The sequence below is a fragment of the Microbacterium sp. NPDC089188 genome, assembly GCF_040685155.1.
In the GTDB taxonomy this organism is placed as follows: domain Bacteria; phylum Actinomycetota; class Actinomycetes; order Actinomycetales; family Microbacteriaceae; genus Microbacterium; species Microbacterium galbum.
On record NZ_JBFBHH010000001.1, the window covers coordinates 57,672 to 172,450 of the forward strand.

The following is a 114,779-nucleotide window of genomic DNA, read 5'->3' on the forward strand; positions in this document are numbered from 1 at the left end:
GATATCGCGGTCGTCCATGGCGTGCTCCGGCTGCACGCTCGCGACCAGTCCCGCCCTACGGAACCGCGCGAAGTCCGCATCGCGCACGAGCTGGGCGTGCTCGATGATGCCCGGCATCCCGAGTTCCTCGAACACCTCGATCACCTCGGTGTTCGCGCGGTCGCCGATCGCGTGGACGGCGGGCAGGATGCCACCCTCTCCCGCGCGCACGAGCAACCGGCGCAGTTCCTCGACGGGGACGCTCTGCACCCCGCACCCGTGCTCGGCGTGTGGGTCGGCTCCGGGGTAGGGGTCCCAGCACCAGGCGGTGCGGGTGTTCAACGAGCCGTCGGAGACGACCTTGAGCCGGCCCATGGTCACGAGGCCGTCCGCGTCGAGGTCGTCGCCGGTGCGCAGCCCCGCGGCGAGCGCCTCCTCGAGCCGGTCGGGCCACACCGAGGCGTCGACGCGGAGGGAACGCACCCCGGCGGCGACCCGCTCGGGCCACTCGCGGAAGTTCGGCACGTTCTCGTAGTCGACGATCCCGACGATCCCGCGACGCGCCGCCGCCTCCGCGACCTCGCCGTATGCCTCGACCGGAATGGATGCCGCTTGCTGGAAGCGCTGCAGCGCGGCGATCCACTCGAACTCGGCGACGACGCCGCTGTCGTCCGGCCTGAGGCCGAGCCGCTCGGCGCCGCGGGAGTTCATCCACCCGGCGTGGAGGTCGCCACTGACGAGTACCACGGGGTCGTCGGGGAACGCCTCGTCGAGGGCGCGCAGCGAGGTCGGCGTCGTCCACAGCCCGTCGCGGTAGCCGTAGCCGACGAGCACGCCGTCGGTGCGCGGCGCTCCCGCGCGCAGCGCCCGGCGCACGGCTTCCGCGACCTCGTCGGGACCGTTCGTGCCGCCGACGTCGACGCGGCGGCTGGAGATGACCCACTGCGTGAAGTGCACGTGGGCGTCCCACAGGCCGGGGCCGACGAAGCGGCCGTCGAGGTCGACGACCTCGCCCGCGGTCGGCTCCGAACTCGTCGGGACGATCGCGACGATGAGACCGTCGCGCACCACGACATCGACGGGCGCGCCGCCGCCGTACGGGCGGACCGAGCGCAGAGTGAGCGTGCTCACAGTGCCGGCACCGGGGAGCCGACGAGCCCGAACAGATCCTTGGGATCGTCGGGGGCGGCCACGAGGTCGATCTCGAGCGCGAGCTCGGTGCCCGCGACGCTGTCGCGCAGGAACCGCAGCGCCGAGAAGTCCTCGATCGCGAAGCCGACTGAGTCGAAGATAGTCACCTGATCATCGGCGGTGCGACCGGGTCGCCGGCCGGAGAGCACCTCCCAGAACTCGGTCACGGGGAAGTCCGCGGCGACGCGCTGGATCTCGCCCTCGATCCGCGTCTGCGGCGTGTACTCGACGAACACGGGCCCGCGCGAGAGGATCGCCGGGTCGAGCTCGGTCTTGCCGGGGCAGTCGCCGCCGATCGCGTTGATGTGCATTCCGGATGCCACATCGGCGTCGCTCAGCACGGTCGCCGCCGCTTTGTCGGCGGTACAGGTCGTCACGATGTCGGCGCCGCGGGCGGCATCCGACGCGGAGTCGCACACCACGATGTCGAAGCCGAGCGGGGCGAGGTTGCGCACGAGCTTGGCCGTGGCGGCGGGATCGACGTCGTAGACCCGCAAGCGGTCGACGCCGAGGATTCCGCGGAAGGCCAGGGCCTGGAACTCGGCCTGACTGCCCGCACCGATCATGGCCATCGTTGACGCGTCGGCGCGGGCGAGACGGCGCGCGACCATCGCCGAGGTCGCCGCGGTGCGTAGTGCCGTGAGAAGCGTCATCTCCGACAGGAACACCGGGTAGCCGTTGTGCACGTCGGCGAGCACGCCGAACGCGGTCACGGTCTGATACCCGCGGCCGGGATTGAACGGGTGCCCGTTCACGTACTTGAACGCGTACGTGTCGGGGTCGCTGATGGGCATGAGCTCGATCACGCCGAAGGGCGTGTGGCTGGCCATGCGTTCGACCTTGTCGAACGACGGCCACCGGCGGTAGTCCGCCTCCAGGTAGGCGACCATGTCGGTCATGAGTCGCTCAGCGCCGTGCGTGGCGACCCATCGCACCATGGCGTCCACGCCAACGAATCCGGTCATCGTCTGTTCTGTTCCTCTCGGGGGCGGATGGCATCCATGCGGTCGGCCAGGCCCGGGTTGGCGTAGGGGCCGGGGGCGCGCAGCGCCGCGATCACGCGGTCGACGACGGCATCCGGCTTGTCCTGACTGAGTTTCTGCTTCGCCTCGACGCGGGTCACGGGCAGGCGGAAGCCGACCGTTCCGTGCACGATGCGCTCGGCGTACGCCGTGTTCTCGAGGCTGTGGTGCATCAGGAAGGGGTTCGGCAGTGGCGCCTCGAACCGCGTCACGAGCCGATCGAGCACGGAGAGGTTCTCGTCGTCGCTCAGGATCTCGGGGATGCCGTACAGGTGCGCCACGACGAAGTTCCACGTGGGCACGGCGGGCGAGGTGTCGTACCAGCTCGGCGAGACGTACCCGCTGGGTCCCGACACGATCACCAGGACCTCGTGGGCGCCGAGCTCGTGCAGCGCCTCGTCGGGGCGGCCGACGTGGCTCACGAGGGCGAGGCCGTCGGCGGTGGCGTCGACGAGCACCGGGTAGTGGGATGCCACGAGCCCGCGCCCCGGGATGTGGCTGACGAGCGTGGCCCAGGGGTTCTCGTCCACGAGCGCGCGGACCGCGTCGAGGTCATCGAGGGCGTAGTCGGCGTTGTGCCTCATGCCGCCGCCTCCCCGCGCGGCGGGCCGAAGACGAGCACGAGCTCGGCCGGCTCGGCGGAGGCGTTGCGCACGCCGTGCCGCAGACCGGCCGGGGCATACGCCGCGTCCCCCGCCGCGAGCACGCGCTCGTCGCCGTCCGTCGAGAACACGACCTCGCCGCGCGTCACGATGTACATCTCGTCGCTGCTCTCGGCCGAACAGCTGTCCGCCGCCCCGGTCAGGTGCCGGTGCTCGCCCTCGGACGCACCGGGGGCCAGGTGGTAGAGCATCACGTGGGCGCCGAGGGCCGTGGTATCCGCGAAGTACCACTCGATGCCGACCCGACCCTCCCCCTCGTACAGGCTCCAGTCGTGGTGACCGTCGCCGCGTCGTTGTATTTGCGTGCCGGCCTCACATCGCGGGGACGGCGGTCGCGTCGACCGCGAACGCCGCCAGGTCGTCGGTGGTGTCGCCACCCGTCGCGAGCTCGGCCAGGGCCAGACCGATCGCGGGCGTGAACTTGAAGGCGTGCCCCGCCCCGAGCGCCACGATGATGTCCGGGTGCTCGATGAGCGGCCCGATGACGAAACGGCGGTCGGGCGTGAGCGCGTACTGGCACGTGACCGTGCGCAGCAGCTCACCGCTGGAGGGGATCGTCGCGGCGAGGAAGGCCGCCAGCTCCGCGGTGCGCTCGGGCGAGGGCACGAAGGTGCGCTCGGCGGGCGTCATGCAGTTCTCCGACACGTCGCGCGCGGCCTTGACGGTCGGCTCCCCGTACGTCGGGAACCCGTAGAAGCACTGCTCGTCCTCCCAGATCCACACCGGGAAGCGATCGGGGTCGAACGCCCCGGGGTCGGCGGGCGCGAAATAGCTGACCTGCTCCTGCATCACCTCGAGCGGGATCCGGATGCCGAGCGGCTCGAGCAGCTCGTTCGTCCACGCGTCCGCGGCGACGACGACCCGGCGCGCCCGCACATCGCCGCCGGAGGTCGAGACGACGACGGCCTCGCCGTCGGGGCGGAGGCGATCGACGCGGGTGCGATCGCGCAGACCGGCGCCGAGGACGCGCGCGTGCATCTGCAGGGTCGCGACGGTGCGGGCGGCGTGGGCGATCCCCGAGTCGGGGGTGTACACGCACGTCACCCCGTCGGGGACCGCGAACTGCGGCCACCGCGCGCGCACCTCGTCGGGGCCGAGCAGTTCGAACGGCACGCCGCTGTCGGAGAGGCTGCGCGCGAAGTCGGCCGCGTCGTACGGGCCGTCGTCGGGGATGAACACCACGCCGCCCGTGATGGTCAGCAGGCGTTCGCCGGTGGCCGCCTCCAGCGCCGCCCACTCGCGATAGGCCGCCTGCGCGAAGCGCACGTATGCGGCCGATCCGTACGAGGTGCGCACGATGCGCGAGGTGTCGTGCGAGGCGCCACGCACGTGCCCGAGCTCGAACTGCTCGAACGCGACAACGCGGACGCCCTGACGAGCCAGGTGGTACGCGGCCGCGCTGCCGAGCGCGCCGAGTCCCACGACGGCGACGTCGAATTCCTCCATGACGGATCCTCCCGAGAGCCGGACGGGCGCCCGGCGAATACCGGCAATTATTCGAATCGCTCGTCGCGGCCCTGTTACGGTCACCATCAGCAGCAATTCATCGCCGACCACTTTGCAGAATCGAGGGGATGCCGTGACCGCGCGCGTCGAGCAGGCCGTCGCGATCCTGCGTGCGGTCGCCGGACGCGCCGACCCGACCGCCCCACGCTCCCTCGCCGCGATCGCCCGCCCGGCCGGCATCGGGCTCAGCACCGCCTCGCGCCTCTGCGCCGAGCTCGCCGACGCGGGACTCCTCCGGCGGGCCGACGGCTACGGCACGTACGGCGTGGGCGCCCGGGCGGTCGCGCTGTCGGGACGCGCCGCCGCGGCCCTCGGCCCGACCGTGCACTTCGAGCTGCACCGCCTCGCGCAAGACACCGCCGAGACGGTCGTGCTGGCCGCCCCCGAGAGCGGTGGGGCGCGGATCGTGGCGACCGTCGCGTCGGGGTGGACCCTGCACGTGCCCGCGGTAATCGGCGACCGCGTGGACGACCCGCGGCGCGCGCTCGTGCGGGCGGCGTCGCCCGACGGCGCCGGCGAGGTGGTCGTGGAGTCGCAGATCGGCCGTGCCGTCGAGATCGCCGTCGCCCTCACCGCCCCCGACGGTCGTCGTGTCGCCGTTCTCGCGGTGTCGCTCCCGGTGTACCGCGCCGCCCGTGCACGCCCGCGCATCCGCCGCCTGTTGACCGACGCCCGTCACGCGTTCGAGCGGGCGCTCGCGCGGACGCACCGCCCGGCGCCCACGCGCGACGGCGGGCCCGCTCCCGTCGCCGGGTCCGGCGTCGGACCGACCCGGGCGATCGAGGCAGCCGTGCGGATGGCGGAGGTCATCGCGGACTCCCCCCGTTCCGTCACGGCCGCCGCCTCCGCGATCGGGCTGCGCCTCGACCGCGCGCGTCGAGCGGCCGACGCTCTCGTGCGCACGGGCCTGCTCGCCCGCGACGCCGAGACCGACGCCCTCCACGTCGATCCCGCGGTCCACGCGTGGCACCGTGCCGCCTTCGCCCCGACCCTCGCGCTCGACGGTCCCGCCCGCACGGCCGCGACCGCGGAGCGGGTCGGCGCGTGCGTCTTCGTCACGACGCTCACCGGCATGCGCAGCTTCACGATGGTCGAGCACATCGAGCCGCTCGGGGAGGGACTGCGCATGGCGCCCTGGCTCGGCCGCCCGCACCCCCTGGTCGGTTCCGACGGCGGCCCCACGCTCGCGATGGATTTCGACGCGGCCCAGCTCGCGCAGCTCTTCCCTCGGCGCCACGGCGCTGCGGAGTACGAGCAGTTCGTGCGCCGCGTCGAGCGGGTGCGCGCCGACGGGACGCTCACGATGCGCTCGATCGACGAGTTCGGCATCACGTCGGTCTCGGCCCCGGTCCGCGACGCCGCTGGTCTCGTCGCGGCCGCGGCGTGCATCGTCGGGGCGACGGAAGACGTCTCGGCGCGGCTGCCCGAGCTCCGCGAGGCCGCCCGCGCCCTCGCCGCGGACCTGTCCCGTGACCTCGGCGCGACGTGCGCGGCATCCATCCCCGTCCTCGCCGGGGTGGGGTCCGCGCCCATACCGTCGCCCCACTGACGCGGGCTATCGTCGCTCGCACACGACCCGAAGGACCCCGGATGCCGTTCACCCCCGACCCCGCGATCTTCTACGACACCGCGGGAGACCCCTCTGCGCCGACGGTCGTGCTGATCGCCGGCGGCGGCGCGCAGCTCATCGCCTGGCACGTCGACTTCGTGTCCGCGCTCGTGGGACGCGGCCTCCACGTCGTGCGCTTCGACAACCGCGACGTCGGCCTGTCGGCCCGCTTCGGCGGTCCCGACGACATCGACGGCGGCTACGGTCTCGAGGAGATGGGCGACGACGTCATCCGCGTGCTCGACGACCTCGGGATCGACGCGGCGCACCTCGTCGGGCACTCCATGGGCGGGATGATGGCGCAGATGGCCGCGATCCGGCATCCGCAGCGCGTGCACAGCCTCGGCCTGCTCTCCACGATCCCGGGCCGCGACCCGCGCTACATCCTGCACGACGAGCGTCCCGAGCTCATGCGGGAACCGGTCCGCTACAGCCGCGACGAGGTGCGCGCCGGAGCGAGGGCTTTCGCCGCCTCTACCGCCGGCGAGCGCTACCCGCTCGACGTCGAATGGAACACGTGGGCCGCCGTCGAGGCGTTCGACCGCGGCTACGCCCCGGAGGGCTTCTCCCGTCAGTGGTCCGCGCTGCTGCGCGCTCCCGAGCGACTCGAGGCGCTCCGCGCGCTCGACGTTCCCGCACTGGTGTTCCACGGCCGCGACGACGACGTGCTGCACTGGAGCGCCGCCGTCGACATGGCCGAGGCCCTGCGCTCCGCCGAGGTGCAGGTGCACCCCGGTATGGGGCACTTCATCGTGCCCGAGCTGTGGCCCGAGCTGATCGCCGGTATCGAGCGCGCCGTCGAAGCCGGCGAGGCCCGCCGCGCCTGACTCGCAAGCGTTCGAATCGTCGACGCCCGCGGCCACGGCCCTGGACCGGCACGCGCCGCATCAGCGACCGGCTGCAGCGGAGATCCCTGCGCCCGCGCGCAGCATCAGTGCCCGGCGTCGGCGGAGGCGTTGCGGCGCACGACCCGCTGCACCCCCGTCACCACCCCGACGATCATCAACCCGAGCGCCAGCCCGAATACCGCGGACATCGCCGTCTCCACGATCCACACGACGACCGGACCCGCCGCCTCGATCGCGTGCGTCACGAGGTGGACGAGCTCGTAGGGGCCCGCCCAGAACGTCTCCTCGAGGTTCTGCAGCACGAGGTGCCCGCCGACCCACAGCATCGCGACGGTGCCGATGACGCTGATGACGCGGAAGACGGCGGGCATGGATGCCACGACCCGCACCCCGAAGCGTCGGACCGCACGCGAGGGGCTCTTCATGAACCGCAGCCCGATGTCATCCACCTTCACGAGGAGCGCGACGGCGCCGTAGACGACGAGCGTCATGGCGAGGCCGATGACGAGGAGTGCAGCGAGCGTCATCCAGATGCTGAGCCCGGGGTCGAGGCTGGACAACGCGATCAGCATGATCTCGGTGCTGAGGATCAGATCGGTGCGCACGGCGCCCAGCACGAGCTTCTTCTCGTCGCGGGGCTCGTCGGAGTCGTGCTCACCGTGGCTCACGCCGAACCACTCGAGCACCTTCTCCGCGCCCTCGAAGCACAGGAAGCAGCCTCCGATGATGAGCAGGTACGGCAGAACCCACGGTGCGAAGGCGGTCAGCAGCAGCGCGATCGGGATGATGATCACGTACTTGTTGATGATGCTGCCCAGCGCGATCTTCCACACCACGGGCAGTTCCCGCGCCGGGGACAATCCCTGCACGTACTGAGGGGTCACGGCCGCGTCGTCGATGACGACGCCCGCGGTCTTGGCGCTCGCGCGCATCGCGGCGCTGAGGATGTCATCGACGACGGCGAGCAGACCGACCGACATGTGCGTATCTCCCGGGGGGTGAGGATGCCGGCGTGTGCACGCCGCGGGACGACACTAGCGGGTGCGCGGTGGATGCCGCGGTGGCTGGCGTCGCCGCCCGTCCCCTGTCGAGAGCCCGTCGGCGTGGCTAGGGTGATCCTCACGGGATCGGCAGGGGGAGCACATGTCATTCATCACCCGCGGCTTCGGCGGTCGTCGTCGGGAACGCGATCCCCGCCTGCCCCCGGGCCAGACCCTCGTGTCGGACTGGCCGGTGCTGTCGGCGGGGCCGACCCCCGCGGTCGACGCCGCGGCGTGGGAGTTCGCGATCGGCACCGAGAAGGGCGTCCATCGCTGGAACCTCGAGGAGTTCCAGGCGCTCGGCATGGAGGACGTCACGGTCGACATCCACTGCGTCACGCACTGGACGAAGCTCGACATGCCCTGGCGCGGCGTCTCGCTCGACCGCGTCTTCGCCGAGGTCGACACGAGCCACCGCTACGTGATGGTGCACTCCTTCGGCGGGTACACGACCAACCTCGCCCTCGACGATCTGCTCGGGGGGAAGAGCTGGATCGCCTTCGAGGCCGACGGCGCGCCCCTCACCCCGGAGCACGGCGGCCCCGCCCGCCTGCTCGTGCCGCACCTGTACTTCTGGAAGAGCGCGAAGTGGGTGCAGGGACTCATCACCATGGCATCCGACAAGCCGGGATTCTGGGAGCAGAACGGGTACCACCTGCACGGCGACCCCTGGCGCGAGGAACGGTACGGGTGACGCGTCGACCGGCATCCTGGCACGCGGCCACCGTCGTCGCGACGCGCCCCGAGACGTCGACCGCGCGGCGCATCGAGCTCGACGTGCCCACCTGGCCGGGCAACGACGCCGGTTCGCACCTCGACGTCAGACTGACCGCCCCCGACGGCTATCAGGCGAGCCGCTCGTACTCGATCGCCTCCTCGGGCGAGGGGACGCGGATCACGCTCGCGGTCGACGAGGTGCCCGACGGAGAGGTATCTCCCTTCCTCGTGCACGAGCTGCGCGAGGGGGACCGCATCGAGGTGCACGGCCCGCTCGGCGCCTTCTTCGTGTGGACGCCGTCGGCCGACCCCGCACCGGTGCAGCTGATCGCGGGAGGGTCGGGGGTCGTCCCCCTGTTCGCGATGGCGTCTGCGCACGCCGAGGGCGCCGACGCCTCCCCCTTCCGCCTGCTGTATTCGGTGAGATCGGCTGACGACATGTTCTTCCGCGACGAACTGACGGCGCTCACGGCGCGCGACGACCGCCTCGACCTCGAGGTCGTCTACACCCGCAGCGCCCCGGCGGCATCGGCGATCCCGCCCGGGCGGTTGACCGCCGATCGGGTGCGCGCCGCGGTGATCCCCGCGGCAGAGGATCCACGCGTGTTCGTCTGCGGTCCGACGCCGTTCGTCGAGGCCGTGGCGGGGTGGCTGATCGAGCAGGGTCACGCACCGTCGCGCGTGCGCACCGAGCGGTTCGGAGGTTCGTGATGACCGTGCTCGACGGCAACGCCCTGGCCGGGCGCCTCGACGATCTCCTGGGGTGGGATGCCAGCGGCTCCGAGGTGCGCTGCACGCGCTGCGGCATCCGCGGCCTGCTCGCCACCGCCTCGGTCTACGCGTCCGCGATGGGCGCGGTCGTGCGATGCCGCTCCTGCGACGCGGTGCTGCTCACCGTCGTCGACGCGCCCGACGGTCGCTCTTGGCTCGGGATGCCGGGGCTCAGCGCCCTGGAGCTGCGGCGCGGGTGAGACCGGCGGTCGCCGACGACATCGGCATCCGGAACGAGAAAAGCCCCGGCGAACCGGGGCTTTTTCTGCGGAGACGGAGGGATTTGAACCCTCGGTCCCCTTACGGGGACTCCACCTTAGCAGGGTGGTGCACTAGGCCTGACTATGCGACGTCTCCAGGTGATCGAACCTTGCGGCGCGAGCACACCGGTCAATACTAACCGGATGCCGCCCGGCATCCGAAACCGAAGTCCGGATGCCGGGCAGCGGGGCCGGGCGTCACTGACGCACGTTGCCGTTCGAGCACGTCGCCTGGGCGGCGGTCTGACCCGCGATGCCCTCGGGGAGCACGACCGTGCCCGGGGTCGATCCCGGGGTCGGGGTCGCGTCGGCACCCGCCGACGGGGCGTCGGTCGCGGCGTCGGTCGGCGCGGGAGCCGCGGTTTCGGACGGGGCCGGCGTGGCGTTCGCGTCGGCGATCACGCCGTCGCCGTCGCTGAGGTTGCCCGACAACTGCAGGGGCTGGTTCGCGGCCAGCGCGGCCCACAGGGTGTCGGCATCCCCGCGGTCGGGGACGACGCGGTTCGGGTCGGACGGATCGGTGTAGGTCGGGTACTGGATGAACACGATCTCGCTGAAGGGCACGTCCTTCACCGCCGAGGCGATCTGGACGAGGGTCAGCGGGTTGGTCAGCGACGTCGAGGGATCGACGTTGCGCAGCGCAGTGGAGGCCAGCTTGTACAGCGTGGCGGGGTTCGAGAGCACTTCCTGGCTCTTCAGCTTGTTCGCCAGTCGCGACATGTACTGCTGCTGGTTCGAGATGCGGCCGAGGTCGCCGCCGTCGCCGACGCCGTGACGGGTCCGAAGGAACTGCAGGGCGTCGAGACCGACCACGGTGCGCATGCCGGCGGGCCAGTCGATGCCCGTGTACGGGTCTTTGATGCCGTTCGCGATGCACACGTCGACGCCGCCGATGGCATCCGTGATGTTGATGACGCCGCCGAAGCTGACCTTCGCGGCGAACGGGATCTCGAGACCACTGAGGTCGGAGATCGTCTCCACGACGCACGACAGGCCGCCGTAGGAGAAGGCGCTGTTGATCTGCTGCTTGCTCATCGCGGAGTGCTCGACGCCGTCTTTGTCGGTGCACGAGGGGATCGGCACCATGAGGTCGCGCGGGAACGAGATGACGGTCACGCGGCGCGGCGCGTCGGAGATGTGCACGAGCATGTTGACGTCGTTGAGGCTGCCCTCGGAGTCGGCGCCGGTGCACCGGTCGCCGAACAGCTCCGCGAACTCGGGCTCGCACTCGTCGGTGCCGATGAGCAGCATGTTGACGCCGCCCTTGAGCTCACCGAGGTCCGGCGGTACCGCGGGCTGGTTCTTCAGTTCGACGGCGTCGGCGGTGAAGCTGCGAGTCAGGTCGACCGCGGCGTACGCCAGCACCGTTCCGCCCGAGACGAGCAGCACGGCGAGAACGATGGCGAGACCGCGGAACAGCTGGCCGAGCGGACCGGGCGAGGTGAGCCGCCCGTGGCGGGCGACGGTCCTCGGACCGCGCGGGGTGGTGGTCTTGCTCACTCGGGTCCTTTCACGACGGATGCCACCGGCCCGGCAGCACGTCGACCCCGGCGCGGCAGCCGAAGGTCGCAGCAATACTAGGGATCCACGGCTGTGAATGCCGTGAGGACCGGGCGTTTCACCCGCTCCGGCGGCGTGGGCCCACCCCCGTTCGACTCCCGCTCAGCCGGTCATAACGCGAAACGCGGACCCCTGCGGGGCCCGCGTTTCGCGTTGCGGAGGGTGTGGGATTCTCCCCACCGCCCCTCCACACGCCGCGCGGCGGCGTGCGGAGCCTCCGGCGGCGTGGGCCCACCCCCGTTCGACTCCCGCTCAGCCGGACATAACGCGAAACGCGGACCCCTGCGGGGCCCGCGTTTCGCGTTGCGGAGGGTGTGGGATTCGAACCCACGGGACATTGCTGCCCACTGGTTTTCAAGACCAGGTCCATCGGCCGCTCGGACAACCCTCCTGGACGAGCCGAGTCTACCGACCGCCCGCGATGACGGCGTCCAGCCCCCGTGGTGTGACGCCGGGGCTCGGTAGCGTCGGACGCATGGCGACGAGAACGCGCGGAGCGCTGGCATCCTTCTTCCTCCGGCTCGGAAGCCGAGTGTGGGTGCGCGCGGCCATCTTCACGGTCATCGCGATCGTCGTCGCCCTCGCCGCCCGTTTCATCGGCCCGCTCCTGCCGTTCTCGTTCAGCTTCTCGCTGGGCGACGGCGCCGTCGACTCCCTCCTGCAGATCATCGCGACGGCGATGCTGACCGTCAGCACCTTCTCGGTGACCGCCATGGTGACGGCCTTCTCGTCGGCGACCACGACCGCGACGCCACGGTCGACGCAGTTGCTCATCGCCGATCCGACCTCGCAGAACGCCGTCTCGACTTTCGTGGGGGCGTTCGCCTTCTCGCTCGTCGGCATCGTCGCGCTCTCCACCGGTTACTACGAGCAGCAGGGGCGGTCCATCCTCTTCGTCGCGACGCTCGTGATCATCGCCATCGTCGTCGTGACGCTGCTGCGGTGGATCTCGCACCTGTCGACATTCGGGCGGATGGCCGACGTCATCGACCGCGTCGAGAAGGCGGCGGCTCTGTCGCTCGAACTCCACGCCGAGTATCCGACCCTCGGGGCCCGCGCCGCCGTGCCGGTTCCCGTCGACGCCGTCGCCGTCCACGCCGACGAGGTCGGCTACGTCACCCACATCGACGTCGCGGGGCTCGAACGACTGGCACGGCAGGCGGACGTCGAGATCCACGTGCGCGCCACCCCCGGGCGGACCGCCGACTCGCGCGTGCCCCTCGCCTTCGTCACCGGCGACCCCGGGCACGACGTGATCGCCGGGGTCGTCCGCGCCTTCCGCGTGGAGCACCACCGGACGTATGAGCAGGATCCGCGGTTCGGCGTGATCGCGCTCGCGGAGATCGGAACGCGCGCCCTCTCCCCCGCGACGAACGATCCCGGGACGGCCATCGACGTGATCGCCGCGCTTCAGCGCGTGTTCTCGCGCGCCCTCACCACCGAGCGCGCCGAAGACATCGATCACGATCATGTGTTCGTCCCGGCCCCGCAGCTTCCCGACCTCGTCGCCGACGCTTTCCGTCCCCTGGCGCGCGACGGAGCGGGGCTCCTCGAGGTGCAGGTGCGCCTGCAGAAATGCCTCGCCTCGCTCGCGGCATCCTCTCCGCGCGACGCGGCGGTGTTCGCCGACGGTGCGCGCGCGGCGCTCGTGCGCGCGCACCGTGAGCTCGCCCGCGCCGACCGGGCCGTGCTGGATGCGGCGGTCGCCACGGCGTGGGCGGCCACGCCCCGACGCGGCGCCTTCCGCCGCTGAACGCCGTCTATGTCCGGGGTATCCATTCGCCTCGGGCGGACGCCTGTCACCTCGGGCAGGAGTAGACCGGACCTCATCAGCCCACCACGACCCGCCGGGCCGTCTGAGATGAGGAGGCATCCCATGATCGTCACCACCCTGTCTTCGCAGATCGTTCTGGCGGTGTTCGCGCTCGTGTACGCGGCATCCCTGCTCGCCGCCGTCGTCGCGGTGCGCGATCCGCACAACGGCGTCGGACTCAAAGCCACGTGGGCCGTCGCCCTGCTGCTCCTGCCGCCGGTGGGGCTGGTCGCGTGGGAGGCGTCGCGGATCGCGGATCACCGCGCGGTGCGCGCCGGACACGCGGCGCACGTCTGAGGAGTGGGCCGGTCCCTTCGACAGGGTCAGGGACCTCACCGTGCGGCTGGTGTCGGACGTGGCGCCGGCCCCTTCGACAGGCTCGGGGACCTCGCGTGGCGCGTCAGGGCGAACGCGTGGCGGGCGCGATCACAACGCGCGCAGGATCGCGGCGACGCCGCCCTCGGTGACCGAGAGGCCGACCTCACCCGCGGCGGCGTGCACCTCGGGCGGACCCTGGTGCATCGCGATCGCGCGACCGCCGTTGCGGACCGCCCACTGCATCATCTCGATGTCGTTACGGCCGTCGCCCATGACGAGCACGCGCTCCGGCGCGATGCCCAGCCACCCGCGAACCAGTTCGAGGGCCGTGGACTTGTCGACCCCCTTCGGGGCGATGTCGAGCCACGCGGTCCAGCCGATCGCGTACGAGACCTGCGTGAGGCCGATGCGCTCGACGAGCTCGAGGAAGTCCTGGTCGGTCTGCTCGGGGGCCACCACGACCACACGGCACACGGGCTGCGCCGACAGCTCGGCGAACGCGACCCTGTCGGCCTTCTCGAGGTTCCAGTCGTCGAGGTAGTCGGTGAACAGGCGCTTGCCGTCGGGGAGCTCGACGAGGAAGTGCGCGCCCGCGAGGTGCTCGCCCAGCAGGGTCAGCACCTCGGAGGGATCGAAGGTCTCGACGTGGGCGCGGACGTAGTCGCCGTCATCGCCGTCGCGTCGCATGACGATCGCGCCGTTGGAGCACACGGCGTACTCGGGACGGATGCCGAGGCGATCCATGATCGTGTGGGTGCTGTCCCAGCTGCGACCGGTGGCGAGCATGACCTCGTGACCCGCCGCCTGCGCGTGGGCGACGGCCTCGACGACTCCGGGGCTGAGCGTGTCGTCTTCGAGCAGCACGGTGCCGTCGATGTCGAGCGCGATGAGCATGCGCCCGGCGCGGGCGTCGTCGGCCAGGTCGGCGACGACGTCGGCCGCCTCCTGCTTCGGCGCGCTCTCGACGGCACCGGTGGCGGGCAAAGCGGCCTCGTCGGTCATGCGATCGGCTCCATGACCTCGAGGCCGCCGAGATAGGGGCGCAGCACCTCGGGTACGAGGACCGACCCGTCTTCACGCTGGTGGGTCTCGAGCAGGGCGACGATCCACCGCGTGGTGGCGAGCGTGCCGTTGAGGGTCGCGACCGGCTGCGTCTTCCCGCCGTCGGCGGGACGGAACCGGGTCTCGAGGCGCCGGGCCTGGTACGTCGTGCAGTTGGAGGTGCTCGTGAGCTCGCGGTAGGCGCCCTGCGTGGGGACCCAGGCCTCGATGTCGAACTTGCGCGCCGCGCTGGATCCGAGGTCGCCGGCGGCCACGTCGATCACGCGGTAGGCGAGCCCCAGGTCCTGCAGCATGCCCTCCTGCATGGCGACGAGACGGTCGTGCTCGGCCTCGGCATCCGCCGGGTCGGTGTAGACGAACATCTCGAGCTTGTTGAACTGGTGCACGCGGATGATGCCGCGGGTGTCCTTGCCGTAGGAGCCCGCCTCGCTGCGGTAGCAGGTGGACCACCCGGCGTAGCGCTTCGCGCCGCGCTCCAGGTCGAGGATCTCGTCCATGTGGTACCCGGCGAGGGGCACCTCGCTCGTACCGACGAGGTAGAGGTCTTCCTTGGGCAGGTGGTACACCTCGTCGGCGTGCTGGCCGAGGAAGCCGGTGCCGCGCATGACCTCGGGGCGCACGAGCGTCGGCGGGATCATGGGGGTGAAGCCCGCCTGCAGAGCCCGATCGAGTGCGAGGGTCATGAGCGCGAGCTCGAGCCGCGCACCGATGCCGGTGAGGAAGTAGAAGCGGCTGCCCGACACCTTCGTGCCGCGCTCCATGTCGATCGCGCCGAGCAGCTCGCCGATCTCGAGGTGGTCGCGCGGTTCGAAGTCGTAGGAGGGGACCTCGCCGTGCGTGCGCAGAGTGATGAAGTCGTCTTCTCCGCCGGCCGGGACGCCCTCGAGCACGATGTTCTCGATCTTCGACAGCGCTGCCTCGGCGGCCTCCTCGGCGGTGGTCACGGCGTGCTGTGCAGCCTTGACCTGCTCGCTGAGCTGCTTGGCCTCGGCGACGAGCGCGGCCTTCTCGTCCTTCGGCGCGTGGGCGACGCGCTTGCCATGGGCGTTCTGCGACGCGCGCAGCTCCTCGAAGGCGGTGATGGCGGCGCGGCGGTCGCGGTCGGCGGCGAGGGCCTCGTCCACCGAATCCGGCGACTCCCCGCGGGCGATCTGGGAGCGCTTCACGAGCTCGGGATCTTCACGCAGCAGAGTCAGGTCGATCACGCGTCCATCCTACGGTCGCGCTCGACCGCTCCTTCCGCGTCGAGCGGGGTGCATCGATCGACGACCGGCGGGTACGACTGAGCGTGCCGGCATCGCCTCACGCCGTTCGACGCTCCGCCGAACGAAGGGAGACATGCGCGTGCGGCATCCCGCCGTCAACCCCGTCTCTTCGGCGGGTTCCGCCCGCCCGCGCGGTCCTATGGTGGATGCCATGGCCGCCCCTGACGAGCCGCGTGACGACGCGGAGTCCCCCGAGAACGTCCCCGACGACGCCCCCGCCGACGTGCAGGCCGACGCGGCCGCGGCCGACGGCTCGCACGAGCACTTCGACTCCGCCCGCCTGGGCGACGACGTGGCCGATCATCCGCGCAAGGACGTCCCGCACCCCAAGGACGCCGCGGAGCCCGACGACACCATCCATCAGCCGGAGGACGTCGACCCCGACTCCTCGGCCGAGCTCCCCGGCAAGGCCCAGCGCGTGGACGCCGAGGGCGAGGACGCCCCGATGGACGCCGAGACCACGCAGAAGAAGCGTGCCGCCCTCGTCTACAACCCCACGAAGGTCGAGCCCGAGGTGCTGCGCGCCCGGGTGGCCGAGCTCGCCGGCGAAGCCGGGTGGGCTGAGCCGCTGTTCTACGAGACGACCGTCGACGACCTGGGCGACGATGCGACCCGCGCGGCGCTCGACGAGAAGGTGGATGCCGTGCTCGTGGCCGGCGGCGACGGCACCGTGCGCGCGGTCGCCGAGGCGCTCACCTCCACCGGCGTCCCCCTCACGATCGTCCCCAGCGGCACGGGCAATCTCCTCGCCCGCAACCTCAACCTCCCGCTGACCGACACCGACGCCATGATCCGAGCGACCTTCGAGGGCGACGTCCACTCGATCGACACGGGGCTCGCCCGCATCCGCCGCGCCGACGGCGAGATCGAGGAGCACGGGTTCTCGGTCATGGCCGGCATGGGCCTGGATGCCGCGATGATCCAGAACACGCGAGACGACCTGAAGAAGCAGGTCGGGTGGGTCGCCTACGTCGACGGAGCCGCCCGGTCCCTGGTCAACGCGAAGCCGTTCCGCGTGATGTACCAGCTGAACGGTCACCGTCTGCACTCGGCGAAGGTGCACAGCGTGCTCTTCGCGAACTGCGGCGCCCTGCAGGGCGGAGTGGCGCTGATCCCCGACGCCTCGATCGCCGACGGTCGCCTCGACGTCGCCGTGCTGCAGCCGACCGGAGTGCTGGGTTGGCTGGGCGTGTGGCGGAGCATCGTGTGGGACAACTCGGTGCTGCGCAGGTTCCGCGCCGGCCGGCGCGTGCTCGAACGCCGCAAGGACTCCTCGGTGCGGTACCTGCGGGGCACGGGCATCGAGCTCGCGACCGCGCCCGCGCAACCGATCGAGCTCGACGGCGACGAGTTCGGCGAAGCGACGCGAATCTACACGCGCATCGTGGCGGGCGGTCTCATCGTGGCGCTGCCGAAGGGGCACGACGTCTCCTCGATCTGACGCGTGACGTTCCGGTGCGCTGCGGCTCCTTCATCCGGCGAGAGCACACGGCCCGCGCGACATCACACGCTCCGGCGGTCCCGGCCCGAGTGATCTCGTCACGATCGCGTGGTTTCGGGAGCGTGGGCGGGTGTCAAGCCCGGAGGGGCGGATGCCGGGGTGGATAGCGTCGGGGAATGGCAACGCCTTCGATCGTGTGGTTCCGTGACGACCTCCGCCTGACCGACAATCCGGCTCTGCGTGCGGCACTCGACCGCGACGAGCCGATCGTGGCGCTGTACGTGCTCGACGAGGAATCGGACGGCGTGCGCGAGATCGGCGGGGCGGCGCGGTGGTGGCTGGACGGGTCGTTGGCATCCCTCGCCGAACGGCTCGAGGACCGCGGCGCGACGCTCGTTCTGCGCCGGGGGGCGGCGGCGACGGTGCTCCCGGCGGTGGTCGACGAGGTCGGCGCCGGCGCCGTCTTCTGGAACCGCCGTTACGGCGGGGTCGAGCGCGAGATCGACGCAGGTATCAAGGAGAAGCTGCGCGACGACGGCGTCACCGTGGCCTCGTTCGCGGCGAACCTCCTCTACGAACCGTGGACCGTTCGCACGCAGAGCGACAAGCCCTACGGCGTGTACAGCCCGTTCTCGCGCGCCGTTCAGAAGCTGCCCGCGCCGAGGCCGTCGATGCCGGAGGCGCGAAAGATACCCGGGGTATCGGCATCCGTCGACTCCGACGACCTGTCGTCATGGGGCCTGCTGCCGACGAAGCCCGACTGGGCCCAGGGCCTGCGCGAGACGTGGGAGCCGGGCGAACCGGCGGCCAAGGCGCGGCTGAGGGAGTTCCTCGACGACGACCTCGGCGACTACTCGAAGTACCGCGACGAATTTGCCGGCGGAGCCACCTCGAACCTGTCTCCGCGGCTCCGGTGGGGCGAGTTGAGCCCGTATCAGGTGTGGCACGACACCGTCGAGCACCGGGGTTCGGGCGAGCACGCGAAGAGCGCGAGCGGCTTCCTGTCCGAGCTCGTCTGGCGCGAGTTCGCGTGGCACGTCACGTACCATTCCCCCGACATCGCCACCGTGAACTGGCGCCGGAACTTCGACGACTTCCCGTGGCCGAAGCTGAACCGCTCGCACCTCGAGACGTGGCAGAAGGGACGCACCGGTGTGGCCGTCGTGGACGCCGGGATGCGTCAGCTGTGGAAGACCGGCGTCATGCACAACCGCGTGCGCATGGTCACGGCATCCTTCCTCATCAAGAATCTGCTGATCGACTGGCGTCACGGCGAGCAGTGGTTCTGGGACTGCCTGGTCGACGCGGATGCCGCGAGCAATCCCTTCAACTGGCAGTGGGTCGCGGGATCGGGCGCGGATGCCGCCCCCTACTTCCGCGTCTTCAACCCCGAGACGCAGCGCAAGAAGTTCGACCCGCACGACGCCTACGTGCGGGAGTGGGCGCCGGAGTACCTCGGTGAGGACCCGCCGGAGCCGATGGTCGACCTCGGCGAGACCCGCAAGCGCGCGCTCGACGCCTACGCGCACGTGCGGCACGGGGGCTGAGCCGGCGGGTCACGTCTGCGCGGGCGCCGTTCCGCGCGAGTCGCCACCGCCGGCCTCGTCCTGCTCGTCGCCGGATCGCCCCGCCCGCGTAGCCCGGAGGCGACGGTGACGCCGAACACCGCGGTGAGGATGATCCACACCGACCGGGTTCGGCATCCTGGCACGCGAAAGGGGCGCCACCTCGCGGTGACGCCCCTTTCGAAGCCGATGTCAGTTGACGCGCTGCTCGTCGGCGTCGTCCTCGTCGTCGTCTCCCGGGATGAAGACGTCGACCACGGTCACGTTGATCTCGGCGACCTTCATGCCCACGAGCTCGGTGATGGCCTGGTGCACGGCCGAACGCACGTTCGCGGCCACGCGCTGCAGCTGCTCGGGGTAGTCGACCTGGATCGCGATGTCGGCGGCGACCTCGGTCTCGCCGACCTCGACGCTCACGCCCTGCGCGTGGTCCTTCGCGCCGACGGCCTGGCGGATGTTGCCGATCACGCGGGCGGCGCCGCCACCGAGGGCGTGGACGCCGGGGACCTCGGCCGCGGCGATACCGGCGACCTTGGCGACGACGGCGTCGACGATGACGGTCGAGCCGCCGTCCTTCGTGGCGGGGGTGGGGGTGGCGGTGGTGGTGCTCTCAGCCATGTTCGCTTCCTTCCGTCGTTCCGGGACCGTGTGTCCCGCGATGTCATAGGTGAGACGCGCGGCGGAGAGGATTCGTCACGGAATTCTTCCTGGGAGAAAGCTGGGGATGGATGCCGGCTCCTCAGCCCTCTTCCCATTCGACCGACACGGGCTCGATCGTCGCCGTCTCTCCCGGAGTCTCCTCACCCCAGAGCACGACGCGCGTGTGAGCGGTGAACAACACGCGGACGTCTCGGTCGCCCGCCACGGTGAAGCGCTCGAACCGCCCCCCGTCATGCACGGCGGATTCGATCCGTCGCTCGAGGTCGGCCACATCCTGTCCGGGCGCGAGCGAGAACGTCGCGTCGTCGACGGCCATCACCGTGCGCATCACTGGGACTTCATCGCTCATGCGCGGCACCCTAGGAACGCCCCGGCCCGTCGGTCACGGGGGTTGCGCGCCCGCGGAAGCGGAATACGCTCCACCCGATGCGCGTTGAGCTGAGGGTGAACGACGCGATCCCCTCCCTCTCCGTTCTCGACCTCGTGCCCGTGCGTCACGGGCAGACCAGCGCGCAGGCGGTGAGCGCGGCCCTCGATCTCGTCGAGCGCGCCGACCGCCTCGGCTACCGCCGCTACTGGTTCGCCGAGCACCACAACATGCCCTCCGTGGCATCCACCACTCCCCCGGTCCTCATCGCCGCTGCCGCCGCGCGCACGAGCCGCATCCGTGTGGGGTCGGGCGGCGTCATGCTGCCGAATCACTCGCCGCTCATCGTCGCCGAGCAGTTCGCGGCGCTCGAGGCGCTCGCCCCCGGCCGCATCGACCTCGGTATCGGCCGTGCGCCGGGCAGCGACCCGGTCATCACGCAGTTGCTGAACCGCTCGGGAACCACGAGCGACGTCTCGCGCTTCCCCGACCACGTCACCGACATCATGGCGCTCACGTCCCCCGACGGAGCGACCGTGCGCTTCACCTCCGGCAGCGAGTACCAGGTGAAGGCCACGCCCTCGGCATCCGGGGTGCCGCAGGTGTGGCTGCTGGGGTCGAGCGACTACTCCGCTCAGCTCGCGGCGTCGTTCGGTCTGCCGTATGTGTTCGCGAACCACTTCGCCGGCGAGGGGCTGGACCGGGCGCTGCACCTGTACCGCGACCAGTTCGTGCCCAACGAGTCCGGAGAGGGTCCCCGCACGTTCGTCACCGCGAACGTCGTGGCGGCGCCCACGGCCGACGAGGCCGAAGAGCGGGCCGTGCCGCAGCTGCGCATGATGGCGCGCCTGCGCACGAACAAGCCGCTCGTGCCGCTCGAGACGGTCGAGCAGGCGAAAGCCGATCCGTTCGACGCGATGGCGGAGTCGATCATGGCCTCGACGCGGCAGAAGTGGTTCGTCGGAACCGGAGCCGAGGTGCAGGGTCAGCTCGCCGCGTTCGCCGCGCAGCACGGCGTCGACGAGATCATGGTCTCGCCGGTCGCGGGTGCGTACGACGGCGAGGGGTCGGAGGGCCGGGCGCAGACGCTCGAGCTGATCGCGGCACCGGCGGCAGTCGCGGCATAATGCTGAGGTGGCTGAGCCAGTCGAAGCCACCGGAGTCACCGCGGGTCCCGGGCCCTCCAATAGGCTCAGGGACCTTTGCTCCTGCGAGGAGGCTCGGGCTCAGCGACCCCCGCGAAACGCGAGCGGTCTGAGCCCGTCGAGGGCGCCGCGCGCGCTCAGGTCTCGGGCTCGCCGCTCAGCAGGCCGCGCAGCCAATCGCGCGCCTCGACGAACACGTCGTCGCCGTAACGGGGCGGGTAGCGGACGATCGCGCGGTCGGCCCGCGCGTACGAGCCCAGGAAGATGACCTTCGGGCTGAAGCGCCGCAACCCCAGCAGCGCGTCGGCCATGCGCTCGTCGTGCACGTGGCCGTCGGCGTCGATGACGAAGCGGTAGCGGCCGAGGGCGTCGCCGATGGGCCGGGATGCCAGCAGGCTGAGGTTGATGCCCCGGGTGGCGAACTGCTCGAGCAGCTCGAGCAGGGCACCGGGGTGGTCTTCGGGGAGCTCGACGATGAGCGAGGTCTTGTCGGCGCCGGTCGGGGGCGCGGGAGCCACGGTGCGGCTGACGAGCACGAAGCGCGTGACGGCGTTGGGGTTGTCGCCGATGCCCTCGGCGAGGACCGTCAGGTCGTGGTGAGCGACGATGCCGGGTGCGGCGATCGCGGCGTCTGCGGCGCTCGTGCCGTCGAGCACACCGAGGGCGCTGGCGACGTTGCTCTCGGCGGGAAGGTGGGCGTGCGCGGGGACGTTCCGGCTCAGCCAGCCGAGGCACTGCCCGTAGGCGACGGGGTGCGCGGCGATGAGCGACACATCGGCGAGGGTCGCTCCGGGCCGTCCCACGAGCACGAAGTTCACGGGCACGAGGTACTCGCCCACGATGCGCAGACCCGGGACCGTCGCCAGGGCGTCCTGCGCGGTCGACACTCCGCCGTCGACGGAGTTCTCGATCGCGATCATCGCGGCATCCGAGCGCCCCTCGACGACGTCGGCCAGCGCCTCGCCGACGTTGCGCACGGGCCGCCAGACCTGGTCGCGGGCCTCGGGGACCTGCGCGAGCGCGGCTTCGGTGAACGTGCCGGCGGGTCCCAGGTAGCTGTAGGTACGGCGGGCGGGCACGGTCTCTGTGTCGGGCAGCACGGCGTACAGCCTAGACCGGCGACGCACGGCCTCTCTTCGTGGCCGGCGGGGGCGCCGCACGACGACGGATTCGCCGTGAATGCGCAACGGCGTGTGCGCATGTCGGAGGGAGCGGGCAGACTGGGCGCATGAGCAGTCGCGCAGGACAGCCCGCCGAGGCATCCGATCTCATCGACATCGACGAACTGATCGCCGCCTACTACGACCGCAAGCCGGATGCCGCGGTGCCCGAGCAGCGCGTCGCCTTCGGCACGAGCGGTCACCGGGGATCGTCGCTGAGCACCAGCTTCAACGAGGACCACATCCTCGCCACCACCCAGGCGATCGTCGACTACCGCGCGGCGCAAGGCATCACCGGCCCCCTGTTCCTCGGTCGCGACACGCACGGCCTGTCGCTGCCGGCGGAACGCAGCGCCATCGAGGTGCTGGTCGCGAACGGCGTCGACGTGCGCGTCGACTCCCGCGACGCGTGGGTGCCCACCCCGGCGCTCAGCCACGCGATCCTCACGTACAACCGCGACCGTGCGACCGACGATCCGGGCCGGGCGGACGGCATCGTCGTGACCCCCTCGCACAACCCGCCCCGCGACGGCGGCTTCAAGTACAACCCGCCGCACGGCGGCCCCGCCGACACCGACGCCACCGGCTGGATCGCCGACCGCGCGAACGAGCTCATCGCCGCGGGCCTCGACGGCGTGCAGCGCACCCGTCACGCCGACATCGACCTCGACGGCCTCGGTCAGTACGACTTCCGTGACGCGTACGTTCGGGATCTGGCATCCATCATCGACGTCGACGCCATCAAGAGCGCCGGCGTGCGCATCGGCGCCGACCCGCTGGGCGGGGCGTCGGTCGAGTACTGGGCGCTCATCGCCGAGGTCTACGGCCTCGACCTCACCGTCGTGAACCCCGAGGTCGACCCGACGTGGAAGTTCATGACGCTCGACTGGGACGAGAAGATCCGCATGGATCCCTCGTCGCCCTCGGCGATGGCCTCGCTCGTCGCCGCGCGCGACGAGTACGACATCCTCACGGGCAACGACGCCGACGCCGACCGGCACGGCATCGTCACCCCCGACGCGGGGCTGATGAACCCCAACCACTACCTCGCCGTCGCGATCGACTACCTCTTCTCGCACCGCGAGGGCTGGCCGACGGATGCCGCGGTGGGCAAGACGCTCGTGTCGTCGATGATCATCGACCGCGTCGCCACCTCGCTCGGCAAGACGCTGCTCGAGGTGCCGGTGGGCTTCAAGTGGTTCGTCCCGGGTCTGCTCGACGGCTCCGTCGCCTTCGGCGGTGAGGAGTCGGCCGGTGCGTCGTTCCTGCGCAAAGACGGCACCGTGTGGACCACCGACAAAGACGGCATCCTGCTCTGCCTTCTCGCTGCCGAGATCCTCGCCGTCACCGGCAAGACGCCCTCGCAGCGCTATGCCGAGCTCGAGGCCGAGTTCGGCGCCTCGGCCTACCAGCGCGTCGACGCTCCCGCGTCGCCCGCGCAGAAGTCGGCCCTGTCGAAGCTGTCTCCGGATGCCGTGACCGCCACCGAGCTCGCCGGTGAACCCATCACCGCGAAGCTCTCGCACGCGCCCGGCAACGGCGCCGCGATCGGCGGCCTGAAGGTGCAGACGGAGTCGGCGTGGTTCGCCGCGCGTCCCTCCGGCACCGAAGACGTCTACAAGCTGTATGCCGAGTCGCTGCGCGGCGAAGAGCACCTGCGCGAGGTGCAGGAAGAGGCCCGCGCGGTCGTGTCGGCCGCTCTCGGCCAGGCCTGACCCGCGTCCGTCGAAGCGGCGTCGTCCTCCGGGGCGGCGCCGCTTTCGTGTGTCCGGGGCTCGCGCAGCGCACGGGCCCGGCAGAGCGGGGCGCCGCGGCAGAGCGGAGGCGGACGGCCACGGCCCCACCCACGCCGATAAACGCGGTTCCTCACGAGACACGGTGCGACACCGCGTTTACGCGAAGGAATGGCGTTTATCGGAGCGGGGGGAAGGGGGACGGCGGAGGATGCCGCGGCCCCGAGCGCTCAGCAGAACGTCGGGGCAAGGGAAAGCCCGAGAACGCCGCGGCCCCGGCACTCCGAAGAGCGTCGGGGCCGTGGCATCCGGGGCCGGAGCCGGGATTCAGGACGCGAGGGTCACGCGGGGGCGAAGGTCTTCGCGTCGATGACGAAGCGGTAGCGCACGTCGCTCTTGAGCACGCGCTCGTAGGCCTCGTTGATCTGGTCGGCCGAGATGAGCTCGGTCTCGGGCGCGATGCCGTTCTCGGCGCAGAAGTCGAGCATCTCCTGGGTCTCGCGGATGCCGCCGATCGACGAACCGGCGAAGGAACGACGGTTCGTGAACAGCGTGAAGACCTGGATCGGCAGCGGCTCCGGCGGGGCACCGACGTTGACCATCGTGCCGTTCAGGGCGAGCAGGCCCAGGTACTGCTTGAGGTCGAGCGGGGCGCTGACGGTGTTGATGATGAGGTCGAAGTGCTTCTTGAGCGTCGAGAAGGTCTCTTCGTCCTTCGTCGCGTAGTAGTGGTCGGCGCCCATCTTCAGGCCGTCGTCCTTCTTGCTGAGCGTCTGCGAGAGAACGGTGACCTCGGCGCCCATGGCGTGGGCGATCTTGACGGCCATGTGGCCGAGACCGCCGAGGCCGACGACGGCGACCTTCTTGCCGGGGCCGGCGTTCCAGTGGTTCAGCGGCGAGTAGGTGGTGATGCCGGCGCACAGCAGCGGGGCGGCCTTGTCGTAGGGGATCGACTCGGGAACGCGCAGCACGAAGTGCTCGTCGACGACGATCTTCTCGCTGTAGCCGCCCTGGGTGATCGTGCCGTCGACGTCCTTCGCGCCGTACGTGCCGATGTTGCCCTTCTCGCAGTACTGCTCCTCACCGGCGAGGCAGTTCTCGCACTCGCGGCAGGAGTTGACCATGCAGCCGACGCCGACGCGGTCGCCGACCTTGTGGCTGGTCACCTCGGAGCCGACCTCGGCGACCGTGCCGACGATCTCGTGGCCGACGGTCAGGGGGTAGGGCACGTCGCCCCACTCGCCGCGGATGGTGTGGATGTCGGAGTGGCAGATGCCGGCGTAGGCGATGTCGATCAGGACGTCCTTCGGGCCGACGTCGCGGCGCTCGATGGTCGTGGGCTCAAGGGGCGAGGTCGCGGACGACGCCGCGTAGGCGTTGACGTGCATGGGTCTCCTCGGTGGGATCGTTGCGGACGGTCAATCTTCTCCCGCCGACGCCCTCGCGGGTCGGGCTTGCACGGATGTGCGCGAAGTGCCAGGAACCGTCGCTCGCCGGGCCCGGTGAGCGACGATTCCTGGCACCTCACGCGACGGGGAGGGTCAGGCGTGCGAGAGCAGAGCGGCCAGGCGCGGCAGCTGCGTGGGGTCCTCGAGAGCCGAGCCGACCGCGGCGACGCGCACCCCGGCATCCAGGAAGTCCGACACGTTGCCCGCGTCGAGGCCGCCGGTCGCGACGAACCGCACGTCGGGGAACGGGCCGCGGATCACGCGGAACCACGCCGGCCCGAGCCACGTCGCCGGGAACGCCTTGAGCCAGCGCAACCCGAGCGAGACGGCGAGCTGCACCTCGCTCGGCGTCGCCACGCCGGGGAGGATCGGGATGCCGTGCGAGCGGGCCGCGGCGACCACGGCGGGATCGAGTCCGGGCGAGACGAGATAGCGCGCACCGGCCGCCACGGCGATCGGCACCTGGGCGGGGTCGACGATCGTTCCGGCGCAGACGATCCGGTCGCGCTCGGCCCCCGCGGCGCACACCGCGCGGAGGGCTTCCTCGTCGGTCGGGGTCTGCAGGGGAACCTCGACGTTGTCGATGCCGAGGTCCCACGCCGTCGCGGCGAGCGCGAGCGAGCGCTCCCGCCCCATGCCGCGCAGGATCGCCATGAGCGGAGCGGAGGCGAGAGTGTCGTCGAACCACGCGGCGGTGGCATCGGGAGGCGTCATGCGGAGGTCCTGTCGAGGTGCGGGGTCGGGAGTGCGGCCGTGTCGTGGATCGAGTCGCCGTAGGTGCGGAGGGTGAGGGCGGCGCGTTCGTGTCCGGCCGCGAGTCGGGCGGAGGCGTCGAGTCCGCGGGCGCGCGCGGCGAGGTAGCCCCCGGCGAAGGCGTCACCGGCCCCGACCGCATCGAGCACCTCGACGCGCAGCGCGGGTACGAAGGTGCGCCGCTCCGACTCGAAGACAGTGGCCCCGACGTCGCCGTCTTTGACGACGAGTTCGGCCACCGCGGGCAGGAGGGCGCGCACGTCGCCGTCGGTCGGGGTCGCCCACAGCGTCTCGGCCTCATCGCGACCGACGAAGACGACGTCGGCGCGGGCCGCGAGGGCGGCGAGCACGGCACCCGCCTCCGCCGCGGGCCACAGCGCCGCCCGGTGGTTCACGTCGAAGCTCACCGCGACGCCGACCGCGCGGGCGCGCGTGATGGCCGCGTCGAGGAAGGCGCGCGCCGAGGCGGAGAGGGCGGCGGTGATGCCCGAGACGTGCAGCACGTCGACGTCGTCGAGCGCGAGGGAATCGGCATCCGTCGGGGCGAGATGCGAGGCGGCGGACCCGGCCCGGTAGTACCGCACCCCCCGTCCGGGGTCCTTGATGTAGAGCCCGGTCGGATACCGCGCATCGCGCACCACGCCCGTGGTGTCGACCCCGCGCGCCGAGACCTGCCGCAGCACACGGTCGCCGAGGGCGTCGCGTCCGAGGCGGCTCGCCCATCGCGCCGTCATCCCGAGCGCCGCCGCGTGGGCGGCGACGTTGGACTCCGCGCCTCCCGCGTCGACGAGGAAGGTCGCGGCATCCACGACCCCTCCCCCGTCGGAGGGCGCGAGCATCGCCATCGTCTCGCCGACGGCGAGGAGCACGGGCGAGGGCGTGGGCGAGGGGGCGACCATCAGCGCAGGTCGGTGATGGGGGCGGCATCCATGTCGTCGAAGGACTGGTTCTCACCCGCCATGGCCCACACGAAGGAGTAGGCGGCCGTACCGACGCCCGAGTGCAGCGACCAGCTCGGCGAGATCACGGCCTGCTCGTCGCCCACGATGAGGTGCCGCGTCTCGTCGCGCTCGCCCATCAGGTGCACGACGCGCGCGTCGGCGGGGAGGTCGAAGTACAGGTAGCACTCGGTGCGACGGTCGTGGGTGTGCGCGGGCATGGTGTTCCACATCGACCCGGGATGCAGCTGCGTCACGCCCATGACGATCTGGCAGCTCTTCACACCGTTCTCGTGGATGTACTGGTTGAGGGTGCGGCGGTTGCTGGTGACCTGGTCGCCGAGCTCGCGCACCGTGCCCTCGCCGGGGGAGACGAGCGCCGACGGGTACGCCGTGTGCGCGGGGGCCGAGAACAGGTAGAACCGCGCCCCCTCGCCCGTCGCGGCGTCGGCGAAGACCACGTCGCGAACGCCTCGGCCGAGATACAGGCACGCGCCCGTGACGAGCTCGTACGCCTCGCCGTCGGCTGTGACCGTGCCGGGCGCACCGACGTTGACGATGCCGATCTCGCGGTGCTCGAGGAAGTACTCGCTGCGGATCTCGGGGTAGCCGGTGAGCGCGAGCTCCGAGCCCGCGGGCACGGCGCCGCCGAGAACGATGCGGTCGTGGTGCGTGTAGGTCAGCCGCACCTCTCCGGCGACGAACACGTCGTCGATGAGGAAACGCTCGCGCAGCTGCGCGGTGGTCATGCCCGGGATCTGCTCGGGGTGGGTGGCGTAGCGCTGGGGGATGGAGGCGGTCATGCGGTTCTCCTGGGGTCGAGCCCGGCGAGCCGGGCGGGTCGGGGGCCGGCCGGGCGTTGCCGGATGCGGCGGGGCGGGGCGCTCGGGTCGAGCGCGGGGCGGGGTGTCGCGCGGGAACGGCTGCTCAGGTCACCGCACGAGCCACCCGCCGTCGACGGGGATCACGGCCCCGGTGACGTAGGCGGCCGCGTAGGAGGCCAGGAACACGAACGCCCCCTGGAGGTCGGCGGACGTGCCCCAGCGGCCGGCCGGGATGCGGCCGAGGATCGAGGCCTCGCGGTCCGCGTCGGCGCGGATGGGGGCGGTGTTGTCGGTGGCCATGTAGCCCGGCGCGATCGCGTTGACGGTGACGCCGGAGGCCGCCCACTCGTTCGCGAGCGCCTTCGTGAGTCCCGCCACGGCGTGCTTGCTGGCGGCATAACCCGGAACGAGGATGCCGCCCTGGAACGACAGCATCGACGCCACGTTGACGATGCGGCCCCACCCTTGCGCGATCATGCGTCGTCCGGCGGCCTGCGAGAGTTGGAAGACCGCGTCGAGGTTGACCGCGAGCACGTCGTCCCAGTCCTGCGCGCCGTGCTCGGCGGCGGGGGCGCGACGGATCGTCCCGGCGTTGTTCACGAGGATGTCGATGCGCCCGAGCACCTCGGCGGCCTCGTCGATCGCGGCGGCGAGTTCGTCGCGCGAGGCGGAGACGAAGTCGCGGTGGATCGTGTGCACACGTCGCCCGAGCCCGCGGACCAGCTCGGCGGTGTGCGCGGCGTCGCCCCGGTCGATGAGCACGAGGTCGGCGCCGGCCTCGGCGAGCGCGAGGGCGGCGCCCTGCCCGAGCCCGCGGCTCGAGCCGGTGACGACGGCGACGCGGCCGTCGAGGCGGAAGGTGTCGAGGATCATGCGGGCTCTCCCGGCGGTGCGATGAAACGGGTGGTGAGGTCGCCGAGGCCGCCCACGCGCACGGTCACCGCGTCGCCGGGGGCGAGGGGGCGGTGCGCCGCCTGCGCGGCGGGGAGCTTCTGCGGCGTGCCGGTGGAGATGACGTCGCCCGGGTCGAGGGTCAGCACCTGGCTGAGGTGATGGACGACGAAGGCGACCGAGAAGATCGTCGTCGCCGTGGACTGCGAGACGGTGACCTCGCCGTCGCGCACGACCTCGACGAGCAGGTTCTGCGGGTCGACCTCGTCGGCCGTGACGATCCACGGCCCCAGCGGGGCGAAGCCGTCGAAGCATTTGCCCAGCGCCCACTGGCTCTGCTTGCGCTGCCACGACCGGTCGGAGACGTCGTTGAGCAGCGTGTACCCGGCGACGTACGACAGGGCGTCGTCGACGCTCACCGCGTGCGCGCGCCGACCGATCACGACGGCGATCTCGCCCTCGTAGTCGACGTCGTCGGCGACGGCGGGGATCACCACGGGGTCGTTCGGACCGCCGAAGGTGTTCGCCGTCTTGACGAAGACGTCGGGACTGGCCGGGTCGTCGGCGGTGGGGTCGACGCCGTCGGGCACGTGCCCGCGGTAGTTGTAGCCGAGGCAGAGCATCGTCCGCGGCGCCACCGGCGCCTGCAGCGTCGAGGGATCCAGCCGCGGCAGGGTCGCGGCATCCGTCCGCTGCACGAGGGAACGGATGCCGTCGAGCTCGGCGAACAGCTCGGGGACGGGGCGCGGGCCGAGGTCGAGCACGTGGTCGCCCGAAGGGCCCGGCACGATGGCCGCCGAGCGATCGCCGACGCGCGCGAGCCTCACCACACGGGCCGCCACTCGGGTCGGGCCGCGCGGGCGAGCGCCTCGAGGTAGAAGTAGTCGCCCCACAGGGTGCCCTCGTCGACGCCGACGTTCTTCGGCAGGTCGTACACGCTGTGCAGCAGCACCGTGTCGGCGTCCTCGGCCCGCTCCGGGGTGTACCGCGCGATGAGGGAGGCCAGGATCCTCTCCGCTGCGGCGCGCCAGCGCTCGGCACCCTCGGGATCGACCGCGGCGAGCTCGAACAGCCCGCACACGGCGATCGCGCCCGAGGAGCTGTCGCGCGGCGCATCGGCGTCGTCGCCGTAGACGAGGTCCCAGTAGGGCACGTCGTCGGCGGGGAGGTGGGCGAGGAAGTACTCGGCGCAGGTGCGCGAGGCGTCGAGGAGCGCGGCGTCGCCGGTCGCCCGGTGGTTCATCGCGAACCCGTAGATGCCCCACGCCTGTCCGCGCGCCCAGCACGAGTCGTCGAAGGCGCCCTGCTCGGTGGCGCCGCGCAGGGGCTCGCCGGTCTCGGCATCCCAGTAGAAGGTGTGGAAGGTCGAGCCGTCGGGACGCAGGATGCGCTGCCGCAGCTCGGCCGTGTGGCGGGCGACGACGTCGCTGTAGCGCGCGTCGCCGGTCTGCTCGGCCGCCCACGTCAGCAGCGGCATGTTCATGAGGCTGTCGATGATCGTGCGCCCCCGCTGCGCGGGATCGGCGAGGTCGCCCCACGCCTGGATGATCCCCGCCGAGGGCAGGTAGCGGGTCATGAGGTGGTCGGCCGCGGCGAGAGCGCTCGCGCGGGCCTCGTCGTCGCCGAGCAGGCGCCAGGGCGCGACGCACGACAGCGTGTAGAGGAAGCCCAGGTCGTGCGTGTCGAGGTCGCGTTCCCCACGCACGCGGCGTCCGAAGTCGGCGGCGTGCGCCAGGGCGGCGTCGCGGAACGCCTCGTCGCCGGTCAGCTCCCACGCGATCCACTGCATGCCGGGCCAGAAGCTGGTCGTCCAGCCGCGGTTCTCCCCCTCGGCGAAGCCGGGGACGGCCGGACGCAGCGGATAGCGGTTGGCGCGGGTGGTGTCGTCGGGGTAACGGATGCCGAACGCCTCGATGTTCGCACGGACGGTGTCGAACACCTGCGCGAGGGCGCGGTCGACGGCGGCTCGAGGGGTGTCGACGCGCGCGGCGGCCGCAGCGGTCGGAGGGGAAGTGGTCATGCGGGGGAAAGTCCTTCGGTTCAGACGGCGGCGACCGAGGAGTCGGCCGGAAGCACGGGGCGGAGGCTGAAGCGGGCGTTCGCCCACACGAGGTAGAGGGCGGGCGCGGCGGTCAGGCCCAGCGCCAACGCGGGCGAGGTGGTGAACAGCACGGCCTGACCCGCCAGCACCAGCACGCTGACCAGGCTCAGGTACCAGCGACGGACGGCCAGCACGGCAGCCGTGGACAGCAGGGCTCGCAGCGGCGTCCCCGGAGCCTCGACCAGCGCGGTGAGCGCGACCGGCGCGGTGGCCACGACCAGCAGCGCGACCGTGCCGCACAGCGGCACGACGATGACGGCCCAGGATGCCGCCGACACGGCGCGCACGTCGACGAGCACGATCGCGAGGACGGCCGACGCCAGCGCACCGACGACGAGCGCCTTGCGCAGCGTCCGCCGCCAGCCTGCGAAGAAGGCGCGGACGACCCGCCCCTCGCCCATCCCGTGCGCACGGAAGGCGGTGAGGGCGCCGGCGAGCGCGGGGGCGCACAGCGGCAGGGCGATGAGCAGGAGCGGCCACGTCTGCGCGGGATCGGTGGTGAGCAGCAGGAGCACCAGCGGCGCGCAGGTGACGAGCAGGAGGACGTTCACCATGAGCCCGAGGTAGACCGTCGAGAACACGCTCGCGTAGGTGTCGTGGGAGATGCGGCGCATGATCAGCCCTTCATCCCGCTCGTCGCGATGCCCTCGACGAAGTACTTCTGTCCGAAGAGGAACACGATCGCGATCGGCACGACCGACATCGTCAGACCCGCGAACAGCAGGGCGTAGTTGGCGTCGTACAGCGTGCTGACGAAGCTCTGCAGCCCCAGCTGGATGGTCCAGAGGTCGGGGTTGCGCAGATAGATGAGGGGTCCGAGGTAGTCGTTCCAGGTGTTCACGAACGTCAGCAGCGTGAGGCTCGCGATCGCGGGGACCGACAGCGGCAGCATGATCCGCGCCCAGATCCCGTACTCGCTGAGCCCGTCGAGGCGGGCGGCTTCGGAGAGGTCTTCGGGGATCGTGTCGTAGTACTGCTTCATCAGGAACACCCCGAACGCGCCGAAGGCCTGGATGAGGATGATCGCCCAGAGCGTGTTCGACACCTTCAGGTTCGACAGCAGGATGAACTGCGGGATCATGTACGACTGCCACGGGACGGCGATGGTCCCGATGTAGACGAGGAACAGCACATCGCGGCCCGGGAAGCGCATCCGCGAGAACCCGTACGCGGCGAAGGAGCCGGTGAGCACCTGCAGGAAAGTGACCACCACGGCCAGGAGCAGCGTGTTGCGGATCCACGTGAGCATGCCGGACTGCGTCCAGATGTCGATGTAGTTGCTCCACACCCACGTCTCGGGGAACCACTTCACGGGGGCGCTGAAGACGTCGTTCGGCGTCTTGAGCGAGCTCATGATCATCCAGAAGAACGGCAGCAGGAGGGCCGCGGCCGCGACGATCATCACGGCGTAGCCGACGATGCGTCCCACGCGGCGGGCGGGGTGGGCACCGGCGACGGGTCGACGGCGCGGCGGCGTGGCCCCCGCGGTGACGAGCGTGCGGGTGGCGTCGGGAACGAGGAGATCGGTCATCAGGCGTCCCGCTTCTTGTTGATGAAGAACTGCACGAGCGTCACGACGATGCACAGGAGGAACAGCACGATGGATGCCGCCGAGGCGTAGCCGAACTGGTTCTCCTGGAAGCCCTTCTGGTAGATGAACTGCGACAGCACGAGCGTCGACTGCCCGGGGCCGCCCTGCGTCATGACGAGGATGAGGTCGAAGATCTTGAACGAGTTGATCGTGAGCATCACGGTCACGAAGAACGTGGTCGGACGCAGGCACGGCAGGGTGACGTTCACGAAGCGCTGCCAGACGTTGGCGCCGTCGACGCGGGCCGCCTCATGCAGCTCGCGGGGCACGGTCTGGAGCCCGGCGAGGAACAGGATCATGTAGTAGCCCATGTCGCGCCACGTGCTGATGATGACGACGGCGGGCATCGCCCATTCCGAGGAGGTGAGCCATCCCGGCGGGTTCTGCAGGCCGAAGAAGCGAAGGATCTCGTTGATGGGCCCGTACGCGGGGCTGAAGAGCAGGTTCCACACCACCGCGATCGCCACGATCGAGGTGATGTAGGGGAAGAAGGCCGCGGTGCGGAAGAACGCCACCCCGCGCAGCTTGTTGTTCAGCAGCAGGGCGAGGCCCAACGCGACGATCATCGTCAGCGGGATGTGCAGCGCCGCGTAGTAGAGCGTGTTCAGCAGAGCGATGCGGAAGCTGCCGTCGCCGATGAGCCGTTGGAAGTTGGCGATGCCGACGAACGCCGACGAACCGAAGACGTTCCAGTTCGTCATCGACATGTAGAACAGCACGACGACGGGGACGAGCGTCAGGGCCGCGAAGCCCAGGAAGTTGGGGAGGATGAAGCTCCACCCGATGAGGGTGCTGCGCAGCGTCAGACGCGAGCGGCGGCGGGGCCGGCTCGGCTCGGTCTTCGACGCCCGGGGGCGCGTGTCGGCGATGGTCGCCATGGTGTCTCCAGATCGTGAGGGGTGACCGGCCCGGAGGGATCCGGGCCGGTCACCGACCTGCGGGGTCAGCCGACGCCGACCTCGCTCTTGACGCGGTTCTCGGCGGTGGTGATGGCGTCGTCGATCGAGGTCGATCCCGACATCACGGCGGTGTGCAGGTCGAGCAGGATGTTCTGCACAGCGGCGGTCTTCGCCGAGGTGGGGTTCTCCGGCTTGGTCTCGTGCGTCGACCAGGCGAACTTCGACAGCTCGTCGGTGGGCGCCCCGGCGACGGCGAAGTACGTGTCGGCGACGCTCGAGCTCGTCAGCGCCGGCGTGATGCCCAGGCCCGCGAGCACCTGCGCGCCTTCCTCGCCGGCAGCGAAGGCGAGGAACTTCTTCGCGGCGGCGAGCTTCGTGGCATCCGCCGCCTTGTTGATCGCGAAGCCGGTGGGGTCGCCGAACGTGACGGGGGTCTCCGACTCGCCCGTGGTGGAGGAGTCGTACTGCGGGATCGGGGCGAAGCCCCACGAGAACGGGTCCGCCTCGCCCTTGGCCTGCTGAGCGATGAGGGTCGCGACGTACCAGGTGCCCATGGGCATCATCGCGGCCTGCTGCTTGCCGAACTCGGCCTGGTAGGTGAGCTTGTTGGCGGTGACGGTGTTGTACTCCACCTGCGCGCCGGCTGACTGCAGGCCGAGCGAACGCTCGTAGTACGGCTTCAGGTAGCCGTAGTCGCCCGAGAGGATGTCGACATCGGGCGACTGCGCGTTCGCGAAGCCCTGGACGGTCGACTGCCAGCTGTGCTGGTAGGTGCCGAGGGCGGCGGAGCCGGCGGCGCCGAGCTTCGAGGTCAGCTGCTCGGCGGCCTTCTCGTAGTCGTCCCACGTCCACGAGCCGTCGGGCTCGGCGACACCCGCCTGGGTGAAGAGGTCCTTGTTGTAGAACAGCACCCACGAGTCCTGGCGGTAGGGCACGGCCCAGGTCGCGCCGTCGACCTCGAACGCCTGCGCCCCGCCGATGTCACCGGGCAGCTCGACGTCGGAGACGTCGGCGAGCTGTCCACCGGCCTGGTAGGTGATGAAGGTCTTGAGGTTCTTCTGGGTGACGATGTCGGGACCCGAACCGGCGGCGAGGTCGGCCGTCATCAGCGTGTCGTAGTTGGCGGAGTCGTACTCCTTGACCTCGACGGTGATGTCGGGGTTCTCTTCGTGGAACTTGTCGGCGAGGGCCTGGAACTCGGGCGTCGTGCTGAGGCTCCACCCCGACATCGACAGCGTGACGGGGCCGCTCTGGGCGGGGGCCTCCGACGATCCGCCGCTGCAGGCGGTCAACGACAGAGCGGCGACGATGCCCACCCCGGTCGCGACGACGATCTTGCGCTTCATGCGTGCTGCTCCTTTGCGATTGCGTGCCGGGCACCGCTTCGGGCCCGAGAGTGCCGGTGCGCCCCGCGCGGGGCTCCGGAGTCTGTGAGAGGGGTGCGCGTGCGCCGGCCGTCGGGCCAGGTCACGTCGACGACGGTGTCCTCGCCCGCGCCTTCGATCGCGAGCCGCGGCTCGGCCGCCTCGGCGGTCGTGTCGCCCCTCAGGGTCACGAGCGCCGCGAACGGCACCCCGACCGCGGCGTCCCAGGTCAGGACGGGGATGGCGGCCGTCTCCCCGAGCGGGCTGGCCCCTCGACGGACCGTCACGCGCGAGGTGGCCTCGGGGGTGAGGGCCCGGATGCCGGACACCCGGCCGTCCGCGTGCGCCTCGGCCGCGCCCGTCGAGGTCGCGTGCGCGGGCTCGGCACCCACGAGCGCCCACCCGCCCATCCGCACGCGCAGCGCGTCGAGGTCGACGCCCGGAGCGACGTGATCGAGTCGCGCGATGCGCACCTCCCACGCGCCCCGCGCGAGCGAGGTCACCGTCATCCGCCCGAGGGACTGCGCCGCGCCCGCGAGGCCGGCACCGTGGCGGTGCGTCGTGGGGGTGACGTCGATGAGGTGCACGTCGGATGCCGACGCGGCGACGCCGACGCCCTCGTGCACCGTCGCGCCGAGCGGCTCGAGGGCGGTGCGATGCGTGGCGCGTCCCGCGGCGTCGACGAGGACGACGGCCTGCTCGAGCGGGTCGCTCCACGCGAGGTCGTCGAGCAGCGGGGCCGTTGCCGTGGAGTAGCCGATGCGCGCATAGAGCGGGGAGTCCGCCGTGCGCGTTCCGGGGCGTGCCTTGTCGGTGCCGTGGTTGATGACGCGCACGATGCCGTCGGCGCGCGTGGCCGACACGATCCAGCCCGCGGCGACGACGGCGCGGAGGTCGTCGGCCTCAGAGATCGGCAGGGGCTCGTCGGGAGCCGCCCAGACGTCGTGATCGGCGGGGAGCATGATGCCCATCAGTCCCTTGACCGCCCAGTAGGGCGATCCGGGACCGGAGTACGACTGAGCGAGAGCCGGCCACTCGTGGTGCCATCCGAGCGTCAGCAGGTGGTCGCCGTCGGGTGCGCCACGGGCGACGAAGTGGTCGACGATCGCACCGGCCGCGTGACGCAGACGCCCCGCGCCGAGCGACGGGACGCCCGCGACGGCCCCCGCCCAGAACGGCGCTGCGGCGGCGAAGCGGTAGATGAGGCTGCGGCCCTGCAGCAGGGGCGATCCGTCGCTTCCGACGAGGTGCACCGCATCGAGGAGGAACCGGTCCAGCCGTGCGACGTCGAGCGCCCGACGCTCGCCGGCCAGGTCGGCCGCCCCCGTCATGCGGGGCCAGAGCACGGGGTAGACGTGCAACGCCCAGCCGACATAGTGGTCGAAGGCGCGCTCGTCGCCGTCGGAGAGCCATCCGTCCTCGCGGACGAAGGAATCGTGGCGGGCAAGATCTGCGACGATGTCGGCGGCCGACCAGGGCCCGCCGACCGAGCGGAGGAACGTCTGCACGACGATGCGGAACCACACCCAGTTCGTCTGCGGGTAGGTCTCGTCGCCCACGACCGGGGCAAGGTAGGCGATGACTCGATCTCTCGTGCGTGCGTCGAGGGTGTCCCAGATCCACTCCCGCGTCAGATCGAGGGCGAGGGCGAGCGACGCGGCTTCCACCTTGGCCTGCGCGTGCTCGTCCATCCGCACCCACCGGTCGGCCGCGTCGGGGTCGACCCCTGTCCGCACGCCCTCGGCGAAGAAGGCGATGAGCTCGTCGACGTCCTGCCCGCGCGCCCCGGCGATGCGGAACCCGGCGAGGAGGAAGACGCGGGCGAAGCCCTCGAGGCCGTCGACGGCCGCACCGTAGCCCCCCTCGGCGCCCGGGAACACGATGCGCCCGCGCCCGGGGCTCGCGTGCCGCAACGCCGCATCGAGCAGGGCGTCGGCGACGGCGAGCCAGTCGCTGCGCTGCCCACCGGCGAGGCGGGGAAGAGCGGAAGTCGCCACGGGTTCTCCTTCGAAGGCCGTCCGTCCACCCGAGCCATGGGGTGAACGAGTGCGAGCGTATCAATCAGAAAACAACACAGCAACATCTTTTCTGAATCCTAATGATCGTTTATGATCGTTTAAGCGATGCACCCCGCTTGAAGGAGACCGATGCCGTTCCCCACCGCCGCGTTCCGCGGCCCGCTCGCCGCGGTCGTCGAGAGCGCCGAACTGGTCACCCCCGATGACGCCCTCCCCGTCCCGCCGGCATACGTCCGCGCCGTCTGGGACCGCGAGCGCGGCACGGTCGACGGGGCCGCCGCGGACCGGATCCTGACCCGCGCCCACGCCGAGCGCGCCACGCCATGGCCGCAGCCCCGCGCGAGCGACGCGGCGCGCGTCCACCGAGACGGCGACCGCACCGCATGGGAGGACGCCGCCTTCGCGCGCCAACGGCGCCTCAGCCGCGCCGCGGTGGCTGCGGCGGTCACCCTCGACGACGACGCGATCGACGAGGTCGTGGACGGCGTGGTGCTGCTGTGCGAGCAGAGCTCGTGGTGCTGGCCCGCCCACGACGACACCCGACGGGTGCACGGGTCGGTCCTCGCGACCGTGACGGACCCGTTCGTCGACCTCGGCGCGGGCGAGGCCGTGGCTCAACTCGCGTGGATCGACCACCTCCTCGGAGCCGCCCTCGACGACCGTGCCCCCGGCATCCGCGCCCGGATCCGCCACGAGGCGCGCGTGCGCGTCTTCGAGCCGTTCCAGCGACGACGCGACTGGCACTGGATCGGCCTCGACGGCGACGTCCACAACTGGAACCCCTGGATCCACGGCAACGTCGTCGTCGCCGCCCTGCGCCTGCTCGACGCCCCCGCCGAGACCGAGGAGCGCGACCGGGTCGTCGGCCTCGCCGTCGAGGGACTCGACCGGTACGTCGCCGCCCTGCCCGCCGACGGCGCGATCGACGAGGGGTACGCGTACTGGTGGAACGGAGCGTGCCGCGCTCTCGAGGCACTCGACGTGCTCGCCCACGCGACGGCCGGCGCCGTCGACGCGACGGGCATCGCCTCGCTGCGCGAGACCGTGGCCTTCCCCCACCGCTCGCACCTCGGCGGCGACTGGTTCGTCAACCACGCCGACGGCCAGGCCCGGCCGCCCGCCGATCAGCCCTGGCACGCCCTGCAGCGGGCCGCCCGACGCTATGGCGATGACGACGCCGCCGCCCTGGCCGAAAGCCACCGGCATCCGGGATCACCCGCCGCGACGGAGCGCGAGGGCCTCGGCCGGCTGCTGCGCGGTCTTATTGATGCCGCCTGGGTGACGGCCGCCGCCGGCGCCCCTCCCCTTCCGCGCGACGTGTGGCTGCCCTCGACCGAAGTGGTGCTCGCGCGCGAGGCGGAAGGCTCCTCCGCCGGCCTCGCGCTGGTCGCGAAGGGCGGCCACAACGCCGAGCACCACAACCACAACGACGTCGGCTCGTTCCTTGTCGCCGTCGACGGCGTGCCGGTGATCGTCGACGCCGGTCGACCCACCTACACCGCCGCCACCTTCGGCCCCGACCGCTACGACATCTGGACCATGCAGAGCGGATGGCACAACGTGCCCGTCGTGCGCGGGCGCACGCAACCGGCGGGGAGGGATGCCGCTGCGCGCGGTGCCGCGGCCGAGATCGGCGACGCGCGGACGACGTTCTCGCTCGAGCTCGCAGACGCCTACCCCGAAGCCGGCCTCGCGTCGTGGCGGCGGCGCGCGACGCTCGATCGCACGCAGCATCGCGTCGAGATCGCCGACGCATGGGTCTTCGCCGACGGCGCTCCCACCGGCACCGACACGGTGCTCCACGTGCTCGTCGCGGGCGCTGTCCGGCTCGAATCGGGCGGTGCGCGCGTCACTCCGATCGGGGGAGCACGCCCGGTCCGTCTGCGATGGCCGAGTGACGTCGAGGCGACCGAGGAGGTGCGGGACCTCGACGATCCGATGCTCACCGAGGTGTGGGGCGAGCGACTCACGCGCCTCGCCCTTCCCCTGGCATCCCGCACACAGCTCCGGCTCACGGTAGAACTGGACACACCGATCGAGGACCTCCCATGACCGACACCACCGGGCATCAGCCCCTGGCCGCGGAACGCCGCGCCCACATCCTGAGCACGCTGCACAGCGACGGCGCCGTGCGCATCTCACAGCTCACCGAAGACCTGGGGGTCGCCACGGTGACGTTGCGCCGCGACCTCGCCCAGCTCGAGAAGGAGGGGGTGCTGCGTCGGGTGCACGGCGGGGCCGTGGCCGGAGAGAGCACACCGGCGCGCCCCGAGCCCTCCGCCGACGAGACGCAGGCCGGATCGATCGCCGTCCTCGTCCCCTCTCTCGCCTACTACTGGCCGGGGGTCGTGCGGGGGATGGAGACGGCGGCGCAACGCCTCGGCTACACGACGCTGCTGCGCGGAGCCTCGTACGAGCTGCAGGACGAACGTCCCGTGCTCGACCGCCTCGTCGCGAGCGGCGACGTCCGCGGGCTGATCGTCGCGCCGAACACCGACACCGCCCACGCCGGCGACGTCATGCGCTGGCTGGCCGACTGCCCCGTGCCGAGCGTCCTCGTCGAACGCGACGCCGTGCCCGGGGCGGGCGGCATCCCGATGGAGTCGGTGACGACCGACCACGCGCTCGGGGCCCTGCTCGCGGCCCGGCACCTCGCGACCCTCGGCCACCGCAAGGTGGGGCTGATCCTCTCGCGCCATTCCCCCACCTCCCGCAAGATCGCGGCGGGCTGGCAGACCGCGTGCGAGGAGCTCGCCCTCACCCCCGCCGACCACTTCGAGCAGACACTGCCCGACCGCACGAGCCCCGACTTCTCCGATGTGGTCAACGCGACCCTCGACTCGGCGCTCGCCACCGGCGTCACGGCCCTGCTCGTGCACTCCGACCCCGAAGCGATGGCCTTCGTCGATCTCGCGTTGACACGGGGGATCTCGGTGCCCGACGACCTGTCGATCATCGCGTACGACGACGAGGTCGCCCAGCTGTTCACTCCCGCCCTCACCGCGGTCAGTCCACCGCGCGCGAGCGTCGGCGAAGCCGCAGTAGAACTACTCGCCCGGCGCATCGCCCAGCCCGACCGGCCGGTGCATCGCGTGCAGCTCAGCCCGCGCCTGAATGTGCGCGCCTCGACGGCCGCCCCGCGATCGTGAGCACGCCCTCGGCGCGCGACTTCTCGCCGTGGACGTTCGCGACCGAGGCCCCTCCCGAGGAGCGGGAGCGCGCTCGGGCGCACCTCGCCGCGCTGACGTCGGCGCATCCCGACTGGCGCGTCGGCGATGACGTCTTCCTCTCGGAGCACGCCGGCCTCGATCCCGAGGCCTTCGCGATCGGCGACCGCTCCTACGTCGCCGCCGGCGCGTACCTCACCGGCACGGTCGCCATCGGGGCGGACTGCTCGATCAACCCGTACGCCGTCGTGCGCGGTGACGTACGTCTCGGCGACGCGGTCCGGGTCGGCGCCCACACCTCGATCATCGGCTTCAACCACTCGTTCGAACCGGGCACCGAGGTGTTCCGCCAGCCCCTGACCTCTCGGGGCGTGCGCATCGGGTCCGACGTGTGGATCGGCTCGCACGTCGTCGTTCTCGACGGCGTCACGGTCGGCGATCACGCGGTGCTGGCGGCGGGAGCCGTGGTGACGAAGGACGTCGCCGCCGGAGCGATCGTGGGCGGCAACCCGGCCCGCCTCCTGCGCTGGCGCGTCCCGCCCGAGCGGGCCGGCGACTCGCGGCGCGACGACCTCACCGCCTTCGCCGATCGCGCGCGCGACGAACTTCCCGCGGTGCTGGGCCGCGTCGCGGTCGACGGGGGCTTCCGCGATCGCCCCGACGCCGCCCCGACCCTGCGCGCAGTGTGCGACGCCGTCGAGCTCTCCGCCCTGCTGCACGACGCGCCTCCCCCGGGCGACGACCGCGCCGGATGGATCGAGGTGATCGCCGCGCAGCAGCGCCCCGCGACCGGTCTCACGACCGACGCGGCCACGCTGTGGGATGACCCCGACGCGGCGTACGGCGTGCTCAGCGCCGGGTACGCCCTCGACCTCCTGGGCGGCCGGTTCGCCCACCCCCTCGCCGACGTCGTCGACGCGGACGCGGCGGGCCTGATCGCACGGCTCGACGCCCTGCCGTGGGACACCGACCCCTGGCGCGCGGGACACCACGTCGACGCGATCGGCACGGCCCTGCACTGGAGCGGCCGACGGCAGGATGCCATCCCCCCGGGGGTCGCCGAGGCGCTGTTCGGGTGGCTCGCCCTCCGCGCCGACCCGGGCACGGGCATGTGGGGCCGCCCCGGCGTCGGGGGCGACCTCCGATTGCTCGTCAACGGCTTCTACCGTGCCGCCCGCGGCACGCTCGCCCAGGTCGGGCTCGACGTCCCGCACCCCGAGGCCGTGATCGACACGGTGCTGCGGCACGCGCGCGATGACAGGTGGATGCGCCGCGACCGTCGCGACGCCTGCACCGTGCTCGACATCGCGCACCCGCTGTGGCTCACCCGCTCGACCGGCTACCGCCGCGACGAGGTGCGCACCCTCGCCGACGATCTGCTGCGGCACGCCCTCACCGGATGGCACGCGGGTGCGGGCCTCTCCTTCCAGCTGGATGCCGGCGAACCCGGCCTGCAGGGCACCGAGATGTGGCTAGCGATCGTCTGGTACCTCGCCGATCTGCTCGAGTGCTCGGATGCGCTGCGCTATCGCCCGCGGGGCGTGCACCGCCCGGGGCCCGCTCCACGCTGACCGCGTCCCATCCCGAGGCCGGGTGACCAGCGTGGGAGTGGCGCGGCCGCGCCGCTCGCTCGAGGGCGAACGACGCGGCCGCGTGTTCTCGGGGTCAGCTCTCGGTGGAGCCGGCTCCGCGACGGCGGCGCCACAGCAGCACCCCGCCGAGCAGGAGCAGCAGCACCGCACCCGCACCCGTGACGGCGACGCCCTCGGCGTGCATGCCCGTGTTCGCGAGCCCGCTCGAGGAGCCACCCGCCGTCGAGCCGGAACCCGACGACGAGCCGGAGCCGGCGGGCGAACCGGAACCGCCACCGGCACCCGTTCCGGAACCGCCACCGGCACCCGTTCCGGGATCGGTACCGGCACCCGGGCCGGTCCCCGTGCCCGGGTCGGTACCCGTGCCCGGGTCGACCGGTGCCGCCTCCGGCACGATCGACGCCGAGCGCGCGGACGCGGCGGTGAAGCCCTGCGCGGAGGCCGTGACCTCCACGGAGATCTCGCGGCCCTCGTCGGCGGCGGTCAGTACGTACGCGTCGGCCGTGGCCCCGTCGATCACCGCACCGTCGCGCAGCCAGGCGAACGAGAGCACGGCATCCGCCGGATCGGTCGCGGCCGTGGCCCGGACGGTCGAGCCGACGCGCGCCTCGCCGGTCACGACGGGGGTGCCGATGCCGACGGCGCGGTTGACGGTCACCGTGTACGAGCGCGTGGTCCCGTCGGGTGCGGTCACCCGAACGGTGCCCACGCCATCGGCGTCACCGGGCGGGGTGATCTCGACCGATGCATCCTGGTCGACGGCCAGGGCGTGCAGGGTCGGCCACGCCGCTCCGGTGGACGAAACGGTGTAGGCGAGGGTGCCGGGCGCGAAGCCCTCCACCGGAGCGTCACCGACGGTGAGGCGTGCGAGATCGGCGACACCGGCGGGCGACGCCGAGACGGCGTTGATCTCGACCTCCGAGACGATCATGTGCGTCTGCGGGCGCGCGTTCAGGATGACGCGTACCTCGTCGGCCGCACCCGTGACGGGAACGTCGACCTTCGGGGCGCCACTGGACGGGCTCGGAACGGCGACCTCGTCACCCTGCACCCACTCGCCTCCGCTCACGCGGTGGTCGACGCGCAGGGTCGTGGGCCAGCTGAGGGTCGTGCCGTCCTTGAAGAACTGCACCGACACCCGGCTGAGGGTCTCGCGCTGGGCGAGGACGTAGCTCAGGGTGTCCTGCGTGTTCTTCGAACCGCCGCGCCAGTTCGACCAGCCCTTGTCGGTCGTGATGCCGTTGATGGTGTTGGCGACGGGGTAGCCCGACTCGGTGTACGTCGCCGAGGGCGCGCTCTGCGGGGCGACGTTGCGCTCCGACGCGGCGGTGACGATCACCGTCAGCGTCGCCTCCAGACGCTCGCCCGCCGGGCCGGTCGCCACACCCGGCACCGTGACGGTGCCCGGCTGCGCGAGCGCGGAATCCGTCACGCCGTCCCAGTCCCACTCGACAGGGAGTGCGAAGCCGGAGCCCGAGGGATGCAGTTCCGCCTCGACCGTGGTGTCGGTCAGGCTCCGCACCGCCGAGACCGCGCTGCCCGCCGCCACGGTGACCGATGCCGGACGAGTGGCCGTGTAGGGACCGACCTCGACGGTGGCCGTCGCCTCGAACGCGCCGCCGAACAGGTCGGTGCCGGTTCCCCGGACCGACACGGTTCCGGGCTTCGACACGTCGACGTCGTCGAGCTGCCAGGTGACCGCGGCGGTGCGCTGGATGCCGCCGGCGTAGCGGACCGTCACGGTCGCGGGAAGCGTCGGGGTCACGCCCACCGCCGTGGCCGCCGACACCGGGTCGGTGCCGACGACGGTGGTACCGGCGATCTTCCACTGCTGATTGCCGCCGCCGTTGCTCGTCCACAGACCCACGGTCGCCCCGGGGGTGGTGCTGGCCTGGTTGACGTCGAGCACGCGTTCGCTCGCGACGTTCAGCAGCGAGTAGTACTGGCCGTCGGTCGTCGAGGCCATCCACTGCGTCGAAGGATCGCCTGCGGCTGCGGCCGGGTCGGAGTCGACGAGGGCGGTGCCGCCGGTGCGGGAGGCGAGGAACTTCCCGGTTCCGTTCTGGAGGGTGAAGCGGTGGCGGTTCGTGCCCTCGCCGTCGATGGTGCGCACGGTCCAGGACTGCGCCCGCGCCGCTTCGGCCGTGGTCGCGGTGGCGCGGATCGCGAGACCCGAGGACGCGTCCAGGGCGAGGCCGCTCTGCAGGCCCGTGATCTGCACCGTCTGGCCGCCGCGGAACGCCGCCGCATCGGCGGAGATGCCGGAGACACCGTCGATGACGAAGGTCGTGACCGACTTCGCCGGCACCGTGACGGTCGCCGTGCGCGTGGTCGGGTCGACGGCCACCTTCGCGCCCTCCTTCAGCGCGTTGACGGTGGGCTGCGCCGCCGTCGACTGCGTCGTCACGACGGGGGTGACCGTGGCGCCGGGAGCGATCGTCGCGAAGTCGCTCAGGTCGATCTGCACGGTCTTCTCCGATGCGTCGGAGTTGACGTGCACGATCGTCGCCCCCTGCCCGTCGGCGTCGATCGCCGCGGTGGACTGCGCGTTGTCGGTCGACATCAGGCGATCGCCCGGGTGGATGTAGTGGGTGAAGTTGCGGACGGTGTTGTACTTCTCGTTGGTCAGGACCTTGCACGACGGGTCCGCCTCGCCGTCGGCGATGCGGCGGAGCGACTTGCCCTCGGCGTTGCAGTCGAAGTCGATGTAGACGCTCCCCCAGTTGAGGTTCTCGACCTTCTGCATGTTGTAGAGGTCTTCGACCGGCTGCCAGAACACCCACGCGCTCGGCTCGAGCTCGCGGAGGTCACCGACGATGTGCTCGGCCATGCCGATGCCGTTGGTGATGTCGTTGGTCGTGAATCCCCCGGCGGTCCAGTTGCCCTCGACCTCGCTCATCCACAGGGGCTTGTCCGCGGCCTTGGCGATGTCACGCACCACCTGGCGCCCGCTCGTGCCGTAGGTGTGCACGTTGAGCTGGTCGACGAGGCTCTTCGACTGCGCCGACCAGGCGTTCCAGTTCGACGCGAAGATCCCGGGGTTGGTCTCGTCCATCGCCGAGATGACGGCATCCGTCGTCGTGCTCGGCTGAGCGAGCCGCGCGGAGAGTGCCTTCACCATGGCGTCCTGCGCCTGGGGGCCGATGTGCGCGCCCTCCTGGCGACCACCGGTGGGCCATTTCGCCCCGTTCGGGATCTGGGTCTGCCAGTAGTTCGTGTTGGGCTCGTTGAACGGGTCGATCGTGTCGAAGTGGATGCCGTGGGTCTTCTCGAGCTCGTCGACGACGTTGACGAGATAGCCGGCGAACTTGTCCATGTCGGCCGGAGCGAGCTGCTCGCTGGTGGCGTTGTTGATGCCGCCGGAGACGTAGCCGCTCTGCGTGAGGAAGTACGGCGGAGAGTTGCTGAAGGCCTCCCAGTGGGTGACCTTGTCCTTGAGCGCGTCGAGCCACCAGCGCTGCGCGGAGTCCGCGTCGAAGTCGTAGGCGTTCGGGTCGTCGGGGTTCCACGCGGCCTTGTACCGCGCGCGGTCGGCGTAGTCGGAGGTGATGGCCCCCTGGGCGTCGCTCGCCGTCAGGTCGGGGTTCCAGAACCCGGGCACGGCGCCTCCGGGGCGCAGGTACGCGGGCACGTCGGAGGCGTTGCCGCCCCCGATGTTGTACCGGGCGATGTTGAGGTTCAGGCCGTCCTCGCCGAACACCGCGTCGAAGAGCTTCTGGCGCACATCGGCCGGGTAGTTGCCGGTGGCGTTCGCGAACCACACCAGGCTCGTGCCCCAGCCCTCGAACGGCTCCGCCGCGGACGCGGGGTTGGGCGTGATCCGCACGGCGGAGGGGGGCGCGGCAGCGGCCGAGGCGGCGGGGGCCACGGTGGTGGCCGCGATCCCGCCGGCAGCCAGGGCGACAGCGCAGGTCATCGACAACAGTCGAGCTGACTTCATCGTCATTTCCGATCCGGCCGCCACAGTGCGGCCTCGCAGGTGGTGATGTTGACGTCAACATGTTGACGTCAACACCCAACCTAGCCGACGACCCGGAGTGGCACAACGCCTCCGGCGTGCGCTCAGCGAGCGGGGCCGGACGAGGCGCGCCGCACCAACGACGTCGGCACGAGCGTGCGCGCGTGCTCGCCGCCGGTGCCCTCGATGTCGGCGATGAGCGCCGTCATCGCCTCCTCCCCCACGCGCTCGAAGCGCTGGCGGACGGTGGTGAGCGGAGGCCAGAAGTTCGCCGATTCGGGCATGTCGTCGAAGCCGACGACGCTGACGTCGCCGGGCACGGCGCGCCCGGTCTCGTGGAGAGCGCGGATGACGCCGAGCGCCATCTGGTCGTTCGCCGCGAACACGGCCGTCACCTCGGGCATCGTGGCCAGCGCGAGGCCGATGCGGTGCCCCGACTCGGCCGTCCAGTCGCCGATCTGCACGTCGGGCACGCGGCATCCGCGCTGCTCGAGGGCCTCGCGCCAGGCGTCGCGCCGGCGCTCGGCCGCGAAGGACTCCGGCGGCCCCGACACGTGCCACACCGTCTCGTGGCCGAGGTCGAGCAGGTGCTCGGTCGCGAGCTTCGCCCCCTGCGCCTGATCGTTGTCGACGACCGCGTACGGGTAGTCGGCGCTGGAGTCGACGACCACGACGGGCAGCCCCGACGGGATCGACAGCTCGTTCTCGCCCAGGCGGTGCGTCTCGATCAGGATGACGATGCCGTCGACGGCGTGCTCGCGCAGACGGAGGAAGGCGCCCGACACGTCGGACTGCGACGCCGACTGCACGGTGATGAGGGTGATGGAGTACCCGGATGCCGCCGCCATCGAGGCGAGGGCGTCGAGGGTGCGGGTGTTGCCGTAGGAGCTCAGCGAGAACATGATCACGCCGATGCTGCGGAACCGCCCGGAGCGCAGGGCGCGCGCCGCGCTGTTGGGGCGGTACCCCAGGGCCGACATCGCGTCGAGCACGCGCTGACGCGTCTCGGGATCGACGTTCGCACGCTCGTTCGCCACGCGCGAGACCGTCTGGCCCGACACCCCCGCCGCCGCGGCAACGTCGGCCATCGACACCTCTCTCCGACGCTCGCGCGTCGGGATCGCGGTCGACGTCGTCGTCGTTTCGCTCATGCCTGCCCCCTCGGGATGTTGACGTTGACACCCTAGCGCGCGGGGGTTATGTTTACGTCAACATCTCGACGACCCGGCCGGGATGCGCACCAACGAAGAGGCACCGGACGATGACGACCACTGCGGCACCCCCGCCCGCCCTGCGTTCCCCGCGGCGCAAGCGACGCACCCGAATCGACGATCGAGGCTGGCTGTTCGTCGCCCCCTTCGCTCTCGTCTTCGCGCTCGTGTTCCTGGCGCCCCTGGCCTACAGCGTCTACCTCAGCCTGTTCCGCGACCAGCTGATCGGCGGCAACGCATTCGTCGGCTTCGAGAACTACATCACCGCCTTCGGCGACCCCAAATTCTGGGACGGCTTCGGGCGGGTGGCGGTGTTCCTCGTCGTGCAGGTGCCGGTCATGCTGCTGCTGGCTCTGGCCGCCGCGCTCGCGATCGACAGCGCCCGACTGCACGCGGCGGGCTTCTACCGCATCGTCATCTTCCTGCCCTACGCCGTGCCCGCGGTCGTCGCCGTGCTCATGTGGGGCTACATCTACGGCGACCAGTTCGGCCTGACCCGCAACCTCAACGACCTGTTGGGCGGACAGGTCGTCCAGCCCTTCCTCCCCGAGTGGATGCTGCTGTCGATCGGCAACATCGTCACCTGGCAGTTCGTGGGTTACAACATGCTCATCTTCTACTCCTCGCTGAAGACCATCCCCAGCGAGCTCTACGAGGCGGCGTCCATCGACGGCGCGGGCGCGTGGCGCACGATCTTCTCCATCAAGATCCCCGCGGTGCGCGGCGCCATCGTCATCGCCACGATCTTCTCGATCATCGGCAGCTTCCAGCTGTTCAACGAGCCCAACATCCTCAAGCCTCTGGCGCCGAACACGATCTCGACGTTCTTCACGCCGAACATGTACGCCTACAACCTCTCGTTCGCCGGCCAGCAGTACAACTACGCCGCCACGATCGCCATCATCATGGGCGTCATCACCGCGGTGATCGCCTACGTCGTGCAGCTGCGCGGCTCACGTCAGGAGACGCGATGACCACCGCGACCGCACCCCGCACCGACACCGTCGCCGTGACCACGCCCCGCAGCGGCCGGGCCGGCACGCGCTTCGCGCGCACCTCTCCCACGCACGGCAAGAAGTCGATCGTGCTGAGCATCGTCATGGGCCTGTACCTGCTGTACACGCTCGTCCCGCTGTTCTGGCTCGTCATCAACGCCACCAAGACGCAGCCCGACCTGTTCACGACCTTCGGCCTCGGGCCCGGCAACACCTTCGCGCTGTTCGACAACATCGCGCAGACGCTGACCTATCGCGACGGCATCTTCGTCCGCTGGCTCGGCAACACCCTGCTCTACGTCGTGGTCGGTGCGGGCGGCGCGACGCTGCTCGCCACTCTCGCCGGTTACGGTCTGGCGAAGTACAACTTCCGTGGCCGCAAGGCGGTCTTCGCCGTCGTCCTCGGCGCGATCGCGGTGCCGGGAACCGCCCTCGCGGTGCCGACGTTCCTGCTGTTCAGCCAGCTCGGGATCACCAACACCCCGTGGGCGATCATCATCCCCTCGCTCATCAGCCCCTTCGGTCTGTACCTCATCTGGGTGTACGCCACCGACGCCATCCCCACCGAGCTGCTCGAGGCCGCGCGCATGGACGGCGCGGGCGAGTTCCGCACGTTCTTCACCATCTCGATCCGCCTGCTCACACCGGGCATCGTGACGGTGCTGCTGTTCGCGGTCGTGGCGACCTGGAACAACTACTTCCTGCCGTTGATCATGCTCAGCGACCCCACCTGGTACCCGCTCACCGTCGGGCTCAACCAGTGGAACGCGCAGGCCATCGGCGTGGGCGCCCAGCCCATCTACAACCTCGTGATCACCGGGGCACTGCTGTCGATCCTCCCGATCGTCGCCGCGTTCCTCGTGCTGCAGCGCTTCTGGCAGTCGGGCCTGAGCGCGGGCAGCGTCAAGCAGTGATCCGCTGACCCCCCACCGCGCATCGCCCCTCCGCGGGACGTCGCACCTGCATCCGCAACACCATCCACAACAACGAAGTAGAGGAAACCGATGACATTCATGCGCAAGGGCTCCGCCATGCGGCGGACCGTCTTCGCCGTCGCCGCCACCGCCCTGTCGGTCGGCGCGCTCACCGCGTGCTCGGGCGGCAACGCCGGCGGCGCAGCCGCCGGTTCGGCCGACGACATCGAGAAGGCCCTCGAGGCCGGTGGCGAGCTCACGTACTGGTCGTGGACCCCGTCGGCCGAGGCGCAGGTCGCCGCCTTCGAGAAGAAGTACCCCAACGTCAAGGTGAACTACGTCAACGCGGGCACCAACACCGAGGAGTACACCAAGCTCCAGAACGCGATCAAGGCCGGCTCGGGCGCCCCCGACGTCGTGCAGATCGAGTACTACGCCTTCCCGCAGTTCGCGCTCTCGGACTCGCTGCTGGACCTGTCGTCGTACGGCTTCGCCGACCTCGAGGGCGACTACGCCACGGGCCCCTGGGGCTCGGTCGACTTCGACGGCAAGATCTACGGCCTCCCGCAGGACTCGGGCCCCATGGCCCTGTTCTACAACAAGAGCGTCTTCGACCAGTACGGCATCGCCGTGCCCACCACGTGGGACGAGTACTACGCCGCCGCCCAGAAGCTGCACGCGGCCGACCCCACCAAGTACATCACCGCCGACACCGGTGACTCCGGCTTCACCACCAGCATGATCTGGCAGGCCGGCGGCACCCCCTTCACGACCACCGGCGACGCGGGCACCGACGTCACCATCGACCTGCAGGACGCGGGCTCGAAGAAGTTCGCCCAGAACTGGAACCGCCTGATCGAGGGCGACCTGCTCTCGAGCACGCCCAGCTGGAGCGACGAGTGGTTCAAGGGCCTCGGAGACGGCTCGATCGCCTCGCTCGTCATCGGAGCCTGGATGCCCGGCGTCCTGGAGTCTTCGGTGAAGGACGGCGCCGGCAAGTGGGCGGTCGCCCCGATCCCGACTTACGACGGCAAGCCTGCGACGGCGGAGAACGGTGGCGGCGGCCAGGCCGTGACCAAGCAGAGCAAGAACCCCGCCCTGGCGGCCGGCTTCCTGAAGTGGCTGAACAACGACGAGGAGAGCCTGAAGATCTTCGCGGAGTCGGGCGGCTTCCCCTCCACCACCGCGCAGCTGAGCGACTCGTCGTTCGTCGACCAGAAGTCGGACTACTTCGGTGGCCAGCAGATCAACCAGGTGCTGACGCAGGCGTCGAGCGACGTGGTCAAGGGCTTCAGCTACCTGCCCTTCCAGGTCTACGCCAACAGCATCTACAGCGACACCGTCGGCCAGGCGTACGCCAACAAGAGCGATCTGAACGCCGGCCTCACGACGTGGCAGGACCAGCTCGTCCAGTACGGCAACGACCAGGGCTTCTCGGTCAACAAGTAAGAAGCAACTCCGGGGCGGGCCGCAGCGAAGGCATGCGGCCCGCCCCCTCCCTTTCCCTCCCGAGGAGAGCCATGAGCACCCCCACCCGCATCCGTGTCGACCGCGCCGCAGTCGGCTCCGAGGTCCCCCGCCGCCTGTTCGGCTCGTTCGTCGAGCACATGGGCCGCTGCGTGTACGACGGCATCCACTCCCCCGGCCACGACACCGCGGACGCCGCAGGCTTCCGTGCGGACGTGCTCGAGCTCGTCCGTGAGCTCGGTGCCACGGTCGTGCGCTACCCCGGCGGCAACTTCGTCTCGGGCTACCGCTGGGAAGACGGGGTGGGCCCGCGTGACGAGCGCCCCGTGCGCCTGGATGCCGCGTGGCACAGCACCGAGACCAATCAGGTGGGGCTCCACGAGTTCGCCGAGTGGGCGGATGCCGCCGGCCTCGAGGTCATGGAGGCGGTCAACCTCGGCACGCGCGGTGTCGCCGAAGCCGCCGACCTGCTCGAATACACGAACCATCCCTCCGGCACGGCGCTCAGCGACCGGCGCCGCACGAACGGACGCGAGGAACCGTTCGGCATCCGCCTGTGGTGCCTCGGCAACGAGATGGACGGGCCCTGGCAGATCGGCCACAAGACCGCCGACGAATACGGCCGCCTCGCCGCCGAGACCGCGCGCATGATGCGCTTCATCGATCCGACCGTCGAGCTCGTCGCCGCCGGCAGCTCGAACCACGAGATGCCCACGTTCGGGGAGTGGGAGCGCACGGTGCTCCGTCACACCGCCGGCCTCGTCGATCACATCTCGGTGCATGCGTACTACGAAGAAGACCCGGTCGACCCGGCGAGCTTCCTCGCGAGCGGCGCCGCCCTCGACCGCTACATCTCCGACGTCGTCGACATCATCGATGAGGTCGGCGCCACCACCCCCGACGGCGGGACGATCGGCATCAGCGTCGACGAGTGGAACGTGTGGAACCAGACCCGTTGGAACGAGGTCGACAAGCCCCGCGTCTTCACCGGTGACTGGCCCGTCGCCCCGCGCCTGATCGAAGACGACTACACCGTCACCGACGCCGTCGTCGTCGGCTCCCTGCTCATCACGCTCATCCGCCGCTCCGACCGGGTCTCGATGGCCAACCTCGCGCAGTTGGTGAACGTCATCGCCCCGATCCGCACCGAGCCCGGCGGGGGCGCGGCCTGGCGCCAGAGCACGTTCCACCCGTTCGCGCTGACCGCGCGGGCGGCATCCGGTCGCGTCGTGCACCCCGTCGTCGAGGGCGCCACGATCGACACCGCGCGGCACGGGTCCGTCGACGCGGTCGATGCCGTCGCCACCGTCGACGGCGATGCCGTCTCGGTCTTCCTCGCCCACCGCGACCTCGACGCCCCCACCCCGGTCGAGCTCGACCTGGGGGCGGTGGCCGAGGTCGACGCGGTCGTGATCACGGTCCCCGAGGGCGGCGATCGCCACACCACCAACTCCGCCGCCGGCGAGCCCGTCGCCCCGCAGCCCCTGTCCGTCGACGTGGGGGCCGACGGCATCCTGCGCTTCACCCTCCCCGCCCTCGCCTGGGTGCGCCTGACGGCGCGCCTCACCGACTGACCCGAAAGACACCGTGACGACCTTCACCATCGGCGAGACCGACTTCCTGCTCGACGGGCGACCGCACCAGGTCATCTCGGGCACGCTGCACTACTTCCGCATCCACCCCGAGCACTGGGCCGACCGCATCCGCACAGCCAAGGCGATGGGGCTCAACACCATCGAGACCTACGTCGCGTGGAACGCGCACGAGCCCGTGAAGGGCGAATGGGATGCCACCGGCTGGAACGACCTGGGCCGCTTCCTCGACCTCATCGCCGCCGAGGGGCTGCACGCGATCGTGCGTCCGGGACCGTACATCTGCGCCGAGTGGCACAACGGGGGGCTGCCGGTGTGGCTGACCTCGACGCCGGGGATCGGCATCCGGCGCTCCGAACCGCAGTTCGTGGAGGCCGTGACCGAGTACCTGCGTCGGGTGTACGAGATCGTCGCCCCGCGCCAGATCGATCGCGGCGGCAACGTCGTGCTCGTGCAGATCGAGAACGAGTACGGCGCGTACGGCTCCGACAAGGAGTACCTGCACGAGCTCGTGCGCGTGACGAAGGACGCCGGCATCACCGTGCCGCTGACCACCGTCGACCAGCCCATGCCGTGGATGCTCGAGGCGGGGAGCCTGCCCGAACTGCACCTCACGGGTTCGTTCGGTTCGCGCTCGGAGGAGCGCCTCGCGACCCTCCGCGAGCACCAGCCCACGGGACCGCTGATGTGCAGCGAGTTCTGGGACGGGTGGTTCGACTGGTGGGGCAGCATCCACCACACGACCGACCCCGCGGCATCCGCCCACGACCTCGACGTGCTGCTCGCGGCCGGGGCCTCCGTGAACATCTACATGGTGCACGGCGGCACCAACTTCGGCACCACGAACGGCGCCAACGACAAGGGCCGGTTCGACCCCATCGTGACCTCGTACGACTACGACGCACCCATCGACGAGTCGGGCCATCCGACGGCGAAGTTCCACGCGTTCCGCGAGGTCATCGCGAAGTACGCGCCCGTGTCGGCGGAGGTTCCCGCGCCGCGGCCCACGGCCCCGTCGTTCGAGGTGACGCTGTCGGGCGAAGGCGAGTGGATGCCGGCAGCCGCCGATACGGCCCCGATCGACTCCCCCGCCACCTTCGAGCAGCTCGGGCACCTCGGTCCTCTCGTGCGGTACGACGTCGAGCTGCCGTCGTTCACCGGTCGCGCGGCGCTCGTGTTCGACGAGGTGCGCGACCTCGCCTGGGTGCACGTGGACGGGATCGCGGTGGGACGGCTGTCGCGGTCGCTGCGCGAGCGCGCGCTGATGATCCCCGCGGGCGCGCGACTGACGGTGCTCGTCGAGGACCAGGGACGCGTGAACTACGCCGATCGTCTCGGCGAGCCGAAGGGGCTCATCGGCGCGGTGACGCTGGACGGCGCCCCGCTCACCGGCTGGACCGCGACGCCGATCGACCTCGACACCGTCGAGGGCTCGGGCTCGGGCTCGGCGGGTCGGGCGTTCCTGCGCGGGACGTTCGAGCTCGACGCGCCCGTCGACCTGTTCCTCGACACCGGCTCGTGGGGCAAGGGCTTCGCCTTCGTCAACGGCTTCTTCCTCGGTCGGTACTGGAACAACGCGCCGCAAAACACGCTCTACGTGCCGGGACCGGCGACCCGCGCCGGCGCGAACGAGATCGTCGTGCTCGAGCTCGAGCACGCGGTGGATCCGGTCGCGCGCTTCGTCGCGGAGCCGTCGCTGGGGCAGCTCGAGGAGTAGGCCGGCCGTCCCTCCGGAACAGGCGATCCGTCGCGTGCAGGACCACCCGCGGGAGGGCGGTCCTGTTCGGCGGATCGCCTGTTTCCGCGTGTGCGCAGACGCGCGTCGCGCGCGGGAGGAGCAGGATGGGGTCATGACGATGGCCGCCTGGCTCCGCTCGCTCCCCTCGCTCACCGGGGTGGCCCCCGAGCCGGATGCCGCGCCCCTGCCCGATACGCCGGAGCCGCTGTTCGAGCGATGGATCCGCGGGGCGGTGGAGGCGGGTGTCGCCGAAGCGCACGGTGCCACCCTCTCGACGGTGGATGCCCGCGGCATCCCGGACGCCCGCGTGCTGATCCTCAAGGACCTCGATCCGGGAGGCTGGGCCTTCGCGGGCCCGCGCGACTCGGCGAAGGCGGAGCAGCTGGCCGCGCAGCCCGTCGCGGCCCTGACCTTCTGGTGGCCGTCCGTCGTGCGGTCCGTCCGCGCGCGCGGCCGGGTGGTCGAGGCATCAGCGGAGGAGTCCGCGGCCGATCTCGCTGCGCGATCCGCCGCCGCCCGCGACGGGATCGCGCCGGGTGGCTGGGTGCTGTGGCGGCTCGTTCCCGACCACGTCGAGTTCTGGCAGGGCTCCCCCGATCGCCGTCACCGGCGCACGATCTACCGTCGCGTCGGCGACGGCTGGCGGGTATCCGCCCCCGAGGTGGAGAGCGAGCGACGATGAGCGGCTACGAGATCACCGACATCGGCGCGATGGCCGCGTGGCGCGAGCACTTCGGCGGGTTCGTGCCGGAGCGCTCGCGCGACGGTCGACGCGTCGTCGACCACGAGCTGACCATGCAGTTCATCGGGATGACGGCGAACGCCCTCCTCCCCGGCGAGGACGCGGGGTACTGGCACACGCACAGCCGGGTCGAGGAGCTCTACGTCTTCCTCGAGGGGCGCGGACAGATGGGCTTGGGAGACGACGTCGTCGACGTCGGCGCGGGGAGCGTCGTCCGTGTCGGTCAGGGCGTGTGGCGCGTCTGGCGCGCGCTCCCCGACAGCCCGGGCGAGCTGCGCTGGCTGTGCATCCGCGCGGGCGGGGAGGCCCTGCCCCACATCCCCGACGACAGTTCGCGCGACGCCGATCGCCCGATGCCGTGGGCCGCCGCCGGCTGACCCCTCCGCGCTAGGCCGATCCGCGCCAGACGACCGGAGCGTCGAGCAGGATGCCGTCGGCATCCGCCACTCCGCCCGAGAGCTGCAGCAGCACCGCCTCGGCGGCCGCCGCCCCCAACCCTTCCGCGGGCTGATCGACCGTGCTGAGCGGGGGGTCGGTGCGCAGCGCCCAGGCGCTGTCGTCGAAGCCCACGACGCCCACGTCGTCGGGCACGCGTCGCCCCGCCGCGCGCAGAGCCTGCACGGCGCCGGCCGCCACGGCATCCGACGCTCCGAAGACGGCGTCGAGGTCGGGCGCGCGCTCGATCAGACGCCGCATGCCCGCCTCGCCGTCGGCGAAGGCGTACAGCGGGACGGGTTCGACGAGATCCTCGTCGAAGTCGGCGCCCAAGGCCTCGCGGAAGCCCGCCAGGCGGTCGCTGCCGGAGTCGCGGTCGAGAGCCGCGGCGATCATGCCGATGCGTCGACGACCGGTCGCGCGCAGCTTCTCGGTGATCGCGCGCGCCGCTCCGAGATTGTCGATGCCCACCCACGGGCGGGAGATGCCCGGGGGGTGGCCGACATAGGCGACGGGCAGCCCCAGGCGCTCCACGACGTCGGTGATGGGGTCGTGATGCCGGGCCGAGACGATCACCGCGCCGTCGACGAAGCCTCCGCTGAGGTAGCGCGCGACGCGGTCGGTGTCGCGCTCGGTGTCGACGACCACGCACACCATCTGGTAGTCGGCCTTCGACAGCGCCGTGTTGGCACCGAGCATGATGCCGCCGATGTTCGGGTCTTCCAGGAACAGCGAGTGCGGCTCGTGCACGATGAAGCCGACCGCCTGCGTGCGCTGGCGGACGAGGTTGCGGGCCGCTGTGTTGGGGACGTACCCGACCTCGCGGATCGCGGTCTGGATCGCCTCGCGCGCTTGATCGGAGACGTATCCGCCGTTGAGGACACGGCTCACCGTGCCCCGCGACACCCCCGCGGCCTTCGCCACGTCATGCACCGTGCTGCGCCGGCGCCCGGGCGGAGGAGGCGTCATGAGGGTCAGCCTATCGGGACGCGGGAGTTGACGACGGCGGTACGGCGTGTCAGTATGTGCACGTTCACACATCCTCGTTCGATGTCTTGCATCGCCGGTGTGTGCACGTTCACAGAACCCGCAAAGGAGCGCCCACCGGATGCTTGCCGTCGATCATCTGGCCCCGCTCGATCGCGACAGCGACCGAGCGACCGACCCGACCCGCGCGGGCGCCGCGCTGGACGCCCTGACCCGCGAGGGCCTCGTGTTCGGATGCGACTACAACCCCGAGCAGTGGGACCGCGCGGTGTGGGACGACGACATGCGCCTCATGAGCGAAGCGGGCGTGGGACTCGTGGCCGTGAACATCTTCGGCTGGTCCTGGATCAACCCCGACCACGGCATCTGGAACTTCGACGAGCTCGACGAGGTCATGGACCTCGCCCACGCGCACGGCATCCGGGTCAACCTCGGAACCGCGACCGCCTCGCCCGCCCCCTGGGTGACCACTCGGCATCCCGAGATCCTGCCCGTGGCCGAGGACGGGACACGGCGTTTCCCCGGCGGCCGCCAGGCGTACTGCCCGAGCTCCCCGGTCTTCCGCGGCTACGCGGCCGAGCTGAGCCGGCGCGTCGTGGAGCGCTACGCCGAGCACCCCGCCCTGGCCATGTGGCACGTCTCGAATGAGCTCGGATGCCACAACGCCCTGTGCTACTGCGAGGCCAGCGCCGCGGCGTTCCGCGACTGGCTGCGCGCCCGGTACGGCACCGTCGCAGCCGTCAACACCGCCTGGGGCACCTCGTTCTGGAGCCAGCGCTACAGCGACTGGGGGCAGATCCTCCCGCCGATGGCCGCGCTGTCGCTGCGCAACCCCGGGCAGCTGCTCGACTTCCAGCGCTTCTCCTCCGACCAGCAGCTCGAGCTGTACCGCGCCGAAGCCGAGATCATCCGCGCGCGCAGCGCAGCCCCGGTCACCACCAACTTCATGGTCACCGCGCACATCCGGGCGCTCGACTACTTCTCCTGGGCCGGCGAGATGGACGTCATCGCCAACGACCACTACCTCGACCGGCGACTCGCCGACCCGATCGCGGAGCTCTCGTTCGCGGCCGATCTCACGCGCGGCATCGCCGCAGGCACCCCGTGGCTGCTGATGGAGACCTCGACCGGCGCGGTGAACTGGCAGCCGCACAACCTCGCCAAGGGCGAGGGTGAGCTGCTGCGCAACGTCGTCTCGCACGTGGCGCGCGGCGCCGACGGCATCTGCTTCTTCCAGTGGCGCGCCTCGGCCCAGGGCGCCGAGAAGTTCCACTCCGCCCTCCTCCCCCACGCCGGCACCGACACCGCGCAGTGGCGCAGCGTCCTCGAAGTCGGCCGTACCCTGCGTGCGCTACAGCCCGTCGCCGGGACGCGCGTCGCGTCCGACGCGGCCGTGCTGTTCGACTGGGAGAGCTGGTGGGCGCTCGAGAACGAGGGCCGCCCGAGCGAAGACCTGCGCTACCTCGACCAGGTGCACGCCGCGCACGGGGCCCTCGCCGCCGCCGGGATCTCGACCGACGTCGTCTCGACGGGCGCCGACCTCTCCGCCTACCGTCTCATCGTCGTCCCGGCCCTCCATCTCGTGCGGGATGCCGACGTCGATCGCCTGTCGCGATTCGTCGAGGCCGGCGGCACCGTCGTCATCACCTTCGCCAGCGGCATCGTCGACGAGCAGGACCGGGTGCGGCTCGGCGGGTACCCGGGCGCCTTCCGCGACCTGCTCGGGATCGTGTCGGAGGAGTTCGCCCCGCTGGGGCCCGCGCAGGTCGTCACGCTCGACGACGGCAGCACCGGCTCGGTGTGGTCGGAGCGTCTGCGCACGGTCGACGCCGAGATCGACGCGCTCTTCGTCGACGGTCCCGCGGCGGGGCTCCCCGCACGCACCCGTCGCGCGGCCGGCGACGGTTCGGCGTGGTACCTGGCGACGCTCCCGTCGGCCGACGCCTACCGCGACCTCCTCCTGCGCATCGCCGCGGCATCCGGCATCCGCACCCTCGACGCCGTCACCGGGGTCGAGGTCGTGCGCCGGGCGGGCGAGGACCGCGCATTCACGTTCGTCATCAACCACACCACCGAGTCGGTCGAGATCGCGGCGCACGGGCGCGACGCGCTCACCGGCGAGCGCGTCGACGGTCTCGTCACCGTCGCCGGCGGTGCCGTCCGCATCATCGAGGAGGCCTCGTGACCACCACCGCTCCCGCTCCCGCGCGGGCCGAACGCGCGAGCGCCCCGAGGCCGCGCCGACCGCGCGTGCCCTTCAAGAGCGCGATCGTCGTCCTGCTGGCGCCGTTCGCGGTGCTGTTCGTCCTCTTCTACGTCCTGCCGATCGTCTTCGCCATCGTGCAGTCCCTTCTGGTGGTGCGCCGCGAGGGCACGTTCGGCAAGGCCGAACTCGTCTTCGGCGGGCTCCAGCAGTACGCGCTCGTCTTCCAGAACGAAGCGTTCTGGGCGTCGATGCTGCGCATGCTCGCGTTCGGCGTCGTGCAGGTGCCCGTGATGCTCGGCCTCGCGCTGATCTTCGCGCTGCTGCTGGACTCGCCGCTGCTGAAGGGCAAGCGGTTCTTCCGTCTCGCCTTCTTCGTGCCGTACGCGGTCCCCGGTGTGATCGCGGCGATCATGTGGGGCTCGCTGTTCTCGCCCAACCTCTCGCCGTTCACCGCGTTGACCAGGAACGTCGACTTCCTCGGCGCCGACCTCGTGCTGTGGTCGATCGCGAACGTCGTCACGTGGGTCTACGTCGGCTACAACATGCTGATCATCTACTCGTCGCTGCTGTCGATCCCCAGTGAGATCTACGAGGCGGCCCGCCTCGACGGTGCGGGGCAGTTCCGCATCGCGTGGTCGATCAAGATCCCGCTCGTGCGGCCCGCGATCGTCATGACCGCGATCTTCTCGATCGTCGGCACGCTGCAGCTGCTCGCCGAGCCGCAGGTCTTCCGCTCGTTCAGCTCCGCGGTCACCAGCACCTTCACTCCCAACATGACCGTCTACGCCACGGCATCCATCCCCAACGCCAATCTCGCGGCGGCGTTCTCGGTCGTGCTGGCCGTGACCACCTTCGTGCTGTCGTTCGGCTTCATGAAGTGGATGCAGAAGAAGGGCAACGCATGAGCGCCGTCACCACCTCCCGACGCCCCCTCGGCCCCCGCGCGGGCGGCCCCCGCTCCGGCGCGACCCGTTCGGGCGCGGTGCGCGAGCCCCTCGTCTCGCGCACCTCGGCGATGCTCGTCATGGCCGTCTTCACGGTCTACTTCCTGCTGCCGCTGTGGTGGCTGCTGGTGGCCTCGAGCAAGAGCACGGGCGACATCCTCACCACCAACCCCCTGTGGTTCGCCGACATGCGGCTGTTGTCGAACATCGGCGATCTGTTCGCCTACCGCGACGGCATCTTCCTGCGCTGGCTCGGCAACTCGCTGCTGTACGCCGGCCTCGGCGGAGCGGTCGCGACGCTCCTGGCCGCGATGGCCGGGTACGCGCTGGCGAAGTACCGCTTCCCGGGCCGCGAGCTCGTATTCGACGTCGTGCTCGGCGGTGTCCTGGTGCCGGCCACCGCGCTCGCCCTGCCGCTGTTCCTCATCTTCAGCCAGGTGCAGCTCACGAACACCTTCTGGGCCGTGTTCCTGCCCTCGCTCGTCAGCCCGTTCGGGGTGTACCTCGCGCGCATCTTCGCGGCATCCTCTGTGCCCGACGAGCTGCTCGAGGCCAGCCGGCTGGACGGCGCCGGAGAGATCCGCACGTTCTTCACCGTGAGCCTGCGGCTGATGAGTCCGGCACTGGTCACGATGTTCCTCTTCCAGTTCGTCGCGATCTGGAACAACTTCTTCCTGCCGCTGATCATGCTGCGCAGCGAGGAGCTGTTCCCCGTGGTGTTCGGGCTCTACGGCTGGAACAACCAGCTCAACCAGATCCCCGAACTGCGCGGGCTCGTCCTGATCGGCGCCCTGCTGTCGGTCATCCCCCTCATCGTCATCTTCCTGCTCCTCCAGCGCTTCTGGCGCAACGGTCTCGGGACCGGCGCGCTGAAGTAATCCGTTCGGCGGCTGCGGCCGCCCCCACCCCGGGCGCAAACGGCGCGTCCGGGCACCCAGAGAAAGAGGCATCCCCATGAAGCACAGAATCCTCGCGGCGACATCCGGCGTCGCCCTGTCGGCTCTGCTCCTCGCCGGTTGCGCCGGAAGCGGGAGCGGCGACGGCGCCGCGGCCGCCGACTGCGCCCCCGCCGACGGTCCCGTGACCCTCGAGTTCACCTCGTGGATCCCGGGCATCGAGAAGGCCGTCGACCTGTGGAACACCGAGAACCCCGATATCCAGGTCAAGGTGCAGACCGGCCCCAACGGCAACAACGGCACGTACCAGAACTTCTTCAACCAGATCGCCGCGGGCAACGCCCCCGACCTCGGCCAGATCGAGTACGACGCCCTCCCCAACTTCCTCGTGCAGGACGGCGTCGAGAACATCGCCGCCTGCTCCGACGTCGTCGCGGCGAAGGACCAGTTCGTGGGCTGGGCGTGGAACCAGGTCGCCCTCGGCGAGGACGGCGCCGTGTACGGCATCCCGCAGGACATCGGCCCGATGGCGCTGTTCTACCGCAAGGACCTCTTCGCGGCGAACGGCATCGCGATCCCCACCACGTGGGACGAGTACACCGAGGCCGCCAAGAAGATCCGCGCGCTCGGCGGGTACATCACCAACTTCTCGCAGTCCGACATCAACCAGTTCGCCGGCTTCGTCTGGCAGGCCGGTGGGCAGTGGTTCGGCAACGACGCGGACGGCTGGACCGTCTCGCTCACGGACCCGGCGTCGGAGAAGGTCGCCGATTACTGGCAGTCGCTCATCGACCAGGACCTCGTCTCGACCTACCCCGCGTGGACCGACGAGTGGAACAACGCCTACAACTCCAGCCAGGTCTGGACGTGGAACTCCGCCGTCTGGGGCGCGAACTCGATCTCGAGCGGCGCTCCCGACACCGCGGGTGGATGGGCCGTGGCCGACCTGCCGCAGTGGAACGCCGGTGACGCCGTGTCGGGCAACTGGGGCGGATCGTCGATCGCCGTCCTCAAGGGCAGCGAGCACCCCTACGAGGCGACGACGTTCGCTCTGTGGCTGAACACCTCCGAGGAGGCGCTGACGGTGCTCAACGAAGAGGCCAACATCTACCCCGCCACGACCGAGGGCCTGAAGCTCCCCTCGCTCACGCAGGGCGTCGAATTCTACGGCGGACAGAAGATCTACGACGTCTTCGCCAAGGCCGCGACCGAGGTGACGCCCGACTTCGTGTGGGGCCCGACCATGACGAAGACCTACGCCGACGTCTCCGACGGCTTCAAGGCCGCGGTCAGCGGCAGCGGCACGCTCGCCGACGCCCTCCAGAAGGGCCAGGATGCCACCATCGGCGCCCTGGAGTCGCAGTCCATCCCCGTGAAGAAGTAACGCTTGCTTCTTCCGGCGACGCCCGTGGATGCTCCGGCATCCGCGGGCGTCCTGCGTTTCCGGATCCCGCCGCGGTGGGGCGGGGTGAGGGGTGAGAGCGGAGCGGGGAGGAAAGCGGCGTGGGGGCTCAGGACGCCGCGGCGGCCGCGGCGCGGCGCGCGGCCTGGCGCAGGGCCTGCCGCAACGCGTCCGGGCGGGCGTCGGCGATCGGCCGGTCGAACCGGAGGCATTCCGCGGCGAGGGCACCCCACGACCACGAGCCCAGCGACACGCGGGTGCGGCCGTCATCGGTGGCGAGGAGACTGCCGTCCCCCACGTAGGGCGCGAGATCGTCGCGTTCCGCGGCGACCACGATCTCGCCCCGGCAGGGCCAGCGTCCCGTCTCGTCGCCCCCGCGGAACCGCCCCTCGAGGTAGCGCACCGGATCTCCGCCGGGCAGCGCGCGTCGGGGGAACGGGCGGCCGCGATGGGTCTTCAGCGTCATCCGATCGACGCGGTAGATGCGCCAGTCGGCGCGCTCGGGGGTGAAGCCGATGAGGTACCACCGTCCCGAGGACCACACCAGGTGGTGCGGCTCGGTCACTCGCGCAGGCCCCTCCGAGCCGGAGTAGTCGAAGCGCACCTCCTCCGCTGCCTCGATGGCCGCCTCGATCGCGCCGAGCACGGAAGGGTCGACGCCGACCGCACCCGCCGGCGCGATCACCTCGACCGCGAAGCGCTGCGCACGACGCCCCAGCGGCGCCGGCAACAGGCGCGAGAGGACGCTCAGCGCCTCATCGGCGGCGTCGGCGAGGGGACCGCCCGCGGACGCCGCGACCCGCAGCGCGACCGCGACGGCGACGGCCTGATCCGCGTCGAAGGCCACGGGCGGCAGATGCGCCCCCGCGCGCAAGCGGTAGCCGCCCGCGGGCCCGCGCGTCGCATCGATGTCGTACCCGAGTTCGCGGAGGCGGTCGACGTCCCGGCGGATCGTGCGCTCGCTCACGTCGAGACGACCGGCGAGCGCGGCCGCCGACCAGTCGCGGCGGGACTGCAGAACGGTCAGCAGCGACAGCAGCCGCCGCGAGGTCGAGGGAGCGGAGGTCTCCGGCATGGCATCCATTCTGCGTCGCATTGCGGACCATCCCTGTCCGCAATGCGCGGGAGAGTCAGGGCATCCGGAACCTCCCGGCGTCAGACAGGAATCGACATGACCCTCACCACCACCCTCCACGTCAACTTCGACGGCCACGCGGCCGACGCCCTCGCCTTCTACGCGGAGGTGTTCGGCGGAACCGTCACGGCGGTCCCTTACGGCGACACGGCCGAAGTTCCCGAGCAGCGCGAGCAGATCGTGTGGGGCGAGATGGTCGCGCCCAGCGGCGTGCACGTGATGGCGTACGACATCCAGCGCTCGCTCGCCTACGACCGGGGCGCGAACCCCTTCTACCTCGCGCTGCGCGGGTACGACGCCGACGAGGTGCGCGCCGCATGGGAAGGACTGAGCCAGGATGCCGAGATCCTGGCCCCGTTCGGACCGTCGGCGTTCTCGCCGCTGTACGGCAAGCTCGTGGACCGCTTCGGCGTCGTGTGGATCATCGACGTGATCGCCCCCTGGAACGACTGAGCCATCGCCGGCAGGGCTCGGCAGGACCAGCCCCGCGGCTCGGATGTCGCTGCGTCGGGCACTCTCCGACGCAGCGACACCTGAGCGGCGGCTCGACACCCCGAACGCGACGGATGACGGGTCGGCTCACTCCGCGATCGGCACCGGCACGACGGCATCCGCCGTCGCCCGCAGCGACGGACTCGCGAAGCGCGCCTTCGCGACCACCGCGGCGGCGGCGATCATGAGCGCCGCGCCCAGGACGTACGGTGCCGCGTGGGCGACGTGGGCGTAGAGCAGTCCCGCCATCAGCGGCGCGACCGTCCCGACCGCGGCATTGAGAGATTGCGCGGCACCCGCGATCCAGCCCTGCTCGTCGTCGCCGACGGCGTTGGAGAGCAATCCGTCCATGGTGGCCTGCGCCGCCCCCTGGCCCGCGGCGAGCGTCAGCGCGCCCACGACGAACAGCCACGGTTGCGCCAGGAGCGACGCGACCCCGGCGAGGGCGACGAGTCCGACCGCCTGCGCGACGATCCCGCTGACCACGACGCCGCGCTCGCCGATGCGCGGCAGCAGGAAGCCCAGCAGCACCCCTTGGATCGCGATGTCGATGATGCCGACGCACGCGGTGAGCAGACCGATCGCGGTGGGGCTCCAGGAGATCGCATCGAGGGCGAGCACGCTGAAGTTGTTGACGAAGAAGCCGAACGGAAGGCCCACGAGGATGAGGCCGACCATGAGCCCGCGGAGCTCGGGTCGACGGAAGACGCCGCGGAAGACCGCGAAGGGGTGCACCGCGCGCAGCTCGAGAGAGGCGATCCGCCGGTCGGGGGCGAGGCTCTCGGGCAGCAGGAAGATGCTCAGGATCGCCACCGTCAGCGCGAGACCCGCGGTGACGAACACCGGCAGGTCAACGTCGATCGCGGCGAGGGTGCCGCCGAGGGCGGGCCCGACCATCGTGCCGATGCCGGCCGTCGCCCCGAGGATGCCGAAGCGGCGAGCGCGCTTCTCGGGCGGGGTGATGTCGGCGAGGTAGGCGAAGAGAGCGGGGAGGTCGCCGGCGGTCACGCCCTGCACGATGCGTCCGAGCAGCAATACCCAGAGGGCGCCCCCGATACCGAAGAGCAGGAAGCCGAGGGCTGCTCCGAACCCGGCGACGATGATGACGGGGCGACGCCCGAAGCGGTCGGAGATGCGGCCGAGGAAAGGCGCGACGAGGAACGCGCAGAGCGCATTGACGGTCTCGAGGATGCCGACCCATACGGCGAGATCGGCGGGGTTCGACACGTACCGGAGGACGACGAAGGGCAGTACCGGCAGCACGACGGTCATGCCGGCGGTGGTGAGCGTCGTGATGACGACGAGCATCACCCAGGCGCGGCGGCCGGGGACGGGGGTGGAGGAAAGCGAAGTCACGCCGTAACTGTACTCGTACCAGTTTTGTTGTCAATACAGGTTTGGACCCATTCCGGTAGACTGCCCGCATGAGCACCGACGTCGGGCGCCGCGAGCGCAAGAAAGCCGCCACCCGCAAGGCCATCTCCGACGCCGCGACCGCGCTCTTCGTGGAGCGGGGGTTCGACGAGGTCAGCATCCGCGAGGTCGCCGACGCCGCAGACGTCTCCCCGACGACCGTGTTCGCGCACTTCCCGCAGAAGGAGGCGCTCGTCTTCGACGAGGACGACGCGCAGCGCGATCTACTCGTCGCCGCCGTGCGCGACCGCACCCCCGGCACGACCGTGTCCGAGGCGCTGCGCGACCTCTACCGCCGCGAGCTCATCGGCCTCGCCTTCGACCCGACCGGCGAGCACCGCCGCCAGTTCATGCAGCTCATCACCGGCACCCCCGCCCTGCGCGACTACGCCTCCCGCATGTGGCTGCGTCACGAGGACGCCCTCGCCGCGGCGATCGCCGCGACGACCGGGCAGAGCGAGCCGGATGCCGAGACCCGCGTCTACGCGAGGATGGTGCTGCAGCTGCAGATCCTCGCGTTCGAGCACGACGACGCCGCGGCGACGATCGAGGCGGGCTTCCACCTCCTGGAGCAGGGCTGGCGCGAGCCGCGCTGACGGTGCACACCCCGGGGAGCACACCCGGGGCCCCCGACCCCGGCGCGCGTCAGGCCTGGGCGGTGCTCCGGCGCACGACCACCGACGCGGGAACCGTCTCGGCGATCGGCTCCCCTCCCTCGATCGCACCGACGAGCGCTGTGACGGCGCGCCGACCGAGGGCGTCGAAGTCTTGGCGCACCGTGGTCAGGGGTGGACGGAACTCGGCGGCATCCGCGATGTCGTCGAAGCCGACGACGGAGACGTCTTCGGGAACGCGCCGCCCCGCATCGGCGAGGGCCCGCAGCGCGCCGAGCGCCATCTGATCGTTGGCGACGAAGATCGCCGTCGCCTCGAGCAGGTGCGACACCGCCCGATGACCGGATGCCGAGGTCCAATCGCCGCGGACCGGCTCGGGGGTGACGAGCCCGGCGTCGGCGAGCGCGAAGCGCCACCCTCGTTCGCGCTCGGCCGCGGCGAACGAGCCGCGCGGCCCTCCGAGGTGGTGCACCGTGTCGTGGCCGAGCGCCAGCAGATGCGCGGTCGCGGCGCGGGCGCCGGCGGCGTGGTCGGTCTGCACGATCGAGAAACGCGCGTCGGGCGGCGAATCGACCACGACCACGTGGAGGTCGGCGGGCGGGTCGACGTCGCGGGCGAGCTCGGTCGCCTCGTTCAGCACCACCGCCCCGTCGACGCCCTGCGATCGCAGTCGCGCGAAGGCGTCGCGGATACCGCGCTCGCCCACCGTCACCACGGCGAGCGCATAGTCACGGGCGGCGGCGGCCTCGGAGATGGCCTGGAGCATGCGGGAGTTGCCGACGGATGCGAGGGTCGACACGACGAGACCGATGGTGGAGGTCTGACCCGTGCGCAACGCACGGGCGGCGCGGTGCATGCGGTACCCGAGGTCGGCCATCGCCTTCTCGACGCGGGCACGCGTGGCCGGGTCGACGCGGGGGCTGCCGTTGGCCACGCGCGACACGGTCTGCGCCGAGACTCCGGCCCTCTCGGCCACATCGGCCATGGATACGCGCATCACGCCCCCTCGATGTTGACGATATCACGGCCCAGATGTAGCGTGTTATCGTGAACACGGACAGCCTTACCGCGGAGCCCCTGGGCGCCGGCGTCGTCAAGCGGCCCACCCGCCTCGCCGACGGACGCGAGCTCATCTACTTCGACGACCCCGACACGACGCTCGGCGCCGAGCGCGCGGTCGACGCCCGCACCCTCGACCCGCGGCCGACGACGGCGACCATGCGGCAGGACGTGCTGACCGGTGACTGGATCACCGTGGCATCCAATCGGCAGAACCGAGCGTTCCTGCCCCCCGCCCACCTCGACCCGCTGTCTCCGCAGACGCCGACGAACCCCTCGGAGATCCCGTCGCTCTATGACGTGGCGGTGTTCGAGAACAAGTCCCCGTCGTTCGGCCCCGCCCTCGACGCGGCCGTCGGCGACGCCCCTACCGCCGTCGACCCGCCGCGCGGCGACGACGACCTCGAGCACCTCGGCCTCGGCCGCACGCGCACCTCGGTCGGCCGGTGCGAGGTCGTGTGCTTCAGCCCCGCGCACGAGGGGTCGTTCGGCTCGCTCTCGCGCACCCGCGCCCGCACCGTCATCGAGGCATGGGCGGACCGCACCGCGGCGCTGTCGGCTCTGCCCGGCATCCGTCAGGTGTTCCCGTTCGAGAACCGCGGAGAGCAGATCGGGGTCACGCTCCCCCACCCGCACGGGCAGATCTACGCCTACCCGTACGTGACCCCGCGCACGCACCGCCTGCTCGACACGATCTCGCGCACCTCGATCGACCTGTTCGCGCGCATCCTGGAGTTCGAGCAGGGCGGCGAGCGCGTCGTGCTGCGCGGAGAGCACTGGACCGCGTTCGTCCCCTTCGCCGCGCGCTGGCCCATCGAGGTGCACGTGCTCCCGCACCGCCACGTCGCCGACCTCGCCGAGACGACCGACGCCGAGCGCGACGAGCTCGCCCCGTTCTACCTGCGACTGCTGCGCGGCATCGACGCGCTCTACGACACCCCCACCCCCTACATCGCCGCCTGGCATCAGGCGCCGGTCGGACGGGGCCGGGATGCCGTGCGCCTCAACCTGCAGATCACCTCCCCCCGTCGCGCCGCCGACAAGCTGAAGTACCTCGCCGGATCCGAGGCCGCCATGGGCGCCTGGATCGGCGACGTGACCCCCGAATCGCAGGCCGAGCGCCTGCGCGCCGCCCTCGACACCGTTCCGGAGGTGACGGCATGACCGCCGTCGACGACGCCCGCACCCTTCTCCGCACCCTCACCGACGCCCCGGAGGCCGGGGTGTGGTCGGCTCCCGGTCGCGCCAACCTCATCGGCGAGCACACCGACTACAACGAGGGCTTCGTCTTCCCCTTCGCGATCGCGCAGCGCACCGCCGCGGCCGTCGCGGTACGCTCCGACGACGTCATCCGCGTGACCTCGACGTTCGCCCCCGATCCGGTGGAGGTCTCGCTCGCCGACCTCGACGCCCGGATCGCCGCCGGCGGCCTCGACTGGGCAGGCTACCCGCTGGGCGTGGCGTGGGCGCTGCGTCGGGAGGCCCCGGATGCCGTGCCGCGCGGTGTCGACATCGCCCTCGCCTCCGACGTGCCCGTGGGTGCCGGCCTGTCGTCGTCGGCCGCGATCGAGGGGGCCGTGGCATCCGCCCTCAACGATGTGTGGAACGCGGGTCTCGACAAGGTCGCGCTCGCCCGGGTGGGACGCACCGCCGAGAACGACGCCGTCGGCGCCCCCACCGGGATCATGGACCAGATGGCCTCGATGCTCGGCGTCGCCGACGCGGCAACCTTCCTCGACTGCCGCACGCTCGAGACGCGTCCCGTCGCGCTCGGCTTCTCCGACGCGGGCCTGGCGATCCTCGTGGTCGACACTCTCGTCGAGCACGCGCACTCCACGGGGGGCTACCGCGAGCGTCGCGAGGCGTGCGAGCGCGGGGCGGCCGCGTTCGGAGTCGACTCCCTGCGCGATCTCACGGTCGACGACCTGCCCCGCGCGGCGGAGATCCTCGACGACGTCACCTTCCGCCGGGTCCGCCATGTCGTGACCGAGAACCAGCGCGTGCTCGACACCGTCGCCGCCCTCGACGCCGACGGTCCCGCCGCGATCGGCGACCTGCTCGTCGCCTCGCACGCCTCGATGCGGGACGACTTCGAGATCTCGGTGCCCGAGCTCGATCTCGCGGTCGAGACGACGCTCGCTTCGGGTGCGCTCGGCGCGCGGATGACCGGCGGCGGCTTCGGCGGCGCGGCGATCGCACTGATGCCCGTCGGCCTGATCCCAGTGGCGACGGATGCCGTGCGGGCCGCGTTCGCGGCATCCGGGTTCCGCGCCCCGAACGTGTTCACGGTGACCCCCTCGGAGGGTGCGCGCCGCGACGCGTGACGCGCGTCGCGCGGCGTGCTGTCTCGTGCGGCGCCTGGGCGCGGGGCTGCGTCGGCGTCGGTGGCCTCCGAAGTAAACGCTCCAGCGAGGGGGAAAACGCCGTGGCGCGGCGTTCCTCCCTCGGGCGTGCGTTTCCTCGGGGTGCCTGTGGCCGCGTGCCGCCGCCGGGCAGCCGGCCGCCCGGCGGCACCCCGCGCCGCACGGCACCCGTCGAGAAAGGGTGGTTCCCGGAGACCACGTGCCGACCGACGGCGTGCTCCGCGGGGAGGACACCGCGAGGCATCTCGTCGGCGAGCGGGCCGGGCGGCAGGATGAGGGGGTGGATGCCGCTCCCCTCGTCGTGACGTCGAAAGGCCGTGTGCGCGGGTTCCGGCGAGGCGGCACCGCCGTGTTCCTCGGCATCCCGTTCGCGCAGGCTCCCGTGAAGGCGTTGCGCTTCGCCGCCCCCGTCGCCGTCGATCCCTGGGAGGGCGAACGCGACGCCACCGCCTACGGAGCGACCGCGCAGCGGGGCGACACGGGCATCACCCTCATCCCCGAGCCGAGCGTGCCGGGCGAGTCCACGCTGAACGTCAACGTCTTCGCCCCGTTCGAGGCGACCCCGGATACCGCCCTCCCGGTGCTCGTGTGGATCCACGGCGGCGGTTTCGTCTCGGGGTCGCCTGCGAGCCGGTGGTACGACGGCGACGCGTTCGCGCGCGACGGCGTCGTCACGGTGGTCGTGTCGTACCGGCTCGGTTTCGACGGATTCGGGCACATCGAGGGCGCGCCCGCGAATCGCGGGCTGCGCGATCAGATCGCCGCCCTCGAATGGGTGCGCGACGAGATCCGCGCGTTCGGCGGCGATCCCGCCCGCGTGACCGTCGCCGGGCAGTCGGCGGGCGGCGGTTCGGTGCTGGCCCTGCTCGCGAGCCCCGCGGCATCCGGTCTGTTCGCCGGAGCGATGGCCCTCTCCCCCGCCCTGGGCGCCGTGGCCGCGCCCGCTGCCCGCCGCTTCGCCGAGCGGCTCGCGACCCTCGCCGGGGTGCGGCCCGATCGGGAGGGCCTCGCCGCGCTGCCCGAGGAGCTGTTGCTCGACCTGCAGCGACAGGCGCAGAAGCCCGAACGGCGGTTCTCGCGGGCGGGGCTGACGGCGCTGCTCGACGACGGGCTGCCGCTCGGACCCGTCGTCGACGGCGACCTGCTGCCCCGTTCGCCGCTCGACGCCCTCGCGGGGGGAGCGTCGGCCGGGATCCCCCTCGTGGTCGGCGCCACCGACGACGAGTTCACCATGCTCACCGCCCGCGCCCGCGGCGTGCTCGCTCTCGCGCCGGTGCCGCTCGTCCTCGCCGCGCTCGGTCTCGGGCGCTCGCGTCGGCGCGCCTACCTCGCGCGGTCGCGGCGGCGCGGGGGCGCCGCGCGCCTCGGCGGCTACCTCTCGGACCGCGTCATCCGTTCGGTGGTGCTGCGCGCCGCGCGCGCTCGCGCGGGTGGCCCGGATGGCGCGGCGACCTGGGTGTACCGCTTCGCGTGGCCCTCGCCCTCGATCGGCTTCTCCTGCCACTGCCTCGATGTGCCGTTCTGGTTCGACCACCTCGACGCCGAGGGCGTGTCCGCCATCGCGGGCGACGCCCCTCCTCGCGACCTGGCGGCGCAGCTGCACGGTGCGGCGGTCGCCTTCGTGCGGCACGGCGACCCCGGTTGGCCCGCCTGGGATGCCACCGCCCGTCGGGCACGGGTGTTCGGCGCCCCGGCATCCATCGCCACGGTCGACCCCGACGCCTACCTGGACGTGGCCCCGCTGGTCTGACCCGCCGTCGCCGCGTGAGTCGCCAGGATTCGTCGCCGCCCGGGCGGTCGAGGCGACGCATCTCGGCGACTCACGCCCTCTGCGGCCGGGTCAGAGGTGCGGGATCACCTCGCGCTCGAACAGCGAGATGCCGGAGGTGTCGTACGCGGCCTCGGGGAAGTAGTGGATCGCGTAGCCGAGGCCGTGGTCGGCGCGCTCGCGCAGGCGCTCGACGATCTGCTCCGGAGTGCCGAAACCGTCGGAGGAGCGGTAGTCGGCCTCGATGGCATCCGCCCGCTCGTCCCCCACGTGCGGGCGCAGACGCGCCACGACCGCGGCCAGGCGCTCGTCGGCCTCGGCCTGGGTCTCGGCGACGATCGTGTTGAAGTTCGTCGAGCGCGTGATCTCGCCCGCATCGCGACCGAGGGTCTCGCAGTGTCCGCGCAGCACCTCGGACTTGTGGTCGAACTCCTCGAGAGAGCCGCCGAAGTTCGTGTACGAGGCGTACTTCGCCGCGATCTTGAGGGTGACCTGCTCGCCGCCGCCGGCGATCCACAGCGGGATGCCGCCGGGCTGCAGCGGCTTCGGCTGCACGATCGCGCCGTCGACCTCGTAGTACTTCCCCGACAGGGTGGCTTCCCCGGTCGTCCACGCCTGATGCATGATCTCGACGCCCTCGCGGAGGCGCCCGAGACGCTCGGCGATCGGCGGGAAGCCGTAGCCGTACGCCTTCCACTCGTGCTCGTACCAGCCACCGCCGATACCCATCTCGGCGCGGCCTCCCGAGATCGCGTCGACGGTCGCCGCGACCTTCGCGAGGTAGGCCGGGTTGCGGTAGCCCATGCACGTGCACATCTGGCCGAGGCGCACGCGGTCGGTCGCCGCGGCGAAGGCGGCCATGAGCGTCCACGCCTCGTGCGTGGCCTCGGCGCTGGGGACGGGCGTGGTGTGGAAGTGGTCGTAGACCCACAGCGAGGCCCACGGGCCGTCGTCGGCGCTCTGGGCGAGGGCGTTCATGACGCGCCAGTGGTCGGAGGGATCGATGCCGACGAGGTCGAAACGCCAGCCCTGGGGGACGAAGATGCCGAATTCCATGCGCTCACCCTAGGCGCGGGCGGCGACGTCGGGGGCGGCCGAGCCGGAACCCGGCGTGGCGGGCCGCGATGCGCGGGACCGTCGGGGGGTGCGACGAGCGGAGGGCTTCGACGAGGCCGCGGCGCGTCAGCCCGAGGGTCCGGCGCGTCAGCCCGCGAACGGCTCCAGGCGCGTGTGCATGACGGACACGGCATCCGCGTTGTCGTCGATGAGCACGGCGTCACGACCGAGCGGAGCCGCGACCGCCCCGAGCGTGCCGCTGCCGGCGAACATGTCGAGCACGCGGTCACCGGGGCGGCTCGACGCCTGCACCATGCGCCGCAGCACGCCCTCGGGCTTCTGCGTGGGGTACCCCGTCTTCTCGCGTCCGGTCGTCGGCACGATCGTGTGCCACCAGACGTCGGTGGGCATCTTGCCGCGGGCGGCCTTCTCGGCGGTCACGAGGCCCGGGGCCATGTACGGCTCGCGGTCCACGGCATCCGAATCGAAGAAGTAGGTCGCGGGGTTCTTCACGTACACGAGGATCGTCTCGTGCTTCGTGGGCCAGCGGCGCTTGGTCTTCGCGCCGTAGTCGTACGCCCAGATGAGCTCGTTGAGGAACTTGTCGCGCCCGAACAGCGCGTCGCACATCACCTTCGCGTAGTGCACCTCGCGGTAGTCGAGGTGCAGGTACAGCGTGCCGTCGTCGGCGAGCAGGCGCCACGCCTCGATGAGCCGCGGCTCGAGGAAGCCCCAGTAGTCGTCGAAGCGGTCGTCGTAGGTGCGCAGGTCACCGCGCAGGCGCGCGTACTCACGCCCGTGGAAGCCGCGCTGCACCACCGGCGGCGGGGGCGGTTCGTCTTCGGGGAACGTCAGCATGTTCGGATCGTCGACGGATGCCGCGGGCTCCGGCTCGGCGGCATCCTGAGGCTCTTCGACCGGCGCCGTCCAGGTCGCCGACTCGACCGCCTTCGAGCGGGTACGCCCCGTGTTGAAAGGAGGGTCGAGGTAGACGAGGGCGAACGAGCCGTCGGTGTAGGCCGGAGTGACGGTCAGGTTGTCGGCGTGGTGGATCTCGACGCGGCCGGGTTCGGGGGCGTCAGGCAGGGCGTCGATGCTCACGGGACGCGCTGCAGCCACGCGTCGGTGGCGAACTTCGTCTCGACCAGGGCCTCGGCCTCGGCGTACTCCTCGTCGGTGATGCGTCCCTCGGTCGCGCCGTAGAGCGTCGTGAAGGTCTGGATGAAGCGGTCGATGACCTGGTCCCGCGGCAGGCCGGTCTGACTGCGCAGGGGGTCGACGCGCTTGGCCGCCGACACGGTGCCCTTGTCGCTGAGCTTCTCGCGGCCGATGCGCAGCACCTCGGTGAGCACCTGGCCGTCCATGTCGTAGCTGAGCGTCGCGTGGTGCAGCACGCCGCCGTTGGCGAGGCGCTTCTGCGCGGCGCCGCCGATCTTGCCGTGGGGACCGGCGATGTCGTTCAGCGGCTGGTACACCGCGTCGATGCCGAGCGACCGCAGCGCCTGCAGCACCCAGTCGTCGAGGAAGGCGTACGAGTCGGCGAAGGTCATGCCGGCCACGAGGGATGCCGGGACGTACAGCGAGTACGTCACGATCGAGTTCGCGGCCATGAGCATCGCACCGCCGCCCGAGATGCGGCGCACGACGTCGAAGCCGTGCTTCTCGGCGCCCTCGGGGTCGACCTCGTTGCGCAGCGACTGGAACGAGCCGATCACGACGGCGTTCTCGTTCCACTCCCACAGGCGCAGCGTGGGCTTGCGGAGCCCCGCGCCCACGCGGGCGGTCAGCACCTCGTCGAGCGCGAGGTTCATGCGCGGCGACACCGGAGCGTCGTGCACGACCTCCCACTCGAAGTCGGCCCAGCCGGGAGCCGTCACGAGCGCGCGGCGGATGGCCGTGGCGACCGACTCGGGCGTGAAGCCGAGCAGCTGCGCACCCTCGGGCAGGGCGGCGCGGATGGCCGCCGCGATCGTGGGCACGTCGGACTCGACGGGCAGGCCGTTCACGGCCGCGTCGATGTCGTCGAGGGCGTCGTCGGGCTCGAGGAAGAAGTCGCCCGCGAGGTGGAAGCCGTGGATGCGGCCCTCGCGCTCCTCGAGGTCGACGACGACCAGCTTTCCCCCCGGGACCTTGTACTCGCCGTGCATGCGTCCAGCCTACGACCGCACCGGCTCACCCCGATCGTGCACGTGCTCGGCGCCGGGCCGGACGACGGGGACGGATGCCGTGTCGTCGGACGACGACCGCCGGGCCGACCGCCCGCCGGGCCACCAGTTCGCGCGACCGAGGAGGGTCATGAGAGCCGGAAGCAGCAGCCCGCGTACGAGTGTGACGTCGAGGATCACGGCCACCACCATCCCGATGCCGATCTCCTTCATCGCCACGAGCCCGCCGAAGGCGAAGCCGAGGAACACGATGCAGATCGCCGCAGCAGCGAGGGTCACGACCGGCCCGGTGCGGCCGATGCCGTGGCGGACGGCCTCGGCGTTGGCGACGCGGGGGTCGGCGGCGCGATCCCGCGAGCGCCAGCGTTCGGTGATGCGCGCGAGCAGGAACACCTCGTAGTCCATGGTCAGACCGAACGCCAGCAGACCGATGAGCAGAGGGGTCGTGACATCGAGCGTGCCGGTGGGCGCGAAGCCGAGTACCGGTGCGCCCCAGCCCCAGCCGAAGACAGCGGTCAAGACCCCGAGGGTCGAGGCCACGGTGAGCGCGGCGAGCACGAGCGCCTTCACCGGGATCACCACCGACCGGGTGAGCGCGAACAGCAGCCCGAAGCTCGCCGCGGCGACGACGAGGGCGGCCCACGGCAGCCGATCGAGGAGGTGGTCGCGGGAGTCGATCAACGCCGCGGCGGGGCCGGTCACGGCGAGCGGCACCGCGGCATCGATCGCCCGCACGGCCTCGACGAGGCGCTGCGCGGCGGGTCCTGTCGCGGTGTCGCCGACGGGGGTGAATGCGACCGCCGTCACCTCCGCGGGCAGGCCCTGCACCAGGTCGGCGTCGGCGACCTCGGGCAAGGCGGCGATCTGGTCGAGGACACCCGTGACCTCGGCCTGCTGCACCGCCCCCTCGAGCACCACCGTGACGGGCTCGACGCCGATCCCGGTGAACCCGGTCGTGCTGGCCTCGTACGCGCGGCGCTCTTCGGCGGAGGCGGGGAGGGAGCGGATGTCGGAGTCGTCGAGGGAGAGGGATGCCACGGGCGCGGCGAGCGCGAGGAGGATCGCTGTCGCGGCCAGGGCGACGACCGTCGGGCGGCGTTGCGCCAGCGCGGTCGATCGTGCGAGCAGGCTCGCGCGCGGTGCGCGCGGTCGACGGGCCCACGGGCGTGCCCAGGTGCGCTGCCCCGCCGCGGGGAGCGCCCGGAGCGCGAGTGAAAGGCAGGCGGGGACGAGGGTGAGTCCCGCGAGGGTCGCGAACCCGACGACCACCGCGCCACCGAGGGCCATGCCGGAGAGCAGGGGGTCACCGAGCACGAGGATGCCGATGAGGGCGATGCCCACCGCGAGCCCCGAGACGAGCACGGCCCGTCCCGCGCCGGCGAGGGTGCGGCCGACGAGATCGTCGACCGCGGCATCCGGGTTTCCCGCGCGCTCATCGCGCAGACGGAGAACGATGAGGAGGCTGTAGTCCACCGCGAGCCCGAGCCCGAGGATCGTGACGACGTTGACCGCGAACTCGTTCACATCGGTGACGCGGGCGACACCGCCGAGGACCGCGAGGGTCGGCGCGATCGCGGCGAGAGCGGCGACCACGGGGACGAGGGCGATGCGGATCGAGCCGAGCGCGACCGTGAGCAGGACGATGAGGAGGATGACCGCGATGCCCTCGCCGAGGGCGGCGTCGGTGGTGGCGCGGTCGACGAACGCCTGCTCCGCCAGCAGCGGACCTCCCACGAGCACCTCGGGTACGGCGATCGCATGCAGGAGAGCAGAGACCTCGGATGCCGTGGCGACCGCCGCCTCCCCGGTGAGAGCGCGATCGAGCTCGACCACGATCAGCGACGAGCGGCCGTCGTCGCCGATGGCGCCGCCCGCTGTGTAGGCGTCGGTCACGTCGACGACGCCGGGGACGGCGCGGATCGCTCCCACGACCGCGGTCGCGCTGTCGCGCACCGTCGGGGAGAAGAAGTCCTCTCCGCGCAGGACGGCGGTGACGAGTTCACCCTCGGGGTCGAGGGCGTCGAGACGCTCGCTCGCGCGGAGCGATTCGCTTCCCGCGGGGGCGTCGGCGACCGAGACGGTGCGGTCGAACACATCGCCGGCCAGCGTCGCGCCCATGACGACCAGAAGGGCCCACGCGGCGACGACGAGGAGGCGATGGCGGCTGACGCGGCGGCCGAGGCGGGAGAGCATCACTCTGCTTTCGGGAGAAGGGGGAGCGCCCTCGGTGGCGGACACGGAGTCCGCCACCGAGGGTGCCGGGGGGATCAGCCGCAGCTCTTGGCCGCGAAGGCGGCCGTCGCCGAGCCGATGCGACCGTCGCCGGTCGCGCTGACGGTCGTCTCTCCGGCGGGGACCGCGGCCAGACGCGTCGTGAAGGTGTGGAACACCGTCGCCCCGGGCTGCACGCCCGTCACGACCTTCTCGCCCCACGCCGTCTTCAGCGTCACGTCGACAGGCACCGTGTCGGTGTTCGTCGCGCGAGCGGTGACCGACGCCTTCTTGGCGACGCACTTGACCTCGGCCGACGCCGTCACCGCGAGGGGCGCCGGCTCGTCGATGTCCTTCACCCGGACGTTGCGGTAGGACATCGCTTCGCCCCCGCCGTGGTTCTGCAGGCCGACGAAGCCCTGCGACAGATCGCGAGCGGGATCCGTGCTGGTGAAGTCGTTCACGAGCGTGCCGTTGAGGAAGATCTGGATGTTCTTCCCCTTCACGACGATCTCGTACGCGTTCCACTGACCGACCGGCTTGAGCGAGGCCTCGACGGCCGCGGCATCCGCACCCTGGAAGGTGTAGATCGCGCCGGTGGTGCGGTCGGCGGCGTCGGTCGCGTCGATCTGGATCTCGTAGCCCTGGTTGACCGCGACCCACGGGTCGTTCTTCGGGTCGGGGAACCCGACGAAGACGCCGCCGTTGTGGTCGGCGATGAGCTTCCAGTCGAGCTTCAGGCTGTACTCCGTCAGCTTCTCGGCTGTGTACCAGAGCAGGCCCAGACCGCCCTGACCGCGGATGCTGCAGTCGTCCTGGCGCCCGAATCCGCCCGGGCCGGCCATGCGCCACCCGGCTTCGAGGCTGGCGAGGGTGCCGTCGAAGAGCGAGCGGTAGCCGTCCTCCACCTGTGCCGGAGCGCAGCGGTCGATGGTACCGATCGAGAGCACGTCGACGTTGATGTTGCCCTTGTTGCCTGTGTCGAACCTCAGCGCGATGGTGTTCGCGCCGGCCACGAGGGGCATGTCGCGCGTGGCAGTCGCCCACGTCTTCCAGTCACCCGTCGAGGGGAAGTCCCATTTGCCGAGGTTCTGGCCGTTGACGTAGAGGTTCACGTCCTTCGTCCCCGGCGCCGGGTTCGGGCCGTTGGAGTAGCGGACGTTGACGGGAACGGTGCCCGCGGTCTCGGCGGAGACCGTGAACTCGAACGCGGAACCCGCCTGCCACATACCGCCCGCGAAACCCGCCCCCGAGTAGCCGCTGTGCTCGTTGTCGAACTTGGCGCCGCCGATCAGACGCGCCTCCTCGGCTTCGTACCAGCCCTCATCGGCGGGAGAGACGTAGCCCGGCAGCGAGTTCACCGTGTACCAGGCCTCGGTGCTCCAGAGTTTCTGGCCGTCCTCGGCGGCGAAAGGCTGCGGCGAGCGCACGTGCACGACGCGTCCCTCCTTGAGCCCGTCGAACGAAAGCGTCACCGTCTTCCGGTCTTCGGATGCCCTGGCACCGGTGAGCGAGAGGATCTCCTCATCGATCTTGGGGCCGCCGTAGGTCGAAGTGGGCAGGTAGCGCCACTGCTCGGCCGTGTACGCGGAGGCGAGGTTCGCGACCGTCTCGTCGGAGAGGGGCTGGGTGTACTCGATCTCGAACCCGCCCTCGACGACCTTCATGGACGTCATGTCGAAGGTGCTGCGCTGTGCCTTCGGGACGAGCTTCTGCAGCCCGTAGGTGAGCTTGCCCGCCTCGCCCCAGTTGCCGCCCTCACCGGTTCCGCCGATGTACAGCGACTTGTCCGGGCCCTCGATGACGCGGTTGACGCCCACCTCGAAGCCCGCGGAGTGGCGGAACACCGCGCCTTGGAACTCTCCGTCGACCTTCTCGAGGAAGGCGCGCTGCAGACCGCCGTAGGTCACATCGCCGAACATCATCTGACCCGCGAAGGGCCCGTCCTTCAGCATGATGGGCGTGCTGGGCGAGTTGCCGATCTCGTTCTGCGGGATCCACACCACGGGAGGGGTCACGGGGTTCTGATCGAAGGGGCCCGCGGGGTTCGTGTAGTGGTTGAAGAAGCGGTCCTGCTTGATGTTGACGAGCTTGTTCGCGGGGAGCCAGGCGCCCTGATTGTCCATTGCGAAGAGCTCGCCCTCGGGACCGAAGGCCACGCCGTTCGGGGTGCGCAGACCGCCCGCGACATAGCTGATGGCGCCGGTGGCCCTATCGATCTTCACCGAGGTGCCGCGGTTCCTCGCCGGCTGCGGATCGGTCGTGGCGCCGCCGTTGTCGATCGCGACGGAGAGGTTGACGTAGAAGTTCTGCTCGTCGTGGATCAGGCCGAAGGCGAACTCGTGAAAGTTGTTGCCCGAGGGGTATTCGGCGACCTTCCGCTTCGTCTCGTAGGAGCCGTCGCCGTCGCCGTCGCTGAGTTCGGAGAGCTGGTAGCGCTCGGACACGTAGATCTTGTCGTCGATCACGTCGATGCCCATGGGGTTGAGCAGGCCGTCGGCCGCCTCGACGACCGTGACGTCCTCGGGACCGTCGGCTTGCTGCGCGCCCTTGAGCACGTAGACCTTGCCGGGGGTCGAGGTGTCCCAGCCCCCGGAGTTGACGGATCCGGTGGTCAGCACCGCGAGGTCGCCGTCACCGAGGAACGCCAGACCGGAGACCTTCGGGGTGAATCCCTCGGGCCGCAGGTCGACGAGCGTGTAATCGGGATTGACCGCGTCGAGGCGCAGGCCGTCGCCCGCGGAATCGCTGCTGCCTTCGCAATACTTGGTGCCGGGGGCCGTCACGCGCACGACGCCGGCTTCGGTGCTGAGCACGCTCTCGGGGACGACGGTGAAGGCCGTGTCTCCGGGCGTCTTCCACTCGAGCGTGAGCTGCTGACCGTTGGTCGCCTCGAACATCTCCACGAAGAGGTCGTGCACGCCCACGTCGAGTGTCGCGGTCGCCTCCACCGACTCGGCGCCGTGCAAGCCGTCGTTGTCGATGAGCAGGGTTCCGTCGAGCGTGAGGCGCGAGCCGTCGTCGCTCGTGAGGCGGAAGGTGTAGTCACCCGGCCGATCGACCGTGAGATTGGCCAACGCGTGGGTGATGAAGTTGTCCGCAGCGCCGAACTGCTCGTCGGTGAGCCAGTCGATCGACGACATCTTCTTGTCGACGTTGGGGGTCTGGCCCGACTTGAGCGTGCAGAGCTCGCCCAACGGTGGGGTGATGTAGGTGCGCAGGGTGACACCCGGTTCTTGCAGGGGGAGGTCCGCCGGCGTGTTGACGGCGGGGGCGAGGGCGGCACTGGCGGGCAGGATCGCTCCTGTTGCCACGAGTGCTCCGCCCAGGAGACCGGCCGCGAGGGTCCTCGCGACGCGGGTGCTGCGCCGGCGGGGGCCGGTCGATACAGCGGGTACGGGCATCATTGCTCCTTCGGATCGTCGTCGGAGGGCGACGACGACCGCTCAGATCGCACGGGTCGTCCTCGACGGTGGTCATCGTAGGAGCCTTATGCCGGCACGTCTACAAAACTTGACAGATTTGTGTTCTAAAATGCTGACAGGTTTCCCGACAGCGCAACCCGGGGCGTATTGATCAGGACGCATCGGAGGATAACCTCGCGATAATCCGCGCCTTTACAGTCCTCCTGAGATTGTTCTCTCGCTCGACACCTTTTGCTTGACGCTGACAGAAGAGCGCACTACTGTCGCATCGACCCCGCCGAACCGAGTCGTGACAGCGTCGCCACGAGACTCTCCTGGGCTTCCCGCGACGTGCCCGATCGCGCACCTCACCCGCCGGCGACCGCCGACGATCCACCGCTGCGCGGTGTCAGAACGGAGTACTCATGACCTCTCTCTCGCGTGGCGGGCTCTCGGCCCGCATCGGCGTCGCCGCGCTCGGCATCGGCATCCTCGCCGTCGCCGGGGGCGGCACCGCTTTCGCCGCCGGAGAAGACACCGTCGACGTCCAGGTCGACATCGCCCCCGACGCGGAGCCCGGGGTGCTCGCCCTCACCGTCGCGAACGGCAGCACCTCGCTCACGGAGGGCCCGTCGTCGGGAACGCACCGTACCTTCGCCGGCACCCTCCCCACCGTGACGGTCACCGATACCCGCGAGCCCGAAGACGTCGACCCCGACTCCTACTGGTACGTCATGGGAGCCATCACCGACTTCACCGGCGACGCGGACCAGCCCGACATCGTCGCGGCCGACGCGTTCGGGTGGTTCCCCAAGATCCTCTCCGGCAACCCCGACGGCGGCACGCAGCTCGTCGCCGAAGGCGACCCCGTCGCCCCCGGTACGGGCGGCTTCGTCGACGCCGAGCTGCTCTCGATCGCCGACCGCTCACAGGCCGCCGCAGGCGGCTCGTACTCCGCCAGTGCAGACCTGCTGTTGAAGACACCGTCGACCGTCGCCCCGGGCGCGTACGCGGCCACCATCACCCTGACGCTGCTCGAGGAGTGAGGCCATCCATGAGCGCCGCGGCCGTGCGAGGGGTGTCCGCCTTGTTGGGGGGACTCCTCGTCGCTGCCGCGGCGGTCGTGTCGAGCAGCCCCGCGGCCGCCGCCACGACCGATGCCGCCACGACCGCGCCCGATGCCCCCGTCACCTGGTCGGTGACGCCGTCGGCGGCCGACGGACCCGACGGACGACGGGTGGTCGAGGTCGAACTCGATCCTGGGCAACGCGTCACCCAACACCTCGCGGTGAAGAATTTCAGCGAGCGCGAAGCCACCTTCGCCCTCACCGCCGCCGACGGGTACTACACCGACACCGGCCGTTTCACGATACTGCCCGCCGATCGCGCGTCCGCGGACGCGGGCACGTGGATCGCCGTCCAGCCCACCGTCACCCTCGCCCCGAACGAGACCCGCATCGTTGCGTTCGACATCGTCGTGCCGGAGAACGCCACCCCCGGCGATCACGCGGCCGGGGTGGCGGCATCCGTCCGCTCCTCCTCGCCCGGCGCCGACGGAACCCGCGTGGGCGTCGACAGCCGGGTCGGCTTCCGGGTCTCCACCCGCGTCACGGGCGATCTCGCACCCGCGCTCACGGTCGACGGCCTGCGCGCGGACTACACCCCCTCGTGGAACCTCTTCGCTCCCGGGACGATGACCTACGACTACACGGTGCGCAACAGCGGGAACACCGCACTCGCCCTCACCGACACGGTCGACGCCATCGCCTCCGACCGCGGCACGCTGCTCCCCGGCGAATCCCGCGCGGTGCGCAGCGAAGCGCGACCGGCGTGGCCGCTCGGCCTGCTGTTCGTCGAGGTCGCGGTGAGCGCGGGCGTACCCGATTCGTCTCTCGTCGTCGCGCCCGCGACCCAGACTCTCGTGGTGTGGGCCGTGCCGTGGTTGCACCTGCTCGCGATCCTGGGTCTGGTCTTGATCGGGCTCGCCGCATCGACCGGCCGCCGGCGGTCGCGGCGCCGGGTCGACGACCTCATCGCCCGCGCCCGGGAAGAGGGCCGCCGCGAGACGGTCGAGGCGTCATGAGCGCGCTCGCGCCGCCGTCGACCTGGTCCGCGGAGCTCTCAGGCGGCGAAGGCGAGATGCTCCTCACCGTCGAGATCACGCACGCCCCCGACGCGGCGTGCGTCACGGGGTGCGCGATCCCGGCCGGCCCGGTCGACGATCTCGCCCTCACGGGCGGCGACGTCGCCTCGATCGGGCTGGCGATCGTTCTCGTGCTCGTGGGAGTCAGCGCGACCGCGAGGTCGTGGGTGCGCCCCTCGGCGGCACCGCGCTCCTGACCGGTCGCGGGGCCTCGGCGACCAGGGCGCGGCGGTGTCGGCGCTCGATCGCCTGCCCCGCGTACGAGGCTCCGATGATGAGCGCGGCCCCCACGCACCCGGGCAGGCCCACGGCCTCTCCGCCGAGGATGACGCCGACGGCCAGCGCCCACACGGGCTCGGTGCCCATGAGGATGCTGGCTCGCGTCGCCGACGTGCGCCGCACGGCCCACAACTGCACGACGAAAGCGAACACCGAGCACACGAGACCCAGGAACAGGACGTCGACCCATCCGGATGCCGAGAGCCCGCCGATCGCACGCGGGAGGTCGGCCCCGGCGATCGCCGACGACAGCGCGGCGCACACGGCGAGCTGCACGCAGACCACTGCCGCGGTGCTGTCGCCTCGACCGCGGGTGAGCCGGGCGCTGGCGGTGACGTGCACGGCCCGGACGACGGCGGCGCAGATGACGAGCAGGTCGCCCCAGGAGGGTGAGCGCAGCCCCCCACCCGAGACGAGAAGGGCGACCCCCGCCACGGCGGCGACCGCGGCGACGAAGTACGACCGGGGCAGCCACGAGCGCGCGGCGACACTTTCGAGCACGGGAGTGAAGACGAGGGCGAGACTGATCAGCAGTCCCGCGTTGGTGGCCGAGGTGAGGTGCACACCCCAGGTCTCGAAGCCGATCACCGCGGCCTGGGTGCAGCCGAGAAGAGAGGCGACCGCGAGGCCTCGGCCGCGCGGCATCCGCTCGCGCCGCACGAGGCAGACGACCGCCAACGCGAGTGCGGCGACCAGGAAGCGGAGGGCGACGGCGGAGGCGACCCCCGCCTGATCGGTCAGGTCCTTCGCCGCGAGGAAGCTCGCCCCCCATGCGGCCGCGACGGCGAGAAGGAGGAGATCGACGAGGAGTTCGGGAGCACGGCGGGCCACCCGCCCAGCTTCGTGAAAGCGAAGTTGAAGAACAACGGGATCTTTTTTCATCGTCGAATAAGTTGAGGCTTATGGATGTCGTCCACCTCCGTGTTCTCCGTGAACTGCGCGACCGCGGCAGCGTCGTCGCGGTCGCCGCCGCACTGCACGTGTCGGCGTCGGCGGTGTCGCAACAGCTCGCCACCCTTCAGTCGCACGTCCCGGTTCCCCTCACCGTGCGGCGCGGACGGGTGCTCGTACTGACGCCCGCGGGCGAGGCCCTGGCCGCGGCCGGCGCTCGGGTCGATGAGGCGCTCACCGATGCGCGCGAGGCCGTGGGGGCGTTCCTCGACAGCGAGCGGCGCCCCGTGCGCATCTCTGCGTTCCATAGCGCAGGTCTGGCGCTGTTCGGTCCGCTCCTGCGGGAGGTCGGCAGCACACCTCCCCTGCGGCTCGCCGACGCAGACGTCGCGCACCGCGACTTCCCGGGCCTCACCGCCGACCACGACATCGTGATCGCCCATCGCCTACCGCATGACGCGCCCTGGCCGACCGACCGGGTCGTGGCGACCCCGCTGCTCACGGAGCCACTCGACATCGCCCTCCCCGCGGGACACCCCCTGGCGAGCCGGGAGCAGCTGCGGGCGGCCGACGTGGCCGGTGAGACCTGGGTATCGGTGCAGGAGGGCTTCCCCCTCGCCGGCATCCTCGAGCACCTCGCGGCCCACGCGGGCCGCCCCGTGCAGGTCGCCCACCGCATCAACGAGTTCTCGGTCACAGCCGAGGTGGTCAGATCCGGCGCGGCCATCGCGATCCTGCCTCGCACGACGTCGGCCTCTCTCGCCGTCGACGGCCTCGCGCTGCGACCACTGTCCGACCTCGAGCTCGTGCGGCACATCGACGCCCTCGCCCGCCCCGATGCGCTGGCCTACGCCGCGGTGCGCACGGTCCTGGGTGCGCTTCGACGGGTGTCAGCCGGAGCGGGCACCGCTCGCCCTCACTCCCCTGCCGAGGGAGGCGTCGCGGGAACGCGCTGACCCGTGGCGGCGGGGACCGGAGCCTCGGTCCCACCGGCGTGATCCGTCGCGGACGACGGCGGAGCCGAGCTCGCGGCGGGCACGTCGGGCTCTGCGAACAGGGCCTCTCGCAGGATGCGACGAGGATCGTAACGACGCGGGTCGAGGCGCTGCCAGTCGACGTCGCTCACCTCGGGCCCGAGCTCATCCCGCACGTGTTCCTGCGCGGAACGTGCGAGACGGCGCGCCTGCGTGAGGAAGGCGCGCAGAGACTCGGCCGCCGCGGGAAGCCGCTCGGGGCCGATGATCACCACGGCTATCACGCCGATGAGCAGGAGCTTCTCGATCGTGAGACCGAAGGTCATGGGAAGTGGTCCCCTCGGCGGGCGCGCATGGATGCTCAGCTGCGAGCGGGCGGCTCGAGCAGCGTCTCCCGGGGGAGGCGCTCGTCGCGCACCGCGGCCGCCGGCGGCTCAGAAGGCGCGGCACCCTCGTCCTTCATCGCCTTGATCTCTCCGCGGAAGACACGAGCGGACTGTCCCACACTCTTGGCGAGAGCGGGCAGTCTGGCCGCGCCGAACAGCAGAACCACCACCGCGAGCACGATCAGAAGATGCCATCCGGTCAGTCCGTGCAACATGGGGCCTCCTCGGCCGTGCCGGCGTCGTCGTCGGCGAGTGGGATCGTTCGGCGATGCTAGCCCTCATCGGCGGCGCATCACAAGACCCAGGACCGTCCTCCTTTTGTTGGTCGTTACGTACGCAACTTTTGATTGACCTATGGACAAACATCGGTCAAGATGACGACCAGAGCAATCGCCCACCCCCTGGGGCGCTCATCCCCCCGAGGCTCGCCCAACCACCGCCGCACCGAGCGGTGCTCGGCGTCCCATCCGAACTCGACGAAGAGCGGAGGAGCAGATCGCGCGTGGCCGACCGCCACCGCTGAAGAGCCCGGGCCGCCACAGACGTCGTTGCAGCGACGCGTGGCGACCCGGTGAAAACAACTCGAACGCATTCACAGGAGCTGTTTCACGATGAACTCTACTTCTCGGCATCCGGCTGTCCGGTCCCGGTTGACGGCGGCCCTCGCGGCCACCGCACTGGGACTGGGCGTCTTCGCCGCTGTGCCCGCCCCCGCCTTCGCGCATGAGGGGGAAGACCACGGAACCACCGACCCGGGCGGCGATCACGGCGATCCCACCGATCCCGGAACGCCCGACCCCGGCGACACGGGCGAGGGCGAAGGCGCCCTCGACTGGAGCAATTACGAGCGCGTGCTGCTGACGAAGGACGTCGGCGAGCCGATCGACCTCGCCGTCCTCCCCGACAAGCGCGTGCTCCACACCGCGCGAAACGGCGACGTGCGCCTGACGGACCCCGCCACGGGCGTCACGCGGGTCACCAACACGCTCGACGTCTACGCGAACTCGGAAGACGGCCTGCAGACGGTGGCCCTCGACCCGGACTTCGCCGAGAACAACTGGGTCTACCTCGTGTACTCGCCCCGCGACGCGGACGGCGACGGCGTGGCCGACACCCCGGCGGGAAACTCCCCCAACACGCTGCCCGCGGGCGCCGACGAGTCGTACTGGGACCAGTGGGTCGGTGTGAACCGTCTCGCCCGCTTCCAGTGGGACGGCGACCAGCTCGATCTGTCCACCGAGCAGACCATCCTCGACATCGAAGTCCAGCGCGGACAGTGCTGCCACGTCGGCGCCGACATCGGCTTCGACGGCGAGGGCAACCTCTACCTGAGCACTGGCGACAACACCCCGGCATCCACCCCGGGAGCCAACGGTTTCGCGCCCAACAACGACGCCCCCGGCTACAACCCCGGCTTCGACTCGCGGCGCGGTGCCGGCAACACCAACGACCTTCGCGGCAAGATCCTGCGCATCCACGTCGAGGACGACGGCTCGTACACGATCCCCGAGGGCAACCTCTTCGCCCCCGGGACCGAGCTGACCCGCCCGGAGATCTTCGTCATGGGCGTGCGCAACCCGTTCCGCATCGAGGTCGACGTCGAGACCAACTCGCTGTCGTGGGGCGACTACGGCCCCGACGCGACGAAGGCCGTCGCCGAAACCGCGGGGCGCGGACCCATGGGTCTGGTGGAGTGGAACGCCATCAGCCTCGACGAGCCGCAGAACGCCGGCTGGCCCTACGTGCACGCCGACAACCAGGCGTACAACGACTGGGACTTCGCCACGGCGACGCCGGGCGCGTTCTTCGACCCGACCGACCTCAAGAACGAGTCGCGCTGGAACACCGGCCTCACCGACCTGCCCCCCGCGCAGCCCGCGACCCTCTGGTACGGCGACAACCCCGGCGACCAGCCGTGGGACGAACTGGTGGACTTCGGCGCCGGCAACGGCCAGGGCCCCATGGGCGGACCCGTCTACCACTACGACGAGAACAACCCCTCGCCCACGAAGCTCCCCCCGCACTGGGATCGCAAGGCGTTCATGGGTGAGTTCTCGCAGGACTACATCGCCGCGTTCACACTGGACTGGGACACATTCGAGGTCAGCGGGATCGAGGACTTCCTGCCCAACGCCGCCCTGAGCACCCTCGGTCAGCCGCCGCACGACAACCCCATGGACATGGAGATCGGGCCCGACGGCTCGATGTACGTGCTCGACTACGGCGACGGCTTCTTCCGCGCCAACCCCGATGCCGGTCTGTATCGCATCGACTACGTCGCCGGGAACAAGTCGCCCCAGGCGCGTTTCACCGCGACGCCCACCTCGTCGTCGCAAGCCCCCCTGACCGTCGAGTTCGACGCGTCGCCCTCGACCGACCCCGACGGAGACACCCTCACCTACGAGTGGGACTTCGACGGTGACGGCACCTACGACGCGACCGGCGCGACCGCCTCGTACACGTACACCGAACTGGGCACGTACAGTGCCCGCCTGCGCGTGTCCGACCCGGGTGGACGCTTCGGGCTGACCTCGCGCACCATCTCGGTGGGCAACCAGGCGCCCGAGGTGACCGTGGCCTTCCCCGGCGACGGCGCGTTCTTCGACTGGGGTCAAGCGATCCCGTTCCAGGTCACGACGACGGATGCCGAAGACGGCGACGCCACGGAATGCTCGCGCGTGAGCTGGACCTATGGTCTCGGTCACGACGAGCACGCCCACCCTGAGGTCTCGGGCACGGGCTGCACGGGTGTCTTCCGCACCGACCCGAACTCGCCCGAGCACGGCCCCGGTGCCCTGCTCTACGGCGCGGTCGTGGTCACCTACACGGATGCGGGCGCCAACGGTCTGCCCGCGGCCACGGGCGAGGCGACCGTTCGCCTGAATCCGAAGCAGCAGCAGGCCGAGCACGCGATCCGTCGTGAGGGCGTCACCACGTACGCCGACGCCGACGCCTCGGGTGGCAACGCCGTGAGCGGACTCGGAGCAGGCGACTACCTCGCCTACGACCCGGTGAACTTCGCCGGAATCGACGGTGCCGTGGTCCGCGCCACCGGCGCGGGTGAGGTCCAGCTGCGCTGGGGCGCCGCCGACGCCGAGCCCTTCGCGACCGCCACCATCCCCGCGGGCGCCGGCTGGCAGGACGTCGAAATCGCCTTCGAGGCCCCCGAGGGCACCGGAGCGCTCTACGTCACCTCGGCCGACGAGTTGGCCGTCGATGCGCTGACGATGGTCGGCGACGGCGTCGGAGACGTCACACCGCCGACGGTCGCGTACACGCTGGACCCCGCCACCCCGACAGGTGCGGGCGGCGTGTTCAACGAGCCCGTGCGCTTCTCGGTGCAGGCCGCCGACAACGGCACGCTCGCGAGCGTCCAGTACTCGCGCGACAACGGCGCGACCTGGGAGAACCTGGCGGCGAACCAGCAGTACGGGGTGACGTTCGATCAGGACGGCGCCTACGACATCCGCTACCGGGCCACCGACACCGGCGGCAACGTGTCGGAGCTCGGTTCGGTGTCGTTCACGATCGACCTCGATGCTCCCGACGAGCCGACAGTCGACACCCGCACGCTCGTCTCGCTCGGCTCCCCGCGCGTCACCTACGGCGCCCCGGGCGACGTGACGGTGTCGGTGCGCGGAGAGGGCGGCGCCCCCACGGGCGAGGTCGCGCTCACGGTCGGCGACACCGAGCTCGGTCGCGCGACTCTGGACGCCGAGGGCAACGCCGTCGTCGCCCTCCCGGCGGACCTGCCGGTCGGCACGCACACCCTGCGGGCCACCTACGGGGCCGACGAAACCTTCAAGGGATCGGCCGGCATCGGTCGTCTCACGGTGTCGCAGGCGAAGTCGGCGACCTCGGTCGCCGTCTCGCCGACGCCGGTAAAGCCCGCCGTGGCGGCCACCGCCACGGTCCAGGTGGCCTCGTCGACGGGCATCGTCCCGACCGGCGACGCCACGGTGACCATCCGTCGCAACAACACGGTCGTCGCCACCCTCACCGGCACGCTCGGCGCCGATGGCACCGCCCAGGTGACCCTGCCCAAGCTCAGCGCGGAGGGCGCCTACCAGGTGCAGGCGTCGTACACCGGTTCGACCGGGATCGCGAAGAGCAGCGGCAGCGCGAACCTGACCGTCAAGAAGTAACACCCGGGTGGGGGTCGCGCACCGCGGCCCCCACCACCCTCACGGTCGTCCCCGGCCCGGGGCGGACCCACCTCGAAGGAGAGTCATGAGTCACCACCACGACCACGCGCACCCCACGGTGCCGGATCGGCCCATGAGCCGGCGCACCCTGCTCAAGGCCCTGGCGGCGTCGTCCGTCGCCGTCGGCATCGGCGCCGCCGCCATGCCCGCGGCAGCCTCGGCATCCACCGCCTTCGGCGCCCGCGCCGCGGCGGCCGCTCCCCCGGTCAGCGCCGGGAAGCGTCTCGTCCCCGTCAACCGCATCGGCATCCAGCTCTACACCGTCCGCGACAAGGTCAGCTCGCTGGGCTTCCGCGCGGTATTCGAGGAGCTCGCCCGCATCGGCTACTCGGAGATCGAGTTCGCGGGCTACACCCAGGGCAACCTCGGCGCCATCACGCCGCAGGAGATCCGACAGCTGCTCGACGACAACGGCCTGCGGGCGACCGGCGCGCACGTCAACCTCACCCCGGCCAACATCGACCAGCAGCTCGAGATCGCGCACGTGCTGGGCATGCCGCACCTCGGCCAGGGCGGACCGATCGCCGGCGGGTACGGCGGACCTCTCGCAAAAGATCCCTGGATGCAGGCCATCGGCACGTGGAACCAGATGGGCGAGAAGGGCCGGGCGGCCGGCATCAAGCTCTATCTGCACAACCACGCTCAGGAGTGGGGCTTCACCACCGACACGAACGAGCGCGTCTACGACCTCTACTGGGCGAACCTCGACCCCGAGACGGTGTTCTTCGAGATGGACGTCTACTGGGCGCACGTCGGAAAGCACCTGTACCCCGGGTTCGAGCCGATCGACTACATCAAACGTGACCCCCGGCGGTTCCCGATCCTCCATCTGAAGGACGGCAAGCTCAACCCGAACAGCGCCAACGGCTACGACATCGTCGAGTTCGGCGCCGGGAACATCGACTACACGGCGTTCCTGTCGCAGTTGCGCGACCGCGGCCAGCGCTTCGGCATGTTCGAGCAGGACAACGCCTCCACGGTGCCGGTCAATCCCGGCGACTCCCTGGCGAACGCCGACCGCAGCTACGACAACATCGCAGCCCTGCGCGGCTGAGCGACGAGGAAGAACAGATGAACAGAATCACGAAACTCACCACCGTCGGGCTCCTCGTCATCGGGGGCAGCGTCGTGGCCGTCCCCGCTTACGCCGCCGATCTGACGTGCGCGGAGGATCTCGGCAGCCAGACCATCTCGGGGAACCTCGTCGTTCCCGGGGGCGCTGACTGCGTGCTCGGCGGCGCGACCGTCGAGGGCGACGTCATCGTCGAAGCCGGCGGGTGGTTGGATGCGACCTCGGTCACCGTGACCGGCGACGTCGTCGCCACCGACGCGTACGGCGTCTCGCTCGACGGCACGACCGTCGCAGGAGACGTCAGCGCCTACTCCGTCGACACGACCGTGGGCTTCCTCTACGTCAACGACCTGCGGGTCGGCGGCTCGGTCGAAGCCGGCGGGATCGACGTCGAGGTCGTCGACAGCTCGATCACCGGTTCGCTGAGCACCCGGCAGGCGAATTACGTCGACATCGTGCGCACCTCCGTCGGCGCCGATGTGAGCGTCGACGGCTCGGCCTGGGGCGTCTCGGTCACGGGCGCGATCGTGAAGGGCGACGTCACCGTTGCGGGCAGCGGCCGCGATGTGCTCATCGGCGCGACCGCCGACGGCGGCGTGGACGCGTTCGCCAACACCATCGGAGGCGGCCTGTCGCTCACCGGCAACAACGCGAACCTCCGTGTCGCCGCCACCACCGTGTACGGGGCACTCGCTCTCGACGGCAACAGCCCGGCTGCGGCGTTCGGCGAAGGCGTACGGGCGGGCACGACGTCCGGCGACTACACCGGGACCGCCCCGGCCGAGCCGCCGGCGGGCGACCAGTCGATCGCCGTCACCGTGCCGGAGCAGGGCTCGGGTGAGCTGACGTGGTCGATCGAGGGCACCTCCGCCCTCGTCGACCTGGGCGTGGCGAGCGAGGCGCTCGACCACTACGCCGCGAACGGCGCCATCGTGCCGATCCGTATCCAGGACACCCGCGCCGGCAACCCGGGATGGTCGCTGACCGCACAGGTGTCGAACTTCACCGCCGGCGGCCAGGAGGTGTCGAGCAAGTACCTCGGCTGGACGCCCGAGATCGTGGAGACGCAGGGAGGTGCCGTCGCGGGCGCCCCCGTGGCATCCGGTTTCGACGAAGGTCGCGGCCTGTCCGTCGCGCGCACCCTCGCACAGGCGAACGACGGCCACGAGCGCGGTTCCTCGCTCGTGGGCGCCGACCTGGATCTCAAGCTCCCGCTCGAGACCCCCCGCGGCACCTATACCGCGACCGTGACGCTGACCGCCCTCAGCTGATCCCCACCCGTCGGGGTCGCGGCCGTCTGACCGCCGCGACCCCGACGGTCCCTCCCTTCTCACAGGAAGCCCCGCCCATGTCCCAGGCGATGTCCCCCCGTCCGTTCCGTCTCCTCCTGTCGCTCATCACGGGCCTCGCGCTCGCGCTGGGCACGCCCGTCGCCGCGTCGGCCGCGGCCGCGCCCGACACCACCGTGACGTGGAGCGTGAAACCCGCCGACACCGCGCAAGGGCGCGACCGGCCCAACTACGCCTACGACCTGGCCCCCGGGGGCACGGTCGGGGATGCGCTGTACGTCGCCGACCGCAGCGCGGAGCCGATCACGCTCCAGGTATACGCCGCCGACGGCTTCCTCACCGAGGACGGCGCGCTCGACATCCTCGCGGGAGGCTCCGCGTCGACCGACCTGGGCAGTTGGGTCTCGATCGAGACCACGGAGCTGACACTCGACAGCGGCGCGGACGCCGAGGTGCCGTTCACCGTCGCTGTGCCCTCGGACACCCCACCCGGCGACTACGCCGCGGGGATCGTGGCATCCATGTCGGTTACCTCCGACACCGGGACCGTCACCGAGCGCCGTCTCGGCTCGCGCATGCACCTGCGTGTGCTCGGCGATCTCGCCCCCGCGCTCACCGTCGACGGCGTCTCGGTCGACTATCACGGCGCCGCCAACCCGCTCGAGGCGGGTTCCGCGACCGTTCGCTACACGTTGACCAACGCCGGAAACGCGCGCCTCGACCCCGAGGTAGACGTCGCCCTGAGCGGCCCGCTCGGCTGGGCCCGCGTCACCGCCGCCGACGACGCACCCGAACTCCTTCCCGGCAGCTCGCTCGAACGCACGGTCGAGGTCGCGGGCGTCGCTCCTCTGGGTCTGCTGGCGGCCGAGGTGACCGCCACCTCGCAGGTCGTCACGCGGACGCTCGCCGGTACGGAGCCGTCGACCTTCGATCCCCTCGTGTCGCAGGCGACCGCCGCGACCGCCGCGATGCCGTGGACGGCGATGGCGATCCTCGCCGTCCTCGCCCTGATCGTGGTCTGGCGCATCGTCGCCGCCCGCCGCCGCAAGGCGGCCCACGCCCGAGAGATCGCATCCGCCGTGGCCGCGGCGACGGCCCAGGCGGGCGGGACCAGCGCGCTCGTCGCGGCCGGCGCAGTGGAGTCTCCCTCCGCGCCCGGGCTCGACGACCCGTCGACGCGGTCCGCGCGCCGCGCCCCGTGAGACCGCCCGCGGCGCGGGGAGGGACACCCTGCGCCGCGGGTGATGATCACGAACGCCCGCCATCGAGATGGCGGGCGTTCTGCGCGATGGCGGAGGGCGGTCTGCGCGAGTCGACGCTCGCACGCGCAGCCCACCGATCCGACGCGTGCTCCGGAGGGGAAAGGATGCGCTACGGATACGACCCCAAGAGAGCGGCAGGGGTGTTCGCCGGCCCGTCACCGAAGGCCGGGCCAGCCGCTCGGACGGACCCCGCGAGCCCTCTCAGCGCGACAGCGGGAGGATCTTCTCCCCGGTCCCCGAGCACTCGGGGCGGCGGAGCGCGTATGGCTTCAGACGCGCAGGAATGCCGCGTTCAGCGACTCGGGCGCGAGCGCGTGCTCGACGGCGAGCATGCTCGCGCCGAGCACGGCGGCCTTCTCCGCCGCCATGGACTGCACGATCGACAGATACTCGGTCGCCAGCGGCGTCGACCGCGTGTAGACGACCTCGCGTACTCCGGCGATGAGATGCTCGCCGACGCGCGCCATCGACCCGCCGATCGCGATGACCGAGGGGTTCATGAGGCTCACGCAGGTGGTGAGCACCTCGCCGATGTCGCGTCCGGCCTGACGCACGGCCTGGATCGCGTCGATGTTGCCGCGCTTGACGAGGTCGACGACGTCGGAACCGGTGTGGGCGTCGATGCCCTGCGCCCGGAGGGCGCGGGCGATTGCCGGACCGGATGCCAGAGCCTCGAGGCACCCGCGGTTGCCGCACTGGCAGGGGATGTCCGCGCCCCGGGCGACTTGGACGTGACCGATGTCGCCGGCGATGCCCTGAGCGCCCCGCTGGAGGCGACCGTCGGAGATGATGCCGGTGCCGATACCGGTGGCCACCTTGACGAACATGAAGTGGTCGACGCTGGGCCACGCGACGCTGCGCTCGCCCAGGGCCATGATGTTCACGTCGTTGTCGACGAGGACGGGCACGGGCATGTGCTCGTAGATCCAGCCGGGGATGTCGAAGCGGTCCCAGCCCGGCATGATCGGGGGGTTCACTGGTTGGCCGGTGGAGTGCTCGACGGGACCGGGGACGCCGATTCCCATCGCCGCTACGTCGGAGACCGAGCGGCCCGATTCCGTCAGCAGTGCGGAGGCGGTCTCGACCAGCCAGGTCAGCACGGGCTCGGGGCCCTGCGCGATGTCGATGTCGCCGGTCCGCTCGGAAAGGACCTTGCCGGTGAGGTCGGCGATGGCGACCGTTCCGTGCGAGGCGCCGAGGTCGACGGCCACGACGACCTTGGCCGCCGGATTGATCGCGAACTGCGAGGGCGGGCGACCGCCCGTCGACACGGCATCCGCCACGGGGGTGATGAGACCCATGCGCATCAGCTCGTCCACGCGCATCGCGACCGTGGATCGAGCCAGGCCGGTCGACTTCGCCAGCTCCGCGCGGGTGCGCGGAACGCCGTCTCGCAGCAGCTGGAACAACTGGCTCACGCCGTTGACCGACTGCATCGAATCTGTCGTCATCCTCTTCACGCCCTCAGTACACCACTAGTTGTCTTCTGTTCCATCCACGTGGCGACGGCGGCTACGCGGATCACGCAGCCGCCGTCGGCAGGGGAAGTCGTCAGCCCCGCCCGGGTGGGCGGGAGAAGCGCTGCTGGAGAAGCACCGCGACCACGATGATGACACCTTTCGCCACGGCTTGAACCGAAGACGACAGATTGTTCTGAATGAACACGTTCGTCAGCGTCGCAAAGATGAGCACTCCGAAGACGGTGCCGGCGATCGTGCCGCGGCCGCCGACGAGCAGGGTCCCCCCGACCACGACGGCCGCGATGACATCGAGTTCGAGGAGCTGGCCGTTCGTGGAGCTTCCAGCCGTGGTGCGACCCAGGAACATCACGCCGGCGATACCGGAGGCCAGACCGGCGAGAACGTAGAGCCACATGACATGGCGCTTGACGTTGATGCCCGCCAGCCGCGCCGCCTCGCGGTTGCCGCCGATCGCGACCGTGCGACGACCGAACGTGGTGCGGTTCAGCAGCACCCATCCGAGCACGGCGACGATCAGGAAGATCCAGATGAGCATGTTCACGCCCAGGATGTCGGCGTTCATGAAGGTGATGAAGCTGCGGTCCTCGACCACGAGCGTGCGACGCTCGGCGAGGATCTCCGCGAGACCGCGCGCACCCACGAGCATCGCGAGGGTCGCCATGAACGCCACGACGTTGCCGTACGCGATCACGATGCCGTTGACGAGGCCCGCGGCCGCACCGACGGCGAGGGCGAAGACGACGAACACGATCCAATGCATCGAATCGGCGAGGTCCTGCACGACGGCGAGGGTGCCGACGACGGAGGCGAGGCCCACGACCGATCCGACCGAGAGGTCGATTCCACCGGCGATGATGACGAGCGTCATGGCGATGGCCACGACCCCCGTGATCGATGCCTGTCGGAGGATCACGAAGATGTTGTCGACCGTGAGGAATGTCCCCGGAGCGGTGATGGCGCCGACGATGAGCATCACCACGAGGGCGACGACGAGGCCGACGTTGCGCCCGGCGGAGCCGGAGAAGAAGGCCTTCACGGGCGACGCCGCGGTGGAGGTGACCGGGGCCGTGCCGGCCTCGGCGGGAACCGTGCGCGCACGGGTCGGGGTGGTCGGCTCGCTCACGCGGCGGATCCTTTCATGACGAGGTCGAGCACACCGTGCTCGTCGATCTGGTGGGAGGGGAGCGTACGGAGGATCTGGCCGTCGGACACGACGAGCACGACATCCGCCAGGCCCAGCACTTCTTCGATCTCACTGGAGACCACGACGACCGCGTTCCCGGCGGCGGCCAGGTCGCGGATGAGGGTGTAGATCTCCGCGCGGGCGCCGACGTCAACGCCGCGGGTGGGTTCGTCGAGCAGCAGCACCTCGGTGCCGTGGATGAGCCATCGGGCGAGGAGGATCTTCTGCTGATTGCCGCCGGAGAGCGTCCGGGCCGCACGGTCGGGGTCGGCGGGCCGCAGTTCGAGAGCCTCGATCTGCTCCTGCGCCACCCGGCGCGCAGAGCGATCGTCGAGGAAGCCGCCTCTGGCGAAGCGTGACATCGACGCCATCGTCGCGTTGACGAAGATCGGCTCGTCCAGCACGAGACCCTGGCTCTTGCGCTCCTCCGGCGAGAGTCCGACGCCGGCGCGGACGGCGGCGAACACCGACCCGCGGGGAAGCGCCACACCTCTGACGCTGACGCTGCCGCCCGACGAGCGACGAGCGCCGTAGACGGTCTCGAGGATCTCCGACCGGCCGGAGCCGACGAGCCCGGCGAGGCCGACCACCTCTCCTGCACGCACGGAGAACGACACATCCGAGAAGACACCGGTGAGGGAGAGGTCCGTCACCTCGAGGACGACCGGGGCGTCGGGCGCGACCGGGACGCGCTCGGGGAAGACGTTGGTGATCTCGCGTCCGGTCATGAGCCGGATCAGCTCCGGCGTGGGGGTCTCGGCGGCCGGCAGACCCACCGCGGTGGTACGACCGTCCTTGAGCACCGTGATGCGGTCGCCAATCTGCCGGATCTCCTCGAGGCGGTGCGTGATGTAGACGACCGCGATGCCTTCGGCGGTGAGTTCCCGGACGACGGCGAACAGGTTCTTGACCTCCTCGCTGTCGAGCACGGCGCTGGGCTCGTCCATGATGATGAGCTTGATGTCGTGCGAGAGCGCGCGCGCCATGCTGACGATCTGCTTGTTGGCGGCGCTGAGCGTGCCGACCTCGGCGTGCGGGGAGAGGCCCGCGTGACCGAGGCGGCGGAGCAGCTCCGTGGTCTGTCGCGCCGCCGCGGACCTCTTCGTGAAGCCGCCACGGGCGAGCTCGTGCCCGAGGAAGATGTTCTCCGCGATGGTCAGCCCGTCCACGACATCGAGCTCCTGGTACATCGTGGCGATGCCGAGGTCGATGGCGGCCTGGGGACCGGCGATCTCCACGGTCTCCCCCTGCCAGCTGATCTCACCCCCGTCGGGGCGGTGGACCCCGGCGAGCGTCTTGATCAGGGTGGATTTGCCCGCCCCGTTCTGGCCGAGCACGCAGTGGACCTCGCCGGCCCGCACCTCGAGGTCGACGCCGCGAAGGGCCTGCACGCCGGCGAAGGACTTGGTCACTCCGCGGACGTCGAGTAATGACGAAGCATGGTCAACTTTGATCACGTGGCGAACATAACACGCCGCCCGCTTGGCGCGCGACACTCGATAATGCGGAGATCGCGCAAAACCCCCGCCCCGACACGTGCCCTGCTGGACCGGCTATCGGGCGCTTCGGAGAGGCGTCGCTCACTTTTATCGGTCTGTTATCAAAAGTTGACTACCGCACTGCCACTTCTGCTAGCGTGAGCGGCGTCAGAGCGGACCCTTCCTTCGGGATGACCCGGGGCTGCCATGACCCCAGCTGCATCACATTCAAGGAGGAAGTACATGCGCTCACAGATGAAGACGCGCTCCCGTTTGGTTCTCACGGGGGTCGCCGTCCTCGCGTCGGTCGGCCTGCTCGCCGGCTGCACCGGTTCGAACGACGACGCCCAGAATGTCGTCGATCAGGGCACCAGCGCCGAAGAGAACGCCGCCACCGGCGACACCGTCACCATCGGCTTCTCCGGTCCCGCCGCCGACCACGGGTGGCTCGGCGCCATCAACTCCGGCGCCCTGGCCGCGGCCGAGAGCTTCCCCGACGTCGATCTGCAGGTCGCCGAGGGAACCAACGACGTCAGCGCGCAGATCGCCGCCGTCGAGACCTTCATCAACAACAAGGTCGACGCCATCGTGCTGCTGCCCAGCGACGGCGCGGCCCTCACAGAGGTCGCGATCAAGGCGATGAACGCCGGCATCCCGGTCATCAACGTCGACCGCGAGTTCTCCAGCCCCTTCGCCGCACGCTCGACCGTTCTCGGCGACAACTACGGGATGGGCGTCAGCGCCGGAACCTACGTCTGCGACCAGCTCGAGGGCAACAGCAGCGCTGTCGTCGCCGAGATCGCCGGCATCGACTCCCTCCCGCTCACGCAGGATCGTTCGGCGGGCTTCGCCGACGCGCTGTCGGACTGCGGCCTCGAGGTCGGTCCCCGCGTGGCCGCGGACTTCACCGTCCAGGGCGGGGAGTCGGCGACATCGCAGCTGCTCTCGGCCAACCCGAAGATCGACGCCATCTGGAACCACGACGACGACCAGGGCATCGGCGTGCTCGCCGCCATCACGGCCTCGGGCCGTGACGAGTTCTTCATGGTCGGCGGCGCCGGGAGCCGCAACGCCATGGAGGCGATCGAGGCCGGCGACACTCCCCTGCAGGCGACCGTCATCTACCCGTCGACGCAGGCGGCCGACGGCATCGCGCTCGCGCGCCTGATCGCGCAGGGCAAGACCGCGGGTGACCTCATCACCCCCAGCGTGCCCAACCGCATCGTGCTCGACGCCCCGGTCGTGACGAAGGACAACGTGGCGTCCTTCATCGATCTGTCGTTCGAGTCCTGATCGGTTCGGGGCGTCCACGGTCGCCGTGGGCGCCCCGTCCTCCATCCCCCACAGAAAGACCCTCATCGTGACCCAGCACCTCCGCATCGCCATGATCGGCGCGGGATTCATGGGCGCCGCGCACTCCCAGGGATGGCGCGTCGCACCCCGCTTCTTCGATCTCCCCCTCGCCCCCGAGATGAGCGTCCTCGTCGGACGCGACGCCGCCCGCACCCGGGCCGCGGCCGACACCTGGGGGTGGGCCGAGAGCTCGACCGACTGGCGCGAGGTGCTCGAACGCGACGACATCGACGTCGTCGACATCGTCACCCCCGGCGACTCCCACGCCGAGATCGCCATCGCCGCGCTTGCGGCGGGAAAGCACGTCCTGTGCGAGAAGCCCCTCGCCAACACCGTCGACGAAGCCCGCCGCATGGCCGAGGCCGCGGCATCCGCTCAGCGATACGGCATCCGCTCGATGGTCGGCTTCACCTACCGACGCCTGCCTGCGACCACCTTCGCCCGCGATCTCATCGCGACCGGCCGCCTCGGCGACATCCGTCAGGTGCGCGCCGAGTACCTGCAGGACTGGCTCAGCGACGCCGACGCGCCGCTGACGTGGCGCCTGCAGAAGGATCGCGCCGGCTCCGGGTCGCTCGGCGACATCGGCGCCCATGCCGTCGACATCACCGAGTTCATGACCGGCTTGAGGGTGACGCGGGTGGCGGGGCTGCTCGAGACGATCGTGTCGGAGCGCCCCGTGCTGGACTCCGCCTCCGGCCTCTCCGGCTCGGCCGGCGCCGGGCGCGGCGCCGTCACGGTCGACGACCTCGCCCTCTTCACGGGTCGGCTGGAGAACGGCGGCCTCGCCTCGTTCGAGGCCTCGCGATTCCGTCTCGGCCGCAAGAACGCCCTGCGCGTCGAGATCTCCGGCTCCCTCGGCTCGCTGTCGTTCGACCTCGAGAGTCCCAACGAGCTGCAGTTCTACGACGCCACGCTGCCCGCGACGGAGCAGGGGTTCCGCCGCATCCTCGTCACCGAACCCGAGCACCCCTACGTCGGCGCCTGGTGGCCCACCGGTCACATGCTCGGCTACGAGCACGGCTTCTCGCACCAGGCGAAGGACTTCGTCGAGGCGGTCGCGGCCGACGAGGATCCGCGCCCGTCCTTCGCGGACGGTCTCCACGTGCAGGAGGTCCTGGATGCCGTGGCCCGCAGCTCCGACGCGGACGGGGTCTGGACGGGCGTCGAACCCTCCCTCGCACCGTCGACCGTTCCCGACCGCGCGTACGCGGCATCCTGAAACATTCCCCGTTCCCTTCCGATGAGAGGTTCCCCGCGATGACGCGACCGATCACCCTGTTCACGGGCCAATGGGCCGACCTGCCGTTCGAGGAGGTGGCCCGACTCGCCGGCGAGTGGGGCTACGACGGCCTCGAGATCGCCTGCTGGGGCGATCACCTCGACCCCTGGCGCTGGGACGACGAGCAGTACGTCCAGGGCAAGCTCGACGTGCTTCAACGCCACGGCCTGAAGGTGTGGACGATCTCCAACCACCTCAAGGGCCAGGTCGTCTGCGACGACCCCATCGACCAGCGCCACCGCGACATCGTGTCCGACCGGGTGTGGGGCGACGGTGACCCCGAGGGCGTCCGCCGGCGCGCCGCCGAGGAGCTGAAGAACACCGCCCGCCTGGCTTCCGCGCTGGGGGTGAAGACGGTCACCGGCTTCACCGGGTCGAGCATCTGGAAGTACGTCGCGATGTTCCCGCCCGCCACCGAGGAGATGGTGGATGCCGGGTACCAGGACTTCGCGGACCGGTGGAATCCGATCCTCGACGTCTTCGACGAGGTCGGCGTGCGCTTCGCCCACGAGGTGCATCCCTCGGAGATCGCCTACGACTACTGGACGACGAAGCGGGCGCTCGAGGCCATCGGGCACCGCGAGGCGTTCGGGCTGAACTGGGACCCCTCGCACATGGTGTGGCAGGACATCGATCCGGTCGCGTTCCTGTGGGACTTTCAGGACAAGATCTTCCACGTGCACTGCAAGGACACGAAGAAGCGTCTGTCGAACGGCCGCAACGGCCGCCTGTCGTCGCACCTGCCGTGGGCGGACCCCCGTCGCGGCTGGGACTTCATCTCCACCGGCCACGGCGACGTCCCGTGGGAGGACGCCTTCCGCATGCTGAACGCGATCGGCTACGACGGTCCACTGTCGGTCGAGTGGGAGGACGCCGGCATGGACCGCCTGGTCGGAGCGCCCGAGGCGCTCGGCTTCGTGCGGAAGCTGTCGTCGTACGAACCGTCGGGGGCGGCGTTCGACGCGGCGTTCAGCCGGCGCTGATCGGTGCGAGCAGCCGGAAGCGAAGAGGAGGGCCGGGCGCGTGAGGCGTCCGGCCCTCCGTGCGTCCGCGGCCGCCGCGGAGGAGGGATGCCATCGGGTGGGGTCGTCTCCGCTGCGAACAGCCCGCCCCGCGGCATGCCTGTTCTGGACGCGTGCCCCGCGTCAGACGCGCAGGCCGCGGAGCACCAGATCACGGACACCCGCGGCGGGCAGCGACTCGACATCGGGAAGCAGCGCGGAGTCGCTGCTGATGATCATCGGGGCGTCCGCGCGCGAGGAGGGCAGGCGCCCGTGGGTCCCGCGCACGCACGTGGGATCGAGTGGTACGGTGCTCATCGCATAGCGCAAGCCGAGCTTCTTCTTCACGAGGTTCGCTCCCGCCTTGGCCTTCGCGAGGCGGTCGGCGGGGTCGAAGAACAGCTCGGCGGGGTCGTAGCCGGGCTTGCGATGGATATCGACGCCCCGGGCGTACTCGGGCGCGCGAGCGTCGTCGAGCCAGAAATAGTAGGTGAACCACGCCCCCGGCTCGGCCACCACGACGAGCTCGCCGGCGCGCTCGTGATCGAGGCCGTAGCGGGCCTGCGCCTCACGGTCCAGCACGTCGTCGACCCCGTCGAGCCCCTGTAGCAGTGAGCGGACGCGCGGAAGGTCGCCGGCATCCGGAACGTAGACGTGCGCGACCTGGTGGTCGGCGACGGCGAACGCACGTGAGGTCCAGGGGTCCAGTTGCTCCCGCCCGTCCTGCACATACACCTCGAGCAAACCCTCACGGCGCAGCGCACGGTTGATGTCGACCGGTCGCGAGGCCTCCTCGATGCCGTACTCCGACACGGCCAGCACCGAGTAGCCGCGGTCGACGGCGTCGGTCAGCAGCGGCGCGATGGCGTCGTCCAACTCCCGCGCGGCGCGGTCGGCCTCCGGCGCATTCGGGCCGAAGCGTTGGAGGTCGTAGTCGAGGTGCGGGAGGTAGGCCATGGCGAGATCGGGGGACGGCCCCCAGCGCCCGGTGACGAGGCCGCGCGTCGCCTCGGCCAGCCACGCGCTGCTGCGGATCGTGGCGGTGGGCCCCCAGTACTGGAACAGCGGGAACTCCCCCAGCGCCCCCACGAGCTGGTCGTGCAGGACCGCGGGGCGGACGTACGCGTCGGGGCTCTTCCGCCCGTCGGCGTGGTAGATCGGCCGTGGGGTGACGGTGACGTCGGTCGTCGCCCCCATCGCGAACCACCAACCGAGGTTGGCGACGGTGAGCCCGGGTCGCGCGCGGCGCGCGGTGTCCCACACTTTCTCACCCGCGACCAGCTTGTTGTGCTGGCGCCAGAGCAGGGGGTCGCCGAGACCGCGGAAGTACCAGCCGTTGCCGACGATTCCGTGTTCGCGCGGCGCCAGCCCGGTGAGCATGGTCGACTGAACGCTGCATGTGACCGCCGGGAGGATGGTGTCGAGCCCCATCTGCCCGCCGACGCGTCCGATCGCGCTCAAGCGGGGCATCGAGGCGAGTGCGCGCGGAGTGAGGCCCACGATGTCGAGGAGGAGGACTTTGCTCATGCGCGGGTTCCATCCGCGGCGGTGGCGGCCGCGGCCCCGGCGAGTGCGCGCGGAAGGTTCTCGAGCGCCCAACGCAGTTCGGCGGCGATGCCCTCCACGAGGGTGCCGGGTCGCATCTGGTCGGGGAGCACCGACCACGTGTACGTCTCGACGTCGAGGTGCGCCCGGTCGCCGTCGGGGGTGGACAGCACCGCCTCGACGGCAGCTTCCAGGACCTCAGTGGTCGCGCGCAGGGGCGGCGCGGGACGGGCGTGCAGGGGGATGTGGACGTGCACCCGCCACGCGCGATCCCTCGGCCACGCCTCGGCGGCGTCGAGGACCTCGGGCAGGTCGTCGGCTGCGCGGGTGCCCCCGGCCTCGCGCACCTGATGCACGTAGCGTTCCTCGGCGAAGGGACGGAGAGCGGCTTCCGTGCGGGGATCCGAGGGGTCGGGCACCTCGAGGGCCACGGAGGCCTGCACCTTGACCACCCTGATGCCGGCCGCCACCGCGGCGGCGACGGCCTCGGCGGGAGGGGCGAACGAAACGGCCAGGTGGCACGTGTCGAGGCACAGGCCGATCCGGCCGTCGGCGATGAGGCGCGGACGCGCGCTCAGCCAGGCGACGATGTCGGCGACGTCGTCGAGGATGCAGCCGGGCTCGGGCTCGATGGCCACGCGCACCGTGCGCCCCGTCTCGCGCTCGAGCGCGGCGAGTCCGTCGACGAGTCGGACGAGCGAGGCCTCGGCGGCGTCGTCGTCGGCGGAGCCCCACCCATCCCGCCATCCCAGCGGGAGCGTGGAGATACTGCCGTCCGCGCTGTCGGGCAGGAGCGCGGCGAGCACGCGTGCGCAGTCGAGCGTGTAGTCCAGGCGTTCTCTCGTGGTCCAGTCGGGGCGGTAGACCGCGAGCTTGACGACGTCGTCGTGGAACCCGCGGTAGGGGAAGGCGTTGATCGTGCGCAGCTCGAGGCCGTTGCGCTCGAGTGCGGCGGCGAGCGTCGCCCGGGCCTCGCCGTCGCGCGCGAGGAGCGACGCCGTGCCGACGGGTAGCCACAATCCCACGCCGAGACGGTCGAGACCCGCCTCTCGCCGCACCGGGCCGGCATTCTCGTCGAGCTGGCGGACGATGCCGGGCAGGTCTTCCGCCGGGTGGACATTGGTGCAGTACGAGAGGTGCATCACGCCCCCTGACGCGTGGCCGTGCCGCGCAGAACCGAGTTGCCCTCGAACACGTCGGGGCCCTGGTTCGCCGGGGCGAACCCCTCGATCGGGTCGGTGTTCACCCGACCGCTCTGCGCGTAGAAGTCGCGCGGGTTACGCCACAGGATGCGGTCGACGTCGTCGTCGCTGAAGCCGGCGTCGAGCATCGCGAGGCCCGTCTTGGCCGTCTTGAGCGGGTCGGATCGGCCCCAGTCGGCCGCGGAGTTGACGATCACGCGGTCGAGGCCGATGCGCTGCATGATCGCGACCACACGCCGCTCGTCCATCTTCGTGTCGGGGTAGATCGAGAAGCCCATCCACGCCCCGCTGTCGGCGACGGCATCGACGCAGGTCTCGTTGAGGTGATCGACGAGGACGCGCTCGATCGGGATGCCGGACTCGGCGACGACGTCGAGGGTACGCTGCGTGCCCACCGCCTTGTCACGGTGTGGGGTGTGCACGAGGACCGGCAGGTCGAACTCCATGCCGAGGGCGAGATGTCCGCGCAGGATCTCGTCCTCCTCGGGGGTCATCGAGTCGTATCCGGTCTCGCCGACGGCGACCACGCCGTCTTTGGCGAGGTAGGTCGGCAGCTCGGCCATGACCTCGCGGCACCGTGGATCGTTCGCTTCTTTGGGGTTCAGCGCGATCGTGCAGTGGTGGCGGATACCGAACTGCGCGGCGCGGAATCTCTCCCAGCCGATCAGGGCGTCGAAGTAGTCGAGGAAGGACCCCACGCTGGTTCGGGGCTGACCGAGCCAGAACGCCGGTTCGACGAGGGCGCGGACGCCCGCGTCGTACATCGCCTCGTAATCGTCGGTCGTGCGGGCGGACATGTGGATGTGGGGGTCGAAGATGCGCATGTCAGGCCCTTTCGGCGAGGAGGTGATCGGTGGAGCGTGAGAGGAGAGCGAGGTCGGCCGGCACGGAGCGGCCCGCCGCCCGGCGTTCCTCGGCGAAGCGCGCACCCATGGCGGCGAGCTCGTCGTCGGCGCGTTCGGCGAGGCCGGCGACGACGACGAGCGGGATGCCGAGGAACACGCACTTGAGCACGCCGTGGCGCCACGCGGGGTCGTCGAGGTGCGCGGCGGCGAACCGGCCCAGGGCGGCGGCGACGAGACGGGTGTCGTTGGCGCGGAGGGCGTCGACGACGAGTTCGAGGCCCGCTTCGCGCCAGCCCGGGGACGGCGCGGCGAGCGCGTCGAGACCGCGCAGCACTCCCCGGCGCTCCGCATCGTCACCCCGGCGGTACAGAGCGCGGACCACATCGGGGTCGGCTCCGGAGTCGGCGAGTGCCGCGACGATCGCGGCCCGCGACACGTCGTCGGCGGTGGGGGCGAACGGCTCCGGTGACAGCGGCTCTCGCCCCACCTCGCGTCCGGCCGAGGCGAACAGGCGCGCCGCGCGGGCGGCATCCGTCTGCACCGCCTCGACGGCGCGGGTGGTCCAGGGGTGGGGCACGGGCGTCGGAAGAGCGGAGGGTCGCCCCGGAGCGACGGCTCCTCCCTCGTTCGGACCTGCGGCGACCGTGCGAGGCGGTGTCTCGGACGCCGCGAGCAGCGCCGCCATGCTCGCACGGGCGAGCTCGGGGGCCGCGTGGGCGTGACGAGGCAGTTCGACGGCCACCACACCGCGGTAACCGATCTCGCGGAGGACGGCGAGGGCCGCGGGCAGGTCGAGCTCGCCGTCGCCGAAAGGGAGGTGCTCGTGGGCACTGGGGAGCATGTCGTCGGCCTGGACGTTGCACAGCAGCGATCCCGCGGCGCGGAGGGCGCCGACGACGCCGTCGGGTTCGACGACGACGCAGTGACCGAGGTCGACGGTCACGCCGAGGGCCGCGGGATGACCGAGGCGAGCGCGCACGGCCAGGGCATCGGCGACGGTCTCGACGAGCATCCCGGGTTCGGGCTCCAGCGCGAGGGTCACCCCCGCTGCCGCGGCATCCGCGGTCAAAGCGAGGAGGCGCTCGTCGAGCAGGACGCGCGCCGCCTCGGTCGAGACGTCGTCGGGCACCACGCCGCTCCACAGCGACACGCAGTCGGCGTCGAGGATCGCCGCGATCTCGATCGCCCGACGGAGGAAGTCCATGCGCGGCCCCGCCTCGCGGTCGACGAGGGTCGGACGGTGCTTGCGGAACGCGTCGAGCAGATAGCGCGTCCCGGTCTCGACGACGACGCGCAGCCCCCGGCGGCGCAGATCGACCGCGAGGGCCTCGGTCTGCTCACGCCAGTCGGCGGCGAAGGGGTCGAGATGGGGATGCCCGAGCGTGAGGGCGACGGCACGATAGCCGTGGTGCTGGAGCACATCGAGCGCCGAGGGAAGCGGGTGGTCGGTGAAACCGTTCGTGCCGTAGCCCCAGGTCCAGTCCACGCTCATGTGATGTCTCCTCCGGATCGGCGGCGTCCGAGGAGGCGGCCCGCCCCCTCGACGCCGAGAAGCGCTGCCGTGGCGAGGGGCGCACTCGCGCGAGCCGCGAGGGCCGACTGCAGGGGCACGACGGAACGGATGCCGGCCCTGGTCGCATCACGGGCCTCGGCCGCGCCGGGTCGGCGGGCGACGGCGATCTGCCCGGGGAGCACCGCGGCGAGGTAGCGGGTCGCCCCCAGCAGCGCGGCGGGGCGATTCGAGCGCCCGACGAGAGTGGACACCGCGACGGCGACGCTGGCCCCGACCGCGGCGACGCCGGTGCCACGCGTGGAACCCGAGACCTCGCCCCGCGAGACGGCGGTGACGGCCACCGTGTGCACGGCCACCGCTCCCGCGGGAAGCAGCGCCGCACGCCAGCCGGGCCCCGCGGCGCCCAGGACCACGTCGAGTCCGCGGCACACGGCCATGGCCACCGGCCCCGCGGCCGTGGGCTTGAGCACCACGTCATAGGCCCAGAGCGTGGTCGCGAGGACGAGCGACACCATGCCCGACGCGCGGCCCGCCGCGAACGCTGCCCCCACCCCGGTCACCGTCAGCCCCGCCCCGACGGCGAGCGCGCGCCGACGACTGAGACGCCCCGAGGGGATGGGGCGCTCCGGCCGCTCGAGCGCATCGAGGTCGGCATCCGCCCAGTCGTTCACGGCCATGCCCGCGCTGTACAGGCAGACCGACGAGGCCGCGAGCGCCGCCCCGCGCGCCGCTCCGCCGGCGCCCGGACCGCGCGCGGCGAGCGCCCCGATGAGCGCGTCGCCCAGCACGGTGAGCGACGCGGGGGCGCGGACCAGGTCGAGGTAGTCCGCGACGCGCGTCACGGCGCGGCGACCCGGGCCGCCGCGACGGCGGCGGCGGTCTCGTGCACCCAGGCGACGAACTGCGCGGTCTGGTCACCGAAACCATGCACGTCGCTGCCCCACGGGTCTTTGAAGAAGCAGCCCAGGGCGGGCACGACCCCCGCGTGGCCGGCGCGGGTGGCGAGCGAGAGCGAACGGACCAGGTCGATCACGAGCGGGGCGGCGAGGGCGGAGTCGTATGCGCTCCAGGTCGTCTGCAAGGTCACGCGACTGCCGAGGAAGCCGGTGGCGTTGACGTGGTCCCACGCGGTCTTGACGTCGCCGAGGTCGGGGACATTGTCGATGTGCAGAGGGGCCACGACGTCGTCGCCGACGAGGGCGTGCAGTCCGCGGTTCTTCGACACGAGCTTGGAACGCACCGCCTCGGGGTCGGCCAGGGTGGCCCCGTCACCTCCGCCGAGGAGGTTGGTACCGGCCCAGGACTGCACACGGAACCCGCGCGCCGCGAACATCGGAGCGAGCACCGTGCGCAGCAGCGTCTCGCCGGTCTTCCCGTCCTGACCGGCGTAGGCGATGCCGGCGCGGTCGGCGCGCTCGCGCAGCACGGGGAGCGTGAGCGACGCGGAGGGGGTGAAGGCGGCATAGGCGGCGCCGGCCGCGATCGCGGCCAGGGCCGCGCGCGAGCTCGGCGGCAGAACCCGCACGCCGGGCGTGGTGAGGGCGGTCTGCAGCAGATCGTCGTCGTCGAAGCAGGGGTGGTAGGGCGGCAGCGGCTCGGTCGACGAGACGTCGATGACGACGACTTCGCGCAGGTCGTGCCGGTCGCGGAAGTCGATGATGTCGGCCGCGAGCAGATCGATCTCCTCCTGCTGCGTGGTGGTGAGGGTCGGCACGGGACGCAGGTTCTCCTCCGTCTCGCGCAGGCGGCCACGCGTCGCTTCGACGAGGGCGGCGGGGAACATTCCGCCCGCGGCGAGTTGGGCCGCCCGCTCCTCGAGCGGGGTCGTCGAGATGTCGTGGCCGCCGACGACGATCCCGCCGATCGCGGGGAACTCCTCGACCCGCACGGCGTCGGTCTCGGTGGTGAGCCCCACCGGCGCCGCCGCACCGAGGGCGAGAGCGTGGATGCCGAGGGTCGCGGTGGTGGCGAGGGAGCCGCGCGCGCCGATGAACCAGGCGCCGACCTCCGGGGCGTGGGGGGTATCCGAAGTGTTCACTCGTGTGGTCCGTTCTTCGTTGAGGGACGTGATGGCCGGGCGCACACGACGGCACGGCCCCGGGGTGAGGGGCCGTTCGAGCGGGGCGCTCCGAGGGGGATGGAGGGCGACCCGGGGTGGTGAGGGGGTACTCGTCGTCGAGGTGTCCTGGCTCTTCCGACAGTATCCGGGCTTTTGCGGAATGGCAACCAAAAGATGCTTCGTGCGTATGCAGAAATCGCTCAGCGAACAGCAGGTGCGCCGCGTCGCCCGGAACGCCCGTCGTCCGAGCCGGTGAGCGCTCAGCCGCGGCGGGCGAGCTCCCTCAGCACTGCCGCCTCGACGGCACGCGACGACTCGACCCCCGCCGAACGGCCCTCGCCGTTCATCCGTCGTCCGTGAGGGGGCGCGGTTCAGCCCCGCGCCGGCAGCCGCCGGTCGAGCCACGCGAGGAGGTCGGCGCGGACGGCATCCTGCTCCCGTTCCGCGAAGATCTCGTGCCGCGCGCCCGGATAGACCAGCGTCGTGACGTCGGTGAGACCCGACCGGTCGCGGTAGGCGTCCGCCAGCCGGTGGACGCTGCGCGGACCGCCCACGGTGTCGTCGCGACCGACCATGAGCAGTATCGGCACGTCGTGGCCGAGATCGCGCCGCGGCCGACCGAAGAGCTTGGCCGCCTCGAGGGGTCCGAAGAGCTTCATCAGCGGCTCCGAGGTCGTCAGGGGGTCGGCGACGAAGTCGCGGCCCACCTGCTCGTCGCTCGAGAGCCACTCCATCCCCGACCCGCGCACGTGCTTCCACGGGGCGTTGAGGTCGCCGGCGTTCAGCGCCCCCGGCCAGCGGAGGGCGGACCCGCTCAGCACGACGGCGTCGTAGGCGTCCGGATGCCGGTCCAGCAGCATCTGCGCGAGGAACGACCCCCACGAGTGGCCGAGGAGGACCAGCGGCAGGTCGGGATGCGCCTCGCGGATGAGCTGCGTGAGGGTCCACACCGCGTCGCGCGCGGCACCGAGACCGCCGGGGCCGAGCCGTCCGAGCCGCCGGTGGTCGCCGGCCCACTGGCGGAGCCCGGTGCGCCCGTGTCCTCGATGGTCGTCGGCGTAGACCGTGTAGCCGTCGGCGACGAGGGCGTCGATGAGAGCGCCGTAGCGACCCGCGTGTTCACCGACGCCGTGCAGCAGCTGCACCACGGCCCGCGGCTCGGCGGCCTCGTGGACGTCGTAGACGATCGGGATGCCGTAGGCGTCGACGAACTCGGGCATGCGCCGAGTTTAGGGGCGACGCGTGCTCGAGGTGCGGCCGGAACGCGCGGCAGCGCGGCCGCGAAGCGCGGCATCCATTCCGTTAGCAAGACTAATGAGCTACCCTCGAAGGCAGGAACATGAATGATCGCGTCGACGAATCCCCCCTTCCCGACCTGAGTCATGACTTCAGCGCCGCGGCCTCCGAGCTGCGCATGGCCACGTTCCGTCTGGCCCGCCGCCTCCGGGCGCAGCGGGCCGTCGACACCATGAGCGACGGGCAGTTCGCCGTCCTCGCCGCGCTCACGGTGCACGGTGCGCACACGCTCGGCCAGCTGGCCGATCGTGAGCGCGTCACCGCCCCGTCGATGAACCGGACGGTGTCGTTGCTCGAGGAGGCGGGCTACATCAGCCGCATCCCCGACGAGGTCGATCGTCGCCGCGTGACGATCGACCTCACCGACTTCGGGCGCACGATCGTCGACGAGACCGTCCGACGCCGTGACGCCTTCGTGGAGGAGGCCCTCGCCGAGCTCTCCCCCGAGGAACGCGACACGTTGGCCCGCGCCGCGGTGATCATGAGGAAGGTGGCCGACAGATGAGCTCGTCGATGTTCCGGTCGCTGTCGATCTTCAACTACCGCGTCTGGTTCATCGGCGCCCTCGTCTCCAACGTCGGGGCCTGGATGCAGGCGACGGCCCAGAACTGGGTCGTGCTCACCCAGCTGACCGACAACGACGCGGCCGCCATGGGCGTGACCATGGCGCTGCAGTTCGCGCCACCGCTCCTGCTCGTGAGCGTGACGGGGTGGGTGGCCGACCGCTTCGACCGCCGCAAGCTCATCATGTGCACGCAGTCGGCGCTGCTGCTGCTGGCCGTGACCCTCGGCATCCTGTTGCTGACCGGCGTGATGACCCTGCCCATGATGTTCGGCTTCGCCCTCGCGCTCGGCGTCGTGACCGCGTTCGACAACCCCGCCCGGCAGGCGTTCGTGTCCGACGTCGTCGCCCAGGAGAACGCCTCGAACGCCGTCGCCCTGAACGCGGCGTCGTTCAACACCGCACGCCTGATCGGTCCGGCGGTCGCGGGCGTCATGATCGTCGCGATCGGCACCGGGTGGGTGTTCCTCGTCAACGCGTTCACGTTCCTGGCCATGATCACCGCCCTGCTGATCATGCGACCCCACGAGCTCGTGGTGCACCACCGCCGGGGCGGGCCCGCGCGGCTCGCCGACGGCTTCCGCTACGTCGCCCACCGGGCCGACCTCGTCGTGATCTTCGTCATGGTGTTCCTGCTCGGCGCGTTCGGCATGAACTTCCCGATCTTCGCCTCCACGATGGCCCTCGCCTTCGGGCGCGGCGCCGACGGCTTCGGCCTGCTGAGCTCGTTCGTCGCGATCGGCTCCCTGACCGGCGCCCTCCTGGCAGCGCGCCGTGAACGCGCCCGTATGCGCGTGGTGATCCTGGGCGCGGGCGGGTTCGCCGTGGCATCCGCCCTCTCGGTCTTCGCCCCCTCGTACGAGACGTACGCGGCGACCCTCGTGCTGACCGGCTTCTGCGTGGTGACCACCCTGACGACGGCCAACGGCTACGTGCAGACGACGACCGACCCCGCCCTGCGCGGGCGGGTGCTCGCGCTGTACATGGCGATCCTCCTCGGCGGCACCCCCGTCGGCGCCCCCATCGTCGGCGCCGTCGCCGCCGAGTTCGGCCCGCGTGCCGCCATCGCGCTCGCGGCCGGCGTCGCCCTCGTCGCGTGCGGCATCGGTGTCACGTGGACCCTCGCCTCGGGGCGCGTGCACCGGCACGACACGAAGCGCTTCCGCCTCACCGTCGACGAGACACGGCCCATCGCCGTCGTGAACCCCGAGCCCGAGGACTTCAGCGACGAGATCGCCGGGACCACGCCCATCCCGCTCCCGCCGGGCGAACGATCGGCCCTCCGCCCGCGCCACGGCGCCTGATCTGCCGCGCCGCGCGCTCCGCGGCCCCCGCTCGCCGGAGGCGATCCTGCCGCCCCGGTCGGCTGCACCCGACGGCGCGGACAGGGGACAGGGGATCCACCGACCCGCGAGGGACACCCGCCGGCGAGGCTGGAACGGATCGGCGCAAGCCCTTTCCCTCGATAATCTAGCTAGATAATCTAGCTACATGAACGAAAACCCGGACGGGCGCCGCTGGGCGGGCCTCGTCTTCATCAGCATCGCGGTCTCGCTGATCATCGTCGACTCGACGATCGTCAACGTCGCCGTGCCCTCGATCGTGGAGGAACTGAAGATCTCCTCGACCGAGGTGCAGTGGGTCCAAGAGGCCTACACCCTCGTCTTCGCCTCGCTGCTGCTGGTCTTCGGCAGCCTCGCCGACCGGTTCGGTCGACGACGGCTCATGCTCCTGGGCGTCGTCGTCTTCGCCGTCGCGTCGATCGCCGCCGCCCTCGCGCCGACCGGCGGTCTGCTCATCCTCGCCCGCCTCATCCAGGGCGTGGGCGGGTCGATGATCCTCCCGACGACGCTGTCGATCATCAACGCCACCTTCCGCGGGCGCGAGCGCGGCATCGCCTTCGCCGTGTGGGGTTCCACGATCGGCGGCATGGCGGCCGTCGGCCCGCTGCTGGGCGGCTGGCTCACCACCGCGTTCTCGTGGCGGTGGGCGTTCGGCATCAACATCCCGCTCGGACTGCTCATCGTCATCGGCGTGCTGTTCACCGTCGCCGAGTCGCGCAGCGATCGCGTCGAGCGCATCGACGGTGTGGGTGCGCTGCTGTCGGTGCTGACGATGGCCCCGCTCGTCTTCGGGCTCATCGAGGGGCGCACCTACGGATGGTGGACGCTCGATTCCGCACCGACGATCGGCGACTGGACCTGGCCGCTCGCCCTGTCACCGGTTCCCCTGGCCTTCGGACTGGCCCTCGTCGCCCTCGTGGCGTTCATCGCGTGGGGCCTGCGGCGACAGCGCCGCGGAGAGCCGACCCTGCTGGCCTTCGGGTTGTTCCGCATCGCCTCGTTCCGCAACGGCAACATCGCCGCAGCCGTCGTCTCGCTCGGCGAGTTCGGCATCATCCTCGCCCTCCCGCTCTGGCTGCAGTTCGTCGTGGGCTTCGACGCGCTGCAGACGGGCCTGCTGCTGCTCTCCCTCGCGATCGGCTCGTTCGTCGCGAGCGGCATCGCCGGGGCGTTGAGCGGGCGCGTCGCCCCGGTCTGGATCGTGCGCGGGGGCCTGCTGGCGGAGATCATCGGCGTCGCCGGGGTGGCGTTCACGATCGGCCCGGATGCCACCTGGGGCCCGCTCATCCCCTTCCTCTTCGTGTACGGGGTCGGTGTCGGCCTCGCCACCGCGCAGTTGACCGGTGTCGTGCTCGCGGAGGTGCCCCCGTCGGCCAGCGGGCAGGCGTCGGGCACCCAATCGACCTCGAGGCAGCTCGGGGCGGCCCTCGGCGTCGCCGTGCTCGGGACCGTGCTCTTCTCGACCACGGCGGGGGTGCTGGCATCCACCCTCGACGATCGCGGCATCCCCGCCGCCCAACGCGACCAGGTCGTGTCGCAGGTGGTCGACAGCGCCGGCGCGGCGATCGCGGGCCTGGCCGCGTCGCCCGAGACGCAGGACCTCGCGATCAATGCCCGCGCCGCGTTCAGCGACGGCACCCGCGCGGCCGCCTTCACGGCGGCGGGCTTCCTCGTGCTCGGGCTCGCCTCGACGGCGACGCTCGGGGCGGGCGCGCGGCGTCGCGAGGGCGCGGAGGAGAGGATCGACGAGAGGGCGTGAGCGCGTGGCGAGCTCGCCCGGCGCTCGCGGATCAGGCGTCGACGCCGGCGATCTCACGGAGGACGGCGAGGTGACTCCGCCACGCCGTGCGACCCTCCGCGGTCATGGTCAGGGAGGTGCGCGGCATCTTGCCCGCGAACGACTTCCCGACCGAGAGGTATCCCCCCGCCTCGAGCGCCGACACCTGCTTGCTCAGCGCGGAATCGGTTATCTCCACGGCATCGCGCACTTCCTTGAAGCTCAGGGTCGTCGCGCGGTCCAGGGCGGCCATGATCGAGAAGCGCACGGAGTTCTGGAGCAGGTCGTCGAGACGGTGCCGTGGATGCCGGGCAGCCGTGGTCATGAGCGAGCCTCGCGCGCCGCGCAGACGAGGGAGACGAGCAGGACGACTCCGGATGCCACGCCCGCGAGCAGCACGGACCCGTGCGCCCAGATGACGACGGCCAGGGCGATCGCGTAGGAGGCGAACCACGCGGCGATGTACGCGGTCCACCGACGACTGCGGGCGAACGCGGCACGCCCCTGGATGCTGATGACGAAGAAGAGCAGCAGTGCGAACGTCACGGCCAGGGTGCCGACGTAGGCGAGACCGAACGCATCGCCCGTCGCGAGGGCCATGGCGAAGGTCCCCATGGACGTCGCCACGCCCAGCGCCACGATGAAGGTGATGTAGGGCCAGCGGGTCGCGTCGTGAGCGGACCTGCTGAGGCGCTCCGCGCGGGCGAGGAGGGTTCGGGCTTCGGAAGCGGTGACCGCGGGGTGGGCGTCCATGGGAGTCCTTTCGACTCCTTCAGTCTTGCAAGTACTTTCCCTTATGGCAAGTACTTTCTCCCGATTCGTCGGCGATGCGGGGGAGGAGGCGAACTCCGCCCCCGCATCGCTCTCGGCTCGGACGTCGCGCGGTCGGTCAGACGCGCGCGTCGACCGCCTGGTCGCCGACCGGGACCAGGCGCGTGAGCTGCGTCACGTGGCGCGGCTCGAGCTCCTCGAGCGACGAGACGCCGAGCAACGTCATGGTGCGCTCGATCTCGCTCCGCAGGATCGCGATGGTGCGGTCGACGCCCTGACGTCCACCGGCCATCAGGCCGTAAAGGTACGCGCGCCCGATGAGGGTGAACTTGGCCCCCAGGGCGATGGATGCCACGATGTCGGCGCCGTTCATGATGCCGGTGTCGACCATGACCGTGGCATCCTTCCCGACCTCGCGCACGACCTTCGGCAGCAGGTGGAACGGGATCGGCGCGCGGTCGAGCTGGCGACCGCCGTGGTTGGAGAGCACGATGCCGTCGACACCGAGGTCGACCAGGCGCGCGGCGTCCTGGACGTTCTGCACGCCCTTGACGACGATCTTGCCCGGCCACATGCCACGGATGACGTCGAGGTCGTCGTAGCTGATCGTCGGGTCCATGGCGGCGTTCAGCAACTCGCCGACGGTGCCACCGGTGGTGCTGAGCGAGGCGAATTCGAGCTTGGGCGTCGTGAGGAAGTCGATCCACCACCACGGGCGCGGGATGGCGTTGACGATCGTGCCGACGGTGAGCTGCGGCGGGATCGAGAAGCCGTTGCGCTTGTCACGCAGGCGGGCGCCGGCGATGGGGGTGTCGACGGTGAACTGCAGGGTGTCGAAGCCGGCCTTGGCGGCGCGCTCGACGAGGCCGTACGAGATGTCGCGCTGCTTCATGACGTAGAGCTGGAACCAGTTGCGCCCGACGGGGTTGGCCGCCTTGACGCCCTCGATCGAGGTGGTGCCGAGCGTCGACAGGGTGAACGGGATGCCGGCGGCCGCCGCAGCCGACGCCCCCGCCGTCTCGCCCTCGGTCTGCATCAGGCGCGTGAAGCCGGTGGGCGCGATGCCGAAGGGCAGCGCCGAGGGGCCGCCGAGGATTTCGCACGAGGTGTCGACGTCCGCCGCGGGACGCAGGATGTCGGGGTGGAACTCGACGTCCTCGAACGCGCGGCGCGCCCGGTCGAGCGAGAGCTCGCCTTCGGCGGCGCCGTCGGTGTAATCGAAGGCCGCCTTCGGGGTGCGACGCTTCGCGATCGTGCGGAGGTCGGCGATCGTCAGCGCCGCGTCGAGGCGGCGCTTGCGCGCGTCGAGCTCGGGCTTCTTGAACTGCATGAGCTCGAGGAGCTCGCCGACTTTGGGGAGCTGTCGCTGCACCATGGAGATCTCTCTTTCGTGTGGTCTGACCACATAGTACGCCCCACCCTCGCGGGCGGGAAGGGGGCTCAGGAGCGGGGAGCGAACCGCCGCGGAGGGAAGGCGTCGGCGACGCGCTGACGCAGGTCCTCGAGCGAGGCGTCACCGCCGAAGCAGCCCAGGGCGCGCGCCTGCACGAGCACGTTGCCCAGTGCGGTCGCCTCGACCGGACCGGCCAGAACCGGAAGGCCGCTGCGGTCGGCCGTCGCCTGGCAGAGGAGCGCGTTGAGCGCACCCCCGCCGACGAGGTGGATGACGTCGACCTCGCGTCCGGCCAGATCGCCCGCGGTGCGCACGGCGCGGGCGAAGGCATCGGCGATGCTCTCGACGATGACCCGCGCGAACGCCGCGCGCGCCTCGGCGCGGGGCTCCGGCATCCCGAGCAGGGCCGCGATGCGCGCCGGCATGTCACCCGGGGCGGCGAGCGAGGGGTCGTCGGCGTCGAACAAGCGCGCGGGCGTCGAGACGGTCGCCGCCTCGGCGAGCAGGTCCGGCAGGTCGACCGGGACGCCGTCGTGCTCCGACCAGGCCCGCACCGTCTCGCTCAGGAGCCACAGTCCCGTGACGTTGTGGAGGAACCGCACGCGAGAGTCGACCCCGCCCTCGTTCGTGAAGTTCGCCGCGCGGGCGGCATCCGTCACGATCGGCGCGGAGAGCTCCAGACCGACGAGTCCCCAGGTGCCGCACGAGATGTAGGCGGCGTGCGGCGTCGACAGCGGCACGGCGACGATCGCCGACGCCGTGTCGTGCGATCCGACGGCGACCACGGGCAGGCCCGGCGCTCCCGAGTCGGCGACCCCGATGGTCTCACCCGGGTCCACGAGCGGAGGTAGAACGGACGACGGGATGCCGAGCGCCTCGGCGAGCGCGAGATCCCACTCCCCCGTGCGCACGTCGAGCAGTCCGGTCGTCGAGGCGTTCGTGCGCTCCGCGACGCGTCGGCCGGTGAGCCGCGCGGCGAGGAGATCGGAGATGAGCAGGCTCGCCTCGGCGTCGACGACGCGGGGGTCGGCGGCGTACTGGTAGAGCGTGTTGAACGGCAGGAACTGCAGACCGTTGCGTCGATAGAGCTCCTCGAACGGAACGACCGCGTGCACGGCATCCACCCCGCGTGCGGTGCGCTCGTCGCGGTAGTGGAAGGGCTCCGCGAGCAATCCGTCCGGGCCGAGCAGGCCGTAGTCCACCGCCCAGGAGTCGATGCCGACGCTCTCGATCGACGGCTCTCGGCGCCGCGCTTCGGCGAGCCCCTCGCGCACGTGACCCCACAGGGCCTCGACGTCCCAGTGCCAGCCGTCGGCGCGCTGCACCGGACCGTTCGGGAAGCGCGCGACCTGCTCGAGCTCGAGCACGCCGTCGCCGACCCGGCCGATCATCACGCGACCGCTCGTCGCGCCGAGATCGACGGCCGCGACGGCGCGGATGCCGCCGCGCGCCGGGGAGCCCGCGGTCTCCCCGCTCATCGCAGGAAGGCCGCGGCGACGCCCGAGTCGACGGGCACGTGCAGGCCGGTCGTGCGCGAGAGCTCGGGTCCGGTGAGCACGAACACCGCGTCGGCGACGTTCTCGGGGACGACCTCGCGCTTGAGGATCGTGCGGTTGGCGTAGAACTGACCGAGGTCCTTCTCGTCGACGCCGTAGGTGGCGGCGCGGTTGGCGCCCCAGCCGGCGGCGAAGATGCCCGAGCCGCGCACGACGCCGTCGGGGTTGATGCCGTTCACGCGCACGCCGTG

97 protein-coding genes and 2 tRNA genes (2 of these 99 cut by a window edge) are annotated in these 114,779 nt (G+C 71.2%); 44 read left to right on the forward strand and 55 right to left on the reverse strand.

Features of this window, described 5'->3' with window-relative positions; all coding sequences use genetic code 11:
- From AB0N80_RS00230 to solA, 5 genes are all read right to left on the reverse strand, one after another.
- Positions 1–1,110, reverse strand: the 5' portion of a protein-coding gene (locus AB0N80_RS00230) for an amidohydrolase family protein (RefSeq protein WP_363576845.1). Its footprint begins 357 nt before the window's first position; only the first 1,110 of its 1,467 coding nucleotides appear in the window; the start codon lies at positions 1,108–1,110; its stop codon lies off the left edge, out of view.
- Positions 1,107–2,135, reverse strand: a complete 1,029-nt coding sequence (locus AB0N80_RS00235; RefSeq protein WP_315994522.1) for an ornithine cyclodeaminase — start codon at positions 2,133–2,135, stop codon at positions 1,107–1,109. Before AB0N80_RS00235 ends, AB0N80_RS00230 begins: the two co-directional genes overlap by 4 nt.
- Positions 2,132–2,776, reverse strand: coding sequence for an FMN-binding negative transcriptional regulator (locus tag AB0N80_RS00240; protein ID WP_363576847.1), 645 nt, complete (start codon positions 2,774–2,776; stop codon positions 2,132–2,134). The genes AB0N80_RS00235 and AB0N80_RS00240 overlap by 4 nt, the downstream gene beginning before the upstream one ends.
- The gene (locus AB0N80_RS00245; RefSeq protein ID WP_363578162.1) at positions 2,773–3,045 is read right to left on the reverse strand and encodes a cupin domain-containing protein; all 273 of its coding nucleotides are present in this window, start codon (positions 3,043–3,045) and stop codon (positions 2,773–2,775) included. The genes AB0N80_RS00240 and AB0N80_RS00245 overlap by 4 nt, the downstream gene beginning before the upstream one ends.
- A 121-nt stretch (positions 3,046–3,166) precedes the next feature.
- Positions 3,167–4,300 carry an N-methyl-L-tryptophan oxidase gene (gene solA, locus AB0N80_RS00250; RefSeq protein WP_363576850.1) on the reverse strand — a complete coding sequence of 378 codons (1,134 nt, stop codon included), beginning with the start codon at positions 4,298–4,300 and terminating at the stop codon, positions 3,167–3,169.
- Between the two features lie 133 nt (positions 4,301–4,433).
- Here solA and AB0N80_RS00255 point away from each other — a divergent pair, with 133 nt between their 5' ends.
- The gene (locus AB0N80_RS00255; protein WP_363576852.1) at positions 4,434–5,909 is read left to right on the forward strand and encodes a helix-turn-helix domain-containing protein; all 1,476 of its coding nucleotides are present in this window, start codon (positions 4,434–4,436) and stop codon (positions 5,907–5,909) included.
- A 41-nt stretch (positions 5,910–5,950) separates the two neighbouring features.
- Positions 5,951–6,796 carry an alpha/beta hydrolase gene (locus AB0N80_RS00260; RefSeq protein ID WP_315994517.1) on the forward strand — a complete coding sequence of 282 codons (846 nt, stop codon included), beginning with the start codon at positions 5,951–5,953 and terminating at the stop codon, positions 6,794–6,796.
- Between the two features lie 104 nt (positions 6,797–6,900).
- On the opposite strand, the gene AB0N80_RS00265 is transcribed toward AB0N80_RS00260, so the two are convergent.
- Entirely contained in the window at positions 6,901–7,797 is an 897-nt protein-coding gene (locus AB0N80_RS00265) for a DUF808 domain-containing protein (protein ID WP_315994516.1), read from the reverse strand.
- 163 nt (positions 7,798–7,960) lie between these two features.
- Here AB0N80_RS00265 and AB0N80_RS00270 point away from each other — a divergent pair, with 163 nt between their 5' ends.
- From AB0N80_RS00270 to AB0N80_RS00280, 3 genes are read left to right on the forward strand one after another with little or no spacing between them, the layout of a single operon-like run.
- A complete protein-coding gene (locus AB0N80_RS00270; protein WP_315994515.1) occupies positions 7,961–8,551 on the forward strand; it encodes a molybdopterin-dependent oxidoreductase in 591 nt (196 codons plus the stop codon).
- Positions 8,548–9,285, forward strand: coding sequence for an FAD-binding oxidoreductase (locus AB0N80_RS00275; RefSeq protein WP_363576854.1), 738 nt, complete (start codon positions 8,548–8,550; stop codon positions 9,283–9,285). The genes AB0N80_RS00270 and AB0N80_RS00275 overlap by 4 nt, the downstream gene beginning before the upstream one ends.
- Positions 9,285–9,545 (forward strand): DUF6510 family protein, encoded by a 261-nt coding sequence (locus tag AB0N80_RS00280; protein ID WP_363576856.1) that lies wholly within the window; start codon positions 9,285–9,287, stop codon positions 9,543–9,545. Before AB0N80_RS00275 ends, AB0N80_RS00280 begins: the two co-directional genes overlap by 1 nt.
- 68 nt (positions 9,546–9,613) lie before the next feature.
- On the opposite strand, the gene AB0N80_RS00285 is transcribed toward AB0N80_RS00280, so the two are convergent.
- From AB0N80_RS00285 to AB0N80_RS00295, 3 genes are all read right to left on the reverse strand, one after another.
- Positions 9,614–9,702 (reverse strand) — tRNA-Ser (locus AB0N80_RS00285).
- Positions 9,703–9,803: 101 nt separating this feature from the next.
- Positions 9,804–11,105, reverse strand: a complete 1,302-nt coding sequence (locus AB0N80_RS00290) for an LCP family protein (RefSeq protein WP_363576858.1) — start codon at positions 11,103–11,105, stop codon at positions 9,804–9,806.
- Between the two features lie 366 nt (positions 11,106–11,471).
- Positions 11,472–11,556 (reverse strand) — tRNA-Ser (locus tag AB0N80_RS00295).
- An 84-nt stretch (positions 11,557–11,640) separates the two neighbouring features.
- Here AB0N80_RS00295 and AB0N80_RS00300 point away from each other — a divergent pair.
- Together AB0N80_RS00300 and AB0N80_RS00305 are read left to right on the forward strand one after the other, a co-directional pair.
- On the forward strand, positions 11,641–12,918 hold the full coding sequence (locus AB0N80_RS00300) for a DUF2254 domain-containing protein (RefSeq protein ID WP_315994511.1): 1,278 nt from the start codon (positions 11,641–11,643) through the stop codon (positions 12,916–12,918).
- A gap of 123 nt (positions 12,919–13,041) precedes the next feature.
- Positions 13,042–13,275, forward strand: a complete 234-nt coding sequence (locus tag AB0N80_RS00305; RefSeq protein WP_315994510.1) for a PLDc N-terminal domain-containing protein — start codon at positions 13,042–13,044, stop codon at positions 13,273–13,275.
- 129 nt (positions 13,276–13,404) lie between these two features.
- Here the strand turns inward: AB0N80_RS00305 and AB0N80_RS00310 are convergent, their stop codons facing one another.
- A complete protein-coding gene (locus AB0N80_RS00310) occupies positions 13,405–14,298 on the reverse strand; it encodes an HAD family hydrolase (RefSeq protein ID WP_315994509.1) in 894 nt (297 codons plus the stop codon).
- Positions 14,295–15,563 carry a serine--tRNA ligase gene (gene serS, locus AB0N80_RS00315; RefSeq protein WP_315994508.1) on the reverse strand — a complete coding sequence of 423 codons (1,269 nt, stop codon included), beginning with the start codon at positions 15,561–15,563 and terminating at the stop codon, positions 14,295–14,297. Before serS ends, AB0N80_RS00310 begins: the two co-directional genes overlap by 4 nt.
- Positions 15,564–15,774: 211 nt before the next feature.
- Between serS and AB0N80_RS00320 the strand changes: the two genes are divergently transcribed.
- Positions 15,775–17,064, forward strand: a complete 1,290-nt coding sequence (locus AB0N80_RS00320) for a diacylglycerol kinase family protein (RefSeq protein ID WP_315994507.1) — start codon at positions 15,775–15,777, stop codon at positions 17,062–17,064.
- A gap of 176 nt (positions 17,065–17,240) precedes the next feature.
- Positions 17,241–18,611 (forward strand): deoxyribodipyrimidine photo-lyase, encoded by a 1,371-nt coding sequence (locus AB0N80_RS00325; protein ID WP_363576862.1) that lies wholly within the window; start codon positions 17,241–17,243, stop codon positions 18,609–18,611.
- Positions 18,612–18,821: 210 nt separating this feature from the next.
- Here the strand turns inward: AB0N80_RS00325 and AB0N80_RS00330 are convergent, their stop codons facing one another.
- The gene (locus AB0N80_RS00330; protein ID WP_315994505.1) at positions 18,822–19,247 is read right to left on the reverse strand and encodes an Asp23/Gls24 family envelope stress response protein; all 426 of its coding nucleotides are present in this window, start codon (positions 19,245–19,247) and stop codon (positions 18,822–18,824) included.
- Between the two features lie 121 nt (positions 19,248–19,368).
- Complete coding sequence (locus AB0N80_RS00335) at positions 19,369–19,638, reverse strand: hypothetical protein (protein ID WP_363389248.1); 270 nt, start codon at positions 19,636–19,638, stop codon at positions 19,369–19,371.
- A gap of 77 nt (positions 19,639–19,715) precedes the next feature.
- Here AB0N80_RS00335 and AB0N80_RS00340 point away from each other — a divergent pair, with 77 nt between their 5' ends.
- Complete coding sequence (locus AB0N80_RS00340; protein WP_363576864.1) at positions 19,716–20,783, forward strand: LLM class flavin-dependent oxidoreductase; 1,068 nt, start codon at positions 19,716–19,718, stop codon at positions 20,781–20,783.
- 155 nt (positions 20,784–20,938) lie between these two features.
- Here AB0N80_RS00340 and pheA read toward each other — a convergent pair whose 3' ends face one another.
- Positions 20,939–21,901: a prephenate dehydratase gene (pheA, locus tag AB0N80_RS00345; protein ID WP_315994502.1), complete on the reverse strand. Its 963-nt coding sequence runs from the start codon at positions 21,899–21,901 to the stop codon at positions 20,939–20,941.
- Between the two features lie 128 nt (positions 21,902–22,029).
- On the opposite strand from pheA, the gene pgm reads away from it, so the two are divergent.
- Positions 22,030–23,676, forward strand: a complete 1,647-nt coding sequence (pgm, locus tag AB0N80_RS00350; protein ID WP_363389241.1) for a phosphoglucomutase (alpha-D-glucose-1,6-bisphosphate-dependent) — start codon at positions 22,030–22,032, stop codon at positions 23,674–23,676.
- A gap of 359 nt (positions 23,677–24,035) precedes the next feature.
- On the opposite strand, the gene AB0N80_RS00355 is transcribed toward pgm, so the two are convergent.
- The 12 genes from AB0N80_RS00355 to AB0N80_RS00410 form a co-directional block, all read right to left on the reverse strand.
- Positions 24,036–25,082, reverse strand: coding sequence for an NAD(P)-dependent alcohol dehydrogenase (locus AB0N80_RS00355; RefSeq protein WP_363576866.1), 1,047 nt, complete (start codon positions 25,080–25,082; stop codon positions 24,036–24,038).
- A gap of 153 nt (positions 25,083–25,235) precedes the next feature.
- Positions 25,236–25,856: a bifunctional 4-hydroxy-2-oxoglutarate aldolase/2-dehydro-3-deoxy-phosphogluconate aldolase gene (locus tag AB0N80_RS00360; RefSeq protein WP_315994499.1), complete on the reverse strand. Its 621-nt coding sequence runs from the start codon at positions 25,854–25,856 to the stop codon at positions 25,236–25,238.
- Positions 25,853–26,794 (reverse strand): sugar kinase, encoded by a 942-nt coding sequence (locus tag AB0N80_RS00365; RefSeq protein WP_363576868.1) that lies wholly within the window; start codon positions 26,792–26,794, stop codon positions 25,853–25,855. Before AB0N80_RS00365 ends, AB0N80_RS00360 begins: the two co-directional genes overlap by 4 nt.
- Positions 26,794–27,636: a 5-dehydro-4-deoxy-D-glucuronate isomerase gene (gene kduI / locus AB0N80_RS00370; protein WP_363576870.1), complete on the reverse strand. Its 843-nt coding sequence runs from the start codon at positions 27,634–27,636 to the stop codon at positions 26,794–26,796. The genes AB0N80_RS00365 and kduI overlap by 1 nt, the downstream gene beginning before the upstream one ends.
- A gap of 129 nt (positions 27,637–27,765) precedes the next feature.
- Positions 27,766–28,530, reverse strand: coding sequence for a 2-dehydro-3-deoxy-D-gluconate 5-dehydrogenase KduD (gene kduD / locus AB0N80_RS00375; RefSeq protein ID WP_363576872.1), 765 nt, complete (start codon positions 28,528–28,530; stop codon positions 27,766–27,768).
- Positions 28,527–29,336 carry a fumarylacetoacetate hydrolase family protein gene (locus AB0N80_RS00380; protein WP_363576874.1) on the reverse strand — a complete coding sequence of 270 codons (810 nt, stop codon included), beginning with the start codon at positions 29,334–29,336 and terminating at the stop codon, positions 28,527–28,529. Before AB0N80_RS00380 ends, kduD begins: the two co-directional genes overlap by 4 nt.
- Positions 29,337–29,371: 35 nt before the next feature.
- Positions 29,372–30,568 carry a glycoside hydrolase family 88 protein gene (locus AB0N80_RS00385; protein WP_315994494.1) on the reverse strand — a complete coding sequence of 399 codons (1,197 nt, stop codon included), beginning with the start codon at positions 30,566–30,568 and terminating at the stop codon, positions 29,372–29,374.
- Between the two features lie 20 nt (positions 30,569–30,588).
- Positions 30,589–31,263 (reverse strand): DUF624 domain-containing protein, encoded by a 675-nt coding sequence (locus AB0N80_RS00390; RefSeq protein WP_363576877.1) that lies wholly within the window; start codon positions 31,261–31,263, stop codon positions 30,589–30,591.
- 2 nt (positions 31,264–31,265) lie between these two features.
- Positions 31,266–32,180: a carbohydrate ABC transporter permease gene (locus AB0N80_RS00395; protein WP_315994492.1), complete on the reverse strand. Its 915-nt coding sequence runs from the start codon at positions 32,178–32,180 to the stop codon at positions 31,266–31,268.
- Complete coding sequence (locus tag AB0N80_RS00400) at positions 32,180–33,118, reverse strand: sugar ABC transporter permease (RefSeq protein ID WP_363576879.1); 939 nt, start codon at positions 33,116–33,118, stop codon at positions 32,180–32,182. Before AB0N80_RS00400 ends, AB0N80_RS00395 begins: the two co-directional genes overlap by 1 nt.
- Before the next feature lie 65 nt (positions 33,119–33,183).
- A complete protein-coding gene (locus AB0N80_RS00405; RefSeq protein WP_363576881.1) occupies positions 33,184–34,485 on the reverse strand; it encodes an extracellular solute-binding protein in 1,302 nt (433 codons plus the stop codon).
- Complete coding sequence (locus AB0N80_RS00410; RefSeq protein WP_363576883.1) at positions 34,482–36,500, reverse strand: DUF2264 domain-containing protein; 2,019 nt, start codon at positions 36,498–36,500, stop codon at positions 34,482–34,484. Before AB0N80_RS00410 ends, AB0N80_RS00405 begins: the two co-directional genes overlap by 4 nt.
- A 150-nt stretch (positions 36,501–36,650) precedes the next feature.
- Between AB0N80_RS00410 and AB0N80_RS00415 the strand changes: the two genes are divergently transcribed.
- Genes AB0N80_RS00415 through AB0N80_RS00425 form a run of 3 tightly spaced genes read left to right on the forward strand, consistent with a single transcriptional unit; the run spans position 36,651 to position 41,259 of the window.
- Positions 36,651–38,573, forward strand: coding sequence for a heparinase II/III family protein (locus tag AB0N80_RS00415; RefSeq protein ID WP_363576885.1), 1,923 nt, complete (start codon positions 36,651–36,653; stop codon positions 38,571–38,573).
- The gene (locus AB0N80_RS00420) at positions 38,570–39,670 is read left to right on the forward strand and encodes a substrate-binding domain-containing protein (protein WP_315994487.1); all 1,101 of its coding nucleotides are present in this window, start codon (positions 38,570–38,572) and stop codon (positions 39,668–39,670) included. The genes AB0N80_RS00415 and AB0N80_RS00420 overlap by 4 nt, the downstream gene beginning before the upstream one ends.
- Complete coding sequence (locus AB0N80_RS00425; protein WP_363576887.1) at positions 39,667–41,259, forward strand: acyltransferase; 1,593 nt, start codon at positions 39,667–39,669, stop codon at positions 41,257–41,259. Before AB0N80_RS00420 ends, AB0N80_RS00425 begins: the two co-directional genes overlap by 4 nt.
- 94 nt (positions 41,260–41,353) lie before the next feature.
- Here the strand turns inward: AB0N80_RS00425 and AB0N80_RS00430 are convergent, their stop codons facing one another.
- Both AB0N80_RS00430 and AB0N80_RS00435 read right to left on the reverse strand, forming a co-directional pair.
- Positions 41,354–45,196 carry a glycoside hydrolase gene (locus tag AB0N80_RS00430; protein WP_363576889.1) on the reverse strand — a complete coding sequence of 1,281 codons (3,843 nt, stop codon included), beginning with the start codon at positions 45,194–45,196 and terminating at the stop codon, positions 41,354–41,356.
- A gap of 146 nt (positions 45,197–45,342) precedes the next feature.
- Positions 45,343–46,389 (reverse strand): LacI family DNA-binding transcriptional regulator, encoded by a 1,047-nt coding sequence (locus AB0N80_RS00435; protein ID WP_315994484.1) that lies wholly within the window; start codon positions 46,387–46,389, stop codon positions 45,343–45,345.
- Between the two features lie 110 nt (positions 46,390–46,499).
- Here AB0N80_RS00435 and AB0N80_RS00440 point away from each other — a divergent pair, with 110 nt between their 5' ends.
- The 7 genes from AB0N80_RS00440 to AB0N80_RS00470 all read left to right on the forward strand — a co-directional run bounded on the left by AB0N80_RS00440 (position 46,500) and on the right by AB0N80_RS00470 (position 54,274).
- Positions 46,500–47,423, forward strand: a complete 924-nt coding sequence (locus AB0N80_RS00440; protein WP_315994483.1) for a sugar ABC transporter permease — start codon at positions 46,500–46,502, stop codon at positions 47,421–47,423.
- A gap of 125 nt (positions 47,424–47,548) precedes the next feature.
- Positions 47,549–48,358: a carbohydrate ABC transporter permease gene (locus AB0N80_RS00445; RefSeq protein WP_315994608.1), complete on the forward strand. Its 810-nt coding sequence runs from the start codon at positions 47,549–47,551 to the stop codon at positions 48,356–48,358.
- Positions 48,359–48,448: 90 nt separating this feature from the next.
- Positions 48,449–49,807, forward strand: a complete 1,359-nt coding sequence (locus tag AB0N80_RS00450) for a sugar ABC transporter substrate-binding protein (protein ID WP_315994482.1) — start codon at positions 48,449–48,451, stop codon at positions 49,805–49,807.
- Between the two features lie 71 nt (positions 49,808–49,878).
- Positions 49,879–51,399 carry an alpha-L-arabinofuranosidase C-terminal domain-containing protein gene (locus tag AB0N80_RS00455; protein WP_363576892.1) on the forward strand — a complete coding sequence of 507 codons (1,521 nt, stop codon included), beginning with the start codon at positions 49,879–49,881 and terminating at the stop codon, positions 51,397–51,399.
- A 13-nt stretch (positions 51,400–51,412) separates the two neighbouring features.
- Entirely contained in the window at positions 51,413–53,134 is a 1,722-nt protein-coding gene (locus AB0N80_RS00460) for a glycoside hydrolase family 35 protein (RefSeq protein ID WP_363389194.1), read from the forward strand.
- Positions 53,135–53,267: 133 nt separating this feature from the next.
- Positions 53,268–53,837 (forward strand): pyridoxamine 5'-phosphate oxidase family protein, encoded by a 570-nt coding sequence (locus AB0N80_RS00465; RefSeq protein WP_363576894.1) that lies wholly within the window; start codon positions 53,268–53,270, stop codon positions 53,835–53,837.
- Entirely contained in the window at positions 53,834–54,274 is a 441-nt protein-coding gene (locus tag AB0N80_RS00470; protein ID WP_315994478.1) for a cupin domain-containing protein, read from the forward strand. Before AB0N80_RS00465 ends, AB0N80_RS00470 begins: the two co-directional genes overlap by 4 nt.
- Positions 54,275–54,284: 10 nt before the next feature.
- On the opposite strand, the gene AB0N80_RS00475 is transcribed toward AB0N80_RS00470, so the two are convergent.
- Positions 54,285–55,301, reverse strand: a complete 1,017-nt coding sequence (locus tag AB0N80_RS00475; RefSeq protein WP_315994477.1) for a LacI family DNA-binding transcriptional regulator — start codon at positions 55,299–55,301, stop codon at positions 54,285–54,287.
- A gap of 139 nt (positions 55,302–55,440) precedes the next feature.
- Here AB0N80_RS00475 and AB0N80_RS00480 point away from each other — a divergent pair, with 139 nt between their 5' ends.
- From AB0N80_RS00480 to AB0N80_RS00495, 4 genes are all read left to right on the forward strand, one after another.
- On the forward strand, positions 55,441–57,504 hold the full coding sequence (locus tag AB0N80_RS00480) for a beta-galactosidase (protein ID WP_363576897.1): 2,064 nt from the start codon (positions 55,441–55,443) through the stop codon (positions 57,502–57,504).
- Positions 57,501–58,430: a sugar ABC transporter permease gene (locus tag AB0N80_RS00485; protein WP_363576899.1), complete on the forward strand. Its 930-nt coding sequence runs from the start codon at positions 57,501–57,503 to the stop codon at positions 58,428–58,430. The genes AB0N80_RS00480 and AB0N80_RS00485 overlap by 4 nt, the downstream gene beginning before the upstream one ends.
- Positions 58,427–59,347 (forward strand): carbohydrate ABC transporter permease, encoded by a 921-nt coding sequence (locus AB0N80_RS00490; protein WP_315994474.1) that lies wholly within the window; start codon positions 58,427–58,429, stop codon positions 59,345–59,347. The genes AB0N80_RS00485 and AB0N80_RS00490 overlap by 4 nt, the downstream gene beginning before the upstream one ends.
- A gap of 76 nt (positions 59,348–59,423) precedes the next feature.
- Positions 59,424–60,749: an extracellular solute-binding protein gene (locus AB0N80_RS00495; RefSeq protein WP_315994473.1), complete on the forward strand. Its 1,326-nt coding sequence runs from the start codon at positions 59,424–59,426 to the stop codon at positions 60,747–60,749.
- A gap of 127 nt (positions 60,750–60,876) precedes the next feature.
- Here AB0N80_RS00495 and AB0N80_RS00500 read toward each other — a convergent pair whose 3' ends face one another.
- A complete protein-coding gene (locus AB0N80_RS00500; protein ID WP_363576901.1) occupies positions 60,877–61,842 on the reverse strand; it encodes a WYL domain-containing protein in 966 nt (321 codons plus the stop codon).
- Between the two features lie 96 nt (positions 61,843–61,938).
- Between AB0N80_RS00500 and AB0N80_RS00505 the strand changes: the two genes are divergently transcribed.
- Positions 61,939–62,355, forward strand: coding sequence for a VOC family protein (locus tag AB0N80_RS00505; protein WP_363576903.1), 417 nt, complete (start codon positions 61,939–61,941; stop codon positions 62,353–62,355).
- A gap of 126 nt (positions 62,356–62,481) precedes the next feature.
- Here the strand turns inward: AB0N80_RS00505 and AB0N80_RS00510 are convergent, their stop codons facing one another.
- On the reverse strand, positions 62,482–63,750 hold the full coding sequence (locus AB0N80_RS00510; protein ID WP_315994470.1) for an MFS transporter: 1,269 nt from the start codon (positions 63,748–63,750) through the stop codon (positions 62,482–62,484).
- Positions 63,751–63,818: 68 nt separating this feature from the next.
- Here AB0N80_RS00510 and AB0N80_RS00515 point away from each other — a divergent pair, with 68 nt between their 5' ends.
- Positions 63,819–64,403, forward strand: a complete 585-nt coding sequence (locus tag AB0N80_RS00515; RefSeq protein WP_315994469.1) for a helix-turn-helix domain-containing protein — start codon at positions 63,819–63,821, stop codon at positions 64,401–64,403.
- Positions 64,404–64,452: 49 nt separating this feature from the next.
- Here the strand turns inward: AB0N80_RS00515 and AB0N80_RS00520 are convergent, their stop codons facing one another.
- A complete protein-coding gene (locus AB0N80_RS00520; RefSeq protein WP_363389165.1) occupies positions 64,453–65,418 on the reverse strand; it encodes a LacI family DNA-binding transcriptional regulator in 966 nt (321 codons plus the stop codon).
- A gap of 50 nt (positions 65,419–65,468) precedes the next feature.
- Here AB0N80_RS00520 and galT point away from each other — a divergent pair, with 50 nt between their 5' ends.
- The 3 genes from galT (at position 65,469) to AB0N80_RS00535 (ending at position 69,593) form a co-directional block, all read left to right on the forward strand.
- A complete protein-coding gene (gene galT, locus AB0N80_RS00525; RefSeq protein ID WP_363576906.1) occupies positions 65,469–66,644 on the forward strand; it encodes a galactose-1-phosphate uridylyltransferase in 1,176 nt (391 codons plus the stop codon).
- On the forward strand, positions 66,641–67,804 hold the full coding sequence (galK, locus tag AB0N80_RS00530) for a galactokinase (protein ID WP_363576908.1): 1,164 nt from the start codon (positions 66,641–66,643) through the stop codon (positions 67,802–67,804). The genes galT and galK overlap by 4 nt, the downstream gene beginning before the upstream one ends.
- Positions 67,805–68,042: 238 nt before the next feature.
- The gene (locus AB0N80_RS00535) at positions 68,043–69,593 is read left to right on the forward strand and encodes a carboxylesterase family protein (protein WP_363576910.1); all 1,551 of its coding nucleotides are present in this window, start codon (positions 68,043–68,045) and stop codon (positions 69,591–69,593) included.
- Positions 69,594–69,683: 90 nt separating this feature from the next.
- On the opposite strand, the gene AB0N80_RS00540 is transcribed toward AB0N80_RS00535, so the two are convergent.
- The 5 genes from AB0N80_RS00540 to AB0N80_RS00560 all read right to left on the reverse strand — a co-directional run bounded on the left by AB0N80_RS00540 (position 69,684) and on the right by AB0N80_RS00560 (position 78,447).
- Positions 69,684–70,667, reverse strand: coding sequence for an LLM class F420-dependent oxidoreductase (locus tag AB0N80_RS00540; protein WP_363576912.1), 984 nt, complete (start codon positions 70,665–70,667; stop codon positions 69,684–69,686).
- A 147-nt stretch (positions 70,668–70,814) separates the two neighbouring features.
- Positions 70,815–71,768: a site-specific DNA-methyltransferase gene (locus tag AB0N80_RS00545; protein ID WP_315994464.1), complete on the reverse strand. Its 954-nt coding sequence runs from the start codon at positions 71,766–71,768 to the stop codon at positions 70,815–70,817.
- A complete protein-coding gene (locus AB0N80_RS00550; protein WP_315994463.1) occupies positions 71,765–72,814 on the reverse strand; it encodes a biotin/lipoate A/B protein ligase family protein in 1,050 nt (349 codons plus the stop codon). The genes AB0N80_RS00545 and AB0N80_RS00550 overlap by 4 nt, the downstream gene beginning before the upstream one ends.
- Before the next feature lie 9 nt (positions 72,815–72,823).
- On the reverse strand, positions 72,824–75,025 hold the full coding sequence (locus tag AB0N80_RS00555; RefSeq protein ID WP_363576914.1) for an MMPL family transporter: 2,202 nt from the start codon (positions 75,023–75,025) through the stop codon (positions 72,824–72,826).
- A gap of 74 nt (positions 75,026–75,099) precedes the next feature.
- On the reverse strand, positions 75,100–78,447 hold the full coding sequence (locus AB0N80_RS00560) for a family 16 glycoside hydrolase (RefSeq protein WP_363576916.1): 3,348 nt from the start codon (positions 78,445–78,447) through the stop codon (positions 75,100–75,102).
- A gap of 425 nt (positions 78,448–78,872) precedes the next feature.
- On the opposite strand from AB0N80_RS00560, the gene AB0N80_RS00565 reads away from it, so the two are divergent.
- Genes AB0N80_RS00565 through AB0N80_RS00575 form a run of 3 tightly spaced genes read left to right on the forward strand, consistent with a single transcriptional unit; the run spans position 78,873 to position 80,787 of the window.
- Positions 78,873–79,493, forward strand: a complete 621-nt coding sequence (locus AB0N80_RS00565) for a hypothetical protein (protein WP_315994460.1) — start codon at positions 78,873–78,875, stop codon at positions 79,491–79,493.
- 8 nt (positions 79,494–79,501) lie between these two features.
- Positions 79,502–80,530 carry a DUF916 domain-containing protein gene (locus AB0N80_RS00570; RefSeq protein WP_363576918.1) on the forward strand — a complete coding sequence of 343 codons (1,029 nt, stop codon included), beginning with the start codon at positions 79,502–79,504 and terminating at the stop codon, positions 80,528–80,530.
- Positions 80,527–80,787, forward strand: a complete 261-nt coding sequence (locus AB0N80_RS00575) for a hypothetical protein (protein ID WP_363576920.1) — start codon at positions 80,527–80,529, stop codon at positions 80,785–80,787. The genes AB0N80_RS00570 and AB0N80_RS00575 overlap by 4 nt, the downstream gene beginning before the upstream one ends.
- Here AB0N80_RS00575 and AB0N80_RS00580 read toward each other — a convergent pair.
- On the reverse strand, positions 80,735–81,700 hold the full coding sequence (locus AB0N80_RS00580; protein WP_363389138.1) for a DMT family transporter: 966 nt from the start codon (positions 81,698–81,700) through the stop codon (positions 80,735–80,737). The genes AB0N80_RS00575 and AB0N80_RS00580 overlap by 53 nt on opposite strands.
- Before the next feature lie 71 nt (positions 81,701–81,771).
- On the opposite strand from AB0N80_RS00580, the gene AB0N80_RS00585 reads away from it, so the two are divergent.
- The gene (locus tag AB0N80_RS00585; RefSeq protein ID WP_363576922.1) at positions 81,772–82,716 is read left to right on the forward strand and encodes a LysR family transcriptional regulator; all 945 of its coding nucleotides are present in this window, start codon (positions 81,772–81,774) and stop codon (positions 82,714–82,716) included.
- Here AB0N80_RS00585 and AB0N80_RS00590 read toward each other — a convergent pair.
- Complete coding sequence (locus tag AB0N80_RS00590) at positions 82,677–83,060, reverse strand: twin-arginine translocase TatA/TatE family subunit (RefSeq protein WP_363576924.1); 384 nt, start codon at positions 83,058–83,060, stop codon at positions 82,677–82,679. The genes AB0N80_RS00585 and AB0N80_RS00590 overlap by 40 nt on opposite strands.
- A gap of 35 nt (positions 83,061–83,095) precedes the next feature.
- Positions 83,096–83,335 (reverse strand): twin-arginine translocase TatA/TatE family subunit, encoded by a 240-nt coding sequence (locus tag AB0N80_RS00595; protein ID WP_315994454.1) that lies wholly within the window; start codon positions 83,333–83,335, stop codon positions 83,096–83,098.
- Positions 83,336–83,731: 396 nt separating this feature from the next.
- On the opposite strand from AB0N80_RS00595, the gene AB0N80_RS00600 reads away from it, so the two are divergent.
- From AB0N80_RS00600 to AB0N80_RS00615, 4 genes are all read left to right on the forward strand, one after another.
- On the forward strand, positions 83,732–87,265 hold the full coding sequence (locus AB0N80_RS00600; RefSeq protein ID WP_363576926.1) for a PQQ-dependent sugar dehydrogenase: 3,534 nt from the start codon (positions 83,732–83,734) through the stop codon (positions 87,263–87,265).
- Between the two features lie 85 nt (positions 87,266–87,350).
- Positions 87,351–88,379, forward strand: a complete 1,029-nt coding sequence (locus AB0N80_RS00605) for a TIM barrel protein (protein WP_315994452.1) — start codon at positions 87,351–87,353, stop codon at positions 88,377–88,379.
- Between the two features lie 17 nt (positions 88,380–88,396).
- A complete protein-coding gene (locus AB0N80_RS00610; RefSeq protein WP_363576928.1) occupies positions 88,397–89,668 on the forward strand; it encodes a hypothetical protein in 1,272 nt (423 codons plus the stop codon).
- 77 nt (positions 89,669–89,745) lie between these two features.
- Positions 89,746–90,888 carry an NEW3 domain-containing protein gene (locus AB0N80_RS00615; protein ID WP_363576930.1) on the forward strand — a complete coding sequence of 381 codons (1,143 nt, stop codon included), beginning with the start codon at positions 89,746–89,748 and terminating at the stop codon, positions 90,886–90,888.
- Between the two features lie 329 nt (positions 90,889–91,217).
- On the opposite strand, the gene AB0N80_RS00620 is transcribed toward AB0N80_RS00615, so the two are convergent.
- From AB0N80_RS00620 to AB0N80_RS00630, 3 genes are all read right to left on the reverse strand, one after another.
- Entirely contained in the window at positions 91,218–92,399 is a 1,182-nt protein-coding gene (locus AB0N80_RS00620; RefSeq protein ID WP_315994449.1) for an ROK family transcriptional regulator, read from the reverse strand.
- A gap of 100 nt (positions 92,400–92,499) precedes the next feature.
- Positions 92,500–93,552 (reverse strand): ABC transporter permease, encoded by a 1,053-nt coding sequence (locus AB0N80_RS00625; RefSeq protein ID WP_363576932.1) that lies wholly within the window; start codon positions 93,550–93,552, stop codon positions 92,500–92,502.
- Positions 93,549–95,024, reverse strand: a complete 1,476-nt coding sequence (locus tag AB0N80_RS00630; protein ID WP_315994606.1) for a sugar ABC transporter ATP-binding protein — start codon at positions 95,022–95,024, stop codon at positions 93,549–93,551. Before AB0N80_RS00630 ends, AB0N80_RS00625 begins: the two co-directional genes overlap by 4 nt.
- A 309-nt stretch (positions 95,025–95,333) precedes the next feature.
- Between AB0N80_RS00630 and AB0N80_RS00635 the strand changes: the two genes are divergently transcribed.
- The 3 genes from AB0N80_RS00635 to AB0N80_RS00645 all read left to right on the forward strand — a co-directional run bounded on the left by AB0N80_RS00635 (position 95,334) and on the right by AB0N80_RS00645 (position 98,708).
- Entirely contained in the window at positions 95,334–96,383 is a 1,050-nt protein-coding gene (locus tag AB0N80_RS00635) for a substrate-binding domain-containing protein (RefSeq protein ID WP_315994447.1), read from the forward strand.
- A gap of 91 nt (positions 96,384–96,474) precedes the next feature.
- Entirely contained in the window at positions 96,475–97,665 is a 1,191-nt protein-coding gene (locus AB0N80_RS00640) for a Gfo/Idh/MocA family oxidoreductase (RefSeq protein WP_363389431.1), read from the forward strand.
- A 38-nt stretch (positions 97,666–97,703) separates the two neighbouring features.
- On the forward strand, positions 97,704–98,708 hold the full coding sequence (locus AB0N80_RS00645) for a sugar phosphate isomerase/epimerase family protein (RefSeq protein WP_315994446.1): 1,005 nt from the start codon (positions 97,704–97,706) through the stop codon (positions 98,706–98,708).
- A 162-nt stretch (positions 98,709–98,870) separates the two neighbouring features.
- Here the strand turns inward: AB0N80_RS00645 and AB0N80_RS00650 are convergent, their stop codons facing one another.
- The 7 genes from AB0N80_RS00650 to AB0N80_RS00680 all read right to left on the reverse strand — a co-directional run bounded on the left by AB0N80_RS00650 (position 98,871) and on the right by AB0N80_RS00680 (position 107,110).
- Entirely contained in the window at positions 98,871–100,253 is a 1,383-nt protein-coding gene (locus AB0N80_RS00650; protein ID WP_363389110.1) for a nucleotide pyrophosphatase/phosphodiesterase family protein, read from the reverse strand.
- On the reverse strand, positions 100,250–101,413 hold the full coding sequence (gene eboE, locus AB0N80_RS00655; RefSeq protein ID WP_363576935.1) for a metabolite traffic protein EboE: 1,164 nt from the start codon (positions 101,411–101,413) through the stop codon (positions 100,250–100,252). Before eboE ends, AB0N80_RS00650 begins: the two co-directional genes overlap by 4 nt.
- On the reverse strand, positions 101,413–102,297 hold the full coding sequence (locus AB0N80_RS00660) for a TatD family hydrolase (protein WP_315994443.1): 885 nt from the start codon (positions 102,295–102,297) through the stop codon (positions 101,413–101,415). The genes eboE and AB0N80_RS00660 overlap by 1 nt, the downstream gene beginning before the upstream one ends.
- A 1-nt stretch (position 102,298) precedes the next feature.
- The gene (locus AB0N80_RS00665) at positions 102,299–103,810 is read right to left on the reverse strand and encodes an EboA domain-containing protein (protein WP_363389104.1); all 1,512 of its coding nucleotides are present in this window, start codon (positions 103,808–103,810) and stop codon (positions 102,299–102,301) included.
- The gene (locus AB0N80_RS00670) at positions 103,807–104,673 is read right to left on the reverse strand and encodes an SCO3242 family prenyltransferase (RefSeq protein ID WP_363389101.1); all 867 of its coding nucleotides are present in this window, start codon (positions 104,671–104,673) and stop codon (positions 103,807–103,809) included. Before AB0N80_RS00670 ends, AB0N80_RS00665 begins: the two co-directional genes overlap by 4 nt.
- Positions 104,670–105,869: an inositol-3-phosphate synthase gene (locus tag AB0N80_RS00675; protein WP_363576937.1), complete on the reverse strand. Its 1,200-nt coding sequence runs from the start codon at positions 105,867–105,869 to the stop codon at positions 104,670–104,672. Before AB0N80_RS00675 ends, AB0N80_RS00670 begins: the two co-directional genes overlap by 4 nt.
- Before the next feature lie 392 nt (positions 105,870–106,261).
- A complete protein-coding gene (locus AB0N80_RS00680; protein WP_363389095.1) occupies positions 106,262–107,110 on the reverse strand; it encodes an alpha/beta fold hydrolase in 849 nt (282 codons plus the stop codon).
- 119 nt (positions 107,111–107,229) lie between these two features.
- On the opposite strand from AB0N80_RS00680, the gene AB0N80_RS00685 reads away from it, so the two are divergent.
- The 3 genes from AB0N80_RS00685 (at position 107,230) to AB0N80_RS00695 (ending at position 110,850) form a co-directional block, all read left to right on the forward strand.
- Positions 107,230–107,691: a MarR family transcriptional regulator gene (locus AB0N80_RS00685; RefSeq protein ID WP_315994438.1), complete on the forward strand. Its 462-nt coding sequence runs from the start codon at positions 107,230–107,232 to the stop codon at positions 107,689–107,691.
- Positions 107,688–109,052, forward strand: coding sequence for an MFS transporter (locus tag AB0N80_RS00690; RefSeq protein WP_363576939.1), 1,365 nt, complete (start codon positions 107,688–107,690; stop codon positions 109,050–109,052). Before AB0N80_RS00685 ends, AB0N80_RS00690 begins: the two co-directional genes overlap by 4 nt.
- Positions 109,053–109,239: 187 nt before the next feature.
- A complete protein-coding gene (locus AB0N80_RS00695) occupies positions 109,240–110,850 on the forward strand; it encodes a DHA2 family efflux MFS transporter permease subunit (RefSeq protein WP_363576941.1) in 1,611 nt (536 codons plus the stop codon).
- 31 nt (positions 110,851–110,881) lie between these two features.
- Here the strand turns inward: AB0N80_RS00695 and AB0N80_RS00700 are convergent, their stop codons facing one another.
- The 5 genes from AB0N80_RS00700 to AB0N80_RS00720 all read right to left on the reverse strand — a co-directional run.
- Positions 110,882–111,193, reverse strand: a complete 312-nt coding sequence (locus AB0N80_RS00700) for a transcriptional regulator (RefSeq protein ID WP_315994435.1) — start codon at positions 111,191–111,193, stop codon at positions 110,882–110,884.
- A complete protein-coding gene (locus AB0N80_RS00705; protein WP_315994434.1) occupies positions 111,190–111,621 on the reverse strand; it encodes a chemotaxis protein CheY in 432 nt (143 codons plus the stop codon). The genes AB0N80_RS00700 and AB0N80_RS00705 overlap by 4 nt, the downstream gene beginning before the upstream one ends.
- Before the next feature lie 136 nt (positions 111,622–111,757).
- Complete coding sequence (locus tag AB0N80_RS00710; protein WP_363576944.1) at positions 111,758–113,014, reverse strand: alpha-hydroxy acid oxidase; 1,257 nt, start codon at positions 113,012–113,014, stop codon at positions 111,758–111,760.
- Positions 113,015–113,079: 65 nt separating this feature from the next.
- Entirely contained in the window at positions 113,080–114,510 is a 1,431-nt protein-coding gene (locus AB0N80_RS00715; RefSeq protein ID WP_363576946.1) for a rhamnulokinase family protein, read from the reverse strand.
- Positions 114,507–114,779, reverse strand: the end of a protein-coding gene (locus AB0N80_RS00720) for a bifunctional aldolase/short-chain dehydrogenase (protein WP_363576948.1). 1,764 nt of this gene lie beyond the right edge of the window; 273 of the gene's 2,037 nt are visible here — the last part of the coding sequence; its start codon lies beyond the right edge, outside the window — the gene reads right to left on this strand; the stop codon is at positions 114,507–114,509. Before AB0N80_RS00720 ends, AB0N80_RS00715 begins: the two co-directional genes overlap by 4 nt.

Coding starts and splice junctions, on each gene's coding strand:
- AB0N80_RS00500 (WP_363576901.1), bottom strand. CDS start 61,842: ATGCCGGAGACCTCCGCTCCCTCGACCTCGCGGCGGCTGCTGTCGCTG.
- AB0N80_RS00475 (WP_315994477.1), bottom strand. CDS start 55,301: ATGACGCCTCCTCCGCCCGGGCGCCGGCGCAGCACGGTGCATGACGTG.
- AB0N80_RS00640 (WP_363389431.1), top strand. CDS start 96,475: ATGATCGGCGCGGGATTCATGGGCGCCGCGCACTCCCAGGGATGGCGC.
- AB0N80_RS00395 (WP_315994492.1), bottom strand. CDS start 32,180: ATGACCGATCTCCTCGTTCCCGACGCCACCCGCACGCTCGTCACCGCG.
- AB0N80_RS00385 (WP_315994494.1), bottom strand. CDS start 30,568: ATGACCACTTCCCCTCCGACCGCTGCGGCCGCCGCGCGCGTCGACACC.
- AB0N80_RS00540 (WP_363576912.1), bottom strand. CDS start 70,667: ATGGAATTCGGCATCTTCGTCCCCCAGGGCTGGCGTTTCGACCTCGTC.
- AB0N80_RS00690 (WP_363576939.1), top strand. CDS start 107,688: ATGAGCTCGTCGATGTTCCGGTCGCTGTCGATCTTCAACTACCGCGTC.
- AB0N80_RS00600 (WP_363576926.1), top strand. CDS start 83,732: ATGAACTCTACTTCTCGGCATCCGGCTGTCCGGTCCCGGTTGACGGCG.
- AB0N80_RS00705 (WP_315994434.1), bottom strand. CDS start 111,621: ATGGACGCCCACCCCGCGGTCACCGCTTCCGAAGCCCGAACCCTCCTC.
- AB0N80_RS00240 (WP_363576847.1), bottom strand. CDS start 2,776: ATGAGGCACAACGCCGACTACGCCCTCGATGACCTCGACGCGGTCCGC.
- AB0N80_RS00330 (WP_315994505.1), bottom strand. CDS start 19,247: ATGGCTGAGAGCACCACCACCGCCACCCCCACCCCCGCCACGAAGGAC.
- AB0N80_RS00430 (WP_363576889.1), bottom strand. CDS start 45,196: ATGACCTGCGCTGTCGCCCTGGCTGCCGGCGGGATCGCGGCCACCACC.
- AB0N80_RS00335 (WP_363389248.1), bottom strand. CDS start 19,638: ATGAGCGATGAAGTCCCAGTGATGCGCACGGTGATGGCCGTCGACGAC.
- AB0N80_RS00695 (WP_363576941.1), top strand. CDS start 109,240: ATGAACGAAAACCCGGACGGGCGCCGCTGGGCGGGCCTCGTCTTCATC.
- AB0N80_RS00555 (WP_363576914.1), bottom strand. CDS start 75,025: ATGCTCTCCCGCCTCGGCCGCCGCGTCAGCCGCCATCGCCTCCTCGTC.
- AB0N80_RS00260 (WP_315994517.1), top strand. CDS start 5,951: ATGCCGTTCACCCCCGACCCCGCGATCTTCTACGACACCGCGGGAGAC.
- AB0N80_RS00455 (WP_363576892.1), top strand. CDS start 49,879: ATGAGCACCCCCACCCGCATCCGTGTCGACCGCGCCGCAGTCGGCTCC.
- AB0N80_RS00660 (WP_315994443.1), bottom strand. CDS start 102,297: ATGCGCATCTTCGACCCCCACATCCACATGTCCGCCCGCACGACCGAC.
- AB0N80_RS00300 (WP_315994511.1), top strand. CDS start 11,641: ATGGCGACGAGAACGCGCGGAGCGCTGGCATCCTTCTTCCTCCGGCTC.
- AB0N80_RS00235 (WP_315994522.1), bottom strand. CDS start 2,135: ATGACCGGATTCGTTGGCGTGGACGCCATGGTGCGATGGGTCGCCACG.
- AB0N80_RS00435 (WP_315994484.1), bottom strand. CDS start 46,389: ATGAGCGAAACGACGACGACGTCGACCGCGATCCCGACGCGCGAGCGT.
- AB0N80_RS00440 (WP_315994483.1), top strand. CDS start 46,500: ATGACGACCACTGCGGCACCCCCGCCCGCCCTGCGTTCCCCGCGGCGC.
- AB0N80_RS00515 (WP_315994469.1), top strand. CDS start 63,819: ATGAGCACCGACGTCGGGCGCCGCGAGCGCAAGAAAGCCGCCACCCGC.
- AB0N80_RS00560 (WP_363576916.1), bottom strand. CDS start 78,447: ATGCCCGTACCCGCTGTATCGACCGGCCCCCGCCGGCGCAGCACCCGC.
- AB0N80_RS00650 (WP_363389110.1), bottom strand. CDS start 100,253: ATGAGCAAAGTCCTCCTCCTCGACATCGTGGGCCTCACTCCGCGCGCA.
- AB0N80_RS00605 (WP_315994452.1), top strand. CDS start 87,351: ATGAGTCACCACCACGACCACGCGCACCCCACGGTGCCGGATCGGCCC.
- AB0N80_RS00405 (WP_363576881.1), bottom strand. CDS start 34,485: ATGAAGCGCAAGATCGTCGTCGCGACCGGGGTGGGCATCGTCGCCGCT.
- AB0N80_RS00450 (WP_315994482.1), top strand. CDS start 48,449: ATGACATTCATGCGCAAGGGCTCCGCCATGCGGCGGACCGTCTTCGCC.
- pgm (WP_363389241.1), top strand. CDS start 22,030: ATGAGCAGTCGCGCAGGACAGCCCGCCGAGGCATCCGATCTCATCGAC.
- AB0N80_RS00615 (WP_363576930.1), top strand. CDS start 89,746: ATGTCCCAGGCGATGTCCCCCCGTCCGTTCCGTCTCCTCCTGTCGCTC.
- AB0N80_RS00490 (WP_315994474.1), top strand. CDS start 58,427: ATGAGCGCCGTCACCACCTCCCGACGCCCCCTCGGCCCCCGCGCGGGC.
- AB0N80_RS00505 (WP_363576903.1), top strand. CDS start 61,939: ATGACCCTCACCACCACCCTCCACGTCAACTTCGACGGCCACGCGGCC.
- AB0N80_RS00710 (WP_363576944.1), bottom strand. CDS start 113,014: ATGGTGCAGCGACAGCTCCCCAAAGTCGGCGAGCTCCTCGAGCTCATG.
- AB0N80_RS00310 (WP_315994509.1), bottom strand. CDS start 14,298: ATGACCGACGAGGCCGCTTTGCCCGCCACCGGTGCCGTCGAGAGCGCG.
- AB0N80_RS00635 (WP_315994447.1), top strand. CDS start 95,334: ATGCGCTCACAGATGAAGACGCGCTCCCGTTTGGTTCTCACGGGGGTC.
- AB0N80_RS00665 (WP_363389104.1), bottom strand. CDS start 103,810: ATGAGCGTGGACTGGACCTGGGGCTACGGCACGAACGGTTTCACCGAC.
- AB0N80_RS00245 (WP_363578162.1), bottom strand. CDS start 3,045: ATGCTCTACCACCTGGCCCCCGGTGCGTCCGAGGGCGAGCACCGGCAC.
- AB0N80_RS00390 (WP_363576877.1), bottom strand. CDS start 31,263: ATGCGCCGCATCTCCCACGACACCTACGCGAGCGTGTTCTCGACGGTC.
- eboE (WP_363576935.1), bottom strand. CDS start 101,413: ATGCACCTCTCGTACTGCACCAATGTCCACCCGGCGGAAGACCTGCCC.
- AB0N80_RS00480 (WP_363576897.1), top strand. CDS start 55,441: ATGCTTGCCGTCGATCATCTGGCCCCGCTCGATCGCGACAGCGACCGA.
- AB0N80_RS00400 (WP_363576879.1), bottom strand. CDS start 33,118: ATGGCGACCATCGCCGACACGCGCCCCCGGGCGTCGAAGACCGAGCCG.
- AB0N80_RS00570 (WP_363576918.1), top strand. CDS start 79,502: ATGAGCGCCGCGGCCGTGCGAGGGGTGTCCGCCTTGTTGGGGGGACTC.
- AB0N80_RS00575 (WP_363576920.1), top strand. CDS start 80,527: ATGAGCGCGCTCGCGCCGCCGTCGACCTGGTCCGCGGAGCTCTCAGGC.
- AB0N80_RS00340 (WP_363576864.1), top strand. CDS start 19,716: ATGCGCGTTGAGCTGAGGGTGAACGACGCGATCCCCTCCCTCTCCGTT.
- AB0N80_RS00645 (WP_315994446.1), top strand. CDS start 97,704: ATGACGCGACCGATCACCCTGTTCACGGGCCAATGGGCCGACCTGCCG.
- AB0N80_RS00420 (WP_315994487.1), top strand. CDS start 38,570: ATGACCGACACCACCGGGCATCAGCCCCTGGCCGCGGAACGCCGCGCC.
- AB0N80_RS00415 (WP_363576885.1), top strand. CDS start 36,651: ATGCCGTTCCCCACCGCCGCGTTCCGCGGCCCGCTCGCCGCGGTCGTC.
- AB0N80_RS00520 (WP_363389165.1), bottom strand. CDS start 65,418: ATGCGCGTATCCATGGCCGATGTGGCCGAGAGGGCCGGAGTCTCGGCG.
- AB0N80_RS00365 (WP_363576868.1), bottom strand. CDS start 26,794: ATGGTCGCCCCCTCGCCCACGCCCTCGCCCGTGCTCCTCGCCGTCGGC.
- AB0N80_RS00700 (WP_315994435.1), bottom strand. CDS start 111,193: ATGACCACGGCTGCCCGGCATCCACGGCACCGTCTCGACGACCTGCTC.
- AB0N80_RS00620 (WP_315994449.1), bottom strand. CDS start 92,399: ATGACGACAGATTCGATGCAGTCGGTCAACGGCGTGAGCCAGTTGTTC.
- galK (WP_363576908.1), top strand. CDS start 66,641: ATGACCGCCGTCGACGACGCCCGCACCCTTCTCCGCACCCTCACCGAC.
- AB0N80_RS00495 (WP_315994473.1), top strand. CDS start 59,424: ATGAAGCACAGAATCCTCGCGGCGACATCCGGCGTCGCCCTGTCGGCT.
- AB0N80_RS00595 (WP_315994454.1), bottom strand. CDS start 83,335: ATGTTGCACGGACTGACCGGATGGCATCTTCTGATCGTGCTCGCGGTG.
- AB0N80_RS00590 (WP_363576924.1), bottom strand. CDS start 83,060: ATGACCTTCGGTCTCACGATCGAGAAGCTCCTGCTCATCGGCGTGATA.
- AB0N80_RS00680 (WP_363389095.1), bottom strand. CDS start 107,110: ATGCCCGAGTTCGTCGACGCCTACGGCATCCCGATCGTCTACGACGTC.
- AB0N80_RS00265 (WP_315994516.1), bottom strand. CDS start 7,797: ATGTCGGTCGGTCTGCTCGCCGTCGTCGATGACATCCTCAGCGCCGCG.
- kduD (WP_363576872.1), bottom strand. CDS start 28,530: ATGATCCTCGACACCTTCCGCCTCGACGGCCGCGTCGCCGTCGTCACC.
- AB0N80_RS00685 (WP_315994438.1), top strand. CDS start 107,230: ATGAATGATCGCGTCGACGAATCCCCCCTTCCCGACCTGAGTCATGAC.
- AB0N80_RS00320 (WP_315994507.1), top strand. CDS start 15,775: ATGGCCGCCCCTGACGAGCCGCGTGACGACGCGGAGTCCCCCGAGAAC.
- kduI (WP_363576870.1), bottom strand. CDS start 27,636: ATGACCGCCTCCATCCCCCAGCGCTACGCCACCCACCCCGAGCAGATC.
- AB0N80_RS00610 (WP_363576928.1), top strand. CDS start 88,397: ATGAACAGAATCACGAAACTCACCACCGTCGGGCTCCTCGTCATCGGG.
- AB0N80_RS00465 (WP_363576894.1), top strand. CDS start 53,268: ATGACGATGGCCGCCTGGCTCCGCTCGCTCCCCTCGCTCACCGGGGTG.
- AB0N80_RS00360 (WP_315994499.1), bottom strand. CDS start 25,856: ATGACGCCTCCCGATGCCACCGCCGCGTGGTTCGACGACACTCTCGCC.
- AB0N80_RS00550 (WP_315994463.1), bottom strand. CDS start 72,814: ATGCACGGCGAGTACAAGGTCCCGGGGGGAAAGCTGGTCGTCGTCGAC.
- AB0N80_RS00565 (WP_315994460.1), top strand. CDS start 78,873: ATGACCTCTCTCTCGCGTGGCGGGCTCTCGGCCCGCATCGGCGTCGCC.
- AB0N80_RS00445 (WP_315994608.1), top strand. CDS start 47,549: ATGGGCCTGTACCTGCTGTACACGCTCGTCCCGCTGTTCTGGCTCGTC.
- solA (WP_363576850.1), bottom strand. CDS start 4,300: ATGGAGGAATTCGACGTCGCCGTCGTGGGACTCGGCGCGCTCGGCAGC.
- AB0N80_RS00470 (WP_315994478.1), top strand. CDS start 53,834: ATGAGCGGCTACGAGATCACCGACATCGGCGCGATGGCCGCGTGGCGC.
- AB0N80_RS00280 (WP_363576856.1), top strand. CDS start 9,285: ATGACCGTGCTCGACGGCAACGCCCTGGCCGGGCGCCTCGACGATCTC.
- AB0N80_RS00585 (WP_363576922.1), top strand. CDS start 81,772: ATGGATGTCGTCCACCTCCGTGTTCTCCGTGAACTGCGCGACCGCGGC.
- AB0N80_RS00305 (WP_315994510.1), top strand. CDS start 13,042: ATGATCGTCACCACCCTGTCTTCGCAGATCGTTCTGGCGGTGTTCGCG.
- AB0N80_RS00355 (WP_363576866.1), bottom strand. CDS start 25,082: ATGCACGTCAACGCCTACGCGGCGTCGTCCGCGACCTCGCCCCTTGAG.
- AB0N80_RS00325 (WP_363576862.1), top strand. CDS start 17,241: ATGGCAACGCCTTCGATCGTGTGGTTCCGTGACGACCTCCGCCTGACC.
- AB0N80_RS00715 (WP_363576946.1), bottom strand. CDS start 114,510: ATGAGCGGGGAGACCGCGGGCTCCCCGGCGCGCGGCGGCATCCGCGCC.
- AB0N80_RS00270 (WP_315994515.1), top strand. CDS start 7,961: ATGTCATTCATCACCCGCGGCTTCGGCGGTCGTCGTCGGGAACGCGAT.